Source organism: Muribaculum intestinale (assembly GCF_002201515.1).
In the GTDB taxonomy this organism is placed as follows: domain Bacteria; phylum Bacteroidota; class Bacteroidia; order Bacteroidales; family Muribaculaceae; genus Muribaculum; species Muribaculum intestinale.
In genome coordinates this window covers 1900543-2015885 of record NZ_CP021421.1, presented here as the reverse complement: position 1 = coordinate 2015885, position 115343 = coordinate 1900543, and the positions used below count along the sequence as shown (strand labels likewise).

Annotated in this window: 72 protein-coding genes, 6 tRNA genes and 6 rRNA genes (1 of these 84 running past the window's edge); 22 read left to right on the top strand and 62 right to left on the bottom strand. The window is 49.7% G+C overall.

The annotated features are described in order from the left end of the window. Window positions 1-16: 16 nt before the first annotated feature. The 6 genes from sufB to ADH68_RS08100 form a co-directional block, all read right to left on the bottom strand. Window positions 17-1489: a Fe-S cluster assembly protein SufB gene (gene sufB, locus ADH68_RS08125; RefSeq protein ID WP_068961247.1), complete on the bottom strand. Its 1473-nt coding sequence runs from the start codon at window positions 1487-1489 to the stop codon at window positions 17-19. 106 nt (window positions 1490-1595) lie between these two features. Continuing rightward, window positions 1596-2114 carry a CvpA family protein gene (locus tag ADH68_RS08120; protein ID WP_068961248.1) on the bottom strand — a complete coding sequence of 173 codons (519 nt, stop codon included), beginning with the start codon at window positions 2112-2114 and terminating at the stop codon, window positions 1596-1598. Between the two features lie 110 nt (window positions 2115-2224). After that, a complete protein-coding gene (locus tag ADH68_RS08115; RefSeq protein WP_068960103.1) occupies window positions 2225-3325 on the bottom strand; it encodes an ISAs1 family transposase in 1101 nt (366 codons plus the stop codon). Window positions 3326-3411: 86 nt separating this feature from the next. Next, on the bottom strand, window positions 3412-4368 hold the full coding sequence (locus ADH68_RS08110; protein ID WP_068961249.1) for a DMT family transporter: 957 nt from the start codon (window positions 4366-4368) through the stop codon (window positions 3412-3414). A 234-nt stretch (window positions 4369-4602) separates the two neighbouring features. Beyond that, window positions 4603-6777 (bottom strand): S9 family peptidase, encoded by a 2175-nt coding sequence (locus tag ADH68_RS08105; protein ID WP_068961250.1) that lies wholly within the window; start codon window positions 6775-6777, stop codon window positions 4603-4605. A 128-nt stretch (window positions 6778-6905) separates the two neighbouring features. Further along, entirely contained in the window at window positions 6906-9731 is a 2826-nt protein-coding gene (locus tag ADH68_RS08100; protein WP_084274079.1) for a TonB-dependent receptor, read from the bottom strand. Between the two features lie 335 nt (window positions 9732-10066). On the opposite strand from ADH68_RS08100, the gene ADH68_RS08095 reads away from it, so the two are divergent. The 3 genes from ADH68_RS08095 to ADH68_RS08085 all read left to right on the top strand — a co-directional run bounded on the left by ADH68_RS08095 (window position 10067) and on the right by ADH68_RS08085 (window position 10432). Next, a tRNA-Val gene (locus tag ADH68_RS08095) sits at window positions 10067-10141 on the top strand. A 71-nt stretch (window positions 10142-10212) separates the two neighbouring features. After that, a tRNA-Val gene (locus tag ADH68_RS08090) sits at window positions 10213-10287 on the top strand. A 70-nt stretch (window positions 10288-10357) separates the two neighbouring features. After that, window positions 10358-10432: transfer RNA gene (locus ADH68_RS08085), tRNA-Val, on the top strand. Window positions 10433-10469: 37 nt separating this feature from the next. Here the strand turns inward: ADH68_RS08085 and ADH68_RS08080 are convergent. The 8 genes from ADH68_RS08080 to ADH68_RS08045 form a co-directional block, all read right to left on the bottom strand. After that, window positions 10470-10964, bottom strand: coding sequence for a thioredoxin family protein (locus ADH68_RS08080; RefSeq protein WP_084274080.1), 495 nt, complete (start codon window positions 10962-10964; stop codon window positions 10470-10472). Window positions 10965-11164: 200 nt separating this feature from the next. Next, window positions 11165-12100, bottom strand: a complete 936-nt coding sequence (locus tag ADH68_RS08075) for a malate dehydrogenase (protein WP_068961251.1) — start codon at window positions 12098-12100, stop codon at window positions 11165-11167. A gap of 228 nt (window positions 12101-12328) precedes the next feature. After that, window positions 12329-12952, bottom strand: coding sequence for an L-threonylcarbamoyladenylate synthase (locus tag ADH68_RS08070; protein WP_068961252.1), 624 nt, complete (start codon window positions 12950-12952; stop codon window positions 12329-12331). 206 nt (window positions 12953-13158) lie between these two features. Beyond that, on the bottom strand, window positions 13159-14094 hold the full coding sequence (gene rsgA / locus ADH68_RS08065; RefSeq protein WP_068961253.1) for a ribosome small subunit-dependent GTPase A: 936 nt from the start codon (window positions 14092-14094) through the stop codon (window positions 13159-13161). Between the two features lie 232 nt (window positions 14095-14326). Further along, window positions 14327-14435: ribosomal RNA gene (rrf, locus tag ADH68_RS08060) — 5S ribosomal RNA — on the bottom strand. A 141-nt stretch (window positions 14436-14576) separates the two neighbouring features. Beyond that, window positions 14577-17484 (bottom strand): 23S ribosomal RNA (locus ADH68_RS08055). A gap of 144 nt (window positions 17485-17628) precedes the next feature. Next, window positions 17629-17702, bottom strand: a tRNA-Ala gene (locus tag ADH68_RS08050). A 178-nt stretch (window positions 17703-17880) separates the two neighbouring features. Continuing rightward, window positions 17881-19421: ribosomal RNA gene (locus ADH68_RS08045) — 16S ribosomal RNA — on the bottom strand. Together the 16S, 23S and 5S rRNA genes with 1 tRNA gene alongside form the textbook arrangement of a ribosomal RNA operon. Before the next feature lie 668 nt (window positions 19422-20089). Here ADH68_RS08045 and ADH68_RS08040 point away from each other — a divergent pair. Continuing rightward, entirely contained in the window at window positions 20090-20941 is an 852-nt protein-coding gene (locus ADH68_RS08040) for an RsiV family protein (RefSeq protein WP_068961254.1), read from the top strand. Between the two features lie 2 nt (window positions 20942-20943). On the opposite strand, the gene ADH68_RS08035 is transcribed toward ADH68_RS08040, so the two are convergent. Then, window positions 20944-22971, bottom strand: coding sequence for a tetratricopeptide repeat protein (locus ADH68_RS08035; protein WP_161953082.1), 2028 nt, complete (start codon window positions 22969-22971; stop codon window positions 20944-20946). A gap of 154 nt (window positions 22972-23125) precedes the next feature. Between ADH68_RS08035 and ADH68_RS08030 the strand changes: the two genes are divergently transcribed. After that, complete coding sequence (locus ADH68_RS08030; RefSeq protein WP_157755877.1) at window positions 23126-24403, top strand: NAD(P)/FAD-dependent oxidoreductase; 1278 nt, start codon at window positions 23126-23128, stop codon at window positions 24401-24403. A gap of 23 nt (window positions 24404-24426) precedes the next feature. On the opposite strand, the gene ADH68_RS08025 is transcribed toward ADH68_RS08030, so the two are convergent. The 7 genes from ADH68_RS08025 to pheT all read right to left on the bottom strand — a co-directional run bounded on the left by ADH68_RS08025 (window position 24427) and on the right by pheT (window position 37878). Beyond that, complete coding sequence (locus tag ADH68_RS08025; protein ID WP_068961257.1) at window positions 24427-25869, bottom strand: carbon starvation CstA family protein; 1443 nt, start codon at window positions 25867-25869, stop codon at window positions 24427-24429. A 515-nt stretch (window positions 25870-26384) separates the two neighbouring features. Beyond that, window positions 26385-27758, bottom strand: coding sequence for an aminopeptidase P family protein (locus tag ADH68_RS08020; protein WP_068961258.1), 1374 nt, complete (start codon window positions 27756-27758; stop codon window positions 26385-26387). A gap of 125 nt (window positions 27759-27883) precedes the next feature. Then, window positions 27884-30094, bottom strand: a complete 2211-nt coding sequence (locus ADH68_RS08015) for a tetratricopeptide repeat protein (protein ID WP_133165697.1) — start codon at window positions 30092-30094, stop codon at window positions 27884-27886. Window positions 30095-30259: 165 nt separating this feature from the next. Further along, the gene (locus ADH68_RS08010; protein WP_068961260.1) at window positions 30260-33376 is read right to left on the bottom strand and encodes a chitobiase/beta-hexosaminidase C-terminal domain-containing protein; all 3117 of its coding nucleotides are present in this window, start codon (window positions 33374-33376) and stop codon (window positions 30260-30262) included. Window positions 33377-33729: 353 nt separating this feature from the next. Then, a complete protein-coding gene (locus ADH68_RS08005) occupies window positions 33730-34536 on the bottom strand; it encodes a TIGR02757 family protein (protein ID WP_084274081.1) in 807 nt (268 codons plus the stop codon). A 96-nt stretch (window positions 34537-34632) separates the two neighbouring features. After that, entirely contained in the window at window positions 34633-35373 is a 741-nt protein-coding gene (locus ADH68_RS08000; protein ID WP_068961262.1) for a YebC/PmpR family DNA-binding transcriptional regulator, read from the bottom strand. 42 nt (window positions 35374-35415) lie between these two features. After that, window positions 35416-37878 (bottom strand): phenylalanine--tRNA ligase subunit beta, encoded by a 2463-nt coding sequence (pheT, locus tag ADH68_RS07995; RefSeq protein WP_068961263.1) that lies wholly within the window; start codon window positions 37876-37878, stop codon window positions 35416-35418. A 181-nt stretch (window positions 37879-38059) separates the two neighbouring features. On the opposite strand from pheT, the gene ADH68_RS07990 reads away from it, so the two are divergent. Continuing rightward, window positions 38060-38135: transfer RNA gene (locus ADH68_RS07990), tRNA-Gly, on the top strand. Window positions 38136-38741: 606 nt separating this feature from the next. On the opposite strand, the gene ADH68_RS07985 is transcribed toward ADH68_RS07990, so the two are convergent. The 14 genes from ADH68_RS07985 to ADH68_RS07920 all read right to left on the bottom strand — a co-directional run bounded on the left by ADH68_RS07985 (window position 38742) and on the right by ADH68_RS07920 (window position 56866). Further along, entirely contained in the window at window positions 38742-39506 is a 765-nt protein-coding gene (locus ADH68_RS07985) for a UDP-2,3-diacylglucosamine diphosphatase (RefSeq protein ID WP_068961264.1), read from the bottom strand. 16 nt (window positions 39507-39522) lie between these two features. Further along, window positions 39523-39843 carry a metal-sulfur cluster assembly factor gene (locus tag ADH68_RS07980; protein WP_068961265.1) on the bottom strand — a complete coding sequence of 107 codons (321 nt, stop codon included), beginning with the start codon at window positions 39841-39843 and terminating at the stop codon, window positions 39523-39525. A 16-nt stretch (window positions 39844-39859) separates the two neighbouring features. Continuing rightward, complete coding sequence (gene ligA / locus ADH68_RS07975) at window positions 39860-41878, bottom strand: NAD-dependent DNA ligase LigA (RefSeq protein WP_068961266.1); 2019 nt, start codon at window positions 41876-41878, stop codon at window positions 39860-39862. A gap of 19 nt (window positions 41879-41897) precedes the next feature. Next, the gene (locus ADH68_RS07970) at window positions 41898-42869 is read right to left on the bottom strand and encodes a type I phosphomannose isomerase catalytic subunit (RefSeq protein WP_394364965.1); all 972 of its coding nucleotides are present in this window, start codon (window positions 42867-42869) and stop codon (window positions 41898-41900) included. 161 nt (window positions 42870-43030) lie between these two features. Beyond that, window positions 43031-43816, bottom strand: a complete 786-nt coding sequence (gene lpxA / locus ADH68_RS07965) for an acyl-ACP--UDP-N-acetylglucosamine O-acyltransferase (protein ID WP_068961267.1) — start codon at window positions 43814-43816, stop codon at window positions 43031-43033. 20 nt (window positions 43817-43836) lie between these two features. After that, window positions 43837-45228 (bottom strand): TolC family protein, encoded by a 1392-nt coding sequence (locus ADH68_RS07960; RefSeq protein ID WP_068961268.1) that lies wholly within the window; start codon window positions 45226-45228, stop codon window positions 43837-43839. 24 nt (window positions 45229-45252) lie between these two features. Then, a complete protein-coding gene (locus ADH68_RS07955; RefSeq protein WP_068961269.1) occupies window positions 45253-48621 on the bottom strand; it encodes an efflux RND transporter permease subunit in 3369 nt (1122 codons plus the stop codon). A 39-nt stretch (window positions 48622-48660) separates the two neighbouring features. Beyond that, the gene (locus ADH68_RS07950; RefSeq protein ID WP_084274082.1) at window positions 48661-49842 is read right to left on the bottom strand and encodes an efflux RND transporter periplasmic adaptor subunit; all 1182 of its coding nucleotides are present in this window, start codon (window positions 49840-49842) and stop codon (window positions 48661-48663) included. A gap of 243 nt (window positions 49843-50085) precedes the next feature. Next, a complete protein-coding gene (locus tag ADH68_RS07945; protein WP_068961270.1) occupies window positions 50086-50682 on the bottom strand; it encodes a Crp/Fnr family transcriptional regulator in 597 nt (198 codons plus the stop codon). A 25-nt stretch (window positions 50683-50707) separates the two neighbouring features. Further along, entirely contained in the window at window positions 50708-52093 is a 1386-nt protein-coding gene (locus tag ADH68_RS07940) for an undecaprenyl-phosphate glucose phosphotransferase (protein ID WP_084274229.1), read from the bottom strand. A 165-nt stretch (window positions 52094-52258) separates the two neighbouring features. Next, window positions 52259-54184 carry a DUF349 domain-containing protein gene (locus tag ADH68_RS07935; protein ID WP_084274083.1) on the bottom strand — a complete coding sequence of 642 codons (1926 nt, stop codon included), beginning with the start codon at window positions 54182-54184 and terminating at the stop codon, window positions 52259-52261. Between the two features lie 152 nt (window positions 54185-54336). Beyond that, window positions 54337-55560, bottom strand: coding sequence for a M16 family metallopeptidase (locus tag ADH68_RS07930; RefSeq protein ID WP_068961271.1), 1224 nt, complete (start codon window positions 55558-55560; stop codon window positions 54337-54339). A 2-nt stretch (window positions 55561-55562) separates the two neighbouring features. Further along, on the bottom strand, window positions 55563-56462 hold the full coding sequence (locus ADH68_RS07925) for a peptidylprolyl isomerase (RefSeq protein ID WP_317044358.1): 900 nt from the start codon (window positions 56460-56462) through the stop codon (window positions 55563-55565). Between the two features lie 26 nt (window positions 56463-56488). Continuing rightward, window positions 56489-56866, bottom strand: coding sequence for a hypothetical protein (locus ADH68_RS07920; protein ID WP_068961272.1), 378 nt, complete (start codon window positions 56864-56866; stop codon window positions 56489-56491). A gap of 114 nt (window positions 56867-56980) precedes the next feature. On the opposite strand from ADH68_RS07920, the gene ADH68_RS07915 reads away from it, so the two are divergent. Then, a complete protein-coding gene (locus ADH68_RS07915; RefSeq protein ID WP_068961273.1) occupies window positions 56981-57640 on the top strand; it encodes a cytidylate kinase-like family protein in 660 nt (219 codons plus the stop codon). A 10-nt stretch (window positions 57641-57650) separates the two neighbouring features. On the opposite strand, the gene ADH68_RS07910 is transcribed toward ADH68_RS07915, so the two are convergent. Continuing rightward, window positions 57651-58301: a DUF308 domain-containing protein gene (locus tag ADH68_RS07910; RefSeq protein WP_084274084.1), complete on the bottom strand. Its 651-nt coding sequence runs from the start codon at window positions 58299-58301 to the stop codon at window positions 57651-57653. Window positions 58302-58519: 218 nt separating this feature from the next. Here ADH68_RS07910 and ADH68_RS07905 point away from each other — a divergent pair, with 218 nt between their 5' ends. From ADH68_RS07905 to ADH68_RS07875, 7 genes are all read left to right on the top strand, one after another. After that, window positions 58520-58690 carry a DUF362 domain-containing protein gene (locus ADH68_RS07905; RefSeq protein ID WP_068961275.1) on the top strand — a complete coding sequence of 57 codons (171 nt, stop codon included), beginning with the start codon at window positions 58520-58522 and terminating at the stop codon, window positions 58688-58690. Window positions 58691-58916: 226 nt separating this feature from the next. Then, window positions 58917-59918, top strand: coding sequence for a class II fructose-bisphosphate aldolase (locus tag ADH68_RS07900; protein ID WP_068961276.1), 1002 nt, complete (start codon window positions 58917-58919; stop codon window positions 59916-59918). 166 nt (window positions 59919-60084) lie between these two features. Next, complete coding sequence (locus ADH68_RS07895; protein WP_084274085.1) at window positions 60085-61713, top strand: DUF4091 domain-containing protein; 1629 nt, start codon at window positions 60085-60087, stop codon at window positions 61711-61713. Between the two features lie 362 nt (window positions 61714-62075). Then, a complete protein-coding gene (locus tag ADH68_RS07890; protein WP_068961277.1) occupies window positions 62076-64043 on the top strand; it encodes a calcineurin-like phosphoesterase C-terminal domain-containing protein in 1968 nt (655 codons plus the stop codon). Between the two features lie 55 nt (window positions 64044-64098). Then, window positions 64099-67368: a SusC/RagA family TonB-linked outer membrane protein gene (locus ADH68_RS07885; RefSeq protein WP_068961278.1), complete on the top strand. Its 3270-nt coding sequence runs from the start codon at window positions 64099-64101 to the stop codon at window positions 67366-67368. Between the two features lie 21 nt (window positions 67369-67389). Beyond that, entirely contained in the window at window positions 67390-69174 is a 1785-nt protein-coding gene (locus tag ADH68_RS07880; protein WP_068961279.1) for a RagB/SusD family nutrient uptake outer membrane protein, read from the top strand. A gap of 71 nt (window positions 69175-69245) precedes the next feature. Continuing rightward, complete coding sequence (locus ADH68_RS07875; RefSeq protein WP_232321370.1) at window positions 69246-70757, top strand: BACON domain-containing protein; 1512 nt, start codon at window positions 69246-69248, stop codon at window positions 70755-70757. 97 nt (window positions 70758-70854) lie between these two features. On the opposite strand, the gene ADH68_RS07870 is transcribed toward ADH68_RS07875, so the two are convergent. The 9 genes from ADH68_RS07870 to ADH68_RS07830 all read right to left on the bottom strand — a co-directional run bounded on the left by ADH68_RS07870 (window position 70855) and on the right by ADH68_RS07830 (window position 81236). Then, on the bottom strand, window positions 70855-71196 hold the full coding sequence (locus ADH68_RS07870; protein WP_068961280.1) for a hypothetical protein: 342 nt from the start codon (window positions 71194-71196) through the stop codon (window positions 70855-70857). 5 nt (window positions 71197-71201) lie between these two features. Continuing rightward, window positions 71202-71996, bottom strand: coding sequence for a DUF4296 domain-containing protein (locus tag ADH68_RS07865; RefSeq protein ID WP_068961281.1), 795 nt, complete (start codon window positions 71994-71996; stop codon window positions 71202-71204). Next, entirely contained in the window at window positions 71993-72628 is a 636-nt protein-coding gene (locus ADH68_RS07860; RefSeq protein WP_068961282.1) for a lipoprotein signal peptidase, read from the bottom strand. Before ADH68_RS07860 ends, ADH68_RS07865 begins: the two co-directional genes overlap by 4 nt. Before the next feature lie 77 nt (window positions 72629-72705). Then, complete coding sequence (locus ADH68_RS07855) at window positions 72706-73089, bottom strand: TraR/DksA family transcriptional regulator (RefSeq protein ID WP_068961283.1); 384 nt, start codon at window positions 73087-73089, stop codon at window positions 72706-72708. Window positions 73090-73115: 26 nt separating this feature from the next. Next, window positions 73116-76670: an isoleucine--tRNA ligase gene (ileS, locus tag ADH68_RS07850; protein ID WP_084274086.1), complete on the bottom strand. Its 3555-nt coding sequence runs from the start codon at window positions 76668-76670 to the stop codon at window positions 73116-73118. A gap of 168 nt (window positions 76671-76838) precedes the next feature. Next, window positions 76839-77756: a 5-dehydro-4-deoxy-D-glucuronate isomerase gene (gene kduI / locus ADH68_RS07845; protein ID WP_068961284.1), complete on the bottom strand. Its 918-nt coding sequence runs from the start codon at window positions 77754-77756 to the stop codon at window positions 76839-76841. A gap of 28 nt (window positions 77757-77784) precedes the next feature. Further along, the gene (locus ADH68_RS07840; RefSeq protein ID WP_068961285.1) at window positions 77785-79185 is read right to left on the bottom strand and encodes a PTS galactitol transporter subunit IIC; all 1401 of its coding nucleotides are present in this window, start codon (window positions 79183-79185) and stop codon (window positions 77785-77787) included. Window positions 79186-79200: 15 nt separating this feature from the next. Further along, window positions 79201-80439: a DUF4861 family protein gene (locus ADH68_RS07835; RefSeq protein WP_068961286.1), complete on the bottom strand. Its 1239-nt coding sequence runs from the start codon at window positions 80437-80439 to the stop codon at window positions 79201-79203. 2 nt (window positions 80440-80441) lie between these two features. Further along, on the bottom strand, window positions 80442-81236 hold the full coding sequence (locus ADH68_RS07830) for a gluconate 5-dehydrogenase (RefSeq protein WP_068961287.1): 795 nt from the start codon (window positions 81234-81236) through the stop codon (window positions 80442-80444). Between the two features lie 141 nt (window positions 81237-81377). Between ADH68_RS07830 and ADH68_RS07825 the strand changes: the two genes are divergently transcribed. The 3 genes from ADH68_RS07825 to ADH68_RS07815 all read left to right on the top strand — a co-directional run bounded on the left by ADH68_RS07825 (window position 81378) and on the right by ADH68_RS07815 (window position 85482). After that, entirely contained in the window at window positions 81378-82457 is a 1080-nt protein-coding gene (locus ADH68_RS07825; RefSeq protein WP_068961288.1) for a M20 family metallo-hydrolase, read from the top strand. A gap of 313 nt (window positions 82458-82770) precedes the next feature. Next, a complete protein-coding gene (locus tag ADH68_RS07820; protein ID WP_068961289.1) occupies window positions 82771-84321 on the top strand; it encodes a Do family serine endopeptidase in 1551 nt (516 codons plus the stop codon). A gap of 300 nt (window positions 84322-84621) precedes the next feature. Continuing rightward, entirely contained in the window at window positions 84622-85482 is an 861-nt protein-coding gene (locus ADH68_RS07815) for a sigma-70 family RNA polymerase sigma factor (protein ID WP_068961290.1), read from the top strand. 94 nt (window positions 85483-85576) lie between these two features. Here ADH68_RS07815 and ADH68_RS07810 read toward each other — a convergent pair whose 3' ends face one another. Both ADH68_RS07810 and glpK read right to left on the bottom strand, forming a co-directional pair. Next, complete coding sequence (locus tag ADH68_RS07810) at window positions 85577-86365, bottom strand: MIP/aquaporin family protein (protein ID WP_068961291.1); 789 nt, start codon at window positions 86363-86365, stop codon at window positions 85577-85579. A 48-nt stretch (window positions 86366-86413) separates the two neighbouring features. Beyond that, window positions 86414-87919, bottom strand: a complete 1506-nt coding sequence (gene glpK / locus ADH68_RS07805; RefSeq protein ID WP_068961292.1) for a glycerol kinase GlpK — start codon at window positions 87917-87919, stop codon at window positions 86414-86416. Window positions 87920-88224: 305 nt separating this feature from the next. Between glpK and ADH68_RS07800 the strand changes: the two genes are divergently transcribed. Further along, window positions 88225-90177, top strand: a complete 1953-nt coding sequence (locus ADH68_RS07800) for an NAD(+) synthase (RefSeq protein ID WP_068962117.1) — start codon at window positions 88225-88227, stop codon at window positions 90175-90177. A gap of 268 nt (window positions 90178-90445) precedes the next feature. Here the strand turns inward: ADH68_RS07800 and rrf (ADH68_RS07795) are convergent. From rrf (ADH68_RS07795) to aroQ, 14 genes are all read right to left on the bottom strand, one after another. Continuing rightward, window positions 90446-90554, bottom strand: a 5S ribosomal RNA gene (gene rrf / locus ADH68_RS07795). 141 nt (window positions 90555-90695) lie between these two features. Then, a 23S ribosomal RNA gene (locus ADH68_RS07790) occupies window positions 90696-93600 on the bottom strand. Window positions 93601-93748: 148 nt separating this feature from the next. After that, window positions 93749-93822 (bottom strand) — tRNA-Ile (locus tag ADH68_RS07785). A gap of 195 nt (window positions 93823-94017) precedes the next feature. After that, window positions 94018-95557: ribosomal RNA gene (locus ADH68_RS07780) — 16S ribosomal RNA — on the bottom strand. A gap of 697 nt (window positions 95558-96254) precedes the next feature. After that, window positions 96255-98822: a glycerophosphodiester phosphodiesterase family protein gene (locus ADH68_RS07775; protein WP_235606672.1), complete on the bottom strand. Its 2568-nt coding sequence runs from the start codon at window positions 98820-98822 to the stop codon at window positions 96255-96257. A gap of 18 nt (window positions 98823-98840) precedes the next feature. Beyond that, a complete protein-coding gene (locus tag ADH68_RS07770) occupies window positions 98841-100199 on the bottom strand; it encodes a RagB/SusD family nutrient uptake outer membrane protein (protein ID WP_068961293.1) in 1359 nt (452 codons plus the stop codon). A 12-nt stretch (window positions 100200-100211) separates the two neighbouring features. Beyond that, window positions 100212-103592, bottom strand: coding sequence for a SusC/RagA family TonB-linked outer membrane protein (locus tag ADH68_RS07765; protein WP_068961294.1), 3381 nt, complete (start codon window positions 103590-103592; stop codon window positions 100212-100214). Window positions 103593-103824: 232 nt separating this feature from the next. Continuing rightward, window positions 103825-104802 (bottom strand): FecR family protein, encoded by a 978-nt coding sequence (locus tag ADH68_RS07760; RefSeq protein WP_068961295.1) that lies wholly within the window; start codon window positions 104800-104802, stop codon window positions 103825-103827. A gap of 223 nt (window positions 104803-105025) precedes the next feature. Continuing rightward, complete coding sequence (locus ADH68_RS07755) at window positions 105026-105604, bottom strand: RNA polymerase sigma factor (RefSeq protein ID WP_068961296.1); 579 nt, start codon at window positions 105602-105604, stop codon at window positions 105026-105028. Between the two features lie 183 nt (window positions 105605-105787). Then, the gene (locus ADH68_RS07750) at window positions 105788-107026 is read right to left on the bottom strand and encodes an FtsX-like permease family protein (RefSeq protein ID WP_068961297.1); all 1239 of its coding nucleotides are present in this window, start codon (window positions 107024-107026) and stop codon (window positions 105788-105790) included. A 16-nt stretch (window positions 107027-107042) separates the two neighbouring features. Continuing rightward, window positions 107043-107438, bottom strand: coding sequence for a 30S ribosome-binding factor RbfA (gene rbfA, locus ADH68_RS07745; RefSeq protein ID WP_068961298.1), 396 nt, complete (start codon window positions 107436-107438; stop codon window positions 107043-107045). A 59-nt stretch (window positions 107439-107497) separates the two neighbouring features. Next, a complete protein-coding gene (locus ADH68_RS07740; RefSeq protein ID WP_068961299.1) occupies window positions 107498-108142 on the bottom strand; it encodes an O-methyltransferase in 645 nt (214 codons plus the stop codon). After that, window positions 108129-109583 (bottom strand): pyruvate kinase, encoded by a 1455-nt coding sequence (gene pyk, locus ADH68_RS07735; protein ID WP_068961300.1) that lies wholly within the window; start codon window positions 109581-109583, stop codon window positions 108129-108131. The genes ADH68_RS07740 and pyk overlap by 14 nt, the downstream gene beginning before the upstream one ends. A 194-nt stretch (window positions 109584-109777) precedes the next feature. Next, window positions 109778-110206, bottom strand: coding sequence for a type II 3-dehydroquinate dehydratase (aroQ, locus tag ADH68_RS07730; protein ID WP_068961301.1), 429 nt, complete (start codon window positions 110204-110206; stop codon window positions 109778-109780). A gap of 135 nt (window positions 110207-110341) precedes the next feature. Here aroQ and ADH68_RS07725 point away from each other — a divergent pair, with 135 nt between their 5' ends. The 4 genes from ADH68_RS07725 to infB form a co-directional block, all read left to right on the top strand. Further along, window positions 110342-111439, top strand: coding sequence for an endonuclease/exonuclease/phosphatase family protein (locus ADH68_RS07725; RefSeq protein ID WP_232321372.1), 1098 nt, complete (start codon window positions 110342-110344; stop codon window positions 111437-111439). A 153-nt stretch (window positions 111440-111592) separates the two neighbouring features. Continuing rightward, entirely contained in the window at window positions 111593-112066 is a 474-nt protein-coding gene (gene rimP / locus ADH68_RS07720; protein ID WP_068961302.1) for a ribosome assembly cofactor RimP, read from the top strand. Window positions 112067-112086: 20 nt separating this feature from the next. Beyond that, complete coding sequence (gene nusA, locus ADH68_RS07715) at window positions 112087-113343, top strand: transcription termination factor NusA (protein ID WP_068961303.1); 1257 nt, start codon at window positions 112087-112089, stop codon at window positions 113341-113343. Window positions 113344-113420: 77 nt separating this feature from the next. Then, a protein-coding gene (infB, locus tag ADH68_RS07710; protein ID WP_068961304.1) for a translation initiation factor IF-2 crosses the window boundary here: on the top strand, window positions 113421-115343 show its 5' portion. The gene runs 1134 nt beyond the window's last position; the window shows 1923 of its 3057 coding nt (coding positions 1-1923); it begins with the start codon at window positions 113421-113423; the stop codon falls past the right edge of the window.

Here is a 115343-nt window from a genome sequence, read left to right as displayed (position 1 = left end):
CGACTTAACCGAGGCGTCAGCCTACACTTCCTTCAAGCGAAATCTGAAGAAGTTTCTGCGCCTCAACGGCAAACTCCATAGGGAGCTTGTTCATAACCTCCTTGGCATAGCCGTTGACAATAAGCCCGATGGCCTCCTCTGTGGGTATGCCTCGTTGATTGCAGTAAAACACCTGGTCTTCGCTGATTTTCGATGTTGTAGCTTCATGCTCCACCACTGCGGTATCGTTGAGCACATCAATGTAAGGAAATGTGTGTGCGCCGCAGTCGGGGCCGAGCAGAAGCGAATCGCACTGGGTGTAATTGCGGCATCCGTCGGCGTCGGGAGCTACCTTTACCAGTCCACGGTAACTGTTCTGACTATGTCCGGCCGAGATACCCTTGCTGACTATGGTAGAGCGGGTATTGCGCCCGAGATGAATCATTTTTGTGCCGGTGTCGGCCTGCTGTCGGTTGCGTGTTACCGCCACAGAGTAGAACTCTCCTACACTGCCCTCTCCCTTGAGGATACAGCCGGGATATTTCCATGTGATGGCCGAACCGGTCTCTACCTGCGTCCACGACAGTTTCGAGTAGTCGCCGCGGCAGAGTCCGCGTTTGGTCACAAAGTTGTATACGCCTCCGCGGCCATCCTTGTCGCCGGCATACCAGTTCTGCACTGTAGAATATTTGACTTCAGCCCGGTCCTCGACTATGATTTCCACGATTGCGGCATGGAGCTGGTTTTCATCACGCATAGGAGCGGTACAGCCTTCGAGATAACTTACGTAGGAATCGTCGTCGGCCACTATCAGAGTGCGCTCAAACTGTCCGGTGCCGGCAGCGTTTATACGGAAATATGTCGACAACTCCATCGGACAGCGCACACCTTTGGGTATATACACAAACGACCCGTCGGAGAACACCGCCGAATTGAGCGCGGCAAAGAAATTGTCGCGGTATGACACAACCTTGCCGAGATAACGCCTCACAAGGTCGGGATAATCGCGTACCGCCTCAGAGAACGAACAGAAGATTATGCCGAGACGGGCAAGTTTCTCCTTGTGTGTGGTCTTTACCGATACAGAATCCATCACTGCATCGACAGCCATTCCCGAGAGCATTTTCTGTTCGGCCAGCGGTATCCCGAGTTTGTCAAAAGTGTCGAGCAACTCGGGGTCGACCTCATCAAGACTCTTGGGGCCTTCTTTCTTGCGTGGAGCGGCATAGTAGCTTATCGCCTGATAATCTATCGGTGGAATGTCGAGATGAGCCCATGTCGGCATATCAAGAGTAAGCCAATAGCGGTAGGCATTGAGACGGAACTCAAGCAGCCACTCCGGCTCCTGCTTCTTGGCCGATATAAGGCGTATCACCTCCTCGCTCAGGCCGCGCGGTATGACGTCGGTATCAATGTCGGATACAAAACCATATTTGTATTCGCCGGAGGTGACATCCTTTATTACGTCGTCATTCTCTGTATTCTGGTTATTGTTGTTATCAGAGCTCATATTTACAGTGACAGTATGTTTTAGTCCTTACTTCTGATATTTATAGTGTGTAAACGCGACAGGCGTGTCAATTGTTGCATGCGTCGTCCAAGTCGGGGCAACAATACTATATCAAGTCGGGCATGGCCACGGATTCGGTACCAATGACTATGCCAAACATCTTCGGAGCGATTCTCATGACCCACGGGAGCATGTCGCCATCCATCAGGGTGGAGGTAGTGAAGATACTGCTTCCCGGAGCCGCCAGATACAACAGATTGAGAATGATACTCAACACCAACAGCCACTTGAACATAGCAAATACGCCTCCGAGCAGATGGTCGAGCCATCCGAACATGAGCGCATGGGTAAGCCTGTGGAGCATCGATGCCACGACACTGACGGTAAGCCATACGAGTATAAAAAGCAACACATTGCCTACAATAGCTGCCGAAGTAGCCGATTCAAAAGTGCCGGGAAGCATCTCCGCAAGCATTGTGCCTGCCTGCGAGCCGAATATGCGGCATGCGATAAGCCCCAGCACGATACCTCCGAGCGAAGCGACCTGACGTATCAGGCCTTTCCACACTCCATAGGCTATCGAGCCGAAAAGCACACATGTCAATATGATGTCTATTGCACTCACCGATAATTGATGCGCGTATACTGCGACACACTAAAATACCCGCAAAATTAGCAAATCCCCGCGACTTGGCCAATACCCTATCGGTCTGCAACAGGGCTGGCGCATGAGATTTAACTATCCTTAAAGACTTTGTACAGATATTCAGTGCTCCACATACATTTTTTGCGTCTTCGTTTAAGGCTGAGTTTATCGTTCTGCTTTTTAAGCATTTCCAATGCATACTTGCGCATCGCTGAAAAATTGACAGCGCCATTCTTGGCGCGTACGCGGCACATATCTTCCCGAAACGTCACGTCGAGATGCCAGTGCAGTTTGTTCTCGATACCCCAGTGCGCACGAATACGCATCGCATAGTAAGAAGCCTCATCTTTCTCCACGCTGCTGAGATAGTAGATTGTTTCACGCGAGCGGGCACCGTTCTCAGTACGCTCACGCTCCATCTTTATGATACGTTTAAGACCGGGCCACTTCTCGTACATTCCCTCCTGTTCCAAAAGTGTCGTATCCATAATTGAACAGGTTCTCTTCTCAACTCTTCCGTGCCCCTTTTCCTCGGTTGTGTATACCGATAATGGAGTAGTCCTACTAAAGATACTTTCCGTCAAGCTCTTGAGTATCGGCTGATTGTCTTTAAGCGCCATCAGATAGTCGCCGCCCTGGAGCATGATCTGTTCTGCGATATTACGGTGGGTCCCCATTGCGTCGACTGAAACCAATGCCCCTGTAAGCCATAAAGAGGACAATACGGACGGCAGAACCGTAAGTTCGTTGGTCTTGCCATCCACCGGCTTTTCGGCAACGCAGATTTCTGTTTCAGATACCCACGCATTGAGGATATACAGTCCGTGGCATCCGGGACTCCTGGGATTTTCACCCCGCAGTTTCTTACCGTCAATGATGACCTGATTGCCGCACAGGGATTCGATTATGTGGCCTCGGCAGCAATCAAGACTTGCCCGGAGCTGAGCGGGATTGACAGACTCTACAACACGAAGTATCGTGTCACCACACGGGACGCCGTTGCTAAGCTTCAGCAATCCGGCGGCCTTGAATTCTTCCTCTCGGTCTGTAACCATATCCGATATGTCGTCACAGTCCTCACAATCACACAACACGCCGATGAGTGCCATTCGGAGCACATCCTCGAGCTCATGTTTAACCTTGCCCAAGTCACGCGGGTCTTTTACTTTGCTGAAAATTTCTATTTGCATACCTCTAATATATCCATTTTCAGCAATATATGCAATATCTGAAAGTTTATTTCACATAATCAGGTGAATTTTTGACTGAATTTGAGTTAAATCTCATGCGCCAGCCCTGGGTCTGCAATCTCTGAAATTGTATTTTCCTCCGCCTCCATGTCTTTGCGGCTTTTGCTCATGGTTACAAGGAATACTCCGGCAAATATCAATAGTATTGCAAACGCTTTTGTTATGCCAAATGTATCCATACCCCATAATATTGCACCTATGCAGGCCACAAGAGGTTGGATGTAATTATACATTCCCGCCACAGTAGGACGAAGGCGCTTCTGACCGATTACAACAAGTATGTAAGATACAAATGTCGCCCCAACAACAACCAATGACAAGGCTCCCCATTCCATAGATGTGACAGCATCCCATCTTGTCTCCGATAGCTGCCGAGTAGAAAAAGGCACCATACATATGAAAGCAAACGTGAACATCCACTTCATTACGGTAAATATTGAATAACGGGATACAAAATCCTTGAAAAGCACTATATAGAGAGCATAACTCAATTGTGCTGTCATGACTATTAAATCGCCCCATATTGACGAAGATACAGCTCCGGCTGCCGAACTTCCTCCAAGAATAAGGAGCACCGCACCAGTGGCACCGGCCGCAATACCCATTATTTTCTTTCCGGTTATAGGCTCTTTCAGAAAAAACGCTGCAAGAACCATAGCCCATAACGGCATGCTTGTAGTAATTATGGACGCGTTTGTCGGGGATGTCATTCCCAGACCGGTAATGAAACATCCTTGATTAAAGATGATTGCAAGCAACGATGCTCCAAAGAGTTTTGCCATATCCTTCGACCCAACATGTTCCGGTTTCATGCACAGAGATACAAGCCAGAACAGAATCATGGCTCCTGCAATACGCAAATTGGTTACTACCAACGGGGTTATTGTGCCACTGATCATTACAAATTTAGCTATTGGAGACATTACACCCCAAATTGCATTGGCTCCAAACATTGAGACATGTCCTTTTAAATCTATTTTCATAGGTCGATATATCGTTGTTTATTTATACATTAAGAGACATAAATCGTCAAGCAAGGGATAAAAAACGCAATCTGCAATCAAGGGTGCAAAATTACGATTTTTTCACAAACAATTATGAAATCTTTATCTCCCTAAAACAGCCGGCACATTGACGTAAATCAATGGTAATTTGTATCAAAAAGCAAAGCCGCATTCCAATGCAGGATGCGGCCTTGTATAACATATAATGGAGGGTTATTCGGCAGTATTGTCGGTATCGGCGGTGTAGGGCTTGCCCTTTAGCCAGCGGTCGAGCCAACGGAAGAATACACGCTGCCAGAGGATAGCGTTCTGGGGCTTGAGAATCCAGTGGTTTTCGTCGGGGAAGATAAGCATCTCGGCAGGTATTCCGCGGAGCTTGGCGGCATTGAATGCCATCTCGCCCTGCGACGACAGTATGCGATAGTCGTACTCACCGTGGGTAATGAGTATGGGAGTATCCCATTTGTCGACGAAACGGTGGGGCGACATCTCAAATGTGCGCTGTGCGGTGGGGTTGCTCTTGTTCCAATATGCTCCGTAGTCCGGGAAGTCTTTGGTGTCGGCAGGAGCATTCCATGCGCCGCCACCCATGTCCCAGTTGGCAAACCACATCTCTTCAGTCTCAAGATACTGTGCCTCCATATTGAAGATGCCGGCATGTGCGATAAGGCATGCGAAACGGTGGTCGTGGTTGCCGGCAAGCCAGTAAACCGAGAAACCTCCGTAGCTTGCTCCGGTGGCACCGATATGAGCTGCGTCAATCCATGGCTCAGTCTTTACATGGTCGACAGCCGAGAGGTAGTCGCGCATGTTCTGTCCGGGATAGTCTCCGGAAATCTGCGCGTTCCATTCTGTGCCGAATCCCGGGAGGCCGCGGCGGTTGGGCGCAATCACCACATAGCCGTGAGCGGCCATAAGAGCAAGATTCCAGCGATAACTCCAGAACTGGCTCACGGCCTGCTGGGGCCCACCCTGGCAGTACAGAAGTCCGGGATATTTCTGTGTGGGATCAAAATTCTGAGGTTTTACAATCCAGGTAAGCATCTCCTTTCCGTCTGTGGTGGGTACCATGCGGCGCTCTACGGTAGGCATAGTCAGCTGAGCATAGATGTCATCGTTGACGGAGGAGATAGCCCGGGGTTCTTCGCCGGAAGCCGCATAATATAGTTCGTTGGGACGGAGCATGGAATGGCGCATGGTCACAAGTGCGGCATCACTTACAGGGGCCAGACCGTCGTAGTCAAATTCACCCTGGGCTACGACACTGATTGTTCCGTCAAGACCGATTGCAAATACCGGACGCACACCGTCGCGATATGCCAGGAAGAAAAGTCCGCGGCCGGAAGGCTGCCAGGAAATGGCATCGACAGTATAGTCCCATGCGGCTGTAAGGTCGCGCTTCTCGCCGGTAGACATATCCATCAGCATTATCCGGTTTTTATCGCTCTCATACCCGTCGTGCTCCATGCTGAGCCACGCAAGCTGAGTGCCGTCGGGAGAGAATGCGGGAGCTGTGTCGTAGCCGCCCATCCCCTCGGTAAGATTGGTCACACTCTTTGATGCAAGGTCGTAGAGATAGAGGTCGGAATTGGTAGAGAGTGCATACTCCACACCGGTTTTCTTGCGCGACACGTATACGAGTTTTTTGCTGTCGGGCGACCAAGCAAACGACTCAATACCACTGAATGGCTTCATCGGAGCTTCGTAAGGCTCGTCGGCCATTATGTCAGTAACATCGGTAACTTCGTTTCCGTCAAAAGCCCCGAGGAAAGGATGAGGAATCTCTGTCACCCATTCATCCCAGTGCTTGTACATAAGGTCGTCAATGATTCGACCTGTGGCCTTGGGTAGATCGGAATATACATCGGAGGCTTTACGTGAGTATTTCACGTTGCTTACCATCAATATATGTTTCTCGTCGGGAGAGATTACAAATCCGCTCACCCCTTTTTCGAGTTTGCTCACGCACTTGCGGCCACTGCCGTCGGCATTCATGACCCATACCTGCATGGCATCGCCATCGGGGTAGAGGAAAGCGATACGCTTGCCATTCTCAATCCATACGGCGTTACTCTCGGATTTGGGCGTACGTGTAATACGCTGAGTGTCGGTACCGTCGACATTCATTACATAGAGATCATTGTTTGAGGCATTTTCCTCAACACTTTCATAACTTACTCCGAACAAGACCTTGGTTTTATCGGGCGACACTACAGGGCCCGACACACGTCCGAGCGCCTCAAGCGCCTCGATAGTGAAGATGCCGTCGGCGCTCTTGAAATCGGGTTTGTCAATCATCTTGCCATCCTCCGATGATGTGCCGGTACATGCGGCCGTGGTGGCAAGCAATGCTGCTGACATGATGATGTTTGAAAATTTTAAATTCATATGTTATTGATTTGCAGAATCGATTTCCTGCAAAATTAACGATAAATACCCGAATACGCAAAAAGAGATGTCGCCTATCCGGTGATAAACTGGCGACATCATAAGCAATACATTAATCATATGCAATATCAGAAACGCGGTGGACGTCCGCCGCCGGGACCTCTGCGAGGTCCGCCATGGCCGCCAGGCCCTACGGCTTCATTGAATCCGGAGGGGCGTTTACCTTTCCCGAATGTATTGAAACGATACGAGAATGACAACATGAAATAGCGTGTGAGCGAGTTGTAACTTGTATCGTCGATATAGCTCGCTGTTACGCTGCGGTTAAGCGATTTTTTGTTCTGTAGCAAATCATAGGCCTTTATCGATATGGTAGCGTTGCGCTCGCGCAAGAACTGATAGGAAATCTGGGCATTCCACATCCATTCGTCGGAATCGTAGCCTGCTGCATAGCCGCGGTTGGCAGTAAAACTAAGGTCGGTGCTCAATACCAAGCCGAAAGGCGCATACCATTGCCCGTTGAAACGGGCGCCATAGTTGGTAATGTCGTTGCTGTTTACGCTTTTGAGCGAATTGCGGGTAGTCTGGAGTCCATAGAACGGGCGAAGTTCGATATCCCAGACATCCGTACGGAACGCAAGCCCGAGTGACGGACGGAAATTGAATGCCCCGCTACGGTTGCGCTGACCGTTGTTGAACCCTATCGACTGGGTATAGCGTGAGAAGATATGTATGTTTGTCTGCCAGTGGCGATTGCGCAGAGGCATTGACATCATCGCAAAGAATCCGGCATTCCAATTACCATTAACATTGGCATATGTGGTCTGCTGACCGCCGGTCTGCTGGTTGAATGTGGTCTTGCTGACTATGGCGTTCTGCACGACCTGCGCGTAAGCCATAGCCATTATGGAGCGCTGTGCGTCGGCATTGAAGTCCTGGAAGCGGAGACGAACATTGTGGGAGAACGATGGGTCGAGATTGGGATTACCGACGACAATACGCAAAGGGTTGGACATGTCGGCCACGGGCTGCAACTGTGTCATTGATGGGGCAGAGGTACGGCCACGATAATCGAGTGTGATGCTGCGAGTCTTTGACAGTTTGTGACGGTAACGGAGGAACGGAGCTATGTTCCACACCCATCGCGAAATGTTTTTTTCGGTGTTGATAAGGTTGTCGCTCTTTGACATGGAGGGTGTAAGCCCGATTCCTACATTGAAATTAAAATCTTTGCTTATCTTTTTGAATCCAACCTGTATGCGCTGGTTGAAGAAGGTGTTGCGGAAACGGTTGGAAAGGTCGGGGTTCCATACCTCTTCAAGATAGTCAATCACAGGATCTGATCCATCGCCGGGATATGTGACAGGATGGTCATACACCATCTTGTCGGCATTGTTCCAACGATAGCTCATGCGATAGCTTATGTCGATGAAACGTCCCTTCTTCGCATCACCTATAGGCTCGGTCCATGTGGCGCGAAATCCTACGGTATTGCTCCACGTGTGATTGTCGGTATACTGGTCCTGCAGATCGTCGGGGTCTACGCCCGGGGTGAAGAACTTGTTCCATGAATAGGAGTAATCGTCCTCGCGCACATTAGACATTGAATACTCGGCCATAAGTGAGAACGAACGCCCGGGATGACTTTTGGACATGTGGTTGAACCACAACTCGGCACCGGCCTCATAGGAGTTTCCTTTTGAATCGCCGGTGTTTATACTGCGGTTGACAGGCGAACGCATTGCATCACCGGCGGATGTAAGAGAACTGTCGGCACTCAGCGAATGATTGAAATTGAATGAGAATCTCGGGCGCAGTTCCAGTGTGGTAAACGAATCGGGCTTCCACTCTATACGGAAGTCGCCACGCACGTTGTGTCCTTTGTCGCGCGATGTGCTCTGCGAATTGAGGTATGACGCCGAGTCGGGAAATATATACTGTCGTTCCTGACGCTTGCGTGTATCTTGATCCGTGTGGCTATACAATACATCTCCACCGGCACGGAATGTCTCGTCCTGGCGACCGACATTGAAATTGAATCCAAGCGACTGAGACGTATTCACGCCGTTGTCTCCTCCAAAACGACGAAAACGGCTACCGTTGCTGTCGGTAAATCCAAGCTGGTTTATATTGTTGAAATTGCCCAAAAATGTTATCTGATTTCCGTTCCAGAAGCGATTTACATTAAAATCGCCTGCATAGCGGCTATCGGTGCCCGCTCCGGCATTGGCCACGCCAAACCAGCCATTTTTCATACCTGGCTTCACGGTAAGATTTATTACAGTTTCCTCCTCGCCGTCGTCGACACCAGTAAGGCGCGCGAGATCGCTCTTGCGGTCTACAACCTGGAGCTTATCAATCATAGTCGCAGGAAGATTTTTTGAGGCTACTTTTGGGTCATCGGAGAAAAATTCCTTGCCATCGACAAGTATTTTTGTGACTTCCTTGCCATGTGCGGTAATCTTTCCATCAGAATCAACTTCTACACCGGGGAGCTTTTTCAGCAATTCCTCCATAGCGGCACCAGGCTGAGTCTTGTAGGAGCCTGCATTGTACTCAACGGTATCCTCTTTCACTACAATTTCTGTCTTAACCGCAGTCACAACAGTCTCCTTAAGCATAATCGAAGATTCCTTAAGCACAATTGGCTTAAGACGTACATTTGATGACGCCACATTGACATCTGTATTGGAAGGATCATATCCTATATATGAAGTCTGTACGATATAGTTGCCGCGATTTATTCCTGAGAGACTGAATCGTCCGTCGATATTTGTTGTTCCACCTTTAACAAAAGAGCTGTCTTTTACTGACAGAAGCCTTACTGTAGCTTCAATCATCGGTTCTCCTATTGAATCGGTAACAGTGCCGCTTACGGTATAAGCCTTTGCACCGGCAACAGTAAAAATAATTAATGCGAAAGCCATCAACGGCTTACGTAAGAATTTCAGCATAACGCGTAGTGATATTTTATGAGGACAATCTTTTTTTGGAAAATTAGTACGCTTTGTTGGAGTATTTATACAAAAAAAGGTTTAACCATGAATGAAAATTTTTATTGTGTTTAACATTTGACGTTGTACTCATATAGCCAATATTATCGAATGAGCAATATATCATATTTTTCGAGAAAAGCGCCTTTCTTACAAACGCCTACAGTTCAGTATATTACACCTGTTACGCACGAATAAAGCAACCTCGACTCGAATTTTTTCAAAAAAAAGTCGCTCAAAAATTTGAAAGTTATATAAAAGAGCCGTAACTTTGCATCGCTTTAACGGAGAACACAGGGCGCTTAGCTCAGCTGGTTCAGAGCATCTGCCTTACAAGCAGAGGGTCGGGGGTTCGAATCCCTCAGCGCCCACAGATGAAAAGACATCTTAAAATCGAGTGTTCTCAGTGATTAAAGTTCCGGAATTTCCGGATTTCCCTAACGGGCGCTTAGCTCAGCTGGTTCAGAGCATCTGCCTTACAAGCAGAGGGTCGGGGGTTCGAATCCCTCAGCGCCCACAGATGAGAAGTCATCTTAAAATCGAGTATCCTCAATGATTAAGTTCGGAATTTCCGAATTTTCCCTAACGGGCGCTTAGCTCAGCTGGTTCAGAGCATCTGCCTTACAAGCAGAGGGTCGGGGGTTCGAATCCCTCAGCGCCCACAAAAAAAAAGTCCTGACTTTTAGTCAGGACTTTTTTTTAACGAGGCTCGATGCGCGGAGCTGTATCTGTTGGCATGATGCTTTGAACAGCCGCCTCCATGGCATCTTCCGACATAAAACCGATATTACGGTCAATCTCACCTTTTTTGTTTACGAACAGCAATGTAGGCACGGCCTCCACACCATACTGCTTGGCAAGTTGCGGAGCCTTGTCAATGTCCACATATATAAACTGTACCTTCCCATGGTATTTCTTAGCCAGTTTATCGAAGATGGGGTGCATCTGTCGACACGGACCACACCATGAAGCAGAGAAATCTACGACAATTGGCATAGGCTGAGGCTCACCAAACTCAAGGATATCATTCGGGCCGAGCTCAATAGGCTTGGGAACTGCATTGGCGATTTCCTCCTCGGTTTTCTCAACAGCATTTGTATTTTCGGCTTCACCATTCTGTGCGCTCCGGCTGCCGCATCCAATCATAGCAGACGAAAGCAATACGGCACATACTAATAACTTGATTGTTTTCATTCTTATATATTACTGATTTATCGACAGACACAGGCCACATAAAATTCCGGCGTGCACTGTGTATGCCAGACTAATAAAACTTCCAAAAGATAATAAAGGCAGAAAGTTTCCATTATATCAGAAAACATTCTGCCTTATATTTTAGTTCGAATAGGAAACACCTAATCGTCATTCCGGATTAATGCCGGAATCTAAACGCATTAGAGAGCAGCGGCAAGAGCTCCGTTAGTCTTACGCACAGCCTCGGCGCTCTTCTTGAAGAGAGCCTTCTCTTCTTCGTTGAGAGAGAGTTCTACAATCTTTTCGATACCGTTGCGGCCGAGAAGACAGGGAACACCGATACAGATGTCGCTTTCTCCATATTCGCCTTCAACGAGAGCAGAGCAGGGAATCACACGCTTTTCATCGTGGAGTACGGCACGCACGAGTTCGGCTGCTGCTGCGCCGGGAGCCATCCATGCCGATGTACCGAGAAGTGAGGTCAGAGTTGCACCGCCCACCATTGTGTCGGCAGCAACTTTTTCGAGCTGCTCCTTGGGGAGGAATTCTGTAGCAGGAACACCACGATAAGCAGCGTAGCGCACCAGAGGAATCATTGTTGTATCGCCATGACCACCAATAACCATGCCCTCGATTTCGTTAGGATTAGCGTTTAATGCAAGGCTAAGGAAATATTTGAAGCGAGAGCTGTCGAGGGCACCACCCATACCGATAATGCGATTCTTGGGCAGACCGGATGTCTTGTGGATAAGGTAGGTCAGTGTGTCCATAGGATTGGCAACACAGATGATTATGGGGTTCTTGCTGTATTTGAGTACATTCTCCATAACCGACTTAACGATACCGGCATTTACACCGATAAGCTCCTCACGTGTCATGCCGGGCTTGCGGGGAATGCCTGAAGTAATAACAACGATATCGCTGTCCTTTGTCTTTTCATAGTCATTGGTCACACCGGTCATGTGAGTGTTGACATGAAGCAGATTGGCTGTCTGCATGATATCCATGGCCTTTCCCTCAGAGAGACCTTCCTTGATATCGATAAGTACTACTTCGTCGGCTACATTACGTGTAACCAATACATTTGCACAGGTGGCACCTACATTACCGGCACCTACTACAGTTACCTTTGACATAATTGAATTTTGATTGGGTTTATTATTGTTTATATGCTTGTTTCTATTGCAATGACAGAATGCATCACGCCATTTCCGACATGAGCATCACAAAATTAATCAATAATTTTATAGACATGAAAAATTTAAAGAAATTTTTCTTTAATGAACTCCCTTTAATCGAAAAAAATTACAGATATATCATTTATATCCGCCGATAAAAATGCCTGATGAAGAATGACGATAAAACTACATCTCAAAGTTCCCGGCACCCTCTCTGACAATTACCGGATTGGAACTATCAGTAAGATCGACTACTGTAGATGATACAGTGCGACCTTCACCTCCATCAATAATAAATGATGCCTCTGATTCATATCTGCGTGCTATCATTTCCGGATTTACGATTTCGTGCATAAAATCTACATCAGTCTCACTCAGCGCCGAGGCTGATAGCAGCGGATTGCCAAGCGCATGAGCAAGACACCGGGCTATATCGTTATTCGGAATACGTACTCCAACCACCTTACGTCCCTTGAATATCCTAGGCAATGTAGTGGCGGCAGGCAATATGAATGTGTATGGACCAGGCAAACACGACTTCAGAATACGATAAGCCCTATTGTCAATCTTTACATACTCGGCAGCCTGCGATATATCATTACATATAATCGACAGATTAACCTTTTGCGGATTAATATTCTTCAGATGACAGATTCTCTCGATAGCACGCGCATTAAGAGCATCGCAACCTATTGCGTAAAGCGTATCTGTCGGATATACTATCAACTGCCCATCTTTCAAAGCCTTTGTTGCAACCTCAATATAGCGTTCGTTGATACTGGTTTCATATGTCCTTAGAATCGTTGTCATGATATATACAATTTACTTAAGTAAGTCATCAAAATTATTCTATATTCCAGCGACAGGATTTTCGCTTGATTTTCCCACAACGAGGGATGAGTGTGTCGAGCTGCCTAACCGACGAAAAAGCCGAAAAGTAACGGAAAAGACTCCTCTTGAAGTATAAAGAATTAAGAGATTTCATATACATGACTGCTTTTATGACCTATCTATCATTAAAATGGTTTGCGATACTTGTCGGAATCTGAGTCCTCAAGCACCGAGAGATATGAGGTATAGCGCGAACGAGCTATGATATTGTCCTCAAGCGCCTGCAGCACTGCACAACCGGGTTCATGTGTATGTGTACAATTGCCGTAACGACATCCGGATGAAACTCTGAAAATCTCCGGGAAATAATGGGCCACCTCATTTCGTTTAAAATCAATCGTACCAAATCCCTTTACTCCAGGTGTGTCAATCACCCAACCTCCAACCGGAAGTGGGTAGGCCTCTGAAAATGTAGTTGTATGCTGCCCGGTATCATGTTGCTGGGATATCTCAGCAGTACGTACAGACACTCCCGGAATCAAGTCATTGATTATTGTAGACTTGCCTACTCCTGAATTGCCGGCAAGAAGATTAATACCTCCGGCCATACCTCGGGTCATATCCTCAATCCCGGTTCCGTCCTTAGCACATGCAATAATGGTATCATAGCCAATCGAAGAATATAGGTAATCGACCGCATCGAGCAGCTCACGCCCATCACTGTCCTGAAGTAAGTCAGTCTTATTGAACACAATGGTAACAGGCACATTATATGCCTCTGCCGAAGCAAGAAAACGGTCAATAAATGTTGTTGAAGTCACCGGATGATCAATCGTCACAACCAGATATGCCCTGTCGATATTTGATGCCAAAATATGTGACTCCTTGGAGAGATTGCTCGCCCTACGGATAATATAATTTTTTCTTGGATAAATCGACGTTATGAACCCTGTCCCATCGTCATTGACAACCACACACACCCTATCGCCGACAGCTACAGGATTAGTGGTGCGTATGCCCTTAATTCTGAAATTGCCTTTAATCTTAGCCGGAATCTCTCGCTTATCATCAGTATAAACGACATACCAGCTACCTGTATTCTTTATTACCAAACCATCCATTGAATATGTTTAATTGACAAAGATACACAAAATTTTTAGTTTCTCCATTCATTAATAAAAGTCCGACCCAGGAATTGTTCATACCCAAACATAATGAATGAAAGAATTCATGCATCTAAGTGAGCTCTATGTGATGAACGTATAGCGCATATGCTGTGGGCGGCATAAAGAGAGCGGGGTATACAAAAAAAGACAGAGCCCGATGATTCTGTATCATCAGGCTCTGTCATGAAGGGGGCGGTTACCTACTCTCCCACTTTCGCAGTACCATCGGCGTGGCGGGGTTTAACTTCTCTGTTCGGAATGGGAAGAGGTGGAGCCCCCGCGCTATGGCCACCTTAGTTTTATCTTCTCCTGTCACCGGTACTTATCGTCCGGCCGGTATGGGTCAGGTCGGTAGCACTCTGGAAGCAATGACAAATCATTTACTCACGACTCCTGCTGTCGTATACTATCACTTGTTATTTGGGGGGATTATACTCCCCGGAAAGGGTTCGGGCTATTAGTATTGCTCGGCTGTGGACATTGCTGCCCCTGCACCTGCAACCTATCTACGTCGTAGTCTGCAACGACCCTATATGGAGGAGATCTTATCTTGAGGAGGGCTTCGTGCTTAGATGCTTTCAGCACTTATCCTGTCCAGACGCGGATACCCGGCGGTGCACCTGGCGGTACAACCGGTAAACCGGTGGTCTGTCCAGCACGGTCCTCTCGTACTAGTGCCGGACCCTCGCAAATCTCCTACGCCCACAACAGATAGAGACCGAACTGTCTCACGACGTTCTGAACCCAGCTCGCGTGCCACTTTAATAGGCGAACAGCCTAACCCTTGGGACCTTCTCCAGCCCCGGGATGTGACGAGCCGACATCGAGGTGCCAAACCACTCCGTCGATATGAGCTCTTGGGAGGGATCAGCCTGTTATCCCCGGAGTACCTTTTATCCTTTGAGCGATGGCCCTTCCATGCGGAACCACCGGATCACTATGCTCTAGTTTCCTACCTGTGCGACTTGTTTGTCTCCCAGTCAAGCGCGCTTGTGCCATTACACTCTGCGGCCGGTTACCAATCGGCCTGAGCGCACCTTTAGAAGCCTCCGTTACTCTTTTGGAGGCGACCACCCCAGTCAAACTACCCACCAAGCAGTGTCCTCTCAAACGAGAGTTAGAGACCAAATGTGCGAAGGTCAGTATTTCAACGTCGACTCCTCAGGAACTGGCGTCCCTGATTCGCTGTCTCCTGACTATCCTACACATCGCACACCCGGTCACAGTGCTAAGCTGCAGTAAAGGTTCACGGGGTCTTTTCGTCCCGTTGCGGGTAATCGGCATCTTCACCGATACTACAATTTCACCGAGTTCATGGTTGAGACAGTGTCCAGATCATTACACCATTCGTGCAGGTCGGAACTTACCCGACAAGGAATTTCGCTACCTTAGGACCGTTATAGTTACGGCCGCCGTTTACCGGGGCTTCAATTCAATGCTTCTCTTGCGATGACATCTCCTCTTAACCTTCCGGCACCGGGCAGGTGTCAGGCTATATTCTTCGTCTTTAAACTTTGCATAGCCCTGTGTTTTTGTTAAACAGTTGCCTGGACCTATTCTCTGCGCCCCGCCTTGCAGCGGGGACCCCTTATCCCGAAGTTACGGGGTCAATTTGCCTAGTTCCTTAACCATGATTCTCTCGAGCGCCTTAGTATATTCTACCCGACCACCTGTGTCGGTTTACGGTACGGGCCAACGCAAGATTTGTTTAGCGGGTTTTCTTGGGAGCCGGATTACCATCTCTGTCCGATCCGCCGGGGCTTCTCGGTACTGTCCCGTTTCATCATACAGCGTGTACTTGACTGCGCCGTATATAACTACGCGGTTTAACGTGCTATTCCGTCAGCACGCGGATGTGTCACTTCTCCGTCGCCGCATCACTCTTGCGCCGGGTGCCGGAATATTGACCGGCTGTCCATCGGATACGCCTTGCGGCTTCTCCTTAGGTCCCGACTTAACCTGATCCGATTAGCGTTGATCAGGAACCCTTGGTCTTTCGGCGTTGGGGTTTCTCGCCCCAATTATCGTTACTTATACCTACATTTGCTTTTCCGGTACCTCCAGCAAGGCTCGCGCCTCACCTTCTGCGGCGTGCGGAATGCTCCCCTACCAATCTCAAAGCTATTTGAGATTCCACGGCTGCGGCAGCGGACTTATGCCCGATTATTATCCATGCGGGATCACTCGACTAGTGAGCTGTTACGCACTCTTTAAATGAATGGCTGCTTCCAAGCCAACATCCTAGCTGTCAAGGCAATCCCACCTCGTTATGGTCTTCAACTTAGCCCGCATTTGGGGGCCTTGGCCGGTGGTCTGAGTTGTTCCTCTCTCGGACGCGGACCTTAGCACCCGCGCCCTCACTCCCGGGGATCGTGCCGCGGCATTCGGAGTTCGTCAGGACTTGATAGGCGGTGAAGCCCTCGCATCCTATCGGTCGCTCTACCTCCGCGGTACTGACCCCGAGGCTGCACCTAAATGCATTTCGGGGAGTACGAGCTATCTCCAAGTTTGATTGGCCTTTCACTCCTACCCTCAGGTCATCCGAAAGCTTTTCAACGCTTACCGGTTCGGTCCTCCAGTGGGTGTTACCCCACCTTCAACCTGCCCAAGGGTAGATCACTTGGTTTCGCGTCCACCTCCGCCGACTCTGACGCCCTGTTCAGACTCGCTTTCGCTCCGGCTCCGTGCCTGATGACACTTAGCCTCGCCGGCGACGGTGACTCGTAGGTTCATTATGCAAAAGGCACGCTCTCACCCCACTCAAGGGCTCGAACCGCTTGTAGGCACATGATTTCAGGGTCTGTTTCACTCCTCTGTTCGAGGTTCTTTTCACCTTTCCCTCACGGTACTGGTTCGCTATCGGTCTCTCGGTAGTGTTTAGCCTTGCCGGATGGTCCCGGCTGATTCTCGCAGGATTTCTCGTGTCCCGCGATACTCAGGTGCCTGTCTCTTCAATATCCTCCGGATTTCGCCTAAGGGGCTTTCACCCGCTACGGCCCGGCTTTCCAGCCGGTTCGGCTATCCTGGATACCAAATTTGTCGTCAGGTCCTACAACCCCGGATGATGCGTTGCCACATCTCCGGTTTGGGCTCCTCCGCGTTCGCTCGCCACTACTTGCGGAATCATTGTTATTTTCTTTTCCTCCGGGTACTGAGATGTTTCAGTTCCCCGGGTTCGCCTCTGCGCATACCGCAGATACCGGAATCGCTTCCGGTGGGTTGCCCCATTCGGAAATCCGCGGCTCAATGGGTATTTGCCCCTCCCCGCGGCTTATCGCAGCTTGTCACGTCCTTCTTCGCCTCCGAGAGCCAAGGCATCCTTCATGTGCCCTTGTCTCCTTTCCTTGGTGTCTTTTGACTTGACTCATCATAAGATGAGCCCGCCGTATATTGTAGTATACTTTGCCAATTTGGTCACTCGTATTTCGATTTGTCTGTCATGACTTTTATCATGACTGCTTCCAGTATGTCAATGTGCTCCTTCCTGTGTGGAGAATAACGGATTCGAACCGTTGACCCCCTGCTTGCAAAGCAGGTGCTCTAGCCAGCTGAGCTAATCCCCCGTTTCCACATCATGAAGATGCGGTATGGGAAAACAATATCCAAGCAGTAAAGAGACCGGGATATGACCCGAAACGCCTCTCTGTGTCATTCCGGCCAAACCTTACGGTCCGGCTGACGTTTTGCCTTCGTTAAGGTCGTCGTTTCCTCCTGAGTTCACCGCTTGTGCGGTCGCTCCAGAAAGGAGGTGTTCCAGCCGCACCTTCCGGTACGGCTACCTTGTTACGACTTAGCCCCAGTCACCGGTCTTACCCTAGGACGCTCCTTGCGGTCACGTACTTCAGGCACTCCCGGCTCCCATGGCTTGACGGGCGGTGTGTACAAGGCCCGGGAACGTATTCACCGCGCCGTGGCTGATGCGCGATTACTAGCGAATCCAGCTTCATGGAGTCGGGTTGCAGACTCCAATCCGAACTGAGACGGCTTTTCGGGTTCCGCTCGGCGTCGCCGCCTGGCTTCCCGCTGTGGCCGCCATTGTAACACGTGTGTCGCCCCGGACGTAAGGGCCGTGCTGATTTGACGTCATCCCCGCCTTCCTCTCAGCTTGCGCCGGCAGTCTCGACAGAGTTCCCAGCTTAACCTGTTGGCAACTGTCGATAGGGGTTGCGCTCGTTATGGCACTTAAGCCGACACCTCACGGCACGAGCTGACGACAACCATGCAGCACCTCGCAGAAGACTCCGTAGAGCTACACCCTTTCAAATGTATTCCTCCTGCGTTTGAGCCCGGGTAAGGTTCCTCGCGTATCATCGAATTAAACCACATGTTCCTCCGCTTGTGCGGGCCCCCGTCAATTCCTTTGAGTTTCACCGTTGCCGGCGTACTCCCCAGGTGGAATGCTTAACGCTTTCGCTGTATCACCCAGAGGTCAATCCCTCCGGACAATTAGCATTCATCGTTTACTGCGTGGACTACCAGGGTATCTAATCCTGTTCGATACCCACGCTTTCGTGCTTCAGCGTCAGTTGGGCGCCGGTATGCTGCCTTCGCAATCGGAGTTCTGCGTGATATCTATGCATTTCACCGCTACACCACGCATTCCGCATACTTCTCGCCCACTCAAGAACATCAGTTTCAACGGCACGACGGGGTTGAGCCCCGAATTTTTACCGCTGACTTGATATTCCGCCTACGCACCCTTTAAACCCAATAAATCCGGATAACGCTCGCATCCTCCGTATTACCGCGGCTGCTGGCACGGAGTTAGCCGATGCTTTTTCTTCAGGTACTCTCGCTAAGCCCACACGTGGACTCAATTGCTCCCTGACAAAAGAAGTTTACAACCCGTAGGGCCGTCATCCTTCACGCGACTTGGCTGGTTCAGGCTCTCGCCCATTGACCAATATTCCTCACTGCTGCCTCCCGTAGGAGTCTGGTCCGTGTCTCAGTACCAGTGTGGGGGACCTTCCTCTCAGAACCCCTAGACATCGTCGCCTTGGTGGGCCGTTACCCCGCCAACAAGCTAATGTCACGCATGCCCATCCGTCTCCGGAGTTGCCTCCTTTGGCCGAAAGAAGATGCCTCCCCCTCGGCCACATGCGGTATTAGGCCGGATTTCTCCGGGTTATCCCGCTGAAACGGGCAGGTTGCATACGCGTTACTCACCCGTGCGCCGGTCGCCGGCGGAGCAAAGCAAGCTTCGCTCCCCGCTGCCCCTCGACTTGCATGTGTTAGGCCTGTCGCTAGCGTTCATCCTGAGCCAGGATCAAACTCTTCGTTGTATGTATTTTGTCTTTGTTTTTTCTATTGCTTTCACGACCGCTGCGCGGTTTGTGAACCAATGAATCGCCGACCCGAAGTGTCATGTCCCGACCGCTTATTGCGCTTGGCTCAGAAATTGGCTAAGAGACTTTCATGTCATACCGCCGTCGTTGCGGCGGCAGACCCTTTCTCTTGTACTACTTGTCTATTGTAAATGCTTTCAATGTTCTTGTCAGACGCTCCCTTGCGGCCCGGAAGACCGGAAGCGAAAAGTGTTGCAAAGTTAATAACTTTCTTTCTTAACTTCCAAACTTTTTCGAAGAAATTTTTGTTTTTATTTCTTGGCGTCTGCCTCACCCCGGCCTCTGCCGGACGGCCTTGAGTCGTTCACCCGTGGGGTGTTTCTCAAAAGCGAGTGCAAAGTTAGACACTTTCCATATTACCTCCAAATTTTTTGACAAGAAAATTATGTCGCAAAACATGCTTTTAAAACTATACTATTATCCCTCAAACAAATAACAATCCTACTTTAACCTTTGTTCACAAATACTTTAAAGTCTCATTATTCCCCTATATACACGATGAGCAAAATGGACATACCACACGTTATATAATTATCAAGTCATCATGCGCAAAAAATAAGCGCAAAATTTATCTTTCAAATTTTCTTCCATAAAAATAACGCCTAATGAAAGCCCTGTATATTTCATCGTCCATACTCCTTAGCATAATTGCAGTCGCATGTAGCCACAAGTCCTCCTACACATCCAACGAAAGTACTATATCCAATTTCCAGATTGTGCAAACGGTAAAGAGCGCGACACGCAACTATATATGCAAAGGCGCAAATGCAGTTTTTGCAGATTCGCTGCCAATCTACAGCAAGGTGCATCTAACAATCCAATGGCCCGAAGAATTAGGAGGCATTAATATACAGCCACTTCAGGATTCGATAATAACGGCAATATATGAAACTCCGAAAACTTCAATTGACGAGACTATTCTTGCCGCCCTCGATTCGCCGGAAGGAAGCGATACATATATAATGGAAGAAATCGACTCCATCCCCTCGGAAGGACAAACGATGACTCTATATCGCGACAAAATCGCATCAGCGATAACATTCAGCCCAAGCTATATCGTATATCAGATAATGACAGCCTCATATGATGGAGGCGCCCACGGCATGACTGTATCACGTTTTATAAACTATGATTTCGATTCCACCCGTGTCATCACTCCTCAGCTTGCATTCAAAGCCGGATGCGATGAAACCTTGTTAAAGGCAATTCAAGAACAACTCATGGCAATGTGCCAGGTAAGATCACTCAACGAACTCGACAATTATGGGATTTTTTCAAACCAGATTTTCGTAAGTCCGGAGTTCTACCTACAGGGCTACAATATCGTATTCCATTACAACCCATACGACATAGCACCCTATTCGACCGGAAGCATTGATGTGTCCGTACCGTATTATACCATCCGTAAATGCCTCTCACCTGAAGTATTACGGTTACTGTCATCAACAGAAATCTGAGTTCAACGTGTAAAACGCTTCAAAAGATTATAGCTGGGCACTATTCCAAGCTCCCCGGCCTTACTAAGGTCTGCCACGCCAGCCTCCTTATTGCCAAGTTTAAGATATATGTATCCTCGGTTGTAGTACGCCTCACCGAAATCAGGCTTGATATCTATAGCGACGGAATATGCGCTCAAAGCGGATGTATAATCGCCCGACTGGAGCAACATATTACCTTTATTATAGTATGCTATTGCCATTCTCGGTGACAGTTCTATTACCTTGTCAAGGTCTGCCATCACTTCGGCCGCCACCATTTTTGATGTCTGTCCGGCCATCTCCGGCAGGATGCCCTCGCGTTTTGTATCACGCGACAGACGATCCATCTCGGCATTTTTCATGCGAGCGTTAGCTCTTAGCATATAGGCAAGCGTAAAATCAGGAGCAAGAGCGATAGCTCTGTCAAGATCAGCCATTGCCGAAGCATAATTATGCAGAGTATAATAGTCCATAGCGCGCCCAAAATAATCAATCGCACGCGGACGGTGTGTTTCCAGATACCCGTTATAATACTCTATTGATGAAAAATGCTTGCCGATGGCATCCTCATCCGATAGCTGAGGTTCCCTGTTAGTTGTCATCAACAGAAATCTGAGAGCACGTGTCGCATTAAGGTCATCCACTTCCTTTATATAATATGGGACTTCCTTGATTTCCGTTGTTGTGACATAATATGAAAGGGTGAACATAGGTTCAACTTCTATCGCCAGATTCCTATCCTGCACACGCCCCTTTATGCCCTCGGTTGCATATTCCTCTTTTACAGTAGCATTGTTGTCTACAGTCAACAGCGATGTAAAGCGTGCTGCCACCTGCTCCTGAGTCTCCTCCTTACCTTGCTGCGAACCGCCGGCATCCGCATCAACATCAGCACCCTCATCGGCCGGAACCGCTTGTTTAGACAGAGCCATAGCCTTGTTATAATCGCGTTCGGCCTTTGCACGCTCACCCATAAGACGGTAGTTCTCGCACCTCACAAAATATGCGCCTGAAAAAGAAGGGAACTCAGCTATCACCTTGTCAAGGTCAGCATTTGACCCTGAGTAATCAGCAATTTCCTTTGACAGCAAAGCCCTGTTATACATTGCCTTGTAATTATCCGGATCAAGCGCAAGCACACGTGTGAAGTCATCAATAGCCTTATTATTGTCATTTACCTCAGCACGAAGCAGACCGCGATTGAATAATGCCGGCACACTCGAAGGATCCAACTGTATGGCATAGTCAAAATCGGCCATGGCTCCGAAATAATCATCAAGCTGATATCGAAGAAACGCGCGGTTCACGAAATATCCAGAAAAATGAGGCTGTAATTTTATCGCCTCATCCATATCGTTTCTCGCACGAGCATAGTCCTTTGCTGAATTTATAGCTATGTCAGCTCGCATCACGTATGCGTTCACATTATTCTTGTTCAAATCAAGCGCACGGTCTATGTCAGCGCTTGCCTTTGCCGTATCGCCCATCGCAAGATAGAGCCGTGCACGACCCACAAGGCCATTATCATATCGCGGATGATAGCGAAACAGTTCGTCATAAGTGGCTTCCGACCGTTTATAATCCTTTAATTCCTCAAGAGCAAGAGCTTTATTGAGCAGCAGTCCACGGCTTTCTGGCAGTTGCTCAAGTGCACGGTCATAATCCTCCACGGCCTCCTTAAGTTTGCCTTGGTTCTGTCGCGCCACACCGCGCACCTCATAGGCTCCGGTGATAAACCGGTTATATGATATCGCAGTCGAAGCATCATCTTCGGCTCCAATATAATCCTCCAGCGAAATCTTAGCAATCGCACGATAGAAATATGGTTGTGCCAGATAAGGTTTGGCAGCTATCACCTGGTTGAAATACTGTATTGACAGGACATAATCCTCCAGATACAGTGAATTCTGACCGACACGCATTACCTGGTCGGTGTTAATCTGTCCATGGACATTCCCGCCGAATGAACATAATATTGAGAAAAACAGTATATACTTTAGATATTTCATTTTCATTGCGACAAAATGCGGTAATCCTGCCGGATGACATATGCCGGCACGGCAAAACGGCGATACTGTTTCAGACCTCCATTTCCGTGTAAAGTTACGTGATAAAGTTAGAAAATGAGACAATTTAGATAAAAATAACAATTACATCATGTGTGTGAAACAAAAATTAGTGGTTGTCGGAGGCGGCTTTGCCGGAATATACCTTGTAAAGCACATCAATCGGCGACTATACGATGTGGTTCTTATCGACAGCAACAACTATCATAGTTTTCCTCCCCTATTCTATCAGATTGCATCGGCGGGCCTCGACCCGGCAAGCATAGCTTTCCCGTTCCGCAGAGAGATGCGCAAACTCAAACCTCTGCCAGAATACCATTTTGGCGAAGTAAAAAGCATCGATACGGACAAAAAGACTGTCACAACCCAATACGAGACTATATCATATGACAGGCTTGTCATTGCAGCCGGCACACGCAACAACTTCTTTGGCATGGCCGACCTCGACAAATACGTTTTCACGATAAAGCGCACATCCGAAGCCCTGCGTTGCCGCAATGAGATTCTCGACCGATTTGAGCGGGCCGCCATATGCCACGATGCCGACAAGCGCCGGCGTCTGCTCAGCTTCACTGTAATCGGAGGCGGCCCTACAGGTGTTGAGATTGCCGGCGCGCTTGGAGAGATGAAGCGCTTCCTCTTAAAAAGGGAGTACCCTACAATCAACCCCGACGAAATGACAATCACTCTGGCTGAAGGCTCTGACCGATTGTTGCAGACAATGAGCAACGAAGCATCGGCATATGCACTCGAAGCATTGCGCCATCTGATGGTCGACGTGCAACTCGGGCGCCAGATGAAAAGCTACAGCGACAACACCTTGACCTTTGCCGACGGAGAATCAATATATTCCGAAATGGTTATCTGGACAGCCGGAGTTACAGCTGCGACGTTCAATACTACCGGCACCCCATTTTCCTTAGGCCACGGCGGACGCATACTTGTCGACGAATTCAACCGAGCCATAGGGTTTGGCGATGATATAATGGCCATCGGTGATATCTCGCTGCACGCCACATCCGACAATCCCCGTGGATGTCCGCAACTTGCGCAAGTAGCCATACAGCAAGCCCGCACACTTGCCCACAACCTCAACCGACATTCCTGGCATCGCACATTCAGCTACCACGACAAAGGCTCTATGGCAACAATAGGCCGAGGCCGGGCTGTAGCCGATTTGAAACGCTTGCACCTGAAAGGATGGCCGGCATGGATGGCATGGATGTTCGTGCATCTAATATCGATTCTTGGCATGCGCAACAAAGTAGCTGTGCTTGTCAACTGGATCTGGGCCTACTTCACCTATCCGACCTCACTGCGCCTGCTAATACACCCCGAGAGATACCCGCTGCGCCACCGATGGGGAGAATCCTGAGCCACCTTCACCATATATCTCTGTCAATCAACTATAAGGTCTCGTTTTTTCGACAGATAAGGGAGAATCCGCTTTATCACCACCGCGGCAATCAGCAAGGTGGCCACTCCGGCCAGCGCATAAGCCGCCACCCGGTTCTGCATACCTAAGAACTGCTCACCGATAAACATAAACGAGGTGATGACATATGTCATGCAGACCGCAGGCACCATGGCGACTACATAATTACGACCTCTCGACGCAAGCCATACCACTATACTCCACAGTACTATAGTGCCGAGTGTCTGGTTGGCCCATGCGAAGTAACGCCACAATACACCGAAGTCGACCAAAGTTATGCCGAATCCTACTGCAAACAATGGCAGGCAAATCATAAAGCGCCTGACAAGAGGCCGCTGGTCGATATTGAATATATCGGCAATCATCAGGCGTGCCGAACGAAAAGCCGTATCACCCGATGTGATGGGCGCAGCCACTACACCGAGCATAGCGAGCACACTGCCGATCGCACCGAGTGTACCGCGCGAAGTCACATCGACCGCCCAAGCCGGATTATTGCCGTTCTCCGCCATAATCCGGCTCAGGGAACCGGCTCCCCCGAAGAAAGCCATTGCCACTGCCGCCCATATAAGCGCAATGACACTCTCGGAAATCATGGCTCCGTAAAATACCATTCTGCACTCTTTTTCATTCCCAACACAGCGCGCCATCATAGGCGACTGCGTAGCATGGAAGCCGGAAATCGCCCCACACGCTATTGTGATAAACATAGCCGGGATTATCGGCAAAGCATGCGGATCGAGCTGATAATTGTGAAATGTGGTCATCTCCGGTATGCCATAGTCCCCTACAAGCAGAGCACCGAGCAATCCGAGAGCCATCATTATAAGCGCGGCCCCGAATATAGGATACAGTTTGCCTATCACCTTATCGACCGGCAACATGGTAGCCACTACATAATACACCAGGATTATGCCTACCCACCATGTCTGTGGCACAGAAGGGACAAGAGTACCCAACAACTGCGCCGGACTGAGCAGAAACACCGCGCCGACCAGCACCATCAGGAATATCGAGAATACGCGCACGAAATCCCGCACTCCGGGTCCGAGATACCTTCCTATGATTTCGGGCAGACTACGCCCGTCCCCTCTTACAATCATCATCCCCGACATATAGTCGTGCATAGCGCCGAAAAATATTCCGCCGAGAGTAATCCAGATGAAAGCCACCGGACCGAAACACGCGCCAAGTATGGCACCGAATATAGGTCCGGTTCCGGCTATATTGAGGAGCTGAATCAGAAAAGTACGCCAGCGTGGCATACGTATATAGTCCACACCGTCGGCCATACGCCGAGCCGGAGTCGGCTTCTCTCTGTCAATACCTGCCTGTCGGTCAAGATATTTTCCATAAACAAAATACGCTCCAATCAACGCAGACAGACACAAAAGAAATGTAATCATGGAAATAGTCTATTATTCTTTACAACATACATATACAAATCAACCGGTTGCATATGGAGATACGGTACAATACCTCTGACATACCCGTACATCTCCACATTAAGAGCTTGTTTAATAATAAATGTTACCGTCAGGGCGGTCAGTCGGCGAGCAGATTTTCGCTTGTGATGAGGGAGTTATGGGGTCCCATAACGACCGAAGAACGGGCGGAAATATGCCGGCGAATGACCGACAGGAGGTAATTTGTGTTATATCGTTGATATATTTTTGCATTTATCTTACAAGCAGGCAAGAGATTGTATTAGGTAATAAAGTTACCTTTTGTCTCGTATATCTTGGCAGCTTTTCGCCTTGCTCCTCAGTCATGTACATAAAGTACACTCCTTCGTCACATGTCGAAAATCGACTCAAGCTATACGACCCTAACGGCAACATTTATTATTAAACAAGCTCTTAAACTCCCGCTCCCCAGTATCTGTCAACACCGGGGAACAGAGCCTAAGAGAGTGTCAAATTTATCTCATCGCCTCGACCTCATCGGTTGTAAGAGGGATTTTCTTGCCAAGACGGCGGGCACCGGTATCGGTAATGAGGAAATCCTCCTCGTTTCGCACACCGCCCCAGTCGCGCCATTTCTCTACCTCGGAGTAGACTATCTGGTCGGCAAACCGGCCCTCCTTCTTCCAGAGGTCGATAAGTTCAGGAATAAAATATACCCCGGGCTCGATGGTATGCACCATGCCAGGCTCAAGCGGACGAGCCAGACGCAACGACTTGCGGCCAAACTGTGTCGACTTCGGCTTTCCGTCGTAGCCTACCCACACCTCGCCGAGATTTTCCATATCATGATCGTCAAGTCCCATAAGATGCCCGAGACCGGTCTGGAAAAACAGCGCATATGCACCGCTTTCAACGGCATCCTGCGCAGAACAACTCAGCATTCCAAGCTCTCTCATCCCCTGCGCCACGACCTCAGCCGCACGGTTGTGTACATCGATAAACGGCACTCCAGGACGCAGCATCTCCACCGCAGCCTGATGTGCGGCCACCTGCACGTCGTACACCGCTTTCTGACGCGGGGTAAACCTGCGGTCGGCCGGTATGGTCGAAGTCATATCTCCGGCATAGCCCATCTGGGTCTCGGCGCCGGCATCCACCAGCACCATGTCGCCGGGCTTTATCAGATTACCATGATAGGGATTATGCAGAGTCTGCCCGTTGATGGTACATATGGTGTTGAACGACAGCGTACAATTGTTGGCTGCAGCCACTCTCTCAAGCGCTGCCATCACCTCATACTCATACATGCCGGGGCGCACACAGCGTATAGCCTCGATATGCATGTCGGCGGTCACATTGCAGGCACGTTCTATCTCCTCGATTTCCTCATCGCTCTTATGGTTACGCTGATCCACTATGGCACGTATAAGGTCTACCGACGCCTTATGGTCACCGGGCTTAAGGTCGAGCAGACGCCACAGCTTTAATGTATGCTCCGACCGGTATTCCGGCAGCGTATGTATCGTCCGCCCGGCCTTGCGCGCAGCGTCAAGCACACCGCGCAGACTGTCGGAAGTCATTACATGCTCCACACCCACATTATGGGCCTTCTCATGGAGCGTAGGCTGTGTTCCCATCCACACTATATGGTCAATCGACAGCTCATCGCCAAACAGTATCGACTCGCCGCTGTCGGCATCGATTACTGCGTTAAGCCCTGCATATGGTAGTCCGAAATAATAGAGAAATGTCGAATCCTGACGATAAGGATAAGGCGCATCCTCGAAATTGCGGCCCGACTCATCATTGCCAAGCAGCAGTATCAGCCCGCCGCCCACCTTTTCGGCAAGTCTGCGGCGCCGTTCTGTATATGTTTCTTTGCTGAACATTATATTATATATATATCTTTCATTAACGGTAAACTATGCAAAGATAATAAAAAACGGGACACTCATGCCCCGTTTTTATTATCTAACGTAGAAAATTTATTTTAATTCTGCAATGTCTCCCGAAATTACGAATGACGGTAGAGGAGTGTGTCAACAATGAGAGGCGGAAGCAGCGGGTCGAAGCCAAGGGGGTAGAGAGAGGGAAGCGAGGAGCGGAAACGGTCGAGCCATCCGGTAAAATCGCCGTCGAAACTGTCGGCCGACATAGAGAAAAGCCTGATAGCCTCGGGCATGTCATTGTCGAGCATGGCAGCGTATCCGGCATTGAGATAGTCGGCATAGGTGGGCAGTGAAGCGATGAGGCGCGAATAATATTCACGGGCACGGGCAGTGTCGCCCGTAAGGAGCAGTGCCCAGGCCAAAGGACGCACCGCACGCTCCGGTTTCTTACCCATGAATTCTGCCTTGAAGAAATAGTTGAGGGCCTCCTTGTGGCGACCGAGCTCCACAAGACAGTGTCCGATGTTGAGCGCAATCGAGGCATCGTCGGGACGGGCCTTCTCGGCAATGCGGAAATGCTCGAGGGCTTCCTCCGTGCGACCGAGCAGACGGCACACGGCGCCAAGCCGGCGACGTGTCCACAGGCTATCGGCATTGAGCAGCTCGGCCTGCGAATAATTGCGGAGAGCCTCATCCAGCCTACCGGTCTGCTGATAGGCATAGCCAAGTTTCTGAAACATCTGGGCATCGACAGGGCCTGAGCCGACACGCATCTCCAACACTTCTGCTGCATCCTCATAATATCCGCGCTGGAAGTAAAACTCGCCCACCGCACTCAGTGTCTCGGGCGAATGTAGATCTTTCTCAAGCAACGGCAATGCAAGCAGATTGAGCGGACGGGCAAACGGATCGGCAAACTCCCCCTTGCGCCGAAACAGCTTGAAGAATCGATATAACCCCTGCACATATTTGCCGGCGGCAGTGTCGCGAGCCGAAGCATCGCCGGACGCATCAAGAGTGGCCTGGCGCATCTCCAGTTCGGAAAGCACCTCGGGATTTATCTGCGACAACATCATACGCCGCTGAGCCTGCGGAGCTACAGCCAGTGCCAGACAGAACGAATACTTGTCGCCGTCACACAGAAACGGTGCGGCGGCAATCAGACCACCGATTTTCGCAGCCTCATCGCCGAGAGCGTCGGTTATCGATGTGTGGTCGGCACGGAAAGGCATAAACCAGTTGGCCGGTTCGTGGAAAAAGGGGAAAGTCTTCAACTGGGCAAACGTAGGCATCATCACGTCGGCACCCTCCTCCTGCATCTTCATCAGTTCCTTGAGTTTGTCGGCCACCCCGCTGTCGCGGAGCATGTCGTTCCATTCCGGATTGTCCGACAACAATTCCTGCAGGTCGTCAATCGACGATGCATCCATGTCGAGTTTAAGCATATCGGGACGCAACTTCTTAAGACGAGGTATGAGATCGTCATTAATAGTATGTGATACTCTGTCGGTATCGCGCGAGCGTATAAACTGCATGAATACCTTTTGCACATCGGACGTCCAAACAGTGGTGTCGCGGAGAGCTTCTATCCGTGGTTTCAGACGTGTCACATCAACTGATTTCCGACATATATACATGGCCATGAGAGCTCCGCACAGAGCCTGCATGGCAAGGCGTCCCGAGGGGCTGGATGCATACACGTCAAGCAAGAGCATCAGACGTCGCTCGTCGTAATGCTCAAGGAGTCCGAGCAGCAGGGATGAAATGAGCAACGACTTGAAATCATCGCTATAGGCGGCAGATACAAATACATCCTTAAGCTGAGAGGAAAGTTCGGCCGACATCGGGAATGCGACCCACAGCCGCATGAAAATACGCCGCTCCAAAGACTCACGCTCCCTGGCATCTGACTTTTTGTCAGCCTCCCCTCTACCGAGTATGGCATTAAACGCCGAATGACGGTCGGACAGCGACAGATAACGGTCAAGCAGCCCCTGCATGGTGTCACCCTTCTGAAGAGCCTCATACCGCAATGTCGAGTAATACATAGTCGGTGAATCGCGTCGCTCAATACGATAGCGCGCACGGTCTGCTATACAGCGTATCCCTGCCACTATCGAGGTGTAAAGGTCGTCACGTCCAGGGTCCGACTGCCCGTTTGCCGCATAATCAAGCATCATCCGGTAGGTCTGTTCCAGACGGTCGATATCCTCGGTGATGCGCCAGTCGGAGGCAAGAGCAGCCAAAGCGCGTAACTGTACAAAGGCATCCCTGAGTCTGCGTTCGCCTATGCAGCTGTCAATACGTTGGATATATTGTTGTGGTGTTGTAGCCATATGTATGATTTCGTAGTTTGCGGGAGATATGCCAAGGCAGAATATCAGCTGCCGCACAATAGTCCCATCAAAAGAGATAACAAAAACCGAGCCAAAAAGATGCGAGACGCGCCGCAACCCATGACCGGACTGCGGCGCGTCGTATTCAAGAACCAAGTGTTGGCGTTACTTCACAAGTACCTTTCTTGTAGTGCCGCCCTGGCGCACTACATATATACCCGGCACCACACGGTCGGAGGGTATGCGGATACCCTGCAGATTGTAGTACTCGGCAGGAGCCTCAGGGTCATAAGCTCCATCGACAGAATCTATGCCCGATGTACCGCCGATGTAGGTGAGTCGCGGCGAGATGGCAAATGAAATACCACCCTCGTCGGTGTTTTCAACCCATTCGCGCTCTCCGGTGGGACGGTAGCTGTCGTCAAGTACCTCAAGCTGATGGAAAGCTGTATTGCGGTCGCCCATATTGCGGCGTGCAAGATACATGGCGATATCGTCGCCATCCTCATTGGGGAATTCACCGATGGTAATAAAGAATTCAGTCTCGACACGTACGGGAGACTCAAACATGAACACTGTAGGATCATTGTATGTCTCAGAGGCGTCGACAAGTTCCGAAGCCTTAAGCTGTGAAGTTGCGATGACCTCACCGGGCAGACCGTCCTCGGCCTTGGCTATTGAAACAACTACCGGAGCATCAGCCGACGCTACAGTAGCCTTGGCGAAGTAGACATTTACCGATGATATCTCGGCCGGAGCGAGAGGCTTGGCAAACTTCTCGGCAAACGCCGGCATGTCAAGCCAGTTGGTGCCACCATAATATCCGTACCATCCAAGAGCGATACTGGTAAGGTCGGGATTCTCTGATGCGGCGATGTTCCATACGTTAGCCTCCTGCCCGGCCTTTATCTGATAGAGATATGTGGTGGACTCTCCTACCGAATTTTTTACGGTAAGGTCGAGATCGTAGACACCGGCCTGTGTATAGCGGAATGTCACCTCTTTGTCGGCTGAGGTTGTGATGTCGGCCCCCTCTATCTTCCATTCGCGGCTGTCAACCTTTCCTTCTGTAAGGTCGGTGAATGTAAGGTCGACACCCACGGGCACCACCAATGCGGCCTCAGGAGAATAGTAAGCCTGAGCAGGCACACCGATTACTGCCGTCGGAGGAATGCCACGCACGTTGATAAAGTTCTTGCGGGTGACAGTATTCTTCTCACCTTTCTCGTTGGTGACTGTGAGGGTCACATCATAGCTGCCGGCATTGCTGTAAACAACAGTAGGATTCTGCTCCACAGAGGTCTCAGTCTCGGCACCCGGGAAACTCCATTCCCAAGCCACCGGATAACCTCTCGAAAGGTCTACAAAGTCAATCTGCTCGCCTGTGACAATTGATGCCACAGCATCATCGCCGGTATTGGCTGTGACGATTTCCATGTCATCAATCATCACGGCCTCGCCATATGTGCCCTGATAAAGGAATGCGAGTTCTACGGTCTTTCCGGCAAAAGCCGACAGGTCTACAGTATATTGTGTCCATTTTGCATCATCAATAGCAGCCTCCTGCGATACGCGGAATGCATCCCATACGACAGTCCCGTTGCTTCCGCCCTCAACAACTATGAGCTGAAGGTTGGCGTCGTATATCCACACTGGATTGAACACAGCCCAGAAACGCACCTTGGCGTTCTCGGGAATAACCATCTCGGGAGTATATGCGGCATCCGACACATAGTTGCGGTCATATGGATGATACAGAGAATACTTGCTTGACGGATTTACCGAAGTAAACGCCGGCACGGTATAGCTGTAATCGCTTGCAGTCATTGTCCATTGGGTGTCTTTGGTCACTGTCCAGTCCGACATTTCATCCTCGGAGTCAAAATGCCATGAGGCTACGCTTACCTCGGTCTGTGCGGCAGTGAATTTCGCAGCCAGCTTCTGATTTACAGTAAACGTTGCTTTCTTCACATCGCTCCATATGTTATCACCTACAGCCTGCACCCATATAGTGGTGCTCTCTGTAAATGTCTTGGTCATAGCGGGTTCATGGTTGATTTCAAATTCCTGGAGCAGTCCCCACTGGTCGACTTCAGGCTCTGCGTCTCCTATTACATACCATATAGTACGGGCACGCTCGTCGGTGGCTGTGAAAGTAACAGTCACTTCCTCATCAAATACACCTCCGTCGGGAGTAATCGCCGGCGCATCCATCGGAGGCTTGGCCACTACATAAAGTCTGTAGGAAGCCTCAGCCGGATAATAAGTGTCATCACCTGTAAAGATGGCGCGAACGGTAGTCTCGCCTTTCTCTACAGTTGTTATCCAGCCGGTCTTGTCGACATAAGCCACAGCATTGTCGTCACATTGGTAGCTGACACTCACACGATTGGGATTGTTGAGATAAACACCGGCGGCATCGTCGGGCCACTCTACGGTAAGCTCGCTCTTCTCAAAGCTGATACCGGGATCCTTGCGAATTACATACTGCACTGTAGCAACAGCTCCGTAAACGCCCTCCTTGCGGGCAACCGCCTTTACAGTAGTGGTTTCGGCGACAGTGAACGGAGCGCTGTATATAATCGCAGTCTCAGATGCACGCGGATTGCTTCCGTCGGTAGTATACACAATCTCACATCCTTCCGGAGCAGTGATGCTGACAGTCTGGGCCTCATCGTAAGTGCCTGCGGCCACCGATAGTACGGGTGCCTCAAACGCGGGTGCCTCTTCCTCCCATTCTACTTCGATTTTTTTTATGTAGAATGGTTTTGACGCTCCGGTCTGCGAGAACTCCATCTTTATCTCACCCTCCTGGATATCATCGGAGGTAAATGTGTGCTCAACCAGCTTATCCCCTGCGATAGAAGACGGTGTTTCTGATGCGGTATACGCTTTGCCATTGACACTGACAGTCACTTCCGCTACGGAAGCCACAACTCTTGATTGAACAGACACTCGCTTGATTTTCCCCTCAAAAGAGCCGGAAACAAGATTGAACCCATCAACAGGGAGAACTCCACTCTCAACTTTACCTACTATTTGTCCGGATGTAGTAGTGAACCCAAGATAACATCCTTCCGGCACATTAATAGTCCATTCACGCTCCTTCAAGATACGAGTCTGTGTAGTAAGAGTCTTATCACTGCCCAAATTATAGAATCCGGCTTCCTTATCTTTTGTAGCCGATATGGGCCAGTCGTAGCTCCATGTGCCGGCATTGGCCTGTAGCGCTGCAACCAGCACGACTAAGAGCGACATAAACTTGTGGTAAACTTTTTTCATACAATAAATGTGATTTATTTATATAATTTGCACCGATTGGTATAATGTTATTCACTATTTTTACAAATTTACAACAATCATTCCGTATATGCAACCATAGTTAAATAATTGACGCCAAATAATTCAATGATTTGTATATACTAAGAGCATGTTTAAAAAATATAGTCAATTTTTAAGAAACTGTTTAAATTTATATGATACCGATTTTGAGAAGGATTGTCTGATGGATTTTTGCTTGTGATGAGGGAGTGTAGCCGCAGCTACATGACCGAAGAATAAGCGAAAAGACACCGACAAGACTCTCAAAAGCATAGTAATATGAATTTTAAACAGTTTCTTAACATGCTCTTATGTCAGTCAAGCTGCTTGCCGGTAACTCCTATGCCAAATAGGGCATAATCATAGTAGACCGGATCGGCGGGACGCATAGTGCGCAGCACGCCGGTAAGCTGCTCTACGGCACGTCGGTCGTTGCCTCGACGTTCAAGAAGTCCGAGCGATCGGGCCGTGTTGCCCACATGCACATCAAGGGGTATGTATAGACGCGATTTGTCAATGACGCCTTTCCATACGCCCATGTCGACGATGCCGTCGTCGCGCACAAGCCATCGCAGAGCCATGTTGACACGCTTTAGCGCAGTAACTGCAAGATTGCCGGGGAGACAGCGTGAGTCGTGTATTCCATCAGTAGCCTTGTCGAGCTCGGCGTTGACGAGTTCGACAAGCCGCCACGCCGGCGCCACGTCCTCCCCTACCCTGTGGGCGCGGGCGAAATCGGCCAACGAACCATGACGCACATATATGCCGCGTATACCCGACAGGAAGTTGGAAAGATTGCGTGCAAAAAAAGTACGATGTATATTCATATCCGGGTCAAGATCCTCGTAGCCTCGCTCCATCATATATCTGTAAGGCTGATGCTCCATCAGGGCAAGCATGCGGTCGGCGTCGCGGCATATCATCTTGCGGTTGCCCCAAGCTATGGCCGAGGAAAGGAGGGCCACGATCTCTATATCGGCAAGCGACTCAAAGCGACGGGGAAACTGCACCGGGTCGTCGCTGATAAATTCCGGCCGGTTGATCAACGCGGCCTCTCGCTCAAGAAACTCGCGCATGTCGTCAATATCAAACTCCATATTCCTGTCAATACTGTTATGCATGTATATCTATAATAAAGGATGACAGCGGCAGGCAGGTAGCATGCATGCTGTCATCCGATGTATGGCTAATTCTCTGTTTATTCGGTCAGTATCGGCTTATTCGGCCTCCTCGCGCATGTTGTGGAATACATTCTGTACATCCTCGTCCTCCTCAATGCGTTCAAGCAGTTTCTCGATAGCCGCACGCTGCTCGGGGGTTACATCCTTAAGGTCGTTGGGGATACGCTCAAACTCCGATGATATGATTTCAAATCCATTGTCCTCAAGATACTTCTGGATGTTGGCATATTCCTCAAACGCTCCATAGAGGATTACCTGCTCGTCGCCGGTCTCGTCATCGACAATATCCTCAAGTTCGTCTACACCATAGTCGATGAGCTCAAGCTCAAGATCCTCAAGGCCGACACCCTCTTTGGGCTTAATCTTGAATACGCTCTTATGGTCGAAAAGGAAAGTAAGCGAGCCCTGTGTGCCGAGGCTGCCGCCATGCTTGGTAAAGTATGAGCGTACGTTGGCCACGGTACGGGTATTGTTGTCGGTAGCTGCCTCTACGAATATGGCGATACCGTGGGGGCCGTATCCTTCATATGTTATTTCCTTGTAGTCGCCGGCATCCTTGTCGGTAGCCTTCTTGATAGCGCGTTCTACAGTGTCCTTGGGCATATTGGCGGCCTTGGCGTTCTGCATGAGCGCGCGCAGACGCGGATTGGTGGATGGATCGGGCCCGCCGGCCTTGGCAGCGATGGTGATTTCCTTGCCTATGCGGGTAAATGTACGCGACATATTGCCCCAGCGTTTCAGTTTTCTTGCTTTGCGGTATTCAAAAGCTCTTCCCATAGTAGGTGTATGTTGTTAATTATATTATTTATTAATGGTGTCTTATCGGAGCGACGCGCCGAACTGCTTGGTGAGGTTGGTGACAATTTTCTGCATTACGGCATCAATCTGCTTGTCCTGAAGAGTCTTTTCGTTGTCCTGCAGAGTGACGGTTATTGCATAGCTCTTCTTGCCGGGCTCAAGATTCTTACCCTCGTATACGTCGAAGAGTGCGACATCGCGCAGAAGTTTACGCTCGCTGTCGCGCACGGTTTTCTCGACCTGCGCCATAGTCACCGACTTGTCGAGAAGCAGAGCGAGATCGCGCTTTACGGCCTGAGTCTTTGGCAGAGGGGTAAACGTAACCCTGTGGCGTGTGGCAAGTCGTACGAGCGCGAGCCAGTCGAGCTGGGCATACAGCACCTCGACTTTCACATCGCAGCGCTTTAGCATGTTCTTTGCCACAATGCCCATCACACCGAGCGACTTGCCCGAACGTGTCCGGATTTCGGTAGCGGCATCAAACAGAGGATTCTCGGCGGGAACCATCTCGATTTCTCTTGGCGATACACCAAGACGGGCGAGCACCTGCTGGACCACACCTTTCAGATGGAAGAATGTGGCCTTCTCGGCAGGAGCGGTCCAGCCGGCAGGACGGATATCGCCGGTGAGCCATATGCCGAGCAATTCGGTCTCAGTGTATGGCGCGATAGGATTTTCGGCGGTCGATTCCGACTCGGGATTGCAGCTGTAGTTCTTGCCGAATTCATACAGGCACAAATCCGGGTCGCGACGGTTTACATTATGCTCGATTACCTCAAGGCCACCGAAGAGCAACGTCATGCGCAGCACATTGAGGTCGGTGCTGAGAGGATTAAGCAGCTTGACAGGCATGCATTTCGGCTCGGTCAAACCTTCGAAATAGCGTTCCGCAGTCAGAGAGTTGTTGAGTATCTCGTTGAAGCCCTGCGCGGTAAGCTGTTCGCTCACAAGTTCGCGCAAATTGTTGGCCTTGTCAGTGAAATTCTTATATGACAGCGACGACTTGACTGAATCGGATATCTCGACATTGTTGTATCCGTATATGCGGAGTATATCCTCTACAACATCGCAGGGACGCTGCACGTCGACGCGATATGTCGGCACAAGGAGGTCGACACCATTGTCATCGCGCGATGCAACCTCCATATCAAGCGACTCGGCAATGGCCACAACTCGGTCGGCGGGGATATCCTTGCCGACAAGACCGTTGAGATACGCGAAGTCGAGGCGCACCGGGAACGGTTTCACCTCGTCGGGATAAATATCTACCGGTTCGCCACAGATTTCGCCGCCGGCGAGTTCTTTCACCAATATTGCGGCAAGTTTGAGGCAATAGAGAGTTGCATTGGGATCGGTTCCGCGCTCATAACGGAACGAAGCGTCGGTGCTCAGTCCCTGACGACGGGCTGTCTTGCGCACAGATGTCGGATTGAAGTATGCGCTCTCGATAAATATCGAGGTAGTAGCCTCTGTAACTCCTGAATCAAGGCCGCCGAATACTCCGGCGATACACATTGGCTCTTCGGCGTTGCATATCATCAGGTCGGCCTCGTCGAGTTTGTGCTCCACACCGTCGAGGGTGGTAAACGGTGTACCTGTGGGGCAATGGCGCACGACTACCTTTCCTCCTTTCACCTTGTCGAGGTCAAAGCAGTGGAGCGGCTGGCCCATGCCGAAAAGTATGAAGTTGGTGATGTCAACAATGTTGTTGATAGGACGCTGGCCGATGGTGTTGAGTAGTGTTTTCAGCCACTCGGGGCTCTCGGCAACCTTGATGCCGCGGATTGTCAGACCGCTATAACGTGGACAGGCCGCATAATCGTCGACTTCCACGGCAAGCGCTCCGTCGGGACGGTTGATGGAAAAAGCATCGACTGAGGGACGCACGACTCTTGACTCTCCCTTATGGCAGTCAAGCCATGCGGCAATGTCGCGGGCCACACCATAGTGAGAGGCGGCGTCGACACGGTTGGGCGTGAGGTCTACCTCAAGCATGTAGTCGCTCTGAAGCCGGTAGTATTCGGCGGCAGGAGTACCTGGAGCAACCTCGTCAGCGAGCACGATAATGCCGTCGTGAGAAGTACCTATGCCGATTTCATCCTCGGCGCAAATCATACCGAACGACTCCACTCCGCGGATTTTGGATTTCTTTATCTGGAACTCCTTGTCACCGTCATAAAGAGTGGTGCCTACCGTAGCGACAACCACAGTCTGACCGGCAGCTACGTTGGGGGCGCCACATACAATCTGTGTGGCCTGTCCGTCACCAAGATCTACAGTCGTTATATGAAGATGGTCGCTATTGGGATGCTCCTCACATGTGAGCACCTTGCCGATTACGATACCGCGCAGACCGCCTTTTACCGATTCAACCTCTTCGACCGAACCGGTCTCAAGACCTACTGAAGTCAGAACCTCGGCGAGCTTTTCGGGTGCCAGGCCCAGATCGATATAGCGTTTTAGCCAGTTATATGAAATATTCATAGTCTTGTTGGAAAATAAATGAGCCCGAAACGGGCTATTAACGCGCAAATTTACGAAATTTTTGCCAATGGGATATTGACCGATTCCAATTTATTTCCGCAAAATGGTTGCCCGATAAAAAAATAATATCTAATTTTGCAATGTTAACCAAGCCACAACAAACAAGTGGCACATAAAATCTGCGGCAGTAGCTCAGTTGGTAGAGCATCAGCTTCCCAAGCTGAGGGTCGCGAGTTCGAGCCTCGTTTGCCGCTCCACTATAAAACAGACAGTTGACCTCATGGTTGATTGCCTGTTTTTTCATATCCATACTAATATCCAGGGCGTATCAACCGACGATACTAACCAGAAGCAATGCTGTTGATAATACAACAATAAGCCCTACGACAATGCCCCAAAAACATCCGGCTGTCTCGGGAGAGGTAGCCAAATCCTTGACCCCTTTAAATATATCTTCCAACAGGGTCAACACTATGAATGTATCGAAGTAGCTCATATGTCCTTTCTATATCACACAAATATACGAAGAAGTTTGTTTAATAGTAGTAAAATTTCGAATTGCTCTGACAATAATCGGCAAGATGCAGAGCCCGGAACCGTGGGTATAAAAAAATAAAAAGGAGCTTATCGTCAAGCTCCCTTTTATGGGTTTCCAATAGGTACAATTTCTAAGGTAAAAAAGATTGTTTTAGGTTTGCGTTACAAAGGTCATTCTTTTTTGCGAGGTGACAAAAATAAAAAGCATGTTTAGCAACATGTTTTTTAATCATTTTTAGGAAAGTCCGCTCGCAATATTTCATATAGTACTGATTTACAATAACTAACAAAAACAGTCCAAATTAACGGCGTTAAGTAAATTTTTATTAATCTCCGATTTTCTCTTCTGTTTCTCCATTCCATCTATACAATAAGATGGTGTCCCCATCGAATTTTGCAAAACTGAAATGGTGAATCCAATCTCCGAGAATTATCATACGAGCGCCGGTTGAAAGGGGATAATCAACCAACACATGGCGATGACCGTAGACAAAATAATCAACATCAGGGTGCGTGGCTGAATATGATTCCGAGAAAGCGACCAACGGCTCTGACGACGGTCCCGAGAACTGTGGAATGTCATCTTTGCAGAAATCTCGGCTTGATGTCGACCATCTGTGGGCAAACGGTATAGTCCAGCGCGGATGAATAGCGCTGTAGAGTTTCTGACAGACACGGTTGCGGAATATGGATCTTAGGCCACGGAATATAAGTGGGAGCTTACCAACCCCATCTCCATGTGTAAGAAAAAAGCGTTTGCCAAGAATCTCCGTCTCAAGAACTCCATCGACAACGGTAAGACCGATTTCATCGCGCAGATAATCGAACAGCCATATATCATGGTTGCCGATAAACCAATAAATCTTCACTCCGGCATCAGCAAGCGACGCGAGCGCACCGAAAAAGCGAATATACCCTCTTGGCACTACCGTGCGGTATTCATACCAGTAGTCAAGTATATCACCAAGCATATATAGCTCGGTGACATCATGGCGGATGCTGTAAAGCCAGTCGACAACACGCCGCTCATAATCGTGCGCATCGGGCAGATATGTTGCGCCGAGATGTAGATCGGAGATAAAATATACCATGCCTTCTGAAATGCGGTCAGAGAAAACCAAGGTCGAGCTTGGCCTCTTCACTCATCATGTCCTTGGTCCATTCAGGTTCGAACACAATATTTATGGTCACGTTGTTGACCCCTTCGATGCTTTCGAGTTTTATACGAGCGTCCTCGACTATGAAGTCGGCGGCAGGACAACTTGGGGCCGTAAGCGTCATGTCGACTGTAAGGTCACCGTTATCGGCAAGGTCAATCTTATATATCAGTCCAAGACTATAGATGTCGACGGGGATTTCCGGGTCAAACACCGTCTTGAGCATCGTAATGATGCGCTCTTCTATTTTGAGACGTTCTTTGGGTGTCATAATATTACTGATTGGATTATTGCTGAGCTGACAGCATGTTGAGGAACTCATCCTCACTAAGGATAGTTATGCCGAGCGTACGGGCTTTTTCAAGTTTGGCCGGCCCCATATTTTCGCCGGCGAGTATAAAATCGGTTTTCTTACTTACCGAACCTGAATTCTTGCCACCATTGCGCTCAATAATCTCCTTATACTCGTCGCGGCTGTGATGGGAGAATGTTCCGGAAATCACCACAGTCTTACCGTCGAATACGCCGGATGCAACCCCTTCAGGCTCGTCGGGCATAGACATACATACACCGGCGGCACGCAGACGCTCTACAATATCGCGGTTGAGCGGATGGGAGAAATAGTCGACAACCGACTGGGCTATACGGGGACCTATATCATCGATGGCTACGAGCGTATCGAAATCCGCACTCATGAGAGCATCCATACTGCGTAGCGAGCGAGCCAGCTTTTTGGCCACAGTCTCGCCTACGAACATGATTGACAGGGCGAATATGACACGGTCGAAACTTACTTGCTTTGAGGCTTCAATCCCTTCGAGCATACGGTCGATAGTGCGCGGCCCCATGCCAGGGAGCTCAAGCATCTCATTGCGATAACGTCCGAGACTGTAGAGATCGGCGGGATCCTTTACCCAACCGTTTTCATACAGAGTCACTGACATCTCCTCACCTATACCGTCGATATTCATCATGCGCCGACCCACAAAATGCTCGATACGCCCACATATCTGGGGGGCACATCCGAGTTTATTGGGGCACATATGGGAAGCCTCTCCCTCGACACGCACAAGCGGCGTACCACATACGGGACACTCTGTGACAAATTCTACCGGCATAGAACCTGGCACTCGTGCACTTACATCAACACCGGTAATCTTGGGAATAATCTCTCCACCCTTCTCCACATAGAGATGATCGCCTTCATGTATGTCGAGACGGCGTATAATATCGGCATTATGGAGAGAGGCACGCTTTACGACAGTGCCTGACAGTAACACCGGATCGAGATTGGCGACAGGGGTAACGACTCCCATGCGTCCTACCTCAAACGACACATAGCGCAGTGGCGTCAGAGCGCGTTCGGCAGCGAATTTATACGCCACCGCCCAGCGGGGCGACTTCGCTGTATAACCGAGATTGAGCTGCTGTCGAAGACTATTGACCTTAAACACCAGTCCGTCGGTGGCCCATGGCAATTCCTTTCGGGCCACATCCCAATGGGCTATATAGGCGTCAATCTCCTCAATAGTGGTCATCAGCTTCATTTCAGGAGACACTCTGAAGCCCCAGCTCCGTGCAGCCTCCATATTGTCGAAATGATTGTCATACGGGAGATTGTCGCCCAGAAGATAATAGAACACGGCATCAAGGCCGCGGCGTGCTACCTCGGCCGAATTCTGCATCTTCAATGTACCGGCTGCCGCATTACGCGGATTGGCAAAGAGGGGTTCTTCATTGAACTCCCTCTCTGCGTTAAGCCTGTCGAAAGCCTTCCAGGGGAGGAGTATCTCTCCACGTATTTCAAACTCATCGGGCCATCCCGACCCCTGCAAGGTTAGCGGTACTGACCGTATGGTCATCACATTATCGGTAACAATGTCACCGCGGGTGCCGTCTCCTCGGGTCACGGCCCTTACCAGACGTCCGTGCTCATAGGTGAGCGATATCGACGTGCCGTCAAATTTCATTTCACCGACAATCCGGAACGGCTCGTCCATGAGACCCTCGCGGACACGAGCCACCCATTCGTCAACTTCCGTTATGGAATAAGTGTTGCCAAGCGACAGCATCGGACGCCTGTGTTCCCATTGCTCGAAGGCCTTGTTGATATCCGACCCGACCCTATGCGTGGGCGAAAGCGGGTCGTCATATTCGGGATATTCTTTTTCAAGACTTTCGAGCTGTTTGAGCATCATGTCGAAATCATAATCGGAAATCTCCGGCGAGTTAAGCACATAATACTGATGGTTGTGCCTGTCGATTTCGGCGCGTAGCCGCTCTATCTGCTGCTTCACTGATTCCATACAAAGAGTGTTGTAGTGCTTAAGCCTGTGCGGTTAGGAGTGTGGCGCTTCCGTTGGCCTCTACCGAAGCTGTAGCGGCTGCAACAAGGATAGTCTCGCCTCTGCGCATCGGGGTAATTGTTCCATGGTCGGTGATAATCTGGCACTCGCCTTCCAGACACATGATTACCATAAACGAATCATGATTGATGGCAATATCCTGATGTCCGTCGGCCTTGACAAGGTTTACATCGAAATATTCACAATCAATCAGAGGCACCTCGCCCTTAGCCTCACGGTCATATTCCGATTTGTATTCGGGATACACTTTATAATCGATGGCATCCTTGGCCTGCTCTGTATGGAGTTCGCGGGTATTTCCCTCGGCGTCACGGCGGTCGAAGTCGTATACGCGATAGGTGATATCGCTGGTCTCTTGAATCTCGGCAAGAAGATTGCCTGCGCCGATAGCGTGGATACGTCCTGCGGGAAGGAAGAAGAGGTCGCCGTCGTGGGAATCATGACAGGCTATCACATCCATGATTTTCTTTTCTCCGACAAGGCGTGTATAGTCGTCGGGGGTAATCTGCTCCGAAAGTCCTGCATATATTTTAGCGCCGGGCTCGGCATCCACGATATACCACATTTCGGTCTTTCCGAGTGAATTGTGGCGTTCCTTGGCAAGCCGGTCATCGGGATGTACCTGAACGGAAAGGTCCTTCTCGGCGTCGATAAGTTTTATAAGCAGAGGGAATGTATTGCCGAAGCGGGCATATACCTTGTCGCCGACAAGACGTGCGCCATACTTCTCGATGAGCGCAGGGAGGGTCATTCCTTTGTCGTCGCCCTCGGCCACTATCGATTCATGTCCGGGCACACCGGAAATTTCCCAGCTTTCGCCGATGGATTTCTGGTCAGTGACTATACCCTTGAACGGGGCAATCTTGTTACCACCCCAAAGTACCGACTTCAGGTAAGGGACAAACTTAAAAGGAGGAATTATAGCATTCATATCTATTATAAGGTATTAAATTATATTTTTATCTAAAACCGACACCTATACCATGATATCGGTGTTGCTGTCAACAAAAGTACAAAATCCCCCGCTCATATACAACGGCGGCTGTATCGAAATGACTCGATACAGCCGCCTTATAAAGATAATTAACGATATTACTCCAGTTCGGTTGGCACAGCCACAATCTTGAGCTGGTGTCCGCGGATAAAGTCGACGATATTGCTGCGTACATCGCTCGGCGCTACGTCGGCCTCGACACGCTTCAGACCGTTGAACACTGAGGTGCCTGCCTGATATATATGACGGTAGGCCTTTGCCACATCGTCGATCTGCTCGTCGGTAAATCCATGCTTGCGCATAATAAACGCATTGATACCGTAATATGTGGCAGGGTTGTGGGCGATAATGACATATGGAGGCACATTGCCGGTGATACGGCAACCGCCTTTCACCACCACCCAGTCGCCCACCTCACTGCGCTCGTGGAGCACAGAATTGGACGAAAGTATCGAACAGGTGCCAACCTTACAGTCGCCGGCGATAGTTGCGCCGTTGCCGAGCACAACCTTGTTGGCAATCTGGCTGTCGTGACCGATATGAGCCTCGGCCATGATAAAGGAGTCATTTCCAATGGTAGTGGCACCATTGGCATGTATGCCTCGGTTGATAATCACCTGCTCTCGGATTATATTGTTGTCGCCGATTACACAGTAAGTCTTTTCACCTTTCCAGCGGAAATCCTGAGGATCGGCACCGATAATCGAACCCTGATAGATTTTATTATGCCGGCCTATACGTGTACCGTCCATGATGCTCACATAGGGCATAATCACGCAGTCGTCGCCAATCTCGACATCGGCATCGATAAAAGCAAAGGGGTAAATCTTGACATTGTTGCCAATCTTGGCAGCAGGGTCGACATGTGCTAATGGACTAATCATGACATATGAAAATTTAAGGATTAACGTCCGCCGCCAAGAGCCTGGTACAGGCTTACGGCAGCACGTGCATGGGTATTGTCGCAGTTCACCTTATTAAGCTGTGCCTGCAGAAGGGTCTGCTGTGCGGTAAGCACTTCGAGATATGATGTGGAACCGTTGTATGAAAGCAACTCCATCGTATACTCTACCGACTTCTCAAGCTCGGCCACCTGATGCGAAAGAAGCTCCGACTTCTCGGCACTCTTCTCAAGAGTCAGATATGCGTCGCTTACTTCTGCTGCGGCATTCATAAGAGTGTTCTCGAAATTATTCATAGCCACCGCCTGATTGGCCTTGGCAACCTCAAGATTGCTGATAAGCTGGCCGCGGGCAAACAGAGGCGCGGTAAGCGAGCCGGCAAGATTGGCAAACCAGTTGGCCGGATTGATTACCATTGACCCTACCGAATTGGTAAATCCACCGGTAGCCGAGATGGTAATGCCCGGATAGAATGCGGCACGGGCCTGGTTGGTGGCGTAGTATGCCACAGCAACCGACTGCTCTGCGGCACGCACGTCGGGACGGGCTGCGAGCTCGCGCATCGGCACTCCGGCGCTTACTACTCCCGGGAGCCGGAATACGGCGTCGGGAGAGATGCCCCACGACTGTGGAGCCACGTTGAGCAGAAGCGACATACTGTTGTTGGCCTGATTGAGAGCTACCTCAAGGTCGGTAATCGAAGCCTGGATGCTGTAGTAGTTTGCAGCACTCTGTACGACGGCAGCCTCTGTGACGCGGCCGGCCTCCTTGAAGTCCTTCATAATCTCTACGTTCTGTCCCCATAGCTTAGCGGTCTCACGCGTAATCTGAAGCTGCTTCTCTATCATGGCGATTGTATAATAGCAATTGGCCACTCCCGCAATAATCTGCGAGCGCACGGCCTGCTCGTAAGCCTCGCTCTGAAGCAGGGCTGCCTTGGCGCGACGGTTGGTGTTGAGGGTCTTGCCGAAGATATCAATCTCCCAGCTTGCCGACAAAGGCACCTGATATGTCCAGGGCATGTCGCGCATGCCTGTAATATCATAGTAAGCCTTGTTGCCGGAGGCCGCGAGGGTAAGCGACGGAAGATAGCTGAGGCGCGCACCCTTAAGCTGGGAGTGGGCCATGTCGACGTTGAGCTTGGCATTCTGCAGATTGACGTTGCTTACCAAAGCGCGTCCGATAAGGTCGGCCAGCATCGGGTCGGTAAACATATCCTGCCAGCGCATGTTGCCGAAAGAAGCAGAGTCCATAGCGGCATCGCGTGCCTCGACATACTCGGCAAGTACCGGTTTGTCATCGGGCATCTCAAACTTCTTGTAGATGTGGCAGCTCGAAAGCATTGCCACACCTGCAAGAATGAAAGCGTATCGTGATATTCTGTTGACTGTCATTACGAATATAAATTGATTAGAGCATTAATGTGAATACTGCTCGATTTCCGATTCAAGTCCGGTATTGTCGGTATCCTTCCACTTCATGGGAGAAATCTTCTCCTGAATCATCTGGAATGCTACAAACAGGGCCGGAACGATAAGTACCTGGAGAATCATACCGATAAGCATACCGCCGATAGATCCTGTACCGAGGGCACGGTTACCGTTGGCGCCTACTCCGTGGGCAAACATCATCGGGAGCAGACCGATGACAAGAGCGAGCGAGGTCATGAGGATAGGACGCAGACGAGCCGATGCACCCTGGATAGCAGCATTGACAATCGCCATACCCGTACGGCGACGCTCAAGGGCGAACTCAACGATAAGGATGGCGTTCTTCGCAAGAAGTCCGATAAGCATGATGAGCGCAATCTGCAGGTACACATTGTTGGATATGCCATCGATTCCTGCAAATATGAACGAACCCATAAGACCGAACGGAATCGAGAGGATTACCGACCAGGGGAGAATGTAGCTCTCGTACTGAGCGGAAAGCAGAAGATATACGAAAAGCAGACAGAGACCGAAAATCATGGCGGTGCCGTTGCCCGACGAACTTGCCTCCTCGCGTGTCATACCGGAGTATTCATAGCCGAATCCGGCAGGCAGAGTGGCGGCAGCCACACGCTCTACCGCGGCAAGACAGTCGCCGGAAGTATATCCCGGAGCCGGCTGGCCGGTGACAGAAATCGATGTAAACATGTTGAATCGATTGAGAAGGTCGGGACCGTAGACACGCTTCAAGGTTACGAAATTGGACAAAGATGCCATTTCTGCTCCGTTTCGTATCTTAATGCTCGACAGAGTCTCGGGCGATACACGCGACTCGGGAGTGGCCTGCATCATCACACGGTATATCTTACCGAATCGGTTAAAGTTGGACACGTACATACCTCCATAATATCCCTGTAGTGTGCTAAGGATAGTCGAGGGACTGATACCGGCCTGCTTGGCCTTGGCGGCATCAATGTCAATCATATACTGCGGGAAGGCAGGATTGAATGTAGAGTAAGCCATCTGTACCTCAGGCTGTGCCATCAGCTCACGGAGGAAATTCTGTACGATTCCATAGAAGTTGTCAATCGAACCGCCGGTCTTGTCCTGCATCTTGAGGTCGAAACCGTTGGTAAGAGAGTAACCGGTAATCATAGGAGGAGCGAATGCCACGATACGTCCGTCCTTGATAGTTGACGTCAGGCCGTAAATCTGGCGGATAATCGCCTCGTTGCTGCGCGACTCGTCACGTTCCGACCAATCGTCGAGCTTCACGATGAATGTACCGTAGGTGTTACCCTGTCCGGCAAGGAAGCTATAACCCATAATCTTCTGGGTATACTTCACTCCGGGAATCTTCATGATTACCTGGTCCATCTTGTCGAGAGTGGCTGCGGTACGCTCCTGGGAAGTGCCGGGAGGCATGTCAAGCATCACAAACAGATATCCGGTATCTTCATTAGGCACAAGGGTGGTAGGTGTAATCGACATAAGCCATACGAGCACCGCGATGCTGACGCCGACTATTCCAAATGATGTAATCTTATGGCGGATAAAGAATCCGGAAGCCTTGTTGTAGAATTTAAGCAGGCGTGAATATCCCAGCTCGAATCCTTCCTTGAAACGGTCGCTGAAGATGCCCATGATAGCTATGATAGCGCATACCACACCGACTGCGAGTTTCCATATCACCTCTAACTGATACCAGCCGAGTACCATGAAAGTAATCGTAGCTGCGAGGAAGAGGAATGTAACCATCGGGGGAAGGTTGAGCTTCCATACCGACGAATAACGCTTCTTCATTACATCTGCGGCCTCGGAATATGCTGTACCCATACGCTCTTTGAGCGACTTGTCATCATTGTGGGGCTTGAGGAATACAGCACACAGAGCCGGCGACAGGGTGAGCGCGTTAAGAGCCGACAGACCGATAGCGATAGCCATGGTGATACCGAACTGCTGATAGAACACACCAGAGGTGCCTGGCATGAACGATACAGGGATAAACACAAGCATCATTACCAGAGTAATGGATATGATGGCGCCGCCAATCTCGTTCATAGCGTCAATCGACGCTTTACGGGCGCTCTTGTATCCCACATCGAGTTTGGCATGCACCGCCTCGACCACCACAATCGCATCGTCAACCACAATCGCGATAGCAAGCACGAGAGCCGACAGGGTGATAAGGTTGATCGAGAACCCGATAATGTTCATGAAGAAGAATGTACCGATAAGTGCCACAGGGATGGCAATAGCGGGAATGATGGTCGACCGGAAGTCCTGAAGGAAGACGTAGGTCACAAAGAACACAAGGATAAACGCCTCTATAAGGGTCTTGATAACTTCGTGAATAGACGCCTCAAGGAAGTCGTTGTTGTTCATCGGGATAGCGAAGTGCAGACCCTTGGGAAGGTCTTTTGCAAGGAGGTCAATCTCCTTCTCGCAGTCCTTGATAATCTGAGTCGCATTGGAGCCTGCTGTCTGGAAAATCATCGCCGAAGTCGACGGATATCCGTTCAGACTGTTGCCGAAGCCATAGGTCACACGGCCGAGTTCAATGTCGGCCACATCCTTTAGATACAGAATCTGACCGTTAGAGTTAGCACTTACAACTATATTTTCAAACTCCTCGGGAGTGGTAAGACGTCCTTTATACTTAATGGTATACTGGAACGACTGGTCGCCCTGTTCGCCAAACGCACCGGGAGCAGCCTCGACATTCTGTTCGCGCAAAGCTGCGGCGATATCCGACGGCATGAGCTTATACTGGGCCATTACGTCGGGCTTAAGCCACACACGCATAGAATAGTCGGCGCCAAACGACATTACGTCACCCACACCGTTGACACGTTGAAGCTGAGGGATGACATTGATTTTCATATAGTTATCAATGAACACCTCGTCATATTCCCCATTGTCGCAATATAGAGCCACACCCATAAGCATGGATGTCTGGCGCTTCTGGGTAAGCACACCTACCTGGGTAACCTCGGCAGGCAGAAGATTAGTAGCCTTAGCGACACGGTTCTGCACATCAACAGCAGCCATGTCGGCGTTAAAGCCCTGCTTGAAGTATACTGTGATGTCGGCGGCACCGGTATTTGTGGCAGTCGACTCCATATGGGTCATGCCTTCGGCGCCGTTGATTGACTCCTCAAGAGGAGCGATTACTGAATTCAGCACAGCCTGAGCATTCGCACCGGTATAGGTGGTCGATACTCGGATAGTAGGCGGTGCCAAATCGGGATATTGGGTAATTGGAAGCGAAAAAAGACCAATCAGACCCAACAAAACTATAAAAATCGATATAACCGTCGATAGCACAGGACGGTTAATAAATGTATCTAATTTCATGTCCGATTGAGTATTGTGACTACTTTATGATGGAGAGAATTATTCCTTGGCAGCGTCAGGAGCGGCCTGAGGTGCTCCTTGAGGCTGAGTGGAGGCATCTACAGGCTGGATTGTAATGCCGTCTCTTACCGATGTACCCACTCCCTCAACGGCGATACGCTGTCCGACCTCAAGACCCGACACTACGATAAAGTTCTTTCCGTCGGATATGGGAGAAACCTGAATCGGAGTAGCCACAATCTTATTGCTGTCATTGACAACATAGGCAAAACGGATGTTCTGAAGCTCGCTTGTAGCGGACTGCGGTATGATTATTACCTTCTCAAAAGAGTTCGGAATCAGCACTGAGCCGGTAGAACCGCTGCGGAGCATTCCCGAAGGATTATTGAAAAGAGCACGTACTGTGGCTGCACCGGTAGTATTATCTATCACTCCGCTGACAGTAGCCACCTTTCCTTTCTCGGGATAAATCTCTCCATTGGCAAGACGCAGTGATACCGGAGGCATAGCGTCGACCGAAGAGTTGAGGCTGCGCGCGCCATTGTCAGTCATGCCGAGAATGTCTTTTTCGTTGAGAGAAAAATAGGCGTACACCTCAGAGTTGTCGCTCACTGTTGTGAGAGGCTCCATCGACGAGGGCGATGCAAGAGAGCCTTCACGGTTGGGAATAGAACCGATAACACCGTCGCTGGGCGCGGTGACAACAGTATAGGCGAGATTTTTCTGGGCTGTAACAAGCTGAGCGTTGGCCGATGCAAGCTGGGCCTTGGCCTGCTTGAGCTGGTTGTCGGCCATCTGCCATTCATACTCGCTGATTATGTTCTTATCATACAGGCGACGTTTGTTGTCGGCGGTAAGCTGGGCTGTGTTGACTGCGCTTTCAGCCACGCGTATGGCTGCCTGGGCAGCATCTACCGCAGCCTGATACTGCACCTGGTCGAGAGTAAAGAGAACCTGGCCTTTACGCACCTGCTGGCCCTCGTCTACATGAACTTTGGTAATAAATCCTGATACTTGCGGACGGATTGCGATATCAGTACGCCCCTTGATGGTCACCGGATAGGCGCTTTCGAGTTCGGAATTACCATATTCCACTGTCATTGTGGCAATCTGAGGTACCGGCATCTGCTGCTGTTGCTGTCCTCCGCCGCACGAGGCAAGCACTACGGCTACCCCGGCTATGAGCGAAGTTCCGACGGTCTTTGCGGAATTCAATTTCATAACGTTGCTTTAAAAACTTATATAACTTTTGATTACTGTAACTATTGGAGCGCCGCCGGCTTGAATTAACGAGGAATAAAACAGGGTACGGCGGTTGTGATTATTTTGGTCTGCACTTTTTCGCGATGCAAAGTTACTCACAGCCGCACTTATATTATATGACATATATCATACACAGTAGTTAATTTAATTTAAATGTTCGAAATAGAAGTCTAAAGCACAGCCTAATCACGCTAAATGGTATTAACGCGCACTGTATTTTCCACCTCTGATACGATAGAGTGTCTCCTTGGTTATACCCAGAAACGACGCTATCTGTGTGGTGGTGGCAACCTCACCCAGACGGGGGTAACGTCTGAGCACCCACTCATAGCGCTCACGTGCCGAGGCATTGTACAGATTAAACAGGCGCTCTTCCAGATATCCTGCATATTCATACAGAATAGCATTAAGGAACATGGTCCATTCAAGTGGACTGACATCGGATATGCCCTCGTGTATGGTCTGGTGCATCTCGCTGTGCACAAAAGTCACAATATCGGAATCCTCAAGAAACATCACGTTCATCGGCACCCCGGGCCCTATCCCTGTAAGGGTGTTTGTAATGATGAAATCATCATCGAATGCAAATGAAAGAGTATACTCACGTCCCTTATCGATATAAAAAGTGCGTGCAGCCCCTTTCTTGATATAAAAAGCTGTACCACCGGGGGTAGGACGCAGGCTCTCTATGCAATACCCTTTCCTTACATGTTCGTCGACCATCAGCTCTTGCACCCGCTCTATTATCTCGTCAGGAAAATTGTGAAGTTTACGCAGAATGTCTATAGGGTGCGGCATGTTACAGGTCGTTTTATTGGATTAATCAATATGCATTCTCTTCGCCTCTTATGGCATTGACTATCGTAAGGACTATTATCTTGATATCAAGAAACAGATTCCAGTTTTCCATATACCATATGTCGCATTCGACACGCTTTTCCATCTGCCACAACTCCTCCGTCTGGCCGCGGAATCCTCTTATCTGCGCCCATCCTGTGATACCCGGTTTAATAAAATGGCGCACCATATATTTGTCGATAATCTTACGGTAATCGTCGGTATGCTTTATCATATGAGGTCGCGGCCCTACTACCGACATGTCGCCGAGCCACACATTAATAAATTGGGGTAGCTCATCGATAGATGTGTGCCTCAGGAATTCGCCGACTTTTGTGACACGCGCATCCCCTCGGGTAGCCTGCACACAGTCACTTCCTGAATTAACACGCATGGTACGGAATTTCCAGCACATAAACTCATGGCCCTTATATCCGGTGCGCTTCTGACGGAAAAACACCGGACCAGGCGAGGAGCATTTAATCGCAATCGCCACGGGGATAAACACTATCGGACTAAACAGAAGCGCGATAGAAGAAAACACAATGTCAAAACCGCGCTTTACAGTGCGCGCCATCCATCCCGACAGAGGATCAGGATGCACATCAAGCACCGACACCTGCCCTATATTGGACAACTGTGCGGCACGACTCACATAGGCATTAAGCAACGGCACATAGAAAAAGCGCACCACATGATCATCAGCAATACGCATCACTCGCTTCATCGAGGCATAGTTCTCACCCGATTCGGCATAATATATCTCGTTTACTTCGTTTTTCTGTATAAACTCCTCGAGAGTATCGATGTTGCCTATACACAAAGGGTCGTCGGCCGGCATACTGTCGCGGTTTATCGAGAAGAAACCCAGGCATTTGTATCCATATCCGGCATCGGCGAGCATCTCCGAGCGTAACCTGTGGGCAGTCTCTCCGGTGCCCACAATGACCGCAGTGCTGTAGTTGCGCCCCTTACGTCTGAAGCGCTTCACAAGCATGCGTGTAGCCACAAGCCCGCACGGCAGAAGCACTATCATAAGTCCATAAAACCACAAATAGAACGAATCATTGTGCACCCATGAATTCAGAAAAGTAAGCAGCGCGAAGAAGAACAGCGCATGCATACCCACTCCTTCTATCGAGCGCACGACAACTCTGTCGACATGAATCGAACGCGGCATAGGGAAGCGATTGAACATCATCGCTACCGGCAGATAACTGACATTGACCACGAGCCACGACACTTTCCACCGGAATCCGACTATGTCGGTATCGAAAAGACATGCGACTACAAAGGCGAGATTGACAATAATAAATCCCGCTATGGTCTCTATAAAGGAGAGATACTTACCGTATTTGCCTTTTTTATTCACAATCTTATCAAACAAAACGTGTACGGCATCGATTGCCCTCAGGCTACCGGAAACCGCACACGTTTAATTTCCTATCCGGACGTGAGGGCGAATCTGCATCATGCCGATTCAGCTACAAACACCACCCGGAACCCATATGCCGGCATCTGCCGACAATCAGGAATCTTAAATATTCTGATCGATGAGGCGAATCTTCTCCTCAAGGGCTTTCAGGTCTTCTTTAAGATGGTCAATCTTGCGCTCCATGTCGCGCAGCAGGGCATTGCCGCTCTTAGAGGTAACGTTAAAGAAGCCCAAATTATTTTCATAAGTCTTAATTTCTGCGCGTTTTTGCTCAAGAGCACGCACAAGTCGCTCGCGCTCACGGCCGAGACGGTTGCCATCGCCCTGCATCTCTCGGATATTTCCGGCAAAAGCCTCCATACGGGCACGCTTCTCTCGTATGTCGAAATGCTCGTAGAGATTGCCGACAACCGTACGATACTCTTCGTTGACGCGATCCTTGTCTCGGAAAGGAACGTGGCCTATCGCCTGCCATGCATTCTGCAATTCCTTGACCTTGGCGATTGCCTCGTCGCGAGGGGTATCGTCGGCGATAGCCTTCAGTGTCTTGATTATCTCTTCCTTGTTCTTGAGATTCTCTCGCTCGGTACGGCGCTGGCCTGATGTGGCTTTCTTCCGGCATTCGAAGAAGTAGTCGCACGCATCAATGAAACGTCGCCAGATGATGTCGCTGTGTTTTTTGTCGACAGGGCCTATGGTCTTCCACTCTTTCTGCAGTTCGGTAATGGCATCTGCGGTCTTCTTCCAGTCGGTACTGTCCTTCAGAGCCTCGGCGCGCTCACAGAGGGCAGTCTTGCGCTCAAGATTGGATGTGCGCATATCCCGCACCTGTCGGAAATAATCGCCTTTTGCGGTAAAGAAGTCATCGCAGGTCTTACGGAAACGGGCAAAAAGAGCGTTGTTTACCTTCTTTGAGGCAAAGCCGAGCTTCTTCCACTCCTCCTGTGCCGCGAGGATTTCTTTAGTAGCCTGCTCCCAGGACGAGTGATTGGCAAGGGATGTGATATCTATTTTCTCGACACGCTCGCATATTGAGGTTTTCTTCTCTTCGTTTTCGCGCTCGCGCTCTTTACGCTCTTCAAAGAATGCCTGGTATTTTTTATTGATTATCGCGGAGGCTTCCTTGAAGCGGTTCCATATCTCGTCGCGCAGTTCCTTGGCCACAGGACCTACATCGCGCCATTTTTCGTGTAGGTCCTGCAGACGGCGAAAAGCGGTGACAACATCGGCCTCTTCTTCAAGTTTCTCAGCTTCTTCGATAAGCAATTGCTTCATCTCCAGATTCTTCTTGAAATCATAATCACGGAGGTCCTTGTTCACCTTAAGCTGATCATAGAACCGCTCTACAGCGGCCTGATAGTCGCGCCAAAGATCGGTAGCATCGGTAGGAGGCACCTCACCGGCATCCTTGAATGCCTGGGTGAGCTCACGGAAACGGGGGAAATGACGGTTGACATTGTCGGTGTCGGCTGCCATCTCGTCAAGCTCTCTGATTATATCGCGCTTGCGTGCAAGATTGGCACGGCGCTCCTCATCCTGTCGGGCAATGAACTCGGCTTTTGCTTCCTTTATTATATTAAGGAGTACTGTCATGCGCTCCTCAAGCGGATCAAGCGAGGGGAGATAATCCTTCTCGTCATTGCCATCGGCAATGAATGCCTCTTTCTCCGCAATAAGTTCATTCTTACGGAATGCGTGGAAAGCCTGACGCAGGCGAGTCACCTCGTCGCGGCTTACATCAGCGCCCGAACGGGAAGAAATTTCTTCCAGTCGGGCGATTACCTCTTCCTTCGTCATCGGGCGTTCAACTACTGACTCCGAAACGGAAGCGGAGGCTTCAGGTTCAGAGACAAGTTCTCCGCCGGCATTTCCTACAGGCACGGTTTCATTTTCACATACTTCATTGACATCTGATTCTACAACAGAGTCAGTCACAGCAGGAGCGTCGGCAGAGACCTCCGCTGGCAAGGAGACTTCCTCGGGCCTGATATTTTCAAGCTCCGCAGAAGATTGGTCACGCAATTCCATAACAATAATGGTGGTTAGTTAGCTTTAAGAAGCCAAATATAGGGATTTTTTTAGAAACCTTTTGAATTATTCTTTATTTTTTTGACAAAACCGGTTGTAAATGCCCTTTTAGGGCATCAACAACCGACCTCTAAGGTATAAGACAGGCTACATCATTGGGGACAGTATATCAGCGTGGAGCTACGCTCCTGACGGAATATGTATGATGCTACACGCACGATATCCTCTCGTGTAATGCCCATGTAGCAGGCCAGAGTCTTGGCCTGGGTGGTATTGCGCATCTCGTCAAGAGCCAGTGTGGAGGCCAGATTTACATAACTGATATTACTCATCACCTGTTGGGTCTCAAATCGGTTAAGTGCGCTCTGCAACTCATGGTCATCCGGCGGATTTACAATAAGGCTGCGTGCCACATCTACAAGCGCGTCACAAGCCTCATCGACAGAAACACCGTCTCGCAGCATACCCTGAAGCAAGAGCTGTCCTGGCTCCTCAGAGCCTGTAATCGATGCATCGGCCGACGAGAACAATCCAGACTCCATTACCAGCCTACGGTAATAGCGCGAAGTGCGCCCTGCCGCCAGTAAATCGGTAATTATATCGCATACAGGATAATCCGGATTGGTACATGAGGGCATCGGATAGCTTATGACCACAAGAGTCTGGGGCACATTGCCGGTGACAACAATACGCCGCGCCTCTGTCTGTTCCGGCTCGGGTGCATATGTGCGCGGAGCCACAATGCGCCGCGGTATAGGCCCGAACCATTTTTCGGCCAGACGGCGTGTCTCGTCCAGAGTGATATTTCCGGTAACAGCCAGTACGGCATTGTTGGGAGCATAGTGCGTACGGAAAAATTCGCGTACCTGCTCTTGAGTGACACTCTCTATATGGCCCAGTTCCTTTCCGATAACCGGAGTGCGATAAGGATGCACCTTGTATGCCAGAGCCGACATGTGATGTCCCAGATCGCCATAGGGCTGATTAAGGCACACTTGCTTGAACTCTTCCATCACCACATTGCGCTGCACCTCAAGAGCCTTGTCCGAGAATGCAAGAGATAGCATGCGGTCGCTCTCAAGCCAGAACGCAGTCTCGGCATTCTGGGCAGGCACTATATCGTAGAAATTGGTATAGTCCTGATTGGTCCATGCATTGTTACGCCCTCCGGCCTGCTCGATTGCCCCGTCAAAATCCGCAATGTTCACAGAGCCGCCAAACATCAGGTGCTCGAAAAGATGAGCCATGCCGGTATGGTCGGGATGCTCGTCGCGCGCGCCTACATTATATAGTACATCAAGTGCCACCATTGCGGTGGCACTGTCTTGTTCATGCACTACCCGGAGTCCGTTAGGAAGAGTGAATCGGGTTGCCATGTTTATTTAACGACTGTCATTTTAAGTATTCTGACATCCTCAAGAGGACGGTCGGCCGCGCCGGTGGGCATCTGCTGTATCTTATCAACTACATCAAGACCCTTTGTCACTTCACCGAACACCGTATACTGGCCGTCAAGATGAGGGGTTCCCCCTACTGTACCGTATACCTTACGCTGCTCGGGAGTAAGTGTGACGGGATTTGCAGCCGCCTCTTTTTCTGTGACAGCAATCAGTTCCTCCTGCAGTTTCTGTATGCCGGCCTGGTCATTATTACGGCGCATTTCCATGATTTTGCTGCGGTTCTCCGCTGCCAGACGATTGAATATGCCCTGCTGCTGCATCATCTTCATCTGATTTTCCATCTGCTTGAGCTGGCCGTCGTTGTATGCTTTTCCGGTCACAATGTAGAACTGCGAGCCCGAACTGCGGCGCTCAGGGTTCACCTGGTCGGCCTGGCGAGCAGCGGCAAGCGCACCCTTGCGATGGAAATGGCGCGGATATACTATTTCAGACTCAATGGTATATCCGGGGCCACCGGTTCCGAGCGACTGTCCGGCCGATGCATTTTTCGAATCGGGGTCACCGGTCTGAATCATGAATTCATTTATGACGCGGTGAAAAAGCACACCGTTGTAGTATCCCTCATTCACAAGTTTGAGGAAATTGTCGCGATGCTTCGGTGTATCGCCGAAAAGGCGCACCTGTATATCGCCGGCAGTTGTCGAGATGTCAACCAGCACATCGCCCTCGGCCGAGGGTGTGGTCATTGGGATGGAGTCGGATTCAGTCATGTCGTTTTCAGGATTTGATTTATTGTCGGATGAGGGTGATGCTCCTGCACAAGCCCACATCATCAATGTAAACATGCAGAGCAGACACTTTGTTGCGAATTTTGGCATAGAGTAATGCTAAGTGGGAATTCAGGTCAGATTATGGCCTCGGGGAAAAGACGTTTGTAGATGCGACGGAAATTATTATCGGCGGCACTAAGCTCAGCCACATGGGAGGCATAATCCTCACCCCAGAGAGCTGGCAATAAATCGCCGATATACCTGTGCTCACGATCGCGGTCAATAGCAGCGGCTATCAGCCGCTCGATAGCACCGTGATACCGTACGCCGTCGATTGCATGGAGATAATGGGCTGCGCTCACCAGAAACTGTCCGTTAAGATCGACGCTAATCATATTGTCGATGAGTTCATCGAGCACTTCGTCAATCTCTCCTATATGGTTGGCGATGTATTCGTATGTCAGAAGGCCATCCGGATCCTTTCCAACAGCCTTTTTCAAATCTTCATTCATAATGAGAGCGTGTTTATTCAGGAAAGTTTGCGGCAAAGATAAGAATTTTAACGAGAATATGCCTAACTTTACGCACGCAACCGTTCTTTTTCTTTAACAGAACATCTAAAAAAAATGCAGCAGACCACACCTCCCAATTTTGTCGTGACCATCGGACGCCAGTTTGGTAGCGGCGGACGCGAGCTCGGACGCCTGATAGCCGAAAAACTCGGCATCGCTTTCTACGACAAAGAACTACTACGCCAAGCGGCTCATAATGCAGGCGTAAGCGTTGACTTCTTCGAACGCAACGATGAGAAGTTTCCCAAATTCCTGAGCGGAATGTTCTCCTTCACAATGGGATACTCGCCATATAATGCATACGCCGGCAGCTCGTCAATCAGCGATGACAACCTCTACAGGGTACAGTCAGAGCTAATCCACAATCTCGCCATGAAACATTCATGTGTGATTGTCGGACGTTCGGCCGACTATGTGTTGCGCGACTTTCCCCGATGTGTAAATATATTTGTCCACGCGCCAATGGAGGCACGCATAGCACGCATAATGCGCCGCGGCGACTCCATCACCAAAGAGAAAGCCCGCGAAATTGCCGAAAAAACCAACAAACTCCGCGCAAACTACTACAATTTCTACACCGACAAAGTGTGGGGAGATGCGGCAAGCTACCATCTCACCATTGACTCCGACTCCATGTCGATGGACAACGTGGCCGAACTCGTATGCGCCTATGTCCGCGCCCGTTTTCCCGACCTGTCGGTGCCCATCGAATAACATATATCTACTACTCCCAGCCTGCCGGAATGTCGCTGCCATCCGTCTTCTTCACGGAAGTGACGTCGGCATCAAGTCGGCGCACATCGGCGTCCAGCCTTCGTTCGTCACCGGCGCTGTCGGCGTCTGTCCGGCGGTGTTGTCCGTATGCCGCAAGGTATATGAACAGACCGTTGCCGGCAATGCACACCAGAGCGATTCCGGCTATCAGTGTGAATATGGATTCGGTCTCCCTTACAGGCGCCAGAAGAATCGATATGCCCGCAATGACCACAAGCACCGGCAACACATACAGCCACACGGGCAGAACGATAGGCCGCACGCCAACCGACAGTATCCAGATATGCCATATGCCGCCAAGTATCAGCACTGCGGAAAGGAAATAGACAAACACCGACTCAAACGGAACCGGACAAACAATCATTATCACCCCGATAATGAGCGAACCCACAGAAGCGAGTATCGGCACCGGACCGCCACGGCGGCTCTTACGGCGGCCGACAAGCGCCTCAATAAGCCCGAACAAGCCCGGTATGGCAAACATGACACCGACAAACACAATTACCCACTGCACGAGGTTTATCCTGTCGTGCATGCATATCAGCACTATACCTGCGGCCAACGCAAAAAACTGCATCCAAAAACTTGTTTTCCCTTTCATAAGTCAATGACATTATAATATTAAAATATGTAATGTAACACACTCCGGTGCGGCTTGGTTGGGCACTTCGGCGATATTTGCCTGCGTTGAGCCAACGTAAAGACCATGTCGACAAAGTTTTTTGTTAAAAAAATAGGGTTATTGACAGAAATAATTTATCTTTGCGACGAATTATCTATAAAGAACTTTCGTATAATTATCTAAAATCTTAAACAGAAATGGCTTACGTAATTACCGACAAGTGTGTTGCCTGCGGCACATGTCTCCCCGTATGCCCCGTTGAGGCTATCTCAGAGGGCGATATCTATCACATCGATCCCGATACCTGCATCGAGTGCGGCAGCTGTGCTGAAGTATGCCCCAGCGAGGCTATCATCCCCGGAGAATAATACAGAAACACACCTGTACAATTCTACAAAAGGCGTCCGCATAACAATGTGGCGCCTTTTTGCGAATATGACATAATTACTGAAATTTTTCATTAATTTGGCTATGCCATATTCCAATTGTTTACTATCTTTGCATCAGATTTGGAGCACAAGCGGCCAACAGACTGCAACAGGCTCCTTTATCCCATAAAGCCAATTCGTTCAACCATAAAAAATTTAATCAAACATGGTAAATTATAAAGACCTCGGCCTTGTAAACACCCGCGAGATGTTTGCAAAAGCCGTACATGGCGGATATGCTATTCCGGCATTCAACTTCAACAACATGGAGCAGCTCCAGGCTATCATCAAGGCTGCTGCCGACACCAAATCGCCCGTAATCCTCCAGGTATCGAAAGGCGCCCGCAACTACGCCAACCCGATTCTGCTCCGTTACATGGCTCAGGGTGCTGTTGACTATGCCAAGAGCCTCGGTTGGGAACATCCCCAGATTGTACTCCACCTCGACCACGGCGACAGCTTCGAGCTCTGCAAGGATTGCATCGACCATGGCTTCTCTTCAGTGATGATTGACGGCTCTCACCTCCCCTACGAGGAAAACGTTGCCCTCACAAAGAAAGTGGTAGACTACGCTCACCAGTATGACGTAACTGTAGAAGGCGAGCTCGGCGTTCTCGCAGGTGTAGAGGACGAAGTATCTTCCGACCACCACACCTATACCGACCCCGAGGAAGTAATCGACTTCGTTACACGCACAGGCTGCGACTCCCTCGCCATCTCGATTGGTACCTCACACGGCGCATACAAGTTCACTCCCGAACAGTGCACACGCGACCCGAAGACCGGACGCCTCGTGCCCCCGCCACTCGCATTCGACGTGCTTGAAGGCGTTGAGGCCAAGCTCCCCGACTTCCCCATCGTACTCCACGGCTCATCTTCCGTTCCCCAGGAGTATGTCGACATCATCAACGCAAACGGCGGCAAGCTCCCCGATGCCATCGGTATCCCCGAAGAAGAGCTCCGCAAGGCTGCAAAGATGGATGTATGCAAAATCAACATCGACTCTGACAGCCGTCTCGCAATGACCGCTGCCGTACGTCGTGTATTCAACGAAAAGCCCGCCGAATTCGACCCCCGCAAATACCTCGGTCCGGCCCGCGAAGAAATGGAGAAACTCTACAAGCACAAGATTGTAGCCGTTCTCGGTTCTGAAGGCAAAGCTGAATAATCGCTGTCATTAAACTGACATACCCACACATACATCAGGCGGCATGCCGCGCCACTACGCGCGACCTGTCGCCTGATTTTTTTCTCACAATCAACTGAAAATACACAGCCGTCGCCACTACTGCATTATCCGATATGCAGGGTCCCGACGACATTTACGTTTTTCCATGAAAACAGGCAAATCAATACTTATCGCAACCGCAATGCTTGCAAACGCGGCATCAATGTGCGCACAACTCACATGGGCTTCAAAAGATATCCACTATGCGTCCGACTATGCCCTGCCCAATCAACTTACAACCGACACCCTCATTCACGCATGGCGCGGCGAACGCGTAGGCGCTGTCGCATTAATCCACATACCACAGGGACAGACCGCAGTGTGCTCAGCCAAGATATCAGGCCAGCTGCCTGCAAGCGCTTCATTTGTCGACTATGTGCTCACCGACGATTTCCGCAACTGCGGAATACACCCCGACACTCTCCCCGCTTGGCGCGTGCCCGACATAATCGACACCCAAGCCGGCAGTGTGCACCTTTCCGGCGAAACCCGCCCTGTATGGGTGACAGTCGAAGTGCCCCGCGACGCAAAGCCCGGCAAATATAAAGAGACACTTTCGGTTGACGGACAGCAGATATCACTCAATATCTCCGTATCGGAAATGACCCTGCCCAAGCCCTCACAACAAGCATTTCATCTCAATCTATGGCAACAGCCCTACTCCGTCGCCCGCTATGGCAAGGTAGAGCCCTGGAGCAAGGAACACTTCAATCTCCTTAAACCCTACGCCCAATACCTCGCCCGGGCCGGTCAGAGCACCGTCTCGGCCATACTGTTCTACGAGCCTTGGGGAGAGCAGAGCAACGACCTTTTCCTCCCTATGATAGAGACCACCAAAAAGGCCGACGGCTCTTGGAGCTACGACTACAGAATATTCGACAGATGGGTGCAGTTCATGGCCGACAACGGCATCGACGGCATGATTGAATGCTTCACCATGATTCCATGGGAAATGAATTTCCGCTACTACGATGAAAGCGCCGGCGAATACAGATTCCTAAAGACCACTACCGACACTCCTGAATACCGCGACCTATGGCTTAACTTCCTGAAAGCATTCGCCTCCCACCTCAAAGAAAAAGGATGGTTCGAACGCACAATGATAAGCATGGACGAGCGCAGCCTGTCCGACATGCTCAACGCCTACGCCATAATACAGGAAGCGGAACCCCGATTTAAGATATCGCTCGCCGGCAACTACCATCCCGAGCTTATCGACAAACTTTACAGCTATACCATCCTGCTTACCGAAGCATATCCCCCCGGCACTGTAGAGCGACGCCGCGAAAAAGGATTAGTAACAAATCTCTATACCTGTTGCTCGCGCCCCGAGCCCAACCTCTTCTCCAACAATGCATCGGCCGATGCCGTGTGGATTCCGGTCTACTGCACCTCGACCGGCCACGACGGATATCTCCACTGGAGCTTCATGAACTGGACCGACAATCCTCTTGACGACTCCCGCTTCAAACTATTTGCCCCAGGCGACACATACTTCATATACCCCGAAGGACGTTCGTCAGTGCGCTACGAACGTCTCGTAGAGGGCATACAGCTTAGTGAAAAAGCACGCCTGCTGCGAGAAAAATTCATCGCCAACGGCGATGCAGCCTCTCTTGACCGACTGGAAAAAGCCCTGAATCCAATAAAAATGGGCATCGTCGACACTCGCTCCACCACTGCAGCCACAGTCAATTATCTAAAAGCCACAATCGACCAGCTCTCTTCCCTATAGATGTTGTAGACGATCAGACTTCTTTATCAAAAAAATCATAAGCATAAAGCCGTCCGGACCAGTCCGGACGGCTTTATATGTATAAAAATACACTATGCTTTTACCTTGAGTCTCATTTTTAACCTATTTAAGTTTTTATTTAACTTTTATTTAACTTTTTTTGTTTAATAATATATATATAATTTCTCTAACTATTTTTAACTTTGCGTAAGCGACAGGCTTTCCAAACGAAAGAATAGCCTTACAAATCGACAAATTCTTAGAATGTATGCCAAGAAAGCACGGAATTTAATGATTTAACACCGACAAGCCAAGCCTGCTTCGATAATAGAACGAATTAACCTAAAACTAACATTAAAAATATGAAAACAATTGAAAAATATCTGATAGGAGCAATCCTGACAGTATTTCTGCCTCTGACAGCGGCAAGTTGCTCTTCATCCGACGACAATCCGCCGATTAGCGATTCCGGCATACACTTTTCTGTACCTGCCAAAATCGACATAATGCAGGGCGGCGACTATACATTCAATGTACCATCGGGCTCTGTGCCTCTGACTACCGATTTTCTCATGCTCGAGGCCTCAAACGGTGTGCTGCACATCTCGCCGATTGTAAGCGCTACAGAAAACAGCTTTACAGTACGCTTCAATCCAAGCGTTACCGATGGCTCATACCGGGCATACATAAAACGAGACGACCGCCGCATACCTCTCGGACAACTTTCCGTTGCCATTGTAGAAAGCATTATCGAGCCGGCCGAAGGCGCCACAATCTACGGCCTTGTCTCCACCGACGAAGGAGGTGTAAAGGGTGTCGTGGTATCTGATGGCATCGAAGTCACCACTACCGACGAAAACGGTGTATACAACCTCAAGTCCAACAAACATTACGGCTATGTATTCATATCCGTACCATCGGGATATGAAGTGGAGGCTGACGGAGTATTGCCACGAATGTACCGTCTTACTACAGCCGACAATACCAAAGCCGAACGCGCCGACTTCCGCCTCACACAGGTAGACGGACAGGATACCTACAAGGTATTCTTCCTCGGCGACATGCACCTGGCCAACCGCACCGACGACGCCGCACAGTTCCGGCAGTTCACCGCCGACTTCAACAACTACCGCAACTCATGCAGCGGACAGAAGATGTATGCCATCACACTCGGCGACATGACATGGGACCTCTACTGGTACGACAACAAATATGAAATCGCCGACTATATCAAGACCATCAACGAGCAGGTAAAGGATATACAGATATTCCACACCATGGGCAACCACGACTACGACTACAAGGCCTTCAACGACTTTGACGCAGCACTGCAGTACCGTACACACCTCGCCCCCGGCTACTACTCGTTCAATATCGGAAAGGTCCACTACATCGTGCTCGACGACATTGACTGCGACGGCTACGACGGCACAACGGCCCGACTATATACAAAAAATCTGTCCGACGACCAGCTCACATGGCTCGCAAAGGATCTCGCCTATGTCAATAAATCAACACCGGTCATTATTACCGCACACGCTCCGTTCTTCCGTCCTACCGAGACCGGAAGCTACAAGTACGACCACGATGCAGCAAGTACCGACCGTCTGCTCTCGCTCCTCGACGGATATAAGGTACACTTTGTGACCGGACATACCCACATGAACTACAACGTGCCCGCAGGCCATCAGGTGTCAGGCGGACGCGACATCATGGAACACAACGTCGCAGCCATATGCGCCTCATGGTGGTGGTCGGGACATCTGACCCCCGGACTCCATCTGTCTACCGACGGCACACCCGGCGGATATGCCATCTGGGATATCAACGGCACTGACATCAAATGGATTTACAAAGGCACTAATCTCAATGAAGATGTACAGTTCCGCTCATACGACCTCAATCAGGTAAGATTCAGCCTCAACGACGTACCCGACATGTCAGGTACAACAACAGCGACCAACGCTTTCAATAAGTACATCCAGGCATATCCGGCCAACTCCAACAACGAAGTTCTGATTAACGTATGGAACTGGAATCCATCGTGGACAATCACCGTAACTACCGAAAGCGGACAAACCCTTACATGCACTCCTGTAGGCGCGTACGACCCGCTCCACATTGCAGCACTCACAGTGAAACGCTTCAACAAAGCCAACCTGAAGAGCGCGCCGAGCTTTATTACCGAACTGTTCGTCCACTTCTTCAAGGTAAAGGCTCCCGATGCCACATCGACACTCAACATTACCGTGAAGGATGAGTTCGGCCACACATGGACAGAGGAAATGAAGCGTCCGAAAGCATTCTCTACCGATGCATACATGCAATGACATTTTCCATGCCCGACAAAACAATTAACCAACATCTAAAACCGGATGAAATTTTATGAAACCAACTAAGTCCTTAATTCTCTGTCTACTTATGTCGCTGATAGGCATATTGTCGGCAGCTGCCCAGAACAGAAAGGTGTCCGGACAGGTACTCGACTCTATGGATGAGCCGCTGGCAGGCGTTACCGTAATGGTAAGCGGCACCACCAACGGCGGTATGACTGATATCGACGGTAAGTTCACCCTTCAAGTACCCTCCTCGACTATCGAGCTGACATTCACATATGTAGGCTTCAAGACCCAGAAAATAAAAGTAGCACCCGGCACCGACAATCTGCAGGTAGTAATGCAGGAAGACGCCGTGATGCTCGAAGAAACAGTCGTGATAGGCTACGGCACACAAAAGAAAGTCAATGTGACCGGCGCTGTCGCAAGCATAGGCGGAAAGGAACTCGAAAACCGTGTGTCACATTCGCTTACCAACATGCTCCAGGGCTCTGTGGCCGGTCTCAACGTCACCACCTCATCATCCGTGCCCGGCGAGTCGGCTAAAATCAATGTGCGCGGTACCACCTCAATCAACAAAACCAATCCCCTCGTGCTCATCGACGGAGCCGAGGGCGACCTCTCACGCGTCAACCCCAACGACGTAGAGTCGATTTCCGTTATCAAGGATGCATCGGCTGCCGCCGTATATGGCGCACGCGCTGCCTTCGGTGTGATTCTCGTCACCACAAAGAGCGGCTCGGAGAAGGACGGCAAAGCTACCGTGCGATACAGCGGACGTGTAGGCTGGGAAGAACCCACCACCTCTACCGACTACATTAACACCGGTTATTGGTCGGTATACATCGTAAATCTCTTCCAGAATGCCACCCGCGGCACCAACTATATCAACTATACCGACTACGACATGCAGCAACTCCTTGCCCGCGTCAACGACAAGACCGAGCACCCCGACCGTCCATGGGTGGTAGAGGAGACCCGCAACGGACGCCGCCAGTGGGTATACTACGGCAACTACGACTGGTATCATACATTCTTCAGCGAGAGACATCCCTCTACACAGCACAATGTATCGGTAAGCGGAAAGACCAAGGATGTCAAGTACTACCTCTCCGGTGGACTTGACTGGCAGAAAGGCATAATCAAGACTAATCCTGATATTTTCCGCAAATACAATCTGCGCTCCAAGATTGACTTCCGCATCAACAAATGGGCTACAATGTCCAACAATACATCATACTACTCCTCACAGTATGAGTTCCAGGGCGACGGCTCCGTTGAAAACACTATGATTTATGCCACACGCCACGCTTTGGCATGCTTCCCTCAGAAGAATCCCGACGGCACATGGCTCTACTCCACTCCCTACACATCCTATAATGTAGCCAACGGCCGCCACATCCTTGTTGGAGAAGGCTCTCACCGCAATGTAAACCGCATCAACGACTTCTCCAACACCACACGTCTGGTCATCAATCCCATCAAGCAGCTGAGCATCACCGGCGACTTCACATTCCGGTTCTACCAGTTGCGCAACACAAGCCGTTCGCAGAATATGACATATCGTGTGTATCCCGACGAAGCATTGAAATCATACGTAACAGGTGCCGGAGAAGACCGACTCGACGAATCGGTAAAGACGCGCAACTATCTTGCATACAACATCTACGCCACATACAACGACACATTTGCCGATGCCCACAATGTCACAATAACGGCAGGCTACAACAATGAATCATGGAAGAGCAAGGATATCAACGTAGCCGCAGGCAACCTCTCGTCGTCCGCACTCGACGACCTTAAGCTCGCTACCGGATTCGCTTCCGACAACAATTATGGAGGCGGACAGAACCAGTATGTCCTCTCAGGCATATTCGGACGCGTGAACTATGACTACAAAGGACGCTACCTCTTCGAAGCCAGCGGACGCTACGACGGTTCGTCGCGTTTCGGCCGCGGCTCTCGCTGGGGATTCTTCCCTTCGGCTTCTCTCGGATGGCGTATCTCTGAAGAATCATTCTTCGCAGGAGCACGCGACATCGTTGACAATCTTAAAATCAGATTATCCTACGGTAGCCTCGGCAACCAGAATGTATCCTCTTACTATACATTCCTACGCCTCGTGTCGATAAAAGACTTCGACAGTTTCACATTCGGCGACGGCACAATCGGAAAATACTCCAGCCTCAGCGCACCGATTGCCGACGACCTCACTTGGGAGAAAGCCAACCAGTATAACCTTGGTATCGACTACTCGATGCTCAACGGCCGACTCAACTTTACCGCTGACGCATATATCCGCGACACCAAGGACATGCTTACCGAAGGTATAGCCCTGCCGTCGGTATACGGCGCCGATGTCCCCGACATGAACACCGCCGATCTCCGCACCAAAGGATATGAAATCGCTCTGAGCTGGCGCGACAATTTCCAGCTCTTCGGCAATCCCTTCGATTACAGCGTAGGATTCAACCTGAGCGACTACAGAAGCGAAATCACCAAGTACGATAATCCTACAAAGTCATTCGCAAAGAAATACTACGTAGGAATGCGCATCGGTGAAATCTGGGGCTACCGCACCGACGGACTGTTCAAGACCGATGAAGAAGCCGCCCAATATGCAGCCTCACATACTTTCTCATCGCGACTCACAGGCAACCTTACCGGCGGATGGAAAGCCGGCGACCTCAAGATTCTTGACCTTGACGGCGATGGATTCATCGGCGAGACAGGCAACGAGACTGCCGACGCTCCCGGCGACCGCACTATCATAGGCAACTCGCTCCCCAGCCTATCATATGGCATCACAGGCAGCATACGATACTTCGGATTCGACGTCTCTGTATTCTTCCAGGGCACCGGCAACCACTATTGGTATCCCGAAAACCAGTCGATGCCCTTCTGGGGTGCATACGGATATCCCTACAACTCCTTCATTCCGACCAATTTCCTCGACAATGTATGGGCTGAGGACAATCCCGACGCATACTTCATACGCCCGCGCTCCAATATGTCGACCGGCGGATACCTGCGCGATGCCAACGACCGATACCTGCAGAACGCCCGCTACCTGCGTCTGAAAAATCTCACCGTAGGATACACCATTCCCGCAAAAGTGACAAAGAAGGCAGGCATAGACCAGGTACGCGTATACTTCTCCGGAGAAAACCTCCATTACTGGTCGCCCATGAAGAAGCATACAAAATATGTTGACCCCGAAGCCGCCATACAACGCGGAGACAAGACCGGTGCCGACGCCAACAACGCATTCTACCCCTGGCAGAAGACATTCATGTTTGGCCTCGACATTACATTCTAATCCTGTAAAAGCCGTATAATCATGAAAAAATATATAATCCCCATCGTGATGCTTCTTGCTGTCGGAGCGACATCATGCGACGACGCGCTCGATCTGGAACCCCAGGACCGCATTACCGACAAAGACTACTTCAATACCGAGAACGACCTGATGCTGTTCTCCAACCCGTTTTACAACAATATCCTTCCTAAAAAAGCCTACGACAGTCAGAGCGACCTCATCGTAGCCCAGGACTTAAGCAATGAACTCCGCGGAGGATCATTCCGCCCTATCCCGAAGACCTCGGGCGGCGGTGGATGGAAGTGGACCGACCTGCGACGTATCAACACACTTCTGGAGAATGTCGACAAGTGCGACAATCCTTCAGCCGTAGTTAAATACACTGCTATAACCAGATTCTTCCGTGCATATTTCTATTTCGACAAGGTAGTGCGCTTTGGCGATGTGCCCTGGTACGACACTCAGATAGGCTCTACCAACAAGGACTTGCTGTACAAAGCTCGCGATTCACGCGAACTGGTTATGACCAAGATGCTCGAGGATGTCAATTATGCAATCGAGAATCTGCCCGACCACAAAGCGCAGACCAATGTGCCCTATCGTGTGACAAAATGGGCTGCTCTCGCTCTGAAATCACAGTTCTGCCTCTTTGAAGGTACATTCCGCAAATACCACGGACTACAGATTGAAGGTCACGATGCGGAATACTATCTGAAACAGTCGGCCGAGGCTGCAGCCGAACTTATCGAAAACGGTCCATACAAAATATGGTCGTCAGGCAAGCCTGCATCCGACTACCGCGACCTCTTCATAGCTGAAAACGCCAACGCCGACGAGTATATCCTCGCCATAAAGTATGACAACAAGATTCCAATGTGCCACGACGCATATGGATTCTCATTTACAACAGCCCGCGGCATGCCAGGATACACCCGCAAGTTTATCAACATGTATCTGATGAAAGACGGCACAAAATTTACCGACCGTGCCGGATGGCAGGAAATGACATATGCCGACGAAATCAAAAACCGCGACCCTCGCCTGAGCCAGTCAATTCGCACTCCCGGATTTACCCTCAACAAGAAGGTACATAATCCCAACCTCTCGGAGTCAGTGACCGGCTACAACCCGATTAAATTCGTGCCCGACGGCGTCACACGCAACGACTACTGCAGCAACGACCTTCCCGTATTCCGTATTGCCGAGGTAATGCTCAACTACGCAGAAGCACGTGCCGAACTTGGCGAACTCACACAGGATGACCTCGACAAGACCGTCAACAAAATACGTGACCGCGTGAGCATGCCTCATCTCGACATGGCTGAAGCCAACGCAAACCCAGACTACTATCTCTCGTCGACAGAATACGGATATCCCAACGTAGGCGGAGCAAACAAAGGCGTGATTCTTGAGATTCGTCGCGAACGTGCCGTAGAGCTGAGCCAGGAGGGCGACCGCTGGGCCGACATACGCCGATGGAAAGCCGGAAAATGCTATGACCAGCCTATCACCGGAATGTATTTCCCCGGAGCCGGTTCATACGATCTTGATGGCGACGGAAAACCTGAGATTGTACTCTACAGAGCCGACCAGGCCAAGCCCGACGTGGCCGGCGCACAGGTATACATGATTGGTTCGGAAGTAAAGCTCACACAGGGCGACAAAGGATATGTAAACTATCATGGCACGGTAGAACGCACCCCCTTCAACGAAGATCGCGACTACTACTACCCCATATCCTCCTACGATATCGATCTATATAAGGCAGCCGGATATCCTCTTGTTCAGAACCCCGGCTGGTTCTAAACGACTGGTCTGATTTATCATGAACAGTTTCTTATAAATACCTCATTGTTTATTTAACAACAATTACAACGATGAAAATCCAACATTATATAATGACAGCGCTCGTGCTGCTGACCGCGTGCCTCGTATCGGGATGCAACGATGATGATGACAACGCATCAAAGGCCAAGGCAGTGCTTGCCAGCGCCAACAGCCTTACTTTCGACGGTCTGGAGGCGACTCCCCAGATTATCACAGTATATTCCGATGCCCGATGGGAAGCCGAGGCTCCGGAATGGATTACAGTGTCACCAGCCACCGGAGAAGGCATAACCGAAGTGACAGTATGCGTAATAGACAACCTCCGCGAAGGTGCGCTCGATAACCCGAGGAAAGCTGAACTGGTGTTCAAGGGCGCCACACTTGCCAGCCGTTCTGCCGTAGTTGTCTCTCAGAGAGGCGACAACTACCGCGACTGTACACAGTATACTCCCGACAAAGTTTATGAAGTAGCCGACGAGACCTATATGGTTTTCACCGATGCTCTCGTAATATCAAAGACCTCCGAAGGCTACATACTATCCGATGACAACTGCTCGGATTACATTTATCTGAAGAGCAAACAGCAGGCTCAGGCAGGCGACAAGGTGACAGTAAAAGCCCAGAAGATGTCGGATAGCCAGAAGATGGCATATCTCGAGGCAGAAGAGATGACTGTCAACTCAAGCAACAACACCATAAACCGAGCAGAGGCTACCGATATCACAGCCGATATCGACACATATACCTCGACAAAGCGCGACTATGTGGCCGTTGAGGGAGTGCTTGCTGGCAAGACAATCACAGTAGCCGATGCCAAATATGCCATAACACTTGCCGATGTGCCGGCATCAGTCAATCTGAGCGACCTCGAAGGACATACCATAAAAGCCTTTGGTTATTTCGCAGGCGTGGCTGCACCATATGTGCGCATCTACCTCGAATCCGTGACTGACCTCGGAGAAGCCCAGGTAATCTATTGGAGCGAAGATTTCGAATGGCTTGCACCGTTCGCCCAGGCAAGTGGAGCCGGCCGCACTGTCGAGACCGACGATCTCAATGCCACAGCCCCACAGATTGTCAAGGCATCCGCCAACGGTACCACAGCACTCGAATATGCCGAGAGCCTCGGATACGAGTTCCTCCGCGTCACCACAAAGACAGCTGGAGAATGTATCTACATTCAGGAGAACTACCTGAAATTCGGAAAAACATCTTACCAGGCCGGCATCGTCCTCCCCGCGATTAAAACTGTACCTGCCGACGCATCAGGTGTGCTTCTTGAATTTGACTGGTGTCCGATGCGCCAGGGTTCAGGCAAGATTGACCCCGTCGACCTTATTGTAATAATCAAGAACGGCAGCGACGAGACCACCCTCACCGTACCGACCCACAACTGGCCCAACGGTCACGTACTCGAATGGATAAAGGCGACTGTCAGCCTCGACGGCATAAAGATAGACAAGGATACCAGAATAACAATCCGTCAGATTGACGAACAGTGGCCCGCAGCCACCGCCAACCGCTGGTTCCTCGACAACATCCGCATCTACTCCAAGCTCTGATACACTGAGTCACCCTTAATATAAAGAGAGCGTTTCACCGATAGTGAAACGCTCTCTTTATATTAAGGGGAATATTCGTTAATGCCTATTAAACCCGTTACCGGCGCGGCAGAAGCAGAAGCACAGGGGTGTCAACATCTGCCTCCGGCGAAGAGTCGGACAGATACAAAGAATTAGCCGAAAGATAACGGTCAACTCGCATTATCGCACGGTCAAGCAGAGGCGCATCCTGCACGCGCAGGGTAAGGGCTCGACGATGGGCATCGGTAAGACGCTCGGAGGCACACACAGCCACCACGCCCGATACAAAAATCGTCTGCGGCACCTCTCCGTCAAACGGGCGGATTATCACATTGCCCCCGTCAGCCGATACTATAGAATTGCGATATAAGCGTCCGCGGTGAAGCACACCGAGAGCCAGATACTGTAACTTTGACATATGGGTTATTCGCGGCCGGGAGTATACGTACGCACCGACGCGCGGTCGTAATGGTCGGGAGAGAAACGCGTGCGTACAAGTGCGATACTGTCGATATAGGCAGCCTCTCCAGGAGCCGGCGATACTGTGGCGAAGCCATACACATTCTGTGCCGTACGGGCTGTGTCAATCTGCATCACTATCTCGCTCCAGCCTTGTCCGGTGGTTGTGCCGGTCATATAATCGGAAGTTCCGTCGGTATACTGCGCGGCAATGGCGTAGTAAAGCGGTGACTGCATATTGCTTTTATAGAAACGCCAGGTGTAGATATCTCCTGTCTCCCAGTTTTCGTCGCGCCTCAGATTGAAACGCACCATAGCATCGGGCTGTCCGTAGAAATAACGGTGCATACGGCTCTCGGGCCATGCATCGGCCGAGTCACCGACAACAGCCATGTCGACACGCGCCCCACCTTGGTCAGCATCAACTTCAGCAACCTCCGACTCAAGCCGAGCTATCACATCGTCGTACACCTCAATATATTTTTCTATATTGTGGCCATACCACACCATAGATGTATCAAACTGCTCCTGGGTGACCCCATGCCTCAGTAGCACCGACTGCTTCATGACCTTACGCATAGAGTCGGAGCCATAACGGGTACGGTTGAGGTCGACCACCCCCTCTGCCTTATGTATGTCGGTAAGGAGATCGACCATCTGCTTTTTTTTAAGCACATAGTCAGGAGTGCGGTCACAGGCACCTGCGACACCAAGCAGAATCAGTGAGGCGGGAACAAGAAGAGAGCGATGGCGCATCATTCTACAGTAGGTTTAGGCTCCTCATCCTCGGGAATGGACAGGGCCTTTGAGTAAAACAATATCAAGACGAGAATTCCCACCGTAATAGCGGCGTCGGCGATATTGAATATCGGCTGAAAGAACAGAAAGAACTGGCCGCCGATAAACGGCACCCAGTCGGGCCAATAAAAGCTGAATAACGGAAAATAAAGCATATCCACTACCTTTCCGTGAAACAACGGCGCATAGCCCCCGTCAGGCGGAAACATCTGGGCGACAGCCGGTGGCATAGGATTATTGAATATCATCCCATAAAACACCGAATCGATGATATTGCCGGCAGCACCGGCAGTAATCAGCGCCACGCATGCCATGAAACCCGCAGAATACCGTGGCTTATCCTTTATGCGGAATATTGCGTATATAAGCGCGCCTACCGCCACAATTCTGAACAGGGTAAGAAACAGCTTGCTCCCCATCTCCATACCGAAAGCCATGCCGTTGTTCTCGATAAAATATATCTGAAACCAATCAGTAACAAAAATACTCTCGCCAAGATACATATGGGTCTTAATCCAGATTTTTACAATCTGGTCCACAAGCAGCACGGCAATTATAATAATGGCGGCAAGCCATCCCTTGGAAAGCCTCATATACGGAAAAACGTTTAAATAAAATCCCGTACCGGCAACCGCTTGAAAGGTACCGGTACGGAGACAATAGGTGTATATCAGCGTTTGCGGCCCGACTCCTTGGCCTCTACGCTGAGAGTAGCATGGGGCACTGCCATAAGGCGCTCCTTGGGTATGAGTTTGCCTGTTTGGCGACAGATACCGTATGTTTTGTTTTCAATACGTATAAGAGCTGCCTGCAGATGCTGTATGAACTTCATCTGACGCTGAGCCAACTGGCCGGCTTCCTCCTTACCGAGAGTGCTTGCGCCCTCTTCGAGTACCTTGAATGTAGGAGACGTATCGGCTGTGTCATTGCCGTCGCTGTTCATCACGTTGGCCTTCAGCAGTTCATAGTCTTTCTGAGCCTTATCGAGCTTTTTCAGTATGAGTTCCTTGAACTCCTGCAGCTCTTCATCGGTATAGCGAGTTTTTTCACTCATATGTGTTAATGTAGGGGGATAAGTAATTATACAATGCTTATTCTTGCCACCAAAGTGATACCGTCGATATCAAGAACTGCAGCATCTGAATCCGATTCGTCGACCGGGGCGACAGAAAGCTCGGTAGCGAGTACCTGACGGCTTATATAGTCGGCAAACGTATCGAGCGCCTCGTCGGTAGCCGGATTTGGGGCAAACTGAAGGCGGATTTTGTCGGTAATGTTGAATCCGCGCTCCTTGCGTAGATTCTGTATGCGGTTTACCACATCGCGGGCGATACCCTCACGACGCAGTTCGTCAGTTACAGTCACATCCAGAGCCACTGTGACAGTGCCGTCGGTAGCGACCTCCCATCCTGGGATATCCTCACTCACGATATCCACGTCGGCCACCTCTATAGTGGCCTCCCCTCCGTCAAGGTCAAGAGTAATCGAGCCTTCACGGGTGAGGCGGGCGATATCGGCCTGCGACAGTGCGGCAAGTGCAGCGGCGGCGGCTTTCATCTGCTTGCCGAGCTTCTTGCCGAGCTTCTTGAAGTCGGGCTTAACGCGTTTTACCATCACGCCATCCTCATCGGTCACTATACGCATCTCTTTCACATTGACCTCGCTGAGAATAAGGTCGGCCATAGTGCGGAGCATGGCAGCCTGACGCTCGTCGGCGACAGGCACCATAAGTGTAGCCAGTGGCTGGCGCACCTTAATGTTTACCTTGCGGCGAAGTGCAAGCACCATCGATGTAATCTGCTGTGCCAATCGCATACGCTCCTCGAGGTCAGTGTCACTTGCGCCCGCCTGAGGGAAGAGGGCGAGATGCACCGATTCGGTAGTACCGCGTGTCACGGCTGTCAGGTCCTTATACAGACGGTCGGCAAAGAATGGAGCCACAGGGGCCATCAGCAGAGCTACAGTCTCAAGACAGGTATAGAGTGTCTGGTATGCCGACAGTTTGTCAGCATCCATCTCCTTGCCCCAGAAACGCTTGCGGTTAAGGCGCACATACCAGTTGGACAGGTTGTCCTGTACAAATTCGCTGATTGCACGGGCCGCCTTGGTCGGCTCATAGTCGTCAAGATCAGCATCGACCTCGCGGATAAGGGTATTGAGTACCGAAAGAATCCAGCGGTCGATTTCGGGACGCTCCTCCACAGGTATCTGCGGCTGGGAATTGTCAAATCCGTCGACATTGGCGTAAAGAGCGAAGAAGGAATATGTATTGAATAGTGTTCCGAAGAACTTGCGCACAGTCTCCTCCACGCCTGCGGGGTCATACTTGAGATTGTCCCATGGCGACGAGTTGCTGATCATATACCAACGCAAGGGATCGGAACCGTAAGTCTCTATGGCCTTGAACGGGTCGACAGCGTTGCCGAGACGCTTCGACATCTTGTTGCCGTTTTTGTCAAGCACGAGCCCGTTGGACACCACAGCCTTGTATGCCACGGAGTCAAACACCATGCCGGCAATGGCATGAAGAGTAAAGAACCATCCGCGAGTCTGGTCGACACCCTCGGCGATAAAGTCGGCAGGGAAAAGATCACCGCGGTCAAATGCATCCTTATTCTCAAACGGATAGTGAATCTGGGCATAAGGCATCGAGCCTGAGTCAAACCATACGTCGATAAGGTCGAGTTCGCGGTGCATAGGCTGTCCGGTAGGACTTACCAGCACGATATCGTCGACATACGGACGATGGAGGTCTATTTTCTCATAGTTATCCTTAGAATAATCGCCCGGCACGAATCCACGGTCGCGGTAAGGATTGCTCTTCATCACCCCGGCCTCTACAGCCTTGTCAATTTCGCTATAGAGAGTGGCCACCGAGTCAATACATATCTCCTCGGTACCGTCGGCATTGCGCCATATCGGGAGCGGAGTGCCCCAATAGCGGCTGCGGCTCAGATTCCAGTCCTGGAGATTTTCAAGCCACTTGCCGAATCGGCCTGTCCCGGTAGCCTCGGGCTTCCATTTTATTGTCTTGTTGTTGGCCATAAGTGCCTCGCGGGCCGCGGTAGTACGTATAAACCAACTGTCGAGCGGATAATACAACACCGGCTTGTCGGTGCGCCAGCAATGTGGATAGTTGTGCACATGCTTTTCGATGCGGAAAGCCTCGCCGGCCTTCTTCATCTCCATCGCTATCACAATATTGAGGTCCTCGGCCTTGGCTGCGACAGCCTCATCGTATTTTCCGTCGGGATTAAAGCGCGGGTCGTAGGCATTCTTCACATACTCTCCGGCATGGCGGGTATATGCGGATGTATCGACACAAGCCTCTACGAAAGAGGGCGCAAGCTCGTCGACCGTATAATATTTTCCGGTAAGGTCAACCATCGGGCGAGTCTCACCCTTGGGAGTCACCATATAAAGGCCCGGCACTCCGGCTGCCTTGGCCACCTTGGCGTCGTCGGCACCGAATGTCGGAGCGATATGCACGATACCCGTGCCGTCCTCGGTCGTAACATAGTCGCCCGGAATTACACGGAAAGCCTCATCGGCAAGTTCCACGAAAGTATCGCGGCCGGCGGTAAATGTCTTGTCGGGATGTGCGGAGGCATACCCGCGCACAAACTCCGGCGCCAGATGGTTCACCTTCTCGCAAGGCTTCACCCAAGGCATCAACTGACGGTAACGCATGCCGATAAGGTCGGAGGCGGCATATACGGCTGCCACTCGGTAAGGAACCACCTTGTCGCCGGGCGTGTATACCATCTCGGCCTCGGCACCTTCGGGCTTGAAGTATGCGGCCACACGGTCTTTTGCCATGATGGCCGAAATCTTGTCGCCTGTATAGGGGTTGAAAGTGCGCACAAGGGCATACTCAATCTTGGGACCCACACACAGAGCGGTGTTCGAGGGTAGAGTCCAGGGAGTAGTTGTCCAGGCGAGGAACACCGGTGTGCCCCATTCCGCCATCTCGGGCTTCGGCTCTTCGATTACGAACTGTGCGGTTACTGTAGTATCCTTCACATCACGGTAGCAGCCCGGCTGGTTCAGTTCATGGCTGCTGAGACCGGTTCCGGCCGCAGGCGAATAGGGCTGGATTGTATAGCCCTTGTAAAGATAGCCTTTCTTATGTAGTTGGCTGAGAAGCCACCACACCGACTCGATAAAGCGGTTGTCGTAGGTGATATACGGATCGTTCATATCGACCCAGTATCCCATCGAATTGGTAAGATTCTCCCACTCGCGGGTATATTTCATGACCTCGCGGCGGCAGGCTGCATTGTATTCGTCGACCGAAATTTTTGTACCGATATCAGTCTTCTTTATGCCGAGGCTTTTCTCCACGCCGAGCTCAACAGGCAGACCGTGGGTATCCCAGCCGGCCTTACGCTTCACCTGGAAGCCCTTCATGGTCTTGTAGCGGCAGAAAGTATCCTTGATAGTACGAGCGATAACATGATGAATGCCAGGCATTCCGTTGGCTGAAGGGGGACCCTCATAGAACACAAACGACGGAGCGCCCTCGCGCACCTTCATGCTCTGCTCAAACAAGTGCTCGTCGTTCCAGCCCTGAAGCACCTGACGGTTTACCTCAGAGAGGTTGAGCTTGTCGTACTCGTTAAATTTCTTGCTCATACTATATGACGGATGATATTAGTGTAATCTGAATAGCTTTAAAAAGTTCCGCAAAGTTACTAATATTTATTTGTTCAGGCAAATATGCGCGCACGTGCAAAAAATGCCGGAGATTTCAGCGTCTCCGGCATTAACTGTCTTCTGAATAGAACCCGATACAGTCTATTTTCAGCGCATTTCAAGATAAGTCACCTTGTCCATGTCACCGTAGTCAAGATTTTCTCCACCCATGCCCCAGATGAACATATAGTTGCTTGTGCCGGCCGCAGCATGAATGCTCCATTCGGGAGCCATAACAGCCTGCTCGTTGTGGAGCCAGATAAGACGGTTCTCCTGAGGCTCGCCCATAAGATGGCATATGGCATTACCTTCAGGCACATTGAAGTAAAAATACACCTCGACACGGCGGTCGTGGGTATGTGCCGGCATAGTGTTCCACACGCTGCCTGGCTTCAGTTCGGTCAGTCCCATCTGCAGCTGGCATGGACCCTCTTCAAGCACATTCGACACGATGAGCTGATTGATTACTCTGTCGTTGCTCTCCTCCATCTTTCCGGCGGCAAAAGAGTTGGCCTTGATTGAGCCCTTGCGTCCGTCGATAGTCACGAGCTGGGTCTTGTAGGCTTTGTGGGCAGGAGTGGAATTGAGATAGAAACGTGCGGGATTGGCGGCATCTTTCGAGCGAAATGTAACATTCTTGTTGCCGCGCCCCACATAGAGCGCGTCCTTGAAGTGCAATTCATACTCCTTGCCGTCGACACTTACGATACCGTCGCCGCCGACATTTATCACACCCAGTTCGCGACGTTCAAGAAAGTACTGCGATTTCAGAGGCTCGATTGACTCGAGTTCAACAGCCTTTTCCACCGGAACAACTCCGCCGTACACAATACGGTCGTAGAGCGAATAGGTAAGATTGACTTTGTCCTGCTCCATTACCTTGGGCATCATGAAGTGCGAACGCAACTGGTCTGTATCATAATGCTTCACATCATCGGGATGGCATGCGCGGAGTATACTATAACTGGTCTGTGCGGAGGCTGCAATTGCTGTCATAGCGAGGGCCAATGTTAAATTTTTTTTCATTATTGCTGTATGTTATAACTTGAGTCTATTATACTGTTTCGGGCTCACGGGCTGAAGATAAACCGGCTATTCTGAATCGGTTCCATGCCACCAGACCCATGGTCAGAAGTGATATCAGTCCGACACCTATATAACCCATATTATTAGTGAACTGAAATACAATCCATGCCATCGGGCTGCCGGCAAAATCAAGGCTTCCACCCTCGAAGCCCTGAGGTATGGCCACGGCACTGTCGCCGGTAGCGGCATATACGTCGCGGGCCGCAAGCGAGAACCACGATGCGAGTGCTGTAACCGAATAAAGCGCTATCACCATCACCACCAGGCCTACGATGAAAGTCTTCACTACATTGCCCTTGGTAAACGGGAGTACGAGTGGAAACACATAGAACATGCCGGCAAGCGAGGCCAGAGGAAGAAACTGGTTACCCGGCAGAACCACGGCGAGGAGCAATGTCACAGGTATAAGGAGCAACGACACGACAAGCGTGGTGGGGTGTCCGATGACAAGAGCCGGACTCATACCGATGGAGAGTCCCTCGGCGCCCTTGAACTTACGCGCTATCAGCGAACGCGTAGCGTCGGATATCGGCTTAAGCCCTTCGATAAAGAGCACCGTTATGCGCGGTATAAGCTCCATCACGGCACCCATCTTTATGCCGAGGCCGAGGATGTAAGGAATCCTGTCGGCAATCTCGCCAAATGAGCGACATGTAAGGCAACCTATACCTATGCCGACCACCACTCCCAGGAAAAGCGGTTCGCCGAGAAGTCCGAATTTCTTTTTAAGTCCCTCGGCGTCAATCTCCAGACGATTCATACCGGGAATCCGGTCAAGAGCCTTGTTGATAATCCACGCGAATGGAGCAAAACCGGCACAGAATGGCTGCGGGATAGAAATGCCATCCATGCCTTTGTAGAACTGCTGGAATTTTGAGGCAGTCATATCGGCAATCACCAGTGTGATTATATAGCATACGATAGCTCCGAAGAATCCCGTTGCAAGCGAGCCGCTGGCAAAGTATACCACAGCTCCGATAAAGGCGAAATGCCAATAGTTCCAGAGATCGATGTTGACGGTGCGTGTAGTGCGTGTCACCAGCATCAGAAGGTTGACACCCAGACACACCGGAATGATAAACGCACCCACCGCAGTGTTGTAGGCGACAGCCGCAGCCGCGGGCCAGCCCATGTCAAACACATGCAGCTGCAGATCGTATATCTCGACCACTCCGTCGAGCGCAGGTCCGAGAGTGGTAGTCAGAAGGGCTGTCACAATACTCAGCCCGACAAAACCGACTCCGACTTTAAGGCCGCTCTTAAGAGCGTCACCCAGTCTGATGCCGATACATAGCCCGAGTATCGTAAAGATAATGGGCATCATCACGGCCGCACCCAGACCGATGATATATTTAAATACTTCTTCCATTATTTATTTCTATTATTAGAGCTTGTTTAATACTGTTACCTCCAGAGGTGAGTTGATTCGGCGCGCAAACGACTGCATGAGGTCCATCCAATATTCAGGTGTCGGTATGTCATGCTTGCTCCATCCCGCTCCCCAATAATACACGTAGTCACTTCCCGGAGCATAACTGCTGAGCAACGCCATATGTCCGATAGCGTCGGCTTTCATTTCCGGCAATGGAAGAAAAGCTACTGTCGGATGTGTGGCGTCACCCGACGCCGGGATAAAGGCTCCGATATATATCACGCCGTTGCCGGCACATGGATTGTCGGTAGAATCGGCATAGGCTATGATATTTAAATCAGAATCCCACATACTTCCGTCCGGATTCTGTCGGTGCACGACAATACCGGTGGCAAGCGTACGGGAATCGGAAAGACTGTCATAGCGCACTACTGCACGGTTAAGCAGCGCACCGGAGTCAAGAGTAAGCAGCCGATGTTCGATTACTGAAGTGTCGCCCCCTACGGCCAATGGTCCGAAAATCATGTCGACAGTGAATCTCAGAGGGCCGTTGTCAAGAATTTCACATGACTGATAGCTACGCGGATATACCAGCGTCGAGTCGGCAAGCATGAATGCTGACGCCCCGGCTCCAAGTGTAGGGCCTACCGTATACGGATCCATACCGGTACCACTGTCGACATGGTATGAAATCCAACGCTGCAGAGAGTCGGCCTCCTCACTGCGCCCCTCTTCCCGGAGTCTGTGCAACCGATCCCAGTTGGACTGTGTGAGTTCACGCGTATAACGCTCGTCGACGGCAGGATAGTCGACACTTTTAGTATGGATATCATAACCGAATACCATACCCCCGTTGGCTTGATAGGCCGGACCATATGCCCGATAGCCTGACCATTGGTTTTCCCATACGAGGTCGTCGGCCCGGTCGGGATAAACGCGTCCTACCGCCACGGTATCGACCGTAGCGGGCACACCCTCTTCGATATAATACACAGCGGTGGCGAGAGGAGCCACAGTAGCAGGAAATATGAGCAGACTGTCATACGTAATCTGATACGGCATTTCTGCGCCGGATGCATCACGTATCATGAATGAACGACCAGATGGCAGTGAAAGCTCTGCCATAGGAATTTCTACAATCTCGTTCTTTCTTGCCTCATCAATAGTATTGCTTATCTCTATCACAGACGGATTACCGCATCCGGCAATTACAGATGCAATTCCGGAGGATATCAGAAGGATAAAGCGCATGATTACTTTGGTTGTTTTCCAATATAGGCAAGTATGCCGCCATCGACATAGAGGATATGTCCGTTGACAAAGTCGGAGGCATCGGAAGCAAGGAATACGGCAGGCCCCATGAGGTCTTCAGGTGTGCCCCAGCGTCCGGCAGGAGTCTTTGATACAATAAACTGGTCAAAAGGATGGCGTGAGCCGTCGGCCTGACGTTCGCGCAGCGGCGCAGTCTGCTCGGTGGCGATATATCCCGGACCTATGCCATTGCACTGGATGTTTGCCTCACCGTATTCTGAGCATATATTGCGTGTGAGCATCTTGAGCCCTCCCTTGGCGGCCGCATAGGCGCTCACTGTCTCCCGGCCAAGCTCGCTCATCATCGAACACACATTGATAATCTTGCCGTGACCTTTGCCTATCATGCCGGGAATCACAGCCTTTGACACGATAAACGGAGCTATAAGGTCGACATCGACAACGCGACGGAAATCATCAACATCCATCTCTTCCATAGGGATGCGCTTGATAATGCCGGCATTGTTTACGAGAATATCAATTGTACCCACAGTTTTTTCGATGTCGGCGACCATAGCCTTTACGGCCTCTTCGTCGGTGACATCGCATACGTAGCCCTTTGCATCGATGCCAAGGTCGCGGTACGCTTTTAGTCCGCGGTCGACGGTCTCCTGTCGCGAACAGTTAAACACAATTTTAGCACCAGCTTCGGCATAAGCCTGAGCTATGGCCAGACCGATACCATATGCGGCACCGGTAACGAGGGCAATACGCCCTTCGAGAGAGAAATTCACCATGATTTATTATATATCTGTCTATGAATTTGGAATACTGTACCAGATTCCGGTTAACGTATCTGCAAATTTATCAAAATTTCCTATAATTGACCTCGGAATTTAGTAATTTTGCCCATAGCTGACATAAAATTACTCTGACATATGGACGAATTTGATATCGACGAGCTTTATTATATGGCTGTCGACCTTCTGCGCAACCTCATATCCACACCCTCTACAAGTCGAAACGAGAATGCCGCGGCCGATTTGGTCGAGAACTGTTTTGCCAATCTTGGCCTCAAGTCTTCGCGTCACGGCAACAATGTCTGGGCTGTAGTGCCGGGGTATGACCCTTGCAAACCGACCATTCTCCTAAACTCACATATCGACACGGTAAAACCTGTGGCAGGATGGACGCGCGACCCATACTCACCGGAGGAAGACGAGGATACGGGCCGGCTATACGGCCTGGGGAGCAACGATGCGGGTGCGTCGCTTGTGTCGCTCATAGCGGCTTTCGCATACATGGCAGGAAGGCCGAGGACATACAATCTCGTGATGCTCGCCTCGGCCGAAGAGGAAGTGAGCGGACGCGACGGTATCGAGTCGGCTCTCAAAGTGATGCCGAAGATTGATGTCGCCATTGTTGGAGAACCGACAGGTATGCGCCCCGCTATCGCAGAGAAAGGCCTCATGGTGCTTGACGGAGAAGTACATGGGGTTGCCGGACACGCGGCTCGCGACGAAGGTGTCAATGCAATATACAAAGCTATCGATGTGATTGGGATACTACGTGAAATGCAGTTTGACAAGGTGTCGCCGACACTCGGTCCGGTTAAGATTTCCGTGACTCAGATTGAGGCGGGCACTCAACATAATGTCGTACCCGACATATGCCGGTTTGTAGTCGATGTGCGCACTACCGATGCTTACTCCAATGCCGACACTCTGGAAATGATGCGAGCACGTGTACCCGGATGCACATTGACACCGCGCTCTACCCGACTGAATCCGTCATCGATACCTGCGCAACATCCTATCGTTGAGCGTCTGGTTATGATGGGCCTAGAACCATTCGGTTCCCCTACCCTCAGCGACCAGGCACTCATGCCATGGCCTTCAGTTAAATGCGGCCCCGGGGATTCAGCCAGATCACACACGCCCGACGAGTATATCCTGCTCTCGGAAATACGAGGTGCAATAGAGATATATACTCGTATACTCGATACCCTAAGACTGTAGCCGCAACGCATCATACCGACGGATTTAATTGATTTTCACATTTAATATGTCAAATTCACTTAATTTCAACACGGGTAGTATTAAATAGATTTAAGGTTGGGGAGCAATGTACTATTGAATTAAACTAAAGCGTTATTTTTGCGTCAAATCATTTAAACGTTAAATTTTAACATAATGAATTTTCTATTTTAACATTTGAGACATTCCCGGACATCATTATCTCAATGACTGCCAACTCCGGGAATAATACTCTCAATGCAATGAATTGACATAAAAGTTACCGATTCTAAAAACAAATCAATCATATTCAACTATGAACCTGTACGCAAAAACAGCTTTACTGGCCTGTGGCGTAGCCGTGGCCAGCTCAGCCATCACTATGCTGGCAGTCAACAGTATCGACAGCACCGACAGTGTGGCTCAATCAGTAACCGCACTGTTCAATGAAGATGGAACGTCGCACTCAGGTGGCGCATTCTATACGGTAGCAAACACAGTGACCCCACCTACCGACTTCACACATGCGGCAGAATCCACTATCAATGGAGTGGTATCGATAAAATGCTACAGCAACCGCCAGCAATATTCGCAGGGGGGCGGCGGACAGTATATTGACCCGTTTGAATTCTTCTTCGGCAGCCCCTTCGGCCAGCAACCGCGCCGCCAGCAGCCCCAACAACAGGGCAACGAAAAAGATGAGGTACAGAAAGGCCTCGGCTCAGGAGTCATAATAAGCGAGGACGGTTATATCGTGACCAACAACCATGTAATCGATGGTGCCGACCGACTTGAAGTGACCCTTAACGACAACCGCATATACAATGCAAAAGTAATAGGCACAGACCCGTCGACCGATGTCGCTCTCCTTAAAATCGAGGAGAATGGCCTTCACGTGATTCCTTTTGGCGACAGCGACAAACTACGTGTAGGAGAATGGGTGCTTGCTGTAGGGAATCCGTTCGGCTTCACCTCTACAGTGACGACCGGTATCGTAAGCGCCAAAGCCAGAGGTATGCAGAGCGCTCCGCACAATGGCAGGATGGGCATAGAGAGCTACATCCAGACAGATGCAGCCGTGAATCCCGGCAACTCAGGGGGCGCCCTGGTAAATATCAATGGCGAACTAATCGGCATCAATACCGCCATCTATTCCCAGACAGGCAACTATGCAGGATGCTCGTTTGCGATACCTGCTACCATAGTTACGAAAATCGTGACCGACCTTCGCCAATACGGCACTGTGCAGCGCGCTATTCTTGGCATCGCATTTACCGAACTGACTCCGCAGATGGCTAAGGAAAAAAACATTACTGCCACCAATGACGGTATACTCGTAGGGGAAGTGATGGACCAAAGTGCCGCAATGGAGGCTGGCATCAAAGCCAACGATATCATCATCGCGATAAACAATGTGCCGACTCACAATACGGCCCAGCTTCAGGGAGAGATAAGCAAGTACCGTCCGGGAGACAAAATCACACTCAAATATGTGCGTGACAACAAAGTTGCGTCAACCTCTGTAACTCTGCGCAACAACCAGGGAACTACCAAGGTGACACAGGCCGGCAATATCTCGGCTCTCGGCTGTGCGTTCGCACCGCTTACCGACAAGGAGAAGAAAGAATATCAGCTTGCATCCGGACTTAAGGTCAGCGGCCTCAAGGACGGAAAATTCAAGGAGGCAGGCATAAAGAACGGATTCATAGTCCTTGACATAAACAATATGCGAGTACGTACTCAGGATGACGTGGAGAAAATCTACGACGCCATAATGAAGAGCAACGATACCGACAAGGTTATGTTTATCACAGGCATATATCCCACCGGACGCCGTGTATATTACGCTGTGGACCTTACCGAATGACAATAATGGGATTCGCCGATTTGACACCGTACGTTGAGTTAACGTGTACTATTATTTATTGAATTTCTGTAAATAAAATCATTTTAAATTTCCGGAGGTGTTATATTGATACGAACCCCTAATTCAGATATCAGGCCCGGACGGGCTTCCGTAAAAGGAGGTCAGTCCGGGCTTTCTTTTCAGGAGTTTGACGAGAGTTTTGATTTTTTCATATCGTTAATAGTAAAATTTACTTAAAAGCAGAAAATCTCTCCCTGTTTTTTTGTAACTTTGCATGCTTAATATCGTGTGTAATTACAGATGAGACAATTAAAGATAACCAAGTCAATCACAAATCGTGAGAGCGCGTCGCTCGATAAATATCTTCAAGAGATTGGCCGTGAGGATTTAATCTCTGTAGAAGAAGAGGTGGAGCTGGCTCAGCGCATACGCCAGGGCGATGCAAGAGCTCTTGATAAACTTACGCGCGCCAACCTGCGATTTGTTGTATCGGTTGCCAAGCAATACCAGAATCAAGGCCTCTCTCTTCCTGACCTTATCAACGAGGGCAATCTTGGTCTGATAAAGGCAGCACAGAAATTTGACGAAACCAGAGGTTTCAAATTCATATCCTATGCCGTATGGTGGATACGCCAGTCTATACTTCAGGCCCTTGCCGAACAGTCGCGTATCGTACGTCTGCCACTCAATCAGGTGGGTTCTCTCAATAAAATCGGCAAGGCTCTGTCAAAATTCGAGCAGGAAAACGAACGTCGCCCCTCGGCCGACGAACTTGCCGATGTACTTGACGTGCCAGTAGAGAAAATCGCAGATACCCTCAAGGTACAGGGACGCCACATATCGGTCGACGCTCCATTCGTAGAGGGTGAGGACAACAGTCTGCTTGATGTCCTTACCAACGATGATTCGCCTATGGCCGACGCTACTCTCAATCAGGAATCTCTATCGAAAGAAGTAGACCGTGCCCTTATGCAACTGCATGAGCGCGAACGCGAGATTCTGAAAATGTTCTTCGGCATAGGATGTCAGGAGATGACTCTTGAAGAAATCGGAGCCAAATTCGACCTTACCCGCGAACGTGTACGTCAGATTAAGGAAAAAGCAATCCGCCGGCTGAAAGGGCAGAAGAGCAAACTCCTTAAAACGTATCTTGGACAATAACCGTCAGACAGCAACATCTGTCAAAATATAAATATAACATTAACGGCTATCCGAAATCGGATAGCCGTTAATGTTATCTAAGCGTACCGGAAAATCAGGCATTCATCATACTCTTGACAATCCAGTAAAGCAGAGCGGCAATAATGCCTCCGACTACCGGGCCGAATACAGGAACCCAGCTATAGTCCCATTGGCTTGAACCTTTCCCTCGGATAGGCAGCACTGCATGTGCCAGACGAGGACCGAGGTCGCGAGCCGGATTTATGGCATAACCGGTAGTACCGCCGAGACTCATGCCGATTACTACAACCAGAAGCGCTACCGGCAATGCGCCGACACTGCCCAACCCAATAAGTTCATGCTCGCCCTTAACGGTGTTCAGAGCCGCAGTATTGCCTTCGTCGCCGATAAAAAGAATTACAAGAACAAGCACAAATGTGCCGATAACCTCACAAAGGAAGTTGCGCCAGTAATTCTTGATGGCAGGGATTGTAGAGAACACACCAAGTTTGGCTTCCGCGCCTTCAGTGGCATCAAAGTGATCCTTGTAAAATACATATACACACATCGCGCCGAGCATGCCTCCCAATATCTGAGAAACAATAAACGGTCCGGTATATGCCCAAGGAAACTTTCCTGCGGCGGCCAGTCCTATTGTAACAGCAGGATTGAGATGAGCGCCAGACCATGGTCCGGCAATAAGCACACCGCAGAAAACAGCCAGACCCCATGCGAGAGTGACTACAATCCATCCTCCGCCTTCTCCTTTTGATTTGCGCAGACTTACGCAGGCACATACACCGCAGCCGAGAAGAATAAGCACAAATGTACCGATAAACTCAAAGATACACTGCACAAAACATTGCCATGTAGAAGTTTCCATAAATAACCCTTTTTAATAGTTGAACATTCTTCTTTCAAACGATGGCAATCATATGGAATCCATAGGCTTTGTATGGACAACACGACTGACGGCATCATGCCATCCGTCAATCTCTTTCTTGATTGTCTCGGAGTCTCCTGCAGGCTCGAAATGACGCTCTACCTGCCATTGCTGACGTATTTCGTCAAGGCTCTTCCAATAACCTACTGCAAGTCCGGCAAGATATGCGGCCCCGAGAGCTGTTGTCTCGGTGACACGCGGTCTGAGCACATCACACGAAAGGATATCACTCTGGAACTGCATGAGCAAATCGTTTCGCGACGCACCTCCATCAACCTTAAGATTGGCAATCGGGAGTGATGAATCTCGCTCCATAGCCTTTACGATATCATATACCTGATAGGCTATTCCTTCAAGAGCGGCACGTGCAATATGTGCGGTTGTGGTGCCTCGGCTGATGCCGGATATGGCTCCACGTGCATACTGATCCCAATAGGGGGCGCCAAGTCCTGTCAGTGCAGGCACGAAATAAACCCCGTCGGTATCAGGCACCGATGCGGCAAGAGCCTCTACGTCCGATGATTTCTCGATACACTTGAGCCCGTCGCGCAACCACTGCACTACAGAGCCGGCTACAAATATCGAGCCCTCGAGAGCATATGTCACTTCATGGCCAATTTTCCAAGCGATAGTGGTGAGCATACGATTCTTTGATTCTATCGCCTCGTTGCCCGTATTCATCAGCAGGAAGCATCCTGTCCCATATGTGTTTTTCACAGCACCTGGCTCGACACACATCTGCCCGAAAAGAGCCGCCTGCTGGTCACCGGCCATTCCGGCGATAGGCACCTTATGCGCAAAAAGTGTGGTGGTAGTATAGCCGTATACCTCGCTCGAGGATTTAACCTCAGGCATCATTGAGCGCGGGATTCCAAACAGAGCGAGAAGCTCTTCATCCCACTCAAGAGTGTGGATATTGAACAACATCGTGCGTGAGGCATTGGTAACATCTGTCACATGGACTGTACCGCGCGTCAAACGCCATACCAGCCATGAATCGACTGTGCCGAATCGGAGTTTCCCTTCTTCAGCACGCTTGCGCGCACCCGGGACATTGTCAAGAATCCATTTCACTTTGGTAGCGCTGAAATAGGCGTCTAGTATCAGGCCTGTTTTCTCTCTAATCTTGTCTACCCATCCTTCCTTGGCGAGCTGGTCGCAATACTCTGATGTACGCCGATCCTGCCATACGATTGCATTATATACAGGAAGATCGGTGTCGACGTCCCATACTATGGTTGTTTCTCGCTGATTTGTGATGCCTATCGCCGCGATATTAAGTCCGTTGATATCAATCTGGGATATCGCCTCGGCTACAACCGATGCCTGAGAGGCCCAAATCTGGTGAGGGTCATGCTCTACCCATCCTGACTGAGGAAATATCTGCTCAAACTCGCGTTGCGCTACCGAACGTATGGTACCATTATGATCAAAAACGATGGCACGCGAACTGCTGGTTCCTTGGTCAAGTGAAAGGATGAATTTCTCTTCCATGGTGTGTGATGTTTTAGGGTTGAAGGCGATAAATCCTGCGGACTCCGTCTCCATGATTTATTTCAGTGTGTTATCAAATCGGATCGGTAGTCGTCGCTAAAAATAAGGGGCAGAAACCGATATATTTACAACACAAACGGACATAAAAATGTTTGTATCATATTACCGATAAATATATGTCGGCAACGTTATTTTTAAACCACACGCTTGTCAAGGATTCAAGTTTGTGTATATTTGCAAAAACTAAAATCATAGAGTATATGTCGAATGACAAACCCCAAACAGGGAAATATACATCAGCCAACATGGCTACAGAAGATTCACGCACACACGGTTTTTTCCGCGTAGCATCAGTCATTCCTGAAGTAAAAATTGCGGATGTCGAGGCTAATGTGAACTATATTATTGAGAAACTGAAGGAACTGAGTGATTCCGGCGTAAGAGTGGCAGTGTTCCCGGAACTATGTGTCACAGGTTATACCTGCGGTGATCTTTTCCATCAAAAAGAACTCATCGACAACGCAGCATCAGGTATTGCAAGGCTAAGAGAAGCATCATCTGAATATGACATGATGTTTGTAGTCGGAGCTCCGATTGAGATTTGCGACAATCTATATAACTGCGCCGTGGCATTGGCAAACGGCCGAGTTATAGCCGTTGTTCCAAAGACTTATCTGCCAAACTATAATGAATTTTATGAACGACGGTGGTTTGTCCCGGCAGGCAGTATTCCGGCAGACATTATTGAATGGGGAGCAGACAAGGCTCCTGTCGGCACAGATATCGTAATCAACATCGATGGCGTAGGAATCGGGATTGAAATATGTGAAGACCTGTGGACTCCTATACCACCATCAACCCGTGCCGCACTCAATGGCGCCGAAATTATACTCAATCTGTCGGCATCAGATGACCTGATTGGCAAATATGACTATCTCAAGTCATTGATAAGCCAGCAATCAGCTCGATGTATCAGCGCATATGTATATAGCTCGGCCGGATTCGGAGAATCAACAACCGACCTCGCATTTGATGGCAAAGCAATTATATATGAGAACGGCACGCTGCTGGCTGAAGCTCCACGCTGGACGCGCCATTCATCTCACGTAATCGCAGATATAGACATTGAAGCGATACGACGGGACCGACGGCATATAATGTCGTTTGGTGACGCACGCAAAATTGAAGAAAATGGCAAACCGGTACGGCATGTACCAGTTAGACTGACAGAATCCTGCCAGGAAGGGCTGATACGCAAAATCAACCCACTGCCCTTCGTACCGGGTAATGGAGAAACCATCGATTCCCGATGTGAGGAGATTATAAATATACAAATAAGTGGCCTTGCACAAAGATTGCATGTAACGCACACCAAAAACCTCGTAATCGGCATATCCGGAGGATTGGATTCAACGCTTGCTCTTCTTGTGGCAGTGCGCACATTCGATGTGCTCGGATTAGACCGCAATGGAATCATAGGTGTGACAATGCCAGGTTTCGGCACAACCGACCGTACACATGACAATGCTGTCGAACTGATGAAATCGCTGAAAGTCACCTCGCGTGAAATATCTATTACAGCTGCTGTCAAGCAACACTTCGCAGATATCAGACATGACATAAACGTGCATGATGTGACATATGAAAACTCACAGGCCCGCGAACGTACCCAGCTACTGATGGACATAGCCAACCAAGTCGGAGGCATGGTACTCGGCACAGGTGACCTATCAGAACTCGCATTGGGATGGGCCACATACAATGGTGACCATATGTCAATGTATGGTGTCAATGCAAGCGTCCCGAAAACGCTTGTAAGACATCTGGTAAAATGGTGTGCCACTACTTCTGAAGACACACACGAACGGCAAATTTTGCTCGATATTGTAGATACCCCCATAAGTCCGGAGCTTATACCAGCTGATGAAACGGGGAATATCAAACAAAAGACTGAAGATTTAGTGGGGCCCTACGAACTACACGACTTCTACCTATATTATACCCTCCGATACGGATTTACTCCCCGACGGATATATTATCTTGCCAAGCATACATTCCATGGAGTATATGACACAGATACAATCCGGAAATGGCTACGCACCTTCTATCGCAGATTCTTCACACAACAATTCAAAAGGTCCTGCCTGCCTGACGGACCAAAGATAGGAAGCGTATGCCTGTCACCCCGCGGAGACTGGCGCATGCCGTCAGATGCCTCTTCTGCCGCGTGGCTCAAAGAGGTGGACAGCCTCCACTAACCCTCCGATAATACATCAGATAGTATAATGCGCAGTAGCCAGATTCCGTATTGGCTGCTGCGCATTATTCTTAGAGACTGTTTAATAATAAACAAACTCTTATTGTCAGAGGACGCCGAGTACGTGCAACACCCGACAGTTAGTCATTCCGAAGGCAACAAGGACAACGTATGCCACATCATGTGAAACAACAGAGCAGTAGGATGAGAGCGGGGTATACAAAAAAAGACAGAGCCCGATGATTATGTATCATCAGGCTCTGTCATGAAGGGGGCGGTTACCTACTCTCCCACTTTCGCAGTACCATCGGCGTGGCGGGGTTTAACTTCTCTGTTCGGAATGGGAAGAGGTGGAGCCCCCGCGCTATGGCCACCTTAGTTTTATCTTCTCCTGTCACCGGTACTTATCGTCCGGCCGGTATGGGTCAGGTCGGTAGCACTCTGGAAGCAATGACAAATCATTTACTCACGACTCCTGCTGTCGTATACTATCACTTGTTATTTGGGGGGATTATACTCCCCGGAAAGGGTTCGGGCTATTAGTATTGCTCGGCTGTGGACATTGCTGCCCCTGCACCTGCAACCTATCTACGTCGTAGTCTGCAACGACCCTATGTGGAGATCTTATCTTGAGGAGGGCTTCGTGCTTAGATGCTTTCAGCACTTATCCTGTCCAGACGCGGATACCCGGCGGTGCACCTGGCGGTACAACCGGTAAACCGGTGGTCTGTCCAGCACGGTCCTCTCGTACTAGTGCCGGACCCTCGCAAATCTCCTACGCCCACAACAGATAGAGACCGAACTGTCTCACGACGTTCTGAACCCAGCTCGCGTGCCACTTTAATAGGCGAACAGCCTAACCCTTGGGACCTTCTCCAGCCCCGGGATGTGACGAGCCGACATCGAGGTGCCAAACCACTCCGTCGATATGAGCTCTTGGGAGGGATCAGCCTGTTATCCCCGGAGTACCTTTTATCCTTTGAGCGATGGCCCTTCCATGCGGAACCACCGGATCACTATGCTCTAGTTTCCTACCTGTGCGACTTGTTTGTCTCCCAGTCAAGCGCGCTTGTGCCATTACACTCTGCGGCCGGTTACCAATCGGCCTGAGCGCACCTTTAGAAGCCTCCGTTACTCTTTTGGAGGCGACCACCCCAGTCAAACTACCCACCAAGCAGTGTCCTCTCAAACGAGAGTTAGAGACCAAATGTGCGAAGGTCAGTATTTCAACGTCGACTCCTCAGGAACTGGCGTCCCTGATTCGCTGTCTCCTGACTATCCTACACATCGCACACCCGGTCACAGTGCTAAGCTGCAGTAAAGGTTCACGGGGTCTTTTCGTCCCGTTGCGGGTAATCGGCATCTTCACCGATACTACAATTTCACCGAGTTCATGGTTGAGACAGTGTCCAGATCATTACACCATTCGTGCAGGTCGGAACTTACCCGACAAGGAATTTCGCTACCTTAGGACCGTTATAGTTACGGCCGCCGTTTACCGGGGCTTCAATTCAATGCTTCTCTTGCGATGACATCTCCTCTTAACCTTCCGGCACCGGGCAGGTGTCAGGCTATATTCTTCGTCTTTAAACTTTGCATAGCCCTGTGTTTTTGTTAAACAGTTGCCTGGACCTATTCTCTGCGCCCCGCCTTGCAGCGGGGACCCCTTATCCCGAAGTTACGGGGTCAATTTGCCTAGTTCCTTAACCATGATTCTCTCGAGCGCCTTAGTATATTCTACCCGACCACCTGTGTCGGTTTACGGTACGGGCCAACGCAAGATTTGTTTAGCGGGTTTTCTTGGGAGCCGGATTACCATCTCTGTCCGATCCGCCGGGGCTTCTCGGTACTGTCCCGTTTCATCATACAGCGTGTACTTGACTGCGCCGTATATAACTACGCGGTTTAACGTGCTATTCCGTCAGCACGCGGATGTGTCACTTCTCCGTCGCCGCATCACTCTTGCGCCGGGTGCCGGAATATTGACCGGCTGTCCATCGGATACGCCTTGCGGCTTCTCCTTAGGTCCCGACTTAACCTGATCCGATTAGCGTTGATCAGGAACCCTTGGTCTTTCGGCGTTGGGGTTTCTCGCCCCAATTATCGTTACTTATACCTACATTTGCTTTTCCGGTACCTCCAGCAAGGCTCGCGCCTCACCTTCTGCGGCGTGCGGAATGCTCCCCTACCAATCTCAAAGCTATTTGAGATTCCACGGCTGCGGCAGCGGACTTATGCCCGATTATTATCCATGCGGGATCACTCGACTAGTGAGCTGTTACGCACTCTTTAAATGAATGGCTGCTTCCAAGCCAACATCCTAGCTGTCAAGGCAATCCCACCTCGTTATGGTCTTCAACTTAGCCCGCATTTGGGGGCCTTGGCCGGTGGTCTGAGTTGTTCCTCTCTCGGACGCGGACCTTAGCACCCGCGCCCTCACTCCCGGGGATCGTGCCGCGGCATTCGGAGTTCGTCAGGACTTGATAGGCGGTGAAGCCCTCGCATCCTATCGGTCGCTCTACCTCCGCGGTACTGACCCCGAGGCTGCACCTAAATGCATTTCGGGGAGTACGAGCTATCTCCAAGTTTGATTGGCCTTTCACTCCTACCCTCAGGTCATCCGAAAGCTTTTCAACGCTTACCGGTTCGGTCCTCCAGTGGGTGTTACCCCACCTTCAACCTGCCCAAGGGTAGATCACTTGGTTTCGCGTCCACCTCCGCCGACTCTGACGCCCTGTTCAGACTCGCTTTCGCTCCGGCTCCGTGCCTGATGACACTTAGCCTCGCCGGCGACGGTGACTCGTAGGTTCATTATGCAAAAGGCACGCTCTCACCCCACTCAAGGGCTCGAACCGCTTGTAGGCACATGATTTCAGGGTCTGTTTCACTCCTCTGTTCGAGGTTCTTTTCACCTTTCCCTCACGGTACTGGTTCGCTATCGGTCTCTCGGTAGTGTTTAGCCTTGCCGGATGGTCCCGGCTGATTCTCGCAGGATTTCTCGTGTCCCGCGATACTCAGGTGCCTGTCTCTTCAATATCCTCCGGATTTCGCCTAAGGGGCTTTCACCCGCTACGGCCCGGCTTTCCAGCCGGTTCGGCTATCCTGGATACCAAATTTGTCGTCAGGTCCTACAACCCCGGATGATGCGTTGCCACATCTCCGGTTTGGGCTCCTCCGCGTTCGCTCGCCACTACTTGCGGAATCATTGTTATTTTCTTTTCCTCCGGGTACTGAGATGTTTCAGTTCCCCGGGTTCGCCTCTGCGCATACCGCAGATACCGGAATCGCTTCCGGTGGGTTGCCCCATTCGGAAATCCGCGGCTCAATGGGTATTTGCCCCTCCCCGCGGCTTATCGCAGCTTGTCACGTCCTTCTTCGCCTCCGAGAGCCAAGGCATCCTTCATGTGCCCTTGTCTCCTTTCCTTGGTGTCTTTTGACTTGACTCATCATAAGATGAGCCCGCCGTATATTGTAGTATACTTTGCCAATTTGGTCACTCGTATTTAGATTTGTCTGTCATGACTTTTATCATGACTGCTTCCAGTATGTCAATGTGCTCCTTCCTGTTATCGTAGTCCCTGGCAGAGTTGAACTGCCGACCTCCACATTATCAGTGTGGCGCTCTAACCAACTGAGCTAAGAGACTCTGCATTTCAACCACCGACTTCGGGAGTGGATGATGCGTATTAGGTAAAAACAATATCCAAGCAGTAAAGAGTCCGGGATATGACCCGAAACATCTCTCTGTCATTCCGGCCAAACCTTGCGGTCCGGCTGACGTTTTGCCTTCGTTGAGGTCGTCGTTTCCTTACTGAGTTCACCGCTTGCGCGGTCGCTCCAGAAAGGAGGTGTTCCAGCCGCACCTTCCGGTACGGCTACCTTGTTACGACTTAGCCCCAGTCACCGGTCTTACCCTAGGACGCTCCTTGCGGTCACGTACTTCAGGCACTCCCGGCTCCCATGGCTTGACGGGCGGTGTGTACAAGGCCCGGGAACGTATTCACCGCGCCGTGGCTGATGCGCGATTACTAGCGAATCCAGCTTCATGGAGTCGGGTTGCAGACTCCAATCCGAACTGAGACGGCTTTTCGGGTTCCGCTCGGCGTCGCCGCCTGGCTTCCCGCTGTGGCCGCCATTGTAACACGTGTGTCGCCCCGGACGTAAGGGCCGTGCTGATTTGACGTCATCCCCGCCTTCCTCTCAGCTTGCGCCGGCAGTCTCGACAGAGTTCCCAGCTTAACCTGTTGGCAACTGTCGATAGGGGTTGCGCTCGTTATGGCACTTAAGCCGACACCTCACGGCACGAGCTGACGACAACCATGCAGCACCTCGCAGAAGACTCCGTAGAGCTACACCCTTTCAAATGTATTCCTCCTGCGTTTGAGCCCGGGTAAGGTTCCTCGCGTATCATCGAATTAAACCACATGTTCCTCCGCTTGTGCGGGCCCCCGTCAATTCCTTTGAGTTTCACCGTTGCCGGCGTACTCCCCAGGTGGAATGCTTAACGCTTTCGCTGTATCACCCAGAGGTCAATCCCTCCGGACAATTAGCATTCATCGTTTACTGCGTGGACTACCAGGGTATCTAATCCTGTTCGATACCCACGCTTTCGTGCTTCAGCGTCAGTTGGGCGCCGGTATGCTGCCTTCGCAATCGGAGTTCTGCGTGATATCTATGCATTTCACCGCTACACCACGCATTCCGCATACTTCTCGCCCACTCAAGAACATCAGTTTCAACGGCACGACGGGGTTGAGCCCCGAATTTTTACCGCTGACTTGATATTCCGCCTACGCACCCTTTAAACCCAATAAATCCGGATAACGCTCGCATCCTCCGTATTACCGCGGCTGCTGGCACGGAGTTAGCCGATGCTTTTTCTTCAGGTACTCTCGCTAAGCCCACACGTGGACCCAATTGCTCCCTGACAAAAGAAGTTTACAACCCGTAGGGCCGTCATCCTTCACGCGACTTGGCTGGTTCAGGCTCTCGCCCATTGACCAATATTCCTCACTGCTGCCTCCCGTAGGAGTCTGGTCCGTGTCTCAGTACCAGTGTGGGGGACCTTCCTCTCAGAACCCCTAGACATCGTCGCCTTGGTGGGCCGTTACCCCGCCAACAAGCTAATGTCACGCATGCCCATCCGTCTCCGGAGTCGCCTCCTTTGGCCGAAAGAAGATGCCTTCCCTCGGCCACATGCGGTATTAGGCCGGATTTCTCCGGGTTATCCCGCTGAAACGGGCAGGTTGCATACGCGTTACTCACCCGTGCGCCGGTCGCCGGCGGAGCAAAGCAAGCTTCGCTCCCCGATGCCCCTCGACTTGCATGTGTTAGGCCTGTCGCTAGCGTTCATCCTGAGCCAGGATCAAACTCTTCGTTGTATGTATTTTGTCTTTGTTTTTTCTATTGCTTTCACGACCGCTGCGCGGTTTGTGAACCAAAGAATCGCCGACCCGAAGTGTCATGTCCCGACCGCTTATTGCGCTTGGCTCAGAAATTGACTAAGAGACTTTCATGTCATGCCGCCGTCGTTGCGGCAGCAGACCCTTTCTCTTGTACTACTTGTCTATTGTAAATGCTTTCAATGTTCTTGTCAGACGCTCCCTTGCGGCCCGGAAGGCCGGAAGCGAAAAGCGTTGCAAAGTTAATAACTTTCTTTCTTAACTTCCAAACTTTTTCGAAGAAATTTTTGTTTTTATTTCTTGGCGTCTGCCTCGCCTCGGCCTCTGCCGGACGGCCTTGAGTCGTTCACCCGTGGGGTGTTTCTCAAAAGCGAGTGCAAAGTTAGACACTTTCTACATTACCTCCAAATTTTTCGATGAGAAAATTATGTCGTAAAACATGCTTTTAAAACTATACTATTATCCCTCAAATAAATAACAAAATCATTTTAACTTTTGTTTACACAAGTTATATCCCTCCATATATTGATGTATACTGAATTTGCCGTAAACAAGTAGATAGCCACCTATCGAACAATAATCGCATGTTTAACCTAATTTGCTGATATAATAAGACGTCACGCCAAAGTTTTTTTCAGCGTGACGTCAGAATAGTATAATAGCTTGCTTAACAATATTACCTTACGCCTATAGATTTCAAATGCGGACCAAGAATATCAGCATAATTAGTCTGAATTATATTAATTCCATTATTAACCAATTTATCGACACCATCAAAATTGCCAGCAGTCATGCTATTATCAGGTCCATTCAAAGAATTAGCATACGGTAGCCCACCTACCTCTCTTATCTGAGACACAATTGTTGCATTATTCATTCCATCGTCAGTTGACATCTGGAAAAGGAAAACTGACCCAAGAGCCGAAAAGCTATCAATCTGCGACTTTACTGCCACATATGGATGGATAAGCAGCGAGGGATAATCCTTCAACGCATTCGCAACACTCATTTTTCCACCAATGTATACTACAGTCTGATTGTCCATATCAAGACTCTGAATAAGGTTTGCCATAGTTATCAATGAATTGGTTGCATCTCCCGGGACAAGTTTGTTAGATATATCCAAATTAAAATATATCCGACCACGTCCATGCTTAAAAGCCTCCTCAAGTGTAGGCACTTTATAAGCCGTAGGTTTTCCGGTATTGTAATCCTTAAGAAAATACTGCTGAATCTGAGCATATGTTAAATCAGCAACCTTACCGGAGCCCGTAGTTGTACGATCAATCGTCTCATCATGCATCAGAACAAGCACTCCATCCTTAGTCGGACGCACGTCAATCTCAATAATCTCCGCACCGGCATTTACAGCACAATCAATTGCTGCAATAGAATTTTCAGGCACACCTGATTTTATACCAGCCCCGGTAATACCCCGGTGTGCACACATCCATACTTTGCGAGGATTGGCAGCAAGCGACTTCATATCCTCTTTCATATTCCATGTAAGAGGAAGTTGACCGGAGACCGAAGGATCGGTACCGGGATCTGACGATCCGCCACCGGCCACCACACGCGAAGTATGCCGAGCGTCTTTTCCACGCATAGGCCATGCCGACTGTGCTGCTCCTGTAATTCCATCATCATGAAGTGCAACCAGCGCGCTGGAAGTATTATTGGTGTTATTGGTTATTCCTATATATATAGTACCGTCATTTCCGATAGTCGGAGAACTCCATATCTTGCCGCCTCCAGCACTCCAGGCCGATGCCATAGGTGAATCACTCTCTGCAATCATGGCTGCGATATCCTTTTTCAGAACGAGCTGGTCATCTCCCGCTACAGGCTTTATGATATAATAGTTGCCTGATTCTGTTCCAAAATGTATATTTCCGGCCTGGTCAATGGCAGCACAGCCCGACACATCTTCGGCAATACCGTATTTCCACATAAACTGCCCTGCAGGTGACACACAATACACACCTCCGTTGAACTCTCCGGCAGTACGCTTGGCAGTCACAATAATCGAGCCATCAGAAGCCACAACCACACCACCAAGATCAAGATTTCCGGTAATGCCTATCGAACAGCGCCAAAGTTCGGATCCGGAGGGTGATATCGCAAACACACACGACGTTCCCGCATGCTCACCCTGTGTAAGACGAGCACACCCATATATTGTGCCGTCAGCACCTACCGCAAGCGCACCATTACCTGTGTCGGAGGTCTTACCGTTAGACACCTGCCAATATGGCACATTTCCACCTGCGTCAAGAGCAGAAGCCGAGCATCCGAACACACCGTTTTTAGCACCATACCATGCTACAGTAGTACCTGACAACACAAGTCCGCCTGTAACTCCGCCATTAGGTCCTCCGTCGTTTACCGACGAAGCAGCATATCCCGAACGAAAACCGGTAGACTTATCAACGGCAAGCACCGACCCTGCACCACCTGCATTACCGACATAAATATAATTATCACCAACAGGACATATTATATAATGTAATCGAGGCGTCGCTGCATTTCCCTTATTCCAGAATCCGGTATTCGCATCAGAGCTCATCACCCACTTCTTAGTACCGTCAGGATTAATTGCATACAACCGTGCAATCTTTCCAGATGCATTACCGGTTCCAAAATAAGATGTCCCATCAGCATCAATCGATGGTGACACATGGGTATTACCCTCAGGAGAAGGTCCGTCAGCAGCATTCCGGAGATCAAACTGCCATATCTGCCGTCCGGTAGAACCGTCAAATTTACGTGCGATATGATCCTCCGAGGTCATAAACACATAATTGTCATCACTCACAGCCGGAGCAATCGACCTTACAGCTCCAAGAGGCTGGTCAGCAACCCATTTAAGCACCATGTTGCCAACTTCCGGAAGTGGTTCCGGCTCAATCGACAATATCTTATGGGCCATTGCATAGCGCCCTTTACTATCACGTACATTAAGTGTTATTGTATAGGCGCCTATTTCATTGAACATCAAATGAGGCTCAGCTTCGGAAGATGTACGTCCGTCGCCGAAGTCCCATTCATATTCATATTTACCGCTGCCACCTTGTGTAGTATTCCTTATGAATACCTCCTCATTAGTGAGATAAAACGATTTCTCAAACGAGAACTGTGCAGTAAGCGAATCCTTGTCCACACATATATCGTCAGCACAGCCAGCCGCCACAACCGACAAAAACAGGCACAGCATTATATAGGGTTTTATAGCAAATGTTTTCATTTCATGCATACTAAATGATTAATTTGTAGTTCCGTATCCAGGATTCTGAGGATAGTTGTCGGCTCCGGCCAGATCAATCTCAGTCTGGGGAATAGGCCAATACATTAAATGAGTACGGCCATTAAGCGTTTTGAATAAATCAAGTCTTCCGGTACGTTTCAAGTCATACCATCGGAATCCCTCGCAGTATAGCTCACGTCTGCGTTCGTCAAGCACAAGATTCTGAAAATCAATATCATTCATTGACGCAGGCAGAGAGGCACTGCTATAACGCGCTTTAAGGAACTCTGTCATCGTCGACATACCGGCCAACGCTCCCTGAGCCTCGGCTTTTATGAGATATACCTCGGCAAGACGCAACACAGGTATTGGTGTCTGACTCGGAGTCTCATTTTTCACAAACTGTCCCTCAAGTTCGTTGGGGAACTTTATTATGCGCGTAGCATCAGAGCCAAACACAGCCTTGCCTCGTATATCGCCTTGCCGATATTCAGCATCGGCATAGAGCCCGGCATAAAGTTCATGAGTGGCCGAATAGTTCCACGAGCCATCCACATCGTTGATATATTGATAAAACAGAATCGTAGATGTAGTGCGTTTGTTAGCAAGGGCAAACACCAGTTCTGAACTTACGCTATTGTATACAAACATCTTTGCCCAGTCAATCGATGTCTTAGTGAGTGACAACGCCGGCACACCAATCACCTTATCGGCTGCAGCCACAGCCTTATCATACTGTTTTGTCGCCAGATATACTCTGGCCTGCAATGCATTGCAGGCAGCTTTCGAGACATAGAAACGATCATAGAAATCAGGGAGCAGTTGCTCGGCCTTTTCAAGATCCTCTATAATAAACTGCCATACATCATCCTCATCAGACAACGGAACAACATCATATTGACGTTTACGCAATATCGAAGCCTTGCCCCAGCGAATCACGGCATTGTAATAGATGAGCGCACGGAAAAAGTAACCGGTACCACCGGCCGTGCGTACCACCTGAGCATTCTGATTGGAATTACCCTCGTAGTTCTCAATCAGGAAATTAACCTGCTTGAGCGAGGTGTAGCAATTACTCCAGCGCGACTTAACCGAAGCTGTCGACGGTGACATATCAAGCGGATCGGTAAGATTGCCTCCTGGACCCGATCGAAAATTCTCGCCCATTACATCGCCATCCCACCACATGGCACTCATATGGCTCTCCATTGTGGCATATACACCATTGACCACTTTCGAGAGGTCTGATTCGGTCATCATACCGGCATCAATTTTGTCTTTCGGCTTTATGTCATCAAGCATGTCGGCACACGAACTCATCGTCAATACTCCAAGGACAACAACCAAAGTTCTGTATATCAAATTTCTCATTTTCATTTTAGTAGATTGTTAGAAAGTTAAGTTAAGCCCCCAAATAAATGTGCGCATAATCGGCTGCAGACCAAAGTCTGAGCCATATCCTGTGCTCGACGGATCAGCAGTATACGATGCTTCCGGATCATAGCCAGAATATTTGGTAAAACACAGAAGGTTGTCGACCGTCATATACACACGCAGATTATCTATACTCAACTTACGCAACAAATCTCCAGGAAGAGTATATCCGAGTGTTACCGACTTGATTTTGAAATATGAACCATCCTCAAGAAAACGTGTAGAGGTCTGTCCGTTGTAGCCGTTGCCATTCGTGTAACCCTGATGCACACCGTTACCATAAATCATACGAGGCATCGTATTGGATGTCCCCTCACCTCGCCAGTAAGTCGTGGCTGCCGCTTTACTGATGTTATAAAACTGTACAACCTGTTCTGTCGCGTCGTGAACCTTTATTGAGGAGAATGAAGAACCCATATGCTCGGTACCCTCCGATCCGACGCCACGCCATCCGGCCATAATCTTGCCTCCATAGGAGAACTGTCCGAATATATTAAGGTCAAAACCTCGCCAGGAGCATGTCGATGTGATACCGCCATACCAATCAGGCGAAGCCTTCCCGACATTCATACGGTCAGCCTCAGAGATATCGCCGTCGCCATTATAATCGTAATAGCGGACGTCGCCGGCACGCACACCCTTTGCATACAGTTTGGCCGGCACCTCATCGTCGCGCTGATATATGCCATCCATACGGAGCATATAATATGTACTGAGTGGCTGACCGATTATAAGAGCATGCATATTGCCACCAACTTTATCATTGGCAGCACCCATCAGGATTATATCTGATCCGTCGATAAGTTTTACAAGTTTGTTTTTTACAAACGAGATATTGCCCGAAAGAGTCCACTTGAAATCGCCGGTGAGAATTTTACCGGTAAGAGCAAGTTCGACACCACGATTTTCGAGAGTACCGATATTTGATGAAATTGACGTATATCCAGTCGTCGAATTGACTGGCTTGGAATACAACAAATCGGTTGTACGCTGTAAAAACACATCGCCAGTAAACGACATACGCTGATTAAAAAACTCGACATCAACACCGATATTATACTGATTGGCCTTCTCCCAGGTAAGCGAACGCGCATCCTGAGAAATCAGAAAACCGGCTGATTCATTATACGAAGCACCTCCAGCACCAATAAGGGAAAGTGCAGCAAAGTTTCCCACGCCGGCCATCGAGCCGGTCTTGCCCCAGCTAAGGCGTAACTTGGCATCGTTGACGATTGCATCTTTAGGGAAAAACGCTTCTTCGGTGGCACGCCATGCAAATGATACCGACGGGAAATAACCGTAACGACTACCTTTAGAGAATCGGCTCGAACCGTCGCAACGCAACGATGCGTTTACAATATAACGATTATCCCAGTTAAGAGCCACACGCCCGAAGTACGACTCAAGAGAATAACCCGTATAACTTATATCACCCGGGAATATGTTGGTCGACAGATTAATCAAGTCGAAGCTCGATGACGGATACGCATCATTGGCATAGTTGTCGGAACGCGCGCCAAACTTATTATAAGTATAGCGCTCAAATGAGTGTCCGGCCATCACACTGTATATAAGTCTATCGGCAGAATTATTATAAGTAAACACATTATCAATCACATAGCGGAACGACTGGTCCTTCTGCTCTGATACGGCGCCCCACCCCGAATTATTCTTACGAGCGTCATGACGCTCGGTCAGCTTTTTGGTAGTATTGTCGAGTATGGTATACAGACTGGCCTGAGGAGTCCACTTAAACCCCTCGAACGGAGTAATCTCCAGATTGAATACTCCAGAAAGATGATACTTCTTCAACGTCCATTTTTCCTCATTGATAAGCATCAGCGGATTATGACGCACAATCTCCACACCATTCTTCTTATAGCTTCCATCAGCGTCATAAGCGCCATACCAGGGCTGAACCTCACGAGCCGTACGGAGCACCTTGAGTGAAGTCGAACTCTCCTCGACCTGATTATATTCCGAAGCCGCACCGGCAAGATTGATATTCAGCTTGAATATACGGTTGATTTTATGAGATATCTTCGTACGCAGATTATACTGTTTGAATGCAGACGTCTCTATAAATCCCTCCTGACGGTTGGCTCCAAACGATGCATAGAAATTTGTCGCATCGTTTCCTCCGGATATACTTATCGAACCTGTAGCTGTCTCTGTAGTCTCACGGGTAATCATCTTCATCCAGTCGGTCTCCTCTATTACAGAGGGCATATAAAACTGCACATTCTGCCCCATCTGGACATTATAATTGTCAATGGCAGCCTGCATTGCATTGGCATATTCGATGGCATTTGCCATCTCGATATCCTTGGCAAGTTTCCCGAAGCCTATGCGACCTGAGACATCAATCTTGGTCATGCCGCTCTTTCCGCTCTTGGTAGTGATAATCACTACTCCCGAATTGGCACGCGAACCGTATATTGCCGCAGCCGAAGCATCTTTCAGCACCTCTATACTTTCTATATCCGACGGATTGATATTTGGATAAGACTCTGCCGGAATACCATCGACCACATAAAGAGGCTTGCTGCCGCCATTGATTGAGCCCACACCACGCACCTGGATATTAGGAGTCGCGCCTGGCGTTCCTGATGAGTTGGATATGTTGACACCGGGCACACGACCCTGAAGCATCTTGATTGGATTATAGTCGTTGGCCTGGTCGATATCATCAAGTTTCACCTTGCTTATAGACGTGGTGACAAGTTTTGACGACTGTGTGCCATAGCCTACCACAACCACCTCGTCAAGAATCTCGGTGTTTTTGCTCAACACCACATTCGCAAATTTAGCCTTGTCAGAGGCGCTGATTTCCTGAGGTACAGTACCTATATACGATATTATGATTACAGCATCTGACGGCACCCCTGTCAACGTAAAATGTCCGTCAATATCCGTACTGGTTCCGGTTTTGGCTCCCTTGACCATTACAGATGCTCCTATTGCCGGGTCGCCCTCGCTTTCATAGACAGTGCCGGTAACTGTAACGCGGTTATCACCCGCAACAGGCTTCTTGGTTATAAGAATCTGTTTGTCCGACATTATTTTATATGTCAGACCCGTATTTTTCAAGGCTTGCTCAAGTACACGGGCCACAGGGACATTTTCCTGTCGGATTGTTACAGGGCCTTCATTTTCAAGCACTCCGTTGATGTAAGAGAAACGATATGACGTCTGCTTCTCAATCGTATCAAACAGGGTCTTCAGATTTGACTGATTAATATTGACCGTAACGCGTTGCTGTGCCAGTGCGCTACTACACAACATCAGCATAGCAAACAACCCGGTAATCAGCCGTGGTAGAATTGATTTGTACATAACTGCGATTGTCGGTATTAATTAGGTTTATAATTACACCTACTAATACATCACCGACAGCTATATTTTACTCTATTCAGAATATGTTATACAACATATTTTTTCATTCCGTCCACAACCGATGTCATACTTTCCTAAACGGGAATCACCGGATTAACACCCTATACGCCAATATCTTAAATAAGAAGAGTCGCCTGAGCGAAAAATTGTTTATGAATCCTACGGCTGCCTTTCAGTCATACAGCGTCACCTCACTGTTGCTTACCGATATTCTGAGATTAGCTGTATATTCAAGTACAGAAAGAGCCTCCATAAGATTATTTGCAGGAAGCGTACCCGTAAACTCCATTTTGCCGAGTTCGGCAGAGCCTAAAGTAATATGGAATGGCGCATAACATGTATTGAGCGACTCAACCACACTACCAAGCGATGTATTCTCATAATTAAGGCAGACGGCATCAGACTTACTGAACACATCTACAAGAGAACTGTCAGTAGAGACTGATATACGTCCCGACTCATAGTCAAGCGAAGCCAGACTGCCGGGATGCAACTCCACACTTTCGCCGGAGAGCTTCGACTGAAATCTTACAAGTCCCTCCTGTAAGTAAAGCCGCGCATTCTTTCCGTCATTTTCAGCCGAAAGATAAAATTCCGTACCGAGCACAGTCACATCAAGCATATCCGATGATATCGTAAACGGATTTTCCGGAATTCTCGCAATACAGAAATGGCCGGTACCGGAAAACTGTATACTCCGCTCGCCTTCGGCAGAAGGAGGCACATGATACGAGATGTACGACTGAGGCTTCATTGACACCGCTGAACCATCGGGAAATGTAACACTGGTGCCACCGGTATCATTAGCCGATATATATACATCATGTGCCGCCTCCGACATAGGCATACCTACATGTGCAATATATCCAAGTCCCACACAAATTATTGCCGCCATTACACATGCCACCGTCACAAAGGCTATATGCCATTTTGAATGTACCTTACCTACTACACTATGTATATTCCTTCGCAGACGTGATTCCATACCTGTCGGAAGACGCTGTTCTCCATCTGCCTTATATACCTCCCAGTCCTTTTCCAATATCCCGGCGAGCTCGTTATCCGACATTCCGTCAAGCAACTTTCTGAGCTTTCTTACATCCTCAGCCGAAAGTTCATTATCTCTATATTTCTGAATAAGGTCATGCATATCTCATACGATTAAGTAAGTCATAATAATCATTTTATAATCTCTACGAGATATTTCCCAGACTCCTTCCTTCAAGGAACAATGGATGTGACGGGCTACATATTAACGATAAGTCATTTCGGACTCGTCGATAAACGCTGATGTTCCAATGGAAAACGCCGAAAAGATTCTGACGGAAATATAACGTTTCTAAATCATACATATATTTCATAATTTTCGTGACTTACTTAAGTATTGAATTCGCGCCCACGATAGCAAGCAACGTCAACCCCTCCAACAGACATTTTAGCCGTTTGAGACCCATATGTATATTATTATACACCGTCTGCTTGCTGATATTCAATATCTCGGCAATCTCATTGACCGACTTTCCTTCAAATCGCGACAGCTCGATAGCTCTACGCTGTTTCTCAGGAAGCCGGTTTAGAGCATCGGACAACTGGACACAAAACTCATCATATTCCATTTTATGCGACGCACTGTCATCAATAATATCTGTATAATTCAGATAATCCTCATATACACAAGAATTAACATTCGATCGGAAGGCATTAATAAGATAATGCTTGGCCATAACGAATAGCAACGGCCGCAATGACTCAGTAGACTTTATATGACCGCGTATGTTCCATAGCCTCACAAATACGTCATGCACAATCTCTTCGGCATCACAGGCCGACTTGGTATATCTGAGGCTAAAGTAGTACAACTGCGACACATATCTCTGATACAAAGCATTGAATGCTTTATCAGAGCCTGAGCGCAATTCCAAAATCAATCGAGATTCCTCAGTTGACGACATGTCGCTAATTCAGAGAATATTTTAGAGCTTGTTTTTAGTTAAATTTGCCTATAGCATGTTTATCTAAATAATACACTGTTTTTACACGATTTTACCGTTATAACGAAAACTTTTTATCAAAATTTATTTCCCCAAACAGGTATTTGTACACAATCCCACTGACATACAGCAGCATAATTCACATCACTCTCCAGCATCAACCAACATACGCTTTCTAGCTATCATTGCAGTCAGCGACGATGTGGTAAAGCCCACGACAGCCACCAAAGCAAGCACTACGAGCATATCGCTTCCGTCAAGACGCACCGGATATACATCGGTAGTCATCAAATTATGATTCCCACCAAGACATATAATTCCAAAAATCTGCTGTATCAAACACAACGCGCCTCCTACAGTCACACCGATAACACCACCAATAAGCGAAATCAGCCATCCTTCTATCATAAATATACGGGCCACCATATATTGCGACGCCCCTAATGCAAGCATCGTACGTATGTTGGCGTCCTTCTCAATAACCAACATACACAATGTAGATACCACATTAAACGATGCAATCACGAGTATAAATGCAAGCATACAGAATGTAACCCACTTCTCGACAGAAATCATCCTGAACGATTCCTCCTGCTGGGCAATACGATCCTTCACGGTATAACCTTCACCAAGCAATAGCTTCATACGGTCTGCCACTTCTCCGACAGGCTCTCCGGATGAGATTTTCACATCCAAAGCCGTTGCCTCATCCTCATATTCCAGCAATCGGCGTGCTACAGATATAGGAATAACCATCCCGTCAGCATCCGTCTCAGCCTGATCTGTTTGATAAACGCCGCTCACAACCAGTGTATCGGCTCGAAACGACATAGCCGGATTGGTCGTGTTTATGCGTCCGATTCGTCTTGGCACATAAACTGCGACACGGCTTAGCGATGTAGGCCTCGCATCAAGAGTAAGGGCAGCACCCACACTCAATGTCGCCATATCACCCAATATACTGTCATGCATAGCAAACACCCCATCCTCTTTCACTACCCTGACAATATCGGACATCATACCGTAATTATCGGTAACACCGGTTATCCTTACCGGCATCTGCTTGTCCCCACATATCGCAAGCGCACGTTCCTCGACCACAGGCGCCACTAATTCCACTCCGGAAATACCGCGCAACTCTACCAACAGAGAATCAACACCCCCGATTATCTTTCCCTCGGAAGGCTCTATCCGAAGGTCAGGTGACAGCACGGAAGCCTGACTGAGAGCAAGGTCGGTAAATCCGTTGAATACCGACATTATACACACAATAGCCATAGAGGCCAACGCGACCCCGGCCAAAGAAATGACCGAAATCACATTGACCGCACTATGTGATTTTTTCGAAAAAAGATAGCGCCAAGCTATCCTGAGCGCAACCATTGCCACTCCTCAGCAATTACGCATCATGATTACCCTCAGCGACGGCGTCATCCAAACGACCGGGATGCGCTTCCTTGTCGCGGGTCAGCAGATTATCGATATTCTCCAGATAGTCAAGAGAATCATCGAGATAGAACGTCAATTCCGGAGTCTTGCGCAGCTGATAACGAACTTTCTGTGCAAGCTCATAACGGATTGTCTTGGAGTTATGATTGATACTGTCGAGCATCTCCTCGGCCTTATCTGAAGGGAATACCGACAGATAAGCCTTGGCCACACTCAAATCGGGCGATACTCTCACAGCACTTACCGACACGAGCACGCCCCGCAGTTTTGCTGTCTGCTGACGGAATATCTCGCTCAACTCCTTCTGAAGCAGACGCGATATCTTGGCTTGACGGGTTGTTTCCATATATAACTTGAATTTTTATTATAATCTTACTAATATAACACCTGACTTACCTCTATGGCTCAATCTCTCTTCCATATTATAGTAAGTCCGTCGCGCAAAGGCAATATTACTTTCTCCACCGACGCATCAGCACCTACCATCTTGTTGAACTCCATGATTCCGAGTGTCTGAGCGTCATGAGCACTGCCATCAGTCATCTTGCCATACCATAATGTATTATCGGCAATTATAAAACCGCCCTTACGCACCAGAGGCAGTACCATCCGGTAATATTCGCAATACGAGCGTTTGTTGGCATCGATAAAAACAATATCCCATGGCTCACCGCTTATCAAAGGGACGATTTCCGACGCATCACCGACATGAAGATGAATTCTGTCGCCATACCCGGCTTTTTCAAAATACCCTTCTATCATGTCGGTAAGCTCATCATTGATTTCAACAGTATGCACTTCGCCGCCATTCTCCAGTCCCTCTGCCAGACACAATGCGGAATAGCCGGTGAATGTGCCGAGCTCAAGCACCCGCCTCGGACTTATCATCCTGACAAGCATCTTAAGGATACGCCCCTGCAGATGCCCCGAACACATATTGGAATAAAGACATCTCACATGTGTCGTACGATTCAGTTCGGCAAGTACCGCAGGCTCGGCATCAATATGCTCGAGTATATATCGTTCAGTATCGCGGTCAGTGAGAAGCATCCTCAAGATTGGGAAGGGTATACGACTGAAAATTTTCCATGATGGCCTCGACGCTGTTGATTTCCAGGAACGAGGTACCATGGCCCTCTCCGAACGAACCTCCAAGATATGCGATTCGATCGGCCAATGTAAGACGGCCACCTTCTATAAGATGGGTCAATGCATTTTGCAGATATACCCTCGTTGTCTCCATGCGAGGCTGATAGAGAGCCGACACTCCATAACTGAGAGCGAGCAGACGCACCACGTAGGGATAATAGCATATAGCCAATGTTGGATAGCTCGCACGATATGACGAAATATATCTGGCCGTGCGCCCGGTATAACTGTCAGTAAGTATAGCACGTGTACCCAGAAGATTGGTCGACACCACAGCCTGGCGCGCAAGAAACGACGTCTGGTCAGCCTCCACCTTTGGAGTCGGCCGATGCGAGCCAAGCGAACGCTCCATCTCCATCGCCACACGCGACATTGTCGCTATAGCCTCTACCGGATAATTGCCATAGGCCGTCTCTCCGCTAAGCATCAACGCATCGGTATGCTGTGTCACCGCATTGGCAATATCACTCACCTCGGCGCGGGTCGGACGCGGATTGTTTATCATCGAATGAAGCATCTGCGTAGCCACTATTACCGGTTTGTGAGCATCAATACATTTCTTTATAAGCTCATGCTGTATTACAGGAATACGCTCGGCTGGAACCTCTATCCCGAGATCGCCACGCGCTATCATAATGCCGTATGACACCTCAAGGATTTCATCGAAATTATCTATACCCTCCTGATTCTCAATCTTGGATATAATCTTTATATGAGAGTTGCGGGCATCAAGTATACGCTGTATATCAAGCACATCCTCCGCGCTACGCACAAACGAATGCGCAATAAAATCGACATCCAGATCAATCGCATACCCGATATTACGACGGTCACGCTCAGTAAGCGAAGGCAGAGCAATCTTGACCCCGGGGATATTCACGCTCTTGCGAGAGCCAAGAGTTCCGCCATTCTCTGCCACAGCATATATCTCTGAGCCACGCACATCATCGACAAGAAACGACAACTCACCGTCATCAATAAGGATACGAGCCCCTACGCGCACGTCACTTGCAATGTCGTCATATGAGAGACATATTACATCATGAGTGGTAGCTCCTTCCGGATTACCGACAAAGACAACCCTGTCGCCAGAACGAAACTCGATTTCAGCATCCGATTCGTTGGTAGTAGTACGTATCTCCGGGCCTTTTGTATCCATAAGGATACCTATTGTTGACGAAACCGCCCTTACATTCTCTATTATCTTCTTAAATCCGTCCAGCTGCAGATGGGCGGAATTCATACGCACCACATTCATACCGTGTGCATAGAGTTCGCGAAGGAACTCCACATCACAGCGCCGGTCAGAAATTGTGGCTACTATCTTTGTAAACTTATTCATCCTTTTATTTCCTTAATAATTGTACTATCTCTAAGAAACTGTTTAAATTTATATGATACCGATTTTGAGAAGGATTGTCTGATGGATTTTTGCTTGTGATGAGGGAGTGTAGCCGCAGCTACATGACCGAAGAATAAGCAAAAAGACGCAGACAAGACTCTCAAAAGCATAGTAATATGAATTTTAAACAGTTTCTAACATGCACCACATGCCAGCGCCTCTATGGCCAGCCTGTAGCTGTCAAGACCGAAACCGGCGATTACACCACGACACACACCAGATATCATCGAATGGTGGCGCACAGCCTCGCGCGAATGCACATTACTTATATGAACCTCCACCACCGGAGTACTTATCGCAGATATGCAATCGGCTATAGCAAGCGAGGTATGGGTATATGCACCGGCGTTAAGCACTATACCGGAGGCCATACCGAACCCATATTCCTGAAGACGGTCTATGATATCGCCCTCATGATTGCTTTGAAAGTAATGCAGTTTATGCTGGGAATAACGCTTGCGCAATTCATCCAGAAACCCTTCGAAATCCCGGTTTCCATAAATTCCAGGCTCCCTCACTCCAAGAAGATTGAGGTTGGGACCATTTAATATAAGTATATCCATAAATGGAAAGTTTCTGCAAAATTACAAAATTTTGCGTAATTTAGCGCCGAAAAGACAATCCGAATAAGCCAGGTGCCGGATTTTCCAACGACAATCCGCACCGCTTCGACTATAAACCAATCCCTATCACCCACAATGCGCAGACTTCTCCTGACATCAATTCTGGCAATCATCGTGACCGTCATTGCCGTCACTACACCCAAAGCCGCTGCCGACAACAACGCCGACACATCATCAGCACGGCAATATCTCGTGGCCGGAGTCGCTTTCTATAATCTTGAAAACCTGTTTGACACAATAAATTCCAACGGGACATACGACCTTGAATTCTCGCCAGAAGGCGCCAGAATGTGGAATTCCGATAAATATTGGAAAAAAATCGGAAACCTTGCAAAAGCCATATCCTCGTTTGATACTCCAGAAACTCCGCTCGGACCTGCCATAATCGGAATAAGCGAGATTGAAAACCGTAATGTCATCGAAGACCTCGTACATGCAATCGATGACACCCTTGCCGCCAGAGGAAAACAACCGTGGAATCTACAGATTGTACATCACGATTCTCCCGACCGGCGCGGAGTCGATGTCGGTCTGCTCTACAACCCCCTGTTCTTTACGCTTGAAAACGTCAACAACCACCGTCTGGTAATCCCCGACCAACCGGATTTTCTCACACGCGACCAGCTTGTTGTGTCAGGTAAAATTTTCGAAGCTCCAATGAGCTTCATCGTAAACCACTGGCCCTCGCGACTCGGAGGCCAGAAAGAGTCAAGCCCACTTCGCGAAGCAGCGGCAACCCTGTCGAAAGCCATCGCCGACTCGCTGTGGAGCGTGAACCCCGGCCAAGGAATAGTGATTATGGGCGACCTCAATGATGACCCCTCCGACAAATCATGCGCTGTAGCCCTCGGAGCTGTGCGCGAACGCGAGCAAGCCACCCACCACGGCTTCTACAACCCCTTCTGGTGGATTCTCGACAATGGAGTCGGCACATTATGCTACAAAGGCGAGTGGAATCTGTTTGACCAGATTATCGTATCGGGCAACCTGATTCCTGGCACATCCGACGGAATGCAATACTGGAAAGCTACAGTACATAACTTTCCTTTCCTGCGCACGAAATCCGGCATATATAAAAACTATCCATTGCGCACATTCTCGCGCGGACAGTTTCTCAATGGCTATTCCGACCACTTCCCCACTGAAATATTCTTCGTAAAAGAAGTTGATTAGTTAAATCGTGTTAAATATTCAGCCGAACATTATCACCCCCTCCCTCAATAGATTATTCTTATTTGCATTTTCACGACAATTATATTAAATTTGCAGCATAATCGAGCTCGGAGGGGACCGCAAGTCCCCTCCGATTGTTTATAAACTCACAATATGATTGACAAAGATTTGCTTACAGCCACTGTAAATGAAGCCATAGAGGGCACACCGCTCTTTCTGGTTGACATTGATGTGCGCCCCGGCAATACAATAGTCGTCGAAGTCGACAGCACCGAAGGCGTTGACATCGACCAGTGCGTGGCCATCACCCGAAAAATTGAGGAACGCTTCGACCGCGATGTCGAAGACTACGAACTTGAAGTCGGATCTGCGGGCCTCACATCACCATTCAAAGTACGCGGCCAGTATATCAAGAATATAGGCAATCCGGTCGAAGTTCTTACCCGCGACGGACGCAAGATAAAAGGCACACTCACTTCTGTGAGCGACACCGACTCATCTTTCGTAATAACAATTAAAACGAAGGTAAAGGAACCGGGCAAGAAAAAGCCTGTCGAAGTAGAGGAGCCTATTACCCTCACTCCCGACGAATGCAAATACGTAAAATATCTTATTGAATTCAAGTAACCCAACACTACATATCCCCTATGGCTAAGAAAGAGGAATCCACCAATATGGTGGAACGTTTCGCCGAGTTCAAAGAACTCAAGCACATCGACAAGACTACAATGATATCCGTGCTTGAAGAATCATTCCGCAACGTCCTTGCTAAAATGTTCGGCACCGACGAGAATCTCGACGTAATCATGAACCCCGACAAAGGCGACGTGCAGATATTCCAGAATCTTGAAGTCGTGCCCGACGGAGAGGTTCAGAATCCTTATACCCAAATCTCACTGTCCGACGCCCGCGCCGACAGCAATCCCGATGTGGAAATAGGAGAGGAGCATACCCGCGAAATTATTTTCGAAAAATTCGGACGCCGCGCTATCCTCAATCTTCGCCAGACTCTCCAGTCAAAAATCCTCGACCTTCAGAAAGAAGCCATTTTCGCACAATTCAAAGGTCGAGAGGGTGAACTCGTAAACGGAGAGGTATACCAGACCTGGAGCAAAGAGACACTGCTGCTCGACTCTGAAGACAATGAACTGCTTTTGCCCCGTCCCGAAGCCATACCGGGCGACTTCTTCCGCAAAGGTGAGAATGTCCGCGCCGTGATAAAGACCGTAGAGAACAAAAATAACAACATACGCATCATCGTATCGCGCACATCCGAGGACTTCCTGCGCCGTCTGTTCGAACTTGAAGTACCCGAAATCCACGACGGACTCATCAGCATCCGTGCAGTAGCCCGCATCCCCGGCGAACGCGCGAAAATTGCCGTAGAGAGCTACGATGACCACATTGATCCTGTAGGTGCATGCGTCGGCGTAAAAGGCTCACGTATCCACGGCATTGTACGCGAACTTCGCAACGAGAACATCGATGTGATTCCGTTCACCAAGAATACCGAGTTATTTATCCAGCGCGCACTCAGCCCCGCGAAAATCTCATCGATGCGCCTCAATGAAGAAGAAAAACGCGCCGAAGTATTCCTGCGTCCCGAGGAGGTGCCCCTCGCCATCGGCAAGAACGCACTCAACATCAAACTTGCCTCCAAACTCACAGGCTACGTAATCGACGTATACCGCGACAACGGCGAAGACTTCAACGATGATATCTATCTTGACGAATTCAAGGACGAAATTGACGCATGGATTATCGACGCTCTCAAGAGCATCGGATGCGTTACAGCCAAAAATGTCCTTGCGATGGACCGCCAGTCGATTATCGACAAAGCCGATCTTGAGGAAGACACCGTCGACAACCTGCTCTCTATTCTCAAAGCCGAGTTTGAGGATTAATAACTCACACGGGCAGCTCCTGCCGATTATCCACCTCCCTCTTCAACCATCAACCGAAAAATTTCCCAAATCACTATATGGCGAATTACAAAATAAGCAAAGTAGCAAAAGACTTAAACATCGCGCTTCCTACTGTCATTGAATTCCTTCAGTCCAAAGGCATAAATATCGACATGAATCCCAATGCCCGGATTGATGAGAGTGCCTACGGCCTTCTCATGGGTGAATACAGCAGTGACAAGGCAGAAAAGAGCAAGTCGGAGAAGCTCTCATCCGACCGCCAGAAAGAGAGAGCGACACGTCCGGCAAAAGAGACAGCCTCAGAACCTCAGGAAATTAAGATTGGACCTGCGGTGAGGCCGACTGTTGTCGGACATATCGATCTTGACTCGAAAGGAGAGCCCGTGCGACACAAAACCGAACATAAGCCGGAACCAAAAACCGAGCCAAAACCGGAGCCCAAAGCCACACCCGCACAGGCGCAGGCTGAAAAGGCTGAATCTGCACCGGTAAAACAGGAGACTCCGGTATCTCAACCCGCACCCGCGCCAAAACCCGTCGAAACTCCGGTGAAGCCCCAAGCTCCCGTAGTAGAGAAGACCACACCCGCGCCTGTGGCAGAGCCACGCCGCGAACAGCGTCCTGAGCAAAAGCCTGTCGAGACTCCGGCCAAAGAAAAAGAATCGGAAACACAGGCCCCCACTCAGCCTGACAAAGAGAAATCGGCATCGACACCAAAAACTGAACCCCAAAAAGAACCACAGGCTCCCATAGTGACACCCGTACAGAAAGAAGAATTGCCCAAAACCGAGGTTAAAAAAGAAGAGCCCGAAGTATTTACAACACCGGGGTCTCATCCAGCTCCCCAGCTTAATGTAATCGGAAAGATTGACCTTTCCGCAATCAACCAGTCGACTCGCCCGCGTCGAAAGACAAAGGAAGAACGCCGCAATGAGCGTAACGCAAAAGCCGCCGGAGCCGGAGCTACAGGCACCGGGGCAAATGCTGCAGCCGGACAAGGCAAAAAACGGCGCAACCGCATTGGCAAAGAAAAGGTCGACATTGAAAAGACATCCAACCAGCAGCAGCCCGGACAGAACCGCGGAGGCAATAATAACTCCCGCGGAGGCAACAATGGCGGCAACAACAACAATGCCAACGGACGTAACCGAGACAATGCAAAAGGCAAAGACCGCAACCGCCGCAATGCTCCACAGCAGGCCCCTGCATCGGAAGAGGATGTACAGAAGCAGGTAAAAGAAACTCTCGCTCGCCTTATCAACAAAGACAAAGGCCAGAAAAAAGGCGTAAAATGGCGTAAAGAGAAACGTGAGGCCTTCCACTCTCGCGAACGCGAGGCAGCCGAAGCCGAAGCAGCCGAAAGCCGAGTGCTGAAACTCACCGAATTCGTTACCGCCAACGACCTGGCCGTAATGATGGATGTACCCATCAACGAAGTCATAGCCACTTGTATGAATCTCGGTGTGATGGTATCCATCAACCAGCGCCTTGACGCCGAGACTATCAATATTGTAGCCGAAGAGTTCGGTTTCCAGACCGAATATGTATCGGCCGAGGTAGTCGAGGCAATCCATCAGGAAGAAGACAACGAGGAAGACCTCGTCAACCGTCCACCGATTGTAACCGTAATGGGCCACGTCGACCACGGTAAGACATCGCTCCTCGACTATATCCGCAACGCCAACGTAATCGCAGGCGAAGCTGGCGGCATAACACAGCACATCGGCGCATACAACGTAAAACTTGAAGACGGACGCCGTATCACATTCCTCGATACCCCGGGCCACGAAGCCTTTACCGCCATGCGTGCCCGCGGAGCCAAGGTAACCGACCTCTGTATCATTATCGTTGCCGCCGACGACAACGTTATGCCCCAGACCGTCGAGGCCATCAACCATGCCTCTGCCGCTGGCGTTCCCATTGTATTTGCAATCAACAAGATTGACAAACCGGCGGCAAATCCCGACAAAATCAAGGAA

What these genes read in the sequence shown, in the direction of transcription:
- ADH68_RS07860 (WP_068961282.1), bottom strand. Translation starts at nt 72,628, where the DNA reads ATGAGGCTTTCCAAGGGATGGCTTGCCGCCATTATTATAATTGCCGTG.
- glpK (WP_068961292.1), bottom strand. Translation starts at nt 87,919, where the DNA reads ATGGAAGAGAAATTCATCCTTTCACTTGACCAAGGAACCAGCAGTTCG.
- ADH68_RS07835 (WP_068961286.1), bottom strand. Translation starts at nt 80,439, where the DNA reads ATGCGCTTTATCCTTCTGATATCCTCCGGAATTGCATCTGTAATTGCC.
- ADH68_RS07825 (WP_068961288.1), top strand. Translation starts at nt 81,378, where the DNA reads ATGGACGAATTTGATATCGACGAGCTTTATTATATGGCTGTCGACCTT.
- ADH68_RS08020 (WP_068961258.1), bottom strand. Translation starts at nt 27,758, where the DNA reads ATGTTCAGCAAAGAAACATATACAGAACGGCGCCGCAGACTTGCCGAA.
- ADH68_RS08100 (WP_084274079.1), bottom strand. Translation starts at nt 9,731, where the DNA reads ATGCTGAAATTCTTACGTAAGCCGTTGATGGCTTTCGCATTAATTATT.
- ADH68_RS08025 (WP_068961257.1), bottom strand. Translation starts at nt 25,869, where the DNA reads ATGATTACATTTCTTTTGTGTCTGTCTGCGTTGATTGGAGCGTATTTT.
- ADH68_RS08110 (WP_068961249.1), bottom strand. Translation starts at nt 4,368, where the DNA reads ATGAAAATAGATTTAAAAGGACATGTCTCAATGTTTGGAGCCAATGCA.
- ADH68_RS07725 (WP_232321372.1), top strand. Translation starts at nt 110,342, where the DNA reads ATGCGCAGACTTCTCCTGACATCAATTCTGGCAATCATCGTGACCGTC.
- ADH68_RS07885 (WP_068961278.1), top strand. Translation starts at nt 64,099, where the DNA reads ATGAAACCAACTAAGTCCTTAATTCTCTGTCTACTTATGTCGCTGATA.
- ADH68_RS07950 (WP_084274082.1), bottom strand. Translation starts at nt 49,842, where the DNA reads ATGAAATTGAATTCCGCAAAGACCGTCGGAACTTCGCTCATAGCCGGG.
- ADH68_RS07960 (WP_068961268.1), bottom strand. Translation starts at nt 45,228, where the DNA reads ATGACAGTCAACAGAATATCACGATACGCTTTCATTCTTGCAGGTGTG.
- ADH68_RS07770 (WP_068961293.1), bottom strand. Translation starts at nt 100,199, where the DNA reads ATGAAAATGAGAAATTTGATATACAGAACTTTGGTTGTTGTCCTTGGA.
- ADH68_RS07875 (WP_232321370.1), top strand. Translation starts at nt 69,246, where the DNA reads ATGAAAATCCAACATTATATAATGACAGCGCTCGTGCTGCTGACCGCG.
- ileS (WP_084274086.1), bottom strand. Translation starts at nt 76,670, where the DNA reads ATGAGCAAGAAATTTAACGAGTACGACAAGCTCAACCTCTCTGAGGTA.
- ADH68_RS08010 (WP_068961260.1), bottom strand. Translation starts at nt 33,376, where the DNA reads ATGAAAAAAGTTTACCACAAGTTTATGTCGCTCTTAGTCGTGCTGGTT.
- pyk (WP_068961300.1), bottom strand. Translation starts at nt 109,583, where the DNA reads ATGAATAAGTTTACAAAGATAGTAGCCACAATTTCTGACCGGCGCTGT.
- ADH68_RS07740 (WP_068961299.1), bottom strand. Translation starts at nt 108,142, where the DNA reads ATGCTTCTCACTGACCGCGATACTGAACGATATATACTCGAGCATATT.
- ADH68_RS07915 (WP_068961273.1), top strand. Translation starts at nt 56,981, where the DNA reads ATGCAGCAGACCACACCTCCCAATTTTGTCGTGACCATCGGACGCCAG.
- ADH68_RS08070 (WP_068961252.1), bottom strand. Translation starts at nt 12,952, where the DNA reads ATGACAACGATTCTAAGGACATATGAAACCAGTATCAACGAACGCTAT.
- ADH68_RS07870 (WP_068961280.1), bottom strand. Translation starts at nt 71,196, where the DNA reads ATGTCAAAGTTACAGTATCTGGCTCTCGGTGTGCTTCACCGCGGACGC.
- kduI (WP_068961284.1), bottom strand. Translation starts at nt 77,756, where the DNA reads ATGAAAAAAAATTTAACATTGGCCCTCGCTATGACAGCAATTGCAGCC.
- ADH68_RS07925 (WP_317044358.1), bottom strand. Translation starts at nt 56,462, where the DNA reads ATGCCAAAATTCGCAACAAAGTGTCTGCTCTGCATGTTTACATTGATG.
- ADH68_RS07755 (WP_068961296.1), bottom strand. Translation starts at nt 105,604, where the DNA reads ATGTCGTCAACTGAGGAATCTCGATTGATTTTGGAATTGCGCTCAGGC.
- ADH68_RS07775 (WP_235606672.1), bottom strand. Translation starts at nt 98,822, where the DNA reads ATGAAAACATTTGCTATAAAACCCTATATAATGCTGTGCCTGTTTTTG.
- sufB (WP_068961247.1), bottom strand. Translation starts at nt 1,489, where the DNA reads ATGAGCTCTGATAACAACAATAACCAGAATACAGAGAATGACGACGTA.
- ADH68_RS07955 (WP_068961269.1), bottom strand. Translation starts at nt 48,621, where the DNA reads ATGAAATTAGATACATTTATTAACCGTCCTGTGCTATCGACGGTTATA.
- lpxA (WP_068961267.1), bottom strand. Translation starts at nt 43,816, where the DNA reads ATGATTAGTCCATTAGCACATGTCGACCCTGCTGCCAAGATTGGCAAC.
- ADH68_RS07800 (WP_068962117.1), top strand. Translation starts at nt 88,225, where the DNA reads ATGGCTACAGAAGATTCACGCACACACGGTTTTTTCCGCGTAGCATCA.
- nusA (WP_068961303.1), top strand. Translation starts at nt 112,087, where the DNA reads ATGGCTAAGAAAGAGGAATCCACCAATATGGTGGAACGTTTCGCCGAG.
- ADH68_RS07865 (WP_068961281.1), bottom strand. Translation starts at nt 71,996, where the DNA reads ATGATGCGCCATCGCTCTCTTCTTGTTCCCGCCTCACTGATTCTGCTT.
- ADH68_RS07765 (WP_068961294.1), bottom strand. Translation starts at nt 103,592, where the DNA reads ATGTACAAATCAATTCTACCACGGCTGATTACCGGGTTGTTTGCTATG.
- ADH68_RS08115 (WP_068960103.1), bottom strand. Translation starts at nt 3,325, where the DNA reads ATGCAAATAGAAATTTTCAGCAAAGTAAAAGACCCGCGTGACTTGGGC.
- ADH68_RS08040 (WP_068961254.1), top strand. Translation starts at nt 20,090, where the DNA reads ATGAAAGCCCTGTATATTTCATCGTCCATACTCCTTAGCATAATTGCA.
- ADH68_RS07820 (WP_068961289.1), top strand. Translation starts at nt 82,771, where the DNA reads ATGAACCTGTACGCAAAAACAGCTTTACTGGCCTGTGGCGTAGCCGTG.
- ADH68_RS07810 (WP_068961291.1), bottom strand. Translation starts at nt 86,365, where the DNA reads ATGGAAACTTCTACATGGCAATGTTTTGTGCAGTGTATCTTTGAGTTT.
- ADH68_RS07830 (WP_068961287.1), bottom strand. Translation starts at nt 81,236, where the DNA reads ATGGTGAATTTCTCTCTCGAAGGGCGTATTGCCCTCGTTACCGGTGCC.
- ADH68_RS07750 (WP_068961297.1), bottom strand. Translation starts at nt 107,026, where the DNA reads ATGGTTGCGCTCAGGATAGCTTGGCGCTATCTTTTTTCGAAAAAATCA.
- ADH68_RS08000 (WP_068961262.1), bottom strand. Translation starts at nt 35,373, where the DNA reads ATGGGAAGAGCTTTTGAATACCGCAAAGCAAGAAAACTGAAACGCTGG.
- ADH68_RS08035 (WP_161953082.1), bottom strand. Translation starts at nt 22,971, where the DNA reads ATGAAATATCTAAAGTATATACTGTTTTTCTCAATATTATGTTCATTC.
- ADH68_RS07760 (WP_068961295.1), bottom strand. Translation starts at nt 104,802, where the DNA reads ATGCATGACCTTATTCAGAAATATAGAGATAATGAACTTTCGGCTGAG.
- aroQ (WP_068961301.1), bottom strand. Translation starts at nt 110,206, where the DNA reads ATGGATATACTTATATTAAATGGTCCCAACCTCAATCTTCTTGGAGTG.
- pheT (WP_068961263.1), bottom strand. Translation starts at nt 37,878, where the DNA reads ATGAATATTTCATATAACTGGCTAAAACGCTATATCGATCTGGGCCTG.
- ADH68_RS07935 (WP_084274083.1), bottom strand. Translation starts at nt 54,184, where the DNA reads ATGGAATTGCGTGACCAATCTTCTGCGGAGCTTGAAAATATCAGGCCC.
- ADH68_RS07900 (WP_068961276.1), top strand. Translation starts at nt 58,917, where the DNA reads ATGGTAAATTATAAAGACCTCGGCCTTGTAAACACCCGCGAGATGTTT.
- ADH68_RS07985 (WP_068961264.1), bottom strand. Translation starts at nt 39,506, where the DNA reads ATGGTATATTTTATCTCCGATCTACATCTCGGCGCAACATATCTGCCC.
- ADH68_RS07880 (WP_068961279.1), top strand. Translation starts at nt 67,390, where the DNA reads ATGAAAAAATATATAATCCCCATCGTGATGCTTCTTGCTGTCGGAGCG.
- ADH68_RS08015 (WP_133165697.1), bottom strand. Translation starts at nt 30,094, where the DNA reads ATGGCTACAACACCACAACAATATATCCAACGTATTGACAGCTGCATA.
- ADH68_RS07980 (WP_068961265.1), bottom strand. Translation starts at nt 39,843, where the DNA reads ATGACACCCAAAGAACGTCTCAAAATAGAAGAGCGCATCATTACGATG.
- ADH68_RS07895 (WP_084274085.1), top strand. Translation starts at nt 60,085, where the DNA reads ATGAAAACAGGCAAATCAATACTTATCGCAACCGCAATGCTTGCAAAC.
- ADH68_RS08075 (WP_068961251.1), bottom strand. Translation starts at nt 12,100, where the DNA reads ATGTCAAAGGTAACTGTAGTAGGTGCCGGTAATGTAGGTGCCACCTGT.
- ADH68_RS07905 (WP_068961275.1), top strand. Translation starts at nt 58,520, where the DNA reads ATGGCTTACGTAATTACCGACAAGTGTGTTGCCTGCGGCACATGTCTC.
- ADH68_RS08005 (WP_084274081.1), bottom strand. Translation starts at nt 34,536, where the DNA reads ATGCATAACAGTATTGACAGGAATATGGAGTTTGATATTGACGACATG.
- ADH68_RS07840 (WP_068961285.1), bottom strand. Translation starts at nt 79,185, where the DNA reads ATGGAAGAAGTATTTAAATATATCATCGGTCTGGGTGCGGCCGTGATG.
- rimP (WP_068961302.1), top strand. Translation starts at nt 111,593, where the DNA reads ATGATTGACAAAGATTTGCTTACAGCCACTGTAAATGAAGCCATAGAG.
- ligA (WP_068961266.1), bottom strand. Translation starts at nt 41,878, where the DNA reads ATGGAATCAGTGAAGCAGCAGATAGAGCGGCTACGCGCCGAAATCGAC.
- ADH68_RS07970 (WP_394364965.1), bottom strand. Translation starts at nt 42,869, where the DNA reads ATGAATGCTATAATTCCTCCTTTTAAGTTTGTCCCTTACCTGAAGTCG.
- ADH68_RS08105 (WP_068961250.1), bottom strand. Translation starts at nt 6,777, where the DNA reads ATGAATTTAAAATTTTCAAACATCATCATGTCAGCAGCATTGCTTGCC.
- rbfA (WP_068961298.1), bottom strand. Translation starts at nt 107,438, where the DNA reads ATGGAAACAACCCGTCAAGCCAAGATATCGCGTCTGCTTCAGAAGGAG.
- ADH68_RS07930 (WP_068961271.1), bottom strand. Translation starts at nt 55,560, where the DNA reads ATGGCAACCCGATTCACTCTTCCTAACGGACTCCGGGTAGTGCATGAA.
- ADH68_RS07890 (WP_068961277.1), top strand. Translation starts at nt 62,076, where the DNA reads ATGAAAACAATTGAAAAATATCTGATAGGAGCAATCCTGACAGTATTT.
- ADH68_RS07910 (WP_084274084.1), bottom strand. Translation starts at nt 58,301, where the DNA reads ATGAAAGGGAAAACAAGTTTTTGGATGCAGTTTTTTGCGTTGGCCGCA.
- ADH68_RS07855 (WP_068961283.1), bottom strand. Translation starts at nt 73,089, where the DNA reads ATGAGTGAAAAAACTCGCTATACCGATGAAGAGCTGCAGGAGTTCAAG.
- ADH68_RS07920 (WP_068961272.1), bottom strand. Translation starts at nt 56,866, where the DNA reads ATGAATGAAGATTTGAAAAAGGCTGTTGGAAAGGATCCGGATGGCCTT.
- ADH68_RS07945 (WP_068961270.1), bottom strand. Translation starts at nt 50,682, where the DNA reads ATGCCGCACCCTATAGACATTCTGCGTAAACTTCACAATTTTCCTGAC.
- ADH68_RS08080 (WP_084274080.1), bottom strand. Translation starts at nt 10,964, where the DNA reads ATGAAAACAATCAAGTTATTAGTATGTGCCGTATTGCTTTCGTCTGCT.
- ADH68_RS07815 (WP_068961290.1), top strand. Translation starts at nt 84,622, where the DNA reads ATGAGACAATTAAAGATAACCAAGTCAATCACAAATCGTGAGAGCGCG.
- rsgA (WP_068961253.1), bottom strand. Translation starts at nt 14,094, where the DNA reads ATGGATGGTTTGGTAATAAAGAATACAGGTAGCTGGTATGTCGTTTAT.